The organism is Priestia megaterium, assembly GCF_046599315.1.
Classification (GTDB): domain Bacteria; phylum Bacillota; class Bacilli; order Bacillales; family Bacillaceae_H; genus Priestia; species Priestia megaterium_F.
On the sequence record NZ_JBKIKC010000004.1, the window covers coordinates 173,015 to 288,357 of the forward strand.

General features: G+C 38.0%; 111 protein-coding genes, 2 pseudogenes and 3 riboswitches (2 of these 116 running past the window's edge). Of the genes and pseudogenes, 77 read left to right on the plus strand and 36 right to left on the minus strand.

Features of this window, described 5'->3' with window-relative positions:
- The 6 genes in view from ACLHDF_RS15245 to ACLHDF_RS15270 are tightly spaced (at most 13 nt apart) and all read left to right on the plus strand, a layout consistent with a single transcriptional unit that may run on beyond the window.
- Positions 1 to 2,472 carry the 3' portion of a putative amidoligase domain-containing protein gene (locus ACLHDF_RS15245; RefSeq protein WP_413919577.1) on the plus strand. 150 nt of this gene lie to the left of the window's left edge, so only the last 2,472 of its 2,622 coding nucleotides appear in the window; its start codon lies beyond the left edge, outside the window; it ends in the stop codon at positions 2,470 to 2,472.
- Positions 2,469 to 3,878: a Mur ligase family protein gene (locus tag ACLHDF_RS15250; protein ID WP_413919578.1), complete on the plus strand. Its 1,410-nt coding sequence runs from the start codon at positions 2,469 to 2,471 to the stop codon at positions 3,876 to 3,878. The genes ACLHDF_RS15245 and ACLHDF_RS15250 overlap by 4 nt, the downstream gene beginning before the upstream one ends.
- A 13-nt stretch (positions 3,879 to 3,891) precedes the next feature.
- Entirely contained in the window at positions 3,892 to 5,409 is a 1,518-nt protein-coding gene (gene aepX / locus ACLHDF_RS15255) for a phosphoenolpyruvate mutase (protein WP_413919579.1), read from the plus strand.
- Entirely contained in the window at positions 5,402 to 6,532 is a 1,131-nt protein-coding gene (gene aepY, locus ACLHDF_RS15260; RefSeq protein WP_413919580.1) for a phosphonopyruvate decarboxylase, read from the plus strand. Before aepX ends, aepY begins: the two co-directional genes overlap by 8 nt.
- Positions 6,525 to 8,366: a 2-aminoethylphosphonate aminotransferase gene (locus ACLHDF_RS15265; RefSeq protein WP_413919581.1), complete on the plus strand. Its 1,842-nt coding sequence runs from the start codon at positions 6,525 to 6,527 to the stop codon at positions 8,364 to 8,366. Before aepY ends, ACLHDF_RS15265 begins: the two co-directional genes overlap by 8 nt.
- A gap of 7 nt (positions 8,367 to 8,373) precedes the next feature.
- Positions 8,374 to 8,796, plus strand: a complete 423-nt coding sequence (locus ACLHDF_RS15270; RefSeq protein ID WP_413919582.1) for an NUDIX hydrolase — start codon at positions 8,374 to 8,376, stop codon at positions 8,794 to 8,796.
- 111 nt (positions 8,797 to 8,907) lie between these two features.
- Here ACLHDF_RS15270 and budA read toward each other — a convergent pair whose 3' ends face one another.
- The 5 genes from budA to ACLHDF_RS15295 form a co-directional block, all read right to left on the minus strand.
- Complete coding sequence (budA, locus tag ACLHDF_RS15275) at positions 8,908 to 9,621, minus strand: acetolactate decarboxylase (protein WP_413919583.1); 714 nt, start codon at positions 9,619 to 9,621, stop codon at positions 8,908 to 8,910.
- Positions 9,622 to 9,850: 229 nt separating this feature from the next.
- The gene (locus ACLHDF_RS15280; RefSeq protein ID WP_413919804.1) at positions 9,851 to 9,922 is read right to left on the minus strand and encodes a hypothetical protein; all 72 of its coding nucleotides are present in this window, start codon (positions 9,920 to 9,922) and stop codon (positions 9,851 to 9,853) included.
- A 946-nt stretch (positions 9,923 to 10,868) separates the two neighbouring features.
- Entirely contained in the window at positions 10,869 to 11,066 is a 198-nt protein-coding gene (locus ACLHDF_RS15285; protein ID WP_413919584.1) for a YwbE family protein, read from the minus strand.
- A complete protein-coding gene (locus ACLHDF_RS15290) occupies positions 11,066 to 11,245 on the minus strand; it encodes a hypothetical protein (protein WP_413919585.1) in 180 nt (59 codons plus the stop codon). The genes ACLHDF_RS15285 and ACLHDF_RS15290 overlap by 1 nt, the downstream gene beginning before the upstream one ends.
- Before the next feature lie 84 nt (positions 11,246 to 11,329).
- Positions 11,330 to 11,698, minus strand: a complete 369-nt coding sequence (locus ACLHDF_RS15295) for a winged helix-turn-helix transcriptional regulator (RefSeq protein WP_013055500.1) — start codon at positions 11,696 to 11,698, stop codon at positions 11,330 to 11,332.
- Between the two features lie 329 nt (positions 11,699 to 12,027).
- Here ACLHDF_RS15295 and ACLHDF_RS15300 point away from each other — a divergent pair, with 329 nt between their 5' ends.
- From ACLHDF_RS15300 to ACLHDF_RS15330, 7 genes are all read left to right on the plus strand, one after another.
- A complete protein-coding gene (locus ACLHDF_RS15300) occupies positions 12,028 to 13,227 on the plus strand; it encodes an MFS transporter (protein ID WP_413919586.1) in 1,200 nt (399 codons plus the stop codon).
- Between the two features lie 158 nt (positions 13,228 to 13,385).
- Positions 13,386 to 14,312, plus strand: a complete 927-nt coding sequence (locus ACLHDF_RS15305) for an ACP S-malonyltransferase (protein WP_413919587.1) — start codon at positions 13,386 to 13,388, stop codon at positions 14,310 to 14,312.
- Between the two features lie 37 nt (positions 14,313 to 14,349).
- Complete coding sequence (gene mdcA / locus ACLHDF_RS15310) at positions 14,350 to 16,002, plus strand: malonate decarboxylase subunit alpha (protein ID WP_413919588.1); 1,653 nt, start codon at positions 14,350 to 14,352, stop codon at positions 16,000 to 16,002.
- A gap of 5 nt (positions 16,003 to 16,007) precedes the next feature.
- The gene (locus tag ACLHDF_RS15315) at positions 16,008 to 16,913 is read left to right on the plus strand and encodes a triphosphoribosyl-dephospho-CoA synthase (RefSeq protein WP_413919589.1); all 906 of its coding nucleotides are present in this window, start codon (positions 16,008 to 16,010) and stop codon (positions 16,911 to 16,913) included.
- Positions 16,894 to 17,196, plus strand: a complete 303-nt coding sequence (locus ACLHDF_RS15320; RefSeq protein ID WP_413919590.1) for a malonate decarboxylase subunit delta — start codon at positions 16,894 to 16,896, stop codon at positions 17,194 to 17,196. The genes ACLHDF_RS15315 and ACLHDF_RS15320 overlap by 20 nt, the downstream gene beginning before the upstream one ends.
- Positions 17,183 to 18,883, plus strand: a complete 1,701-nt coding sequence (gene mdcD, locus ACLHDF_RS15325) for a biotin-independent malonate decarboxylase subunit beta (protein WP_413919591.1) — start codon at positions 17,183 to 17,185, stop codon at positions 18,881 to 18,883. Before ACLHDF_RS15320 ends, mdcD begins: the two co-directional genes overlap by 14 nt.
- Positions 18,871 to 19,479 (plus strand): malonate decarboxylase holo-ACP synthase, encoded by a 609-nt coding sequence (locus ACLHDF_RS15330; protein WP_413919592.1) that lies wholly within the window; start codon positions 18,871 to 18,873, stop codon positions 19,477 to 19,479. The genes mdcD and ACLHDF_RS15330 overlap by 13 nt, the downstream gene beginning before the upstream one ends.
- A 40-nt stretch (positions 19,480 to 19,519) precedes the next feature.
- Here ACLHDF_RS15330 and ACLHDF_RS15335 read toward each other — a convergent pair whose 3' ends face one another.
- Positions 19,520 to 20,458 (minus strand): response regulator, encoded by a 939-nt coding sequence (locus ACLHDF_RS15335; protein WP_413919593.1) that lies wholly within the window; start codon positions 20,456 to 20,458, stop codon positions 19,520 to 19,522.
- A 4-nt stretch (positions 20,459 to 20,462) separates the two neighbouring features.
- Positions 20,463 to 21,713 (minus strand): ATP-binding protein, encoded by a 1,251-nt coding sequence (locus tag ACLHDF_RS15340; protein ID WP_413919805.1) that lies wholly within the window; start codon positions 21,711 to 21,713, stop codon positions 20,463 to 20,465.
- 270 nt (positions 21,714 to 21,983) lie between these two features.
- Between ACLHDF_RS15340 and ACLHDF_RS15345 the strand changes: the two genes are divergently transcribed.
- On the plus strand, positions 21,984 to 22,973 hold the full coding sequence (locus ACLHDF_RS15345) for a glutaminase (RefSeq protein ID WP_413919594.1): 990 nt from the start codon (positions 21,984 to 21,986) through the stop codon (positions 22,971 to 22,973).
- A 99-nt stretch (positions 22,974 to 23,072) separates the two neighbouring features.
- On the opposite strand, the gene ACLHDF_RS15350 is transcribed toward ACLHDF_RS15345, so the two are convergent.
- The 3 genes from ACLHDF_RS15350 to ACLHDF_RS15360 form a co-directional block, all read right to left on the minus strand.
- Complete coding sequence (locus ACLHDF_RS15350) at positions 23,073 to 24,572, minus strand: sodium:solute symporter family protein (protein ID WP_413919595.1); 1,500 nt, start codon at positions 24,570 to 24,572, stop codon at positions 23,073 to 23,075.
- Positions 24,572 to 24,775 (minus strand): DUF3311 domain-containing protein, encoded by a 204-nt coding sequence (locus tag ACLHDF_RS15355; RefSeq protein ID WP_413919596.1) that lies wholly within the window; start codon positions 24,773 to 24,775, stop codon positions 24,572 to 24,574. Before ACLHDF_RS15355 ends, ACLHDF_RS15350 begins: the two co-directional genes overlap by 1 nt.
- 372 nt (positions 24,776 to 25,147) lie before the next feature.
- Positions 25,148 to 25,747 carry a cupin domain-containing protein gene (locus tag ACLHDF_RS15360; protein WP_413919597.1) on the minus strand — a complete coding sequence of 200 codons (600 nt, stop codon included), beginning with the start codon at positions 25,745 to 25,747 and terminating at the stop codon, positions 25,148 to 25,150.
- A gap of 387 nt (positions 25,748 to 26,134) precedes the next feature.
- A riboswitch (ZMP/ZTP riboswitch) is annotated at positions 26,135 to 26,213 on the plus strand.
- Between the two features lie 55 nt (positions 26,214 to 26,268).
- Here ACLHDF_RS15360 and ACLHDF_RS15365 point away from each other — a divergent pair.
- The 4 genes from ACLHDF_RS15365 to ACLHDF_RS15380 all read left to right on the plus strand — a co-directional run bounded on the left by ACLHDF_RS15365 (position 26,269) and on the right by ACLHDF_RS15380 (position 32,951).
- On the plus strand, positions 26,269 to 27,864 hold the full coding sequence (locus ACLHDF_RS15365; protein WP_413919598.1) for an APC family permease: 1,596 nt from the start codon (positions 26,269 to 26,271) through the stop codon (positions 27,862 to 27,864).
- 194 nt (positions 27,865 to 28,058) lie between these two features.
- Positions 28,059 to 28,568 carry an acyl-CoA thioesterase gene (locus ACLHDF_RS15370; protein ID WP_153252925.1) on the plus strand — a complete coding sequence of 170 codons (510 nt, stop codon included), beginning with the start codon at positions 28,059 to 28,061 and terminating at the stop codon, positions 28,566 to 28,568.
- Between the two features lie 183 nt (positions 28,569 to 28,751).
- Positions 28,752 to 31,520, plus strand: a complete 2,769-nt coding sequence (gene ppc / locus ACLHDF_RS15375; protein ID WP_413919599.1) for a phosphoenolpyruvate carboxylase — start codon at positions 28,752 to 28,754, stop codon at positions 31,518 to 31,520.
- 423 nt (positions 31,521 to 31,943) lie between these two features.
- Positions 31,944 to 32,951 carry a Rieske 2Fe-2S domain-containing protein gene (locus ACLHDF_RS15380; protein WP_413919600.1) on the plus strand — a complete coding sequence of 336 codons (1,008 nt, stop codon included), beginning with the start codon at positions 31,944 to 31,946 and terminating at the stop codon, positions 32,949 to 32,951.
- 30 nt (positions 32,952 to 32,981) lie between these two features.
- On the opposite strand, the gene ACLHDF_RS15385 is transcribed toward ACLHDF_RS15380, so the two are convergent.
- The 3 genes from ACLHDF_RS15385 to ACLHDF_RS15395 form a co-directional block, all read right to left on the minus strand.
- Entirely contained in the window at positions 32,982 to 33,737 is a 756-nt protein-coding gene (locus tag ACLHDF_RS15385; RefSeq protein ID WP_413919601.1) for an ABC transporter permease, read from the minus strand.
- Positions 33,734 to 34,471 (minus strand): phosphate ABC transporter ATP-binding protein, encoded by a 738-nt coding sequence (locus ACLHDF_RS15390; RefSeq protein WP_413919602.1) that lies wholly within the window; start codon positions 34,469 to 34,471, stop codon positions 33,734 to 33,736. The genes ACLHDF_RS15385 and ACLHDF_RS15390 overlap by 4 nt, the downstream gene beginning before the upstream one ends.
- 96 nt (positions 34,472 to 34,567) lie before the next feature.
- Positions 34,568 to 35,875, minus strand: coding sequence for a homocysteine synthase (locus ACLHDF_RS15395; RefSeq protein ID WP_413919603.1), 1,308 nt, complete (start codon positions 35,873 to 35,875; stop codon positions 34,568 to 34,570).
- A 351-nt stretch (positions 35,876 to 36,226) separates the two neighbouring features.
- Here ACLHDF_RS15395 and ACLHDF_RS15400 point away from each other — a divergent pair, with 351 nt between their 5' ends.
- Genes ACLHDF_RS15400 through ACLHDF_RS15415 form a run of 4 tightly spaced genes read left to right on the plus strand, consistent with a single transcriptional unit; the run spans position 36,227 to position 39,923 of the window.
- A complete protein-coding gene (locus tag ACLHDF_RS15400; RefSeq protein WP_413919604.1) occupies positions 36,227 to 36,913 on the plus strand; it encodes a Yip1 family protein in 687 nt (228 codons plus the stop codon).
- Positions 36,914 to 38,044, plus strand: coding sequence for an efflux RND transporter periplasmic adaptor subunit (locus ACLHDF_RS15405; RefSeq protein WP_413919605.1), 1,131 nt, complete (start codon positions 36,914 to 36,916; stop codon positions 38,042 to 38,044).
- Positions 38,041 to 38,730 (plus strand): ABC transporter ATP-binding protein, encoded by a 690-nt coding sequence (locus tag ACLHDF_RS15410; RefSeq protein ID WP_413919606.1) that lies wholly within the window; start codon positions 38,041 to 38,043, stop codon positions 38,728 to 38,730. Before ACLHDF_RS15405 ends, ACLHDF_RS15410 begins: the two co-directional genes overlap by 4 nt.
- On the plus strand, positions 38,727 to 39,923 hold the full coding sequence (locus ACLHDF_RS15415) for an ABC transporter permease (protein WP_413919607.1): 1,197 nt from the start codon (positions 38,727 to 38,729) through the stop codon (positions 39,921 to 39,923). The genes ACLHDF_RS15410 and ACLHDF_RS15415 overlap by 4 nt, the downstream gene beginning before the upstream one ends.
- A 97-nt stretch (positions 39,924 to 40,020) precedes the next feature.
- Here the strand turns inward: ACLHDF_RS15415 and ACLHDF_RS15420 are convergent, their stop codons facing one another.
- On the minus strand, positions 40,021 to 41,007 hold the full coding sequence (locus tag ACLHDF_RS15420) for a S8 family peptidase (RefSeq protein WP_413919608.1): 987 nt from the start codon (positions 41,005 to 41,007) through the stop codon (positions 40,021 to 40,023).
- Positions 41,008 to 41,359: 352 nt separating this feature from the next.
- On the opposite strand from ACLHDF_RS15420, the gene folP reads away from it, so the two are divergent.
- The 3 genes from folP to ACLHDF_RS15435 all read left to right on the plus strand — a co-directional run bounded on the left by folP (position 41,360) and on the right by ACLHDF_RS15435 (position 43,883).
- Positions 41,360 to 42,208, plus strand: coding sequence for a dihydropteroate synthase (gene folP / locus ACLHDF_RS15425; protein ID WP_413919609.1), 849 nt, complete (start codon positions 41,360 to 41,362; stop codon positions 42,206 to 42,208).
- Positions 42,209 to 42,327: 119 nt separating this feature from the next.
- Positions 42,328 to 43,461: a zinc-dependent alcohol dehydrogenase gene (locus ACLHDF_RS15430; RefSeq protein WP_413919610.1), complete on the plus strand. Its 1,134-nt coding sequence runs from the start codon at positions 42,328 to 42,330 to the stop codon at positions 43,459 to 43,461.
- Between the two features lie 227 nt (positions 43,462 to 43,688).
- Positions 43,689 to 43,883, plus strand: coding sequence for a hypothetical protein (locus ACLHDF_RS15435; RefSeq protein ID WP_075421262.1), 195 nt, complete (start codon positions 43,689 to 43,691; stop codon positions 43,881 to 43,883).
- Positions 43,884 to 43,909: 26 nt separating this feature from the next.
- Here ACLHDF_RS15435 and ACLHDF_RS15440 read toward each other — a convergent pair whose 3' ends face one another.
- Positions 43,910 to 44,779: a DUF4097 domain-containing protein gene (locus tag ACLHDF_RS15440; protein ID WP_413919611.1), complete on the minus strand. Its 870-nt coding sequence runs from the start codon at positions 44,777 to 44,779 to the stop codon at positions 43,910 to 43,912.
- Positions 44,780 to 45,173: 394 nt separating this feature from the next.
- Positions 45,174 to 45,275: riboswitch (purine riboswitch) on the plus strand.
- 138 nt (positions 45,276 to 45,413) lie between these two features.
- Between ACLHDF_RS15440 and ACLHDF_RS15445 the strand changes: the two genes are divergently transcribed.
- From ACLHDF_RS15445 to bioA, 5 genes are all read left to right on the plus strand, one after another.
- The gene (locus ACLHDF_RS15445; protein WP_413919612.1) at positions 45,414 to 46,607 is read left to right on the plus strand and encodes a NupC/NupG family nucleoside CNT transporter; all 1,194 of its coding nucleotides are present in this window, start codon (positions 45,414 to 45,416) and stop codon (positions 46,605 to 46,607) included.
- A gap of 314 nt (positions 46,608 to 46,921) precedes the next feature.
- Positions 46,922 to 48,358 carry an amino acid permease gene (locus tag ACLHDF_RS15450; protein ID WP_413919613.1) on the plus strand — a complete coding sequence of 479 codons (1,437 nt, stop codon included), beginning with the start codon at positions 46,922 to 46,924 and terminating at the stop codon, positions 48,356 to 48,358.
- Between the two features lie 150 nt (positions 48,359 to 48,508).
- The gene (locus ACLHDF_RS15455; RefSeq protein ID WP_413919614.1) at positions 48,509 to 49,087 is read left to right on the plus strand and encodes a biotin transporter BioY; all 579 of its coding nucleotides are present in this window, start codon (positions 48,509 to 48,511) and stop codon (positions 49,085 to 49,087) included.
- Between the two features lie 20 nt (positions 49,088 to 49,107).
- Positions 49,108 to 49,830 (plus strand): dethiobiotin synthase, encoded by a 723-nt coding sequence (gene bioD, locus ACLHDF_RS15460; RefSeq protein WP_413919615.1) that lies wholly within the window; start codon positions 49,108 to 49,110, stop codon positions 49,828 to 49,830.
- A complete protein-coding gene (gene bioA / locus ACLHDF_RS15465) occupies positions 49,811 to 51,184 on the plus strand; it encodes an adenosylmethionine--8-amino-7-oxononanoate transaminase (RefSeq protein ID WP_413919616.1) in 1,374 nt (457 codons plus the stop codon). Before bioD ends, bioA begins: the two co-directional genes overlap by 20 nt.
- 164 nt (positions 51,185 to 51,348) lie before the next feature.
- Here bioA and ACLHDF_RS15470 read toward each other — a convergent pair whose 3' ends face one another.
- Entirely contained in the window at positions 51,349 to 51,531 is a 183-nt protein-coding gene (locus tag ACLHDF_RS15470) for a YolD-like family protein (protein WP_013081858.1), read from the minus strand.
- 377 nt (positions 51,532 to 51,908) lie between these two features.
- Here ACLHDF_RS15470 and ACLHDF_RS15475 point away from each other — a divergent pair, with 377 nt between their 5' ends.
- Complete coding sequence (locus ACLHDF_RS15475; protein ID WP_413919617.1) at positions 51,909 to 52,574, plus strand: TerC family protein; 666 nt, start codon at positions 51,909 to 51,911, stop codon at positions 52,572 to 52,574.
- Positions 52,575 to 52,610: 36 nt separating this feature from the next.
- Here ACLHDF_RS15475 and ACLHDF_RS15480 read toward each other — a convergent pair whose 3' ends face one another.
- Positions 52,611 to 53,879 carry a dicarboxylate/amino acid:cation symporter gene (locus ACLHDF_RS15480; RefSeq protein ID WP_413919618.1) on the minus strand — a complete coding sequence of 423 codons (1,269 nt, stop codon included), beginning with the start codon at positions 53,877 to 53,879 and terminating at the stop codon, positions 52,611 to 52,613.
- A gap of 145 nt (positions 53,880 to 54,024) precedes the next feature.
- Positions 54,025 to 55,083, minus strand: coding sequence for a DctP family TRAP transporter solute-binding subunit (locus tag ACLHDF_RS15485; RefSeq protein WP_413919619.1), 1,059 nt, complete (start codon positions 55,081 to 55,083; stop codon positions 54,025 to 54,027).
- 108 nt (positions 55,084 to 55,191) lie between these two features.
- Here ACLHDF_RS15485 and ACLHDF_RS15490 point away from each other — a divergent pair, with 108 nt between their 5' ends.
- The 4 genes from ACLHDF_RS15490 to gdh all read left to right on the plus strand — a co-directional run bounded on the left by ACLHDF_RS15490 (position 55,192) and on the right by gdh (position 59,343).
- Positions 55,192 to 56,760, plus strand: coding sequence for an ATP-binding protein (locus tag ACLHDF_RS15490; RefSeq protein ID WP_413919620.1), 1,569 nt, complete (start codon positions 55,192 to 55,194; stop codon positions 56,758 to 56,760).
- 12 nt (positions 56,761 to 56,772) lie between these two features.
- Positions 56,773 to 57,459, plus strand: a complete 687-nt coding sequence (locus tag ACLHDF_RS15495; RefSeq protein WP_413919621.1) for a response regulator — start codon at positions 56,773 to 56,775, stop codon at positions 57,457 to 57,459.
- A gap of 220 nt (positions 57,460 to 57,679) precedes the next feature.
- Positions 57,680 to 58,540, plus strand: coding sequence for a RhaT/GlcU family sugar-proton symporter (locus tag ACLHDF_RS15500; RefSeq protein WP_098113702.1), 861 nt, complete (start codon positions 57,680 to 57,682; stop codon positions 58,538 to 58,540).
- A 17-nt stretch (positions 58,541 to 58,557) separates the two neighbouring features.
- Entirely contained in the window at positions 58,558 to 59,343 is a 786-nt protein-coding gene (gdh, locus tag ACLHDF_RS15505) for a glucose 1-dehydrogenase (RefSeq protein ID WP_413919622.1), read from the plus strand.
- 31 nt (positions 59,344 to 59,374) lie between these two features.
- Here gdh and ACLHDF_RS15510 read toward each other — a convergent pair whose 3' ends face one another.
- From ACLHDF_RS15510 to ACLHDF_RS15530, 5 genes are all read right to left on the minus strand, one after another.
- Positions 59,375 to 59,953 carry a ferric reductase-like transmembrane domain-containing protein gene (locus tag ACLHDF_RS15510; RefSeq protein WP_413919623.1) on the minus strand — a complete coding sequence of 193 codons (579 nt, stop codon included), beginning with the start codon at positions 59,951 to 59,953 and terminating at the stop codon, positions 59,375 to 59,377.
- Positions 59,946 to 60,389 (minus strand): FAD:protein FMN transferase, encoded by a 444-nt coding sequence (locus tag ACLHDF_RS15515; protein WP_413919806.1) that lies wholly within the window; start codon positions 60,387 to 60,389, stop codon positions 59,946 to 59,948. The genes ACLHDF_RS15510 and ACLHDF_RS15515 overlap by 8 nt, the downstream gene beginning before the upstream one ends.
- Positions 60,390 to 60,897: 508 nt before the next feature.
- Positions 60,898 to 61,368, minus strand: coding sequence for an MFS transporter (locus ACLHDF_RS15520; protein WP_413919624.1), 471 nt, complete (start codon positions 61,366 to 61,368; stop codon positions 60,898 to 60,900).
- Positions 61,358 to 61,576: a helix-turn-helix transcriptional regulator gene (locus tag ACLHDF_RS15525; protein WP_413919625.1), complete on the minus strand. Its 219-nt coding sequence runs from the start codon at positions 61,574 to 61,576 to the stop codon at positions 61,358 to 61,360. Before ACLHDF_RS15525 ends, ACLHDF_RS15520 begins: the two co-directional genes overlap by 11 nt.
- 147 nt (positions 61,577 to 61,723) lie before the next feature.
- A complete protein-coding gene (locus tag ACLHDF_RS15530) occupies positions 61,724 to 61,906 on the minus strand; it encodes a YolD-like family protein (protein WP_251394623.1) in 183 nt (60 codons plus the stop codon).
- 393 nt (positions 61,907 to 62,299) lie between these two features.
- On the opposite strand from ACLHDF_RS15530, the gene ACLHDF_RS15535 reads away from it, so the two are divergent.
- Positions 62,300 to 64,228, plus strand: coding sequence for an LTA synthase family protein (locus tag ACLHDF_RS15535; RefSeq protein ID WP_413919626.1), 1,929 nt, complete (start codon positions 62,300 to 62,302; stop codon positions 64,226 to 64,228).
- 78 nt (positions 64,229 to 64,306) lie between these two features.
- Here the strand turns inward: ACLHDF_RS15535 and ACLHDF_RS15540 are convergent, their stop codons facing one another.
- Both ACLHDF_RS15540 and ACLHDF_RS15545 read right to left on the minus strand, forming a co-directional pair.
- The gene (locus ACLHDF_RS15540; protein WP_013081873.1) at positions 64,307 to 64,489 is read right to left on the minus strand and encodes a YolD-like family protein; all 183 of its coding nucleotides are present in this window, start codon (positions 64,487 to 64,489) and stop codon (positions 64,307 to 64,309) included.
- Positions 64,490 to 64,736: 247 nt separating this feature from the next.
- Positions 64,737 to 65,207, minus strand: a complete 471-nt coding sequence (locus tag ACLHDF_RS15545; RefSeq protein WP_413919627.1) for an N-acetyltransferase family protein — start codon at positions 65,205 to 65,207, stop codon at positions 64,737 to 64,739.
- A gap of 96 nt (positions 65,208 to 65,303) precedes the next feature.
- Here ACLHDF_RS15545 and ACLHDF_RS15550 point away from each other — a divergent pair, with 96 nt between their 5' ends.
- The 10 genes from ACLHDF_RS15550 (at position 65,304) to ACLHDF_RS15595 (ending at position 75,273) form a co-directional block, all read left to right on the plus strand.
- The gene (locus ACLHDF_RS15550; RefSeq protein WP_413919628.1) at positions 65,304 to 66,716 is read left to right on the plus strand and encodes a PLP-dependent aminotransferase family protein; all 1,413 of its coding nucleotides are present in this window, start codon (positions 65,304 to 65,306) and stop codon (positions 66,714 to 66,716) included.
- A gap of 134 nt (positions 66,717 to 66,850) precedes the next feature.
- Positions 66,851 to 67,786, plus strand: coding sequence for a homocysteine S-methyltransferase (mmuM, locus tag ACLHDF_RS15555; protein ID WP_413919629.1), 936 nt, complete (start codon positions 66,851 to 66,853; stop codon positions 67,784 to 67,786).
- An 89-nt stretch (positions 67,787 to 67,875) separates the two neighbouring features.
- On the plus strand, positions 67,876 to 68,508 hold the full coding sequence (locus ACLHDF_RS15560) for a fumarylacetoacetate hydrolase family protein (RefSeq protein ID WP_413919630.1): 633 nt from the start codon (positions 67,876 to 67,878) through the stop codon (positions 68,506 to 68,508).
- A gap of 143 nt (positions 68,509 to 68,651) precedes the next feature.
- Positions 68,652 to 68,786: a hypothetical protein gene (locus tag ACLHDF_RS15565; protein WP_413919631.1), complete on the plus strand. Its 135-nt coding sequence runs from the start codon at positions 68,652 to 68,654 to the stop codon at positions 68,784 to 68,786.
- Between the two features lie 165 nt (positions 68,787 to 68,951).
- Entirely contained in the window at positions 68,952 to 69,245 is a 294-nt protein-coding gene (locus tag ACLHDF_RS15570; RefSeq protein WP_413919632.1) for a hypothetical protein, read from the plus strand.
- A 397-nt stretch (positions 69,246 to 69,642) separates the two neighbouring features.
- Positions 69,643 to 70,206 carry an ImmA/IrrE family metallo-endopeptidase gene (locus tag ACLHDF_RS15575; RefSeq protein WP_413919633.1) on the plus strand — a complete coding sequence of 188 codons (564 nt, stop codon included), beginning with the start codon at positions 69,643 to 69,645 and terminating at the stop codon, positions 70,204 to 70,206.
- Between the two features lie 327 nt (positions 70,207 to 70,533).
- The gene (locus tag ACLHDF_RS15580) at positions 70,534 to 71,838 is read left to right on the plus strand and encodes a CitMHS family transporter (protein WP_413919634.1); all 1,305 of its coding nucleotides are present in this window, start codon (positions 70,534 to 70,536) and stop codon (positions 71,836 to 71,838) included.
- A gap of 153 nt (positions 71,839 to 71,991) precedes the next feature.
- The gene (locus ACLHDF_RS15585) at positions 71,992 to 73,581 is read left to right on the plus strand and encodes an ATP-binding protein (RefSeq protein WP_413919635.1); all 1,590 of its coding nucleotides are present in this window, start codon (positions 71,992 to 71,994) and stop codon (positions 73,579 to 73,581) included.
- Between the two features lie 27 nt (positions 73,582 to 73,608).
- Complete coding sequence (locus ACLHDF_RS15590; RefSeq protein ID WP_413919636.1) at positions 73,609 to 74,280, plus strand: response regulator; 672 nt, start codon at positions 73,609 to 73,611, stop codon at positions 74,278 to 74,280.
- Positions 74,281 to 74,304: 24 nt separating this feature from the next.
- Positions 74,305 to 75,273, plus strand: a complete 969-nt coding sequence (locus tag ACLHDF_RS15595) for a tripartite tricarboxylate transporter substrate binding protein (protein ID WP_413919637.1) — start codon at positions 74,305 to 74,307, stop codon at positions 75,271 to 75,273.
- Between the two features lie 42 nt (positions 75,274 to 75,315).
- Here ACLHDF_RS15595 and ACLHDF_RS15600 read toward each other — a convergent pair whose 3' ends face one another.
- Entirely contained in the window at positions 75,316 to 76,188 is an 873-nt protein-coding gene (locus tag ACLHDF_RS15600) for a LysR family transcriptional regulator (protein ID WP_413919638.1), read from the minus strand.
- A 140-nt stretch (positions 76,189 to 76,328) separates the two neighbouring features.
- On the opposite strand from ACLHDF_RS15600, the gene ACLHDF_RS15605 reads away from it, so the two are divergent.
- Together ACLHDF_RS15605 and ACLHDF_RS15610 are read left to right on the plus strand one after the other, a co-directional pair.
- Positions 76,329 to 77,447 carry an AbrB family transcriptional regulator gene (locus ACLHDF_RS15605; RefSeq protein WP_413919639.1) on the plus strand — a complete coding sequence of 373 codons (1,119 nt, stop codon included), beginning with the start codon at positions 76,329 to 76,331 and terminating at the stop codon, positions 77,445 to 77,447.
- Between the two features lie 64 nt (positions 77,448 to 77,511).
- The gene (locus ACLHDF_RS15610; protein ID WP_413919640.1) at positions 77,512 to 78,285 is read left to right on the plus strand and encodes a class I SAM-dependent methyltransferase; all 774 of its coding nucleotides are present in this window, start codon (positions 77,512 to 77,514) and stop codon (positions 78,283 to 78,285) included.
- A 38-nt stretch (positions 78,286 to 78,323) separates the two neighbouring features.
- Here the strand turns inward: ACLHDF_RS15610 and ACLHDF_RS15615 are convergent, their stop codons facing one another.
- Genes ACLHDF_RS15615 through ACLHDF_RS15625 form a run of 3 tightly spaced genes read right to left on the minus strand, consistent with a single transcriptional unit; the run spans position 78,324 to position 81,266 of the window.
- Positions 78,324 to 79,169 carry an ABC transporter permease gene (locus ACLHDF_RS15615; protein WP_413919641.1) on the minus strand — a complete coding sequence of 282 codons (846 nt, stop codon included), beginning with the start codon at positions 79,167 to 79,169 and terminating at the stop codon, positions 78,324 to 78,326.
- Positions 79,162 to 80,367 (minus strand): quaternary amine ABC transporter ATP-binding protein, encoded by a 1,206-nt coding sequence (locus ACLHDF_RS15620; protein WP_413919642.1) that lies wholly within the window; start codon positions 80,365 to 80,367, stop codon positions 79,162 to 79,164. Before ACLHDF_RS15620 ends, ACLHDF_RS15615 begins: the two co-directional genes overlap by 8 nt.
- Before the next feature lie 35 nt (positions 80,368 to 80,402).
- Positions 80,403 to 81,266, minus strand: a complete 864-nt coding sequence (locus ACLHDF_RS15625; RefSeq protein ID WP_413919643.1) for a glycine betaine ABC transporter substrate-binding protein — start codon at positions 81,264 to 81,266, stop codon at positions 80,403 to 80,405.
- Positions 81,267 to 81,864: 598 nt separating this feature from the next.
- Here ACLHDF_RS15625 and ACLHDF_RS15630 point away from each other — a divergent pair.
- From ACLHDF_RS15630 to ACLHDF_RS15695, 14 genes and pseudogenes are all read left to right on the plus strand, one after another.
- On the plus strand, positions 81,865 to 82,452 hold the full coding sequence (locus ACLHDF_RS15630) for a TetR family transcriptional regulator (RefSeq protein WP_413919644.1): 588 nt from the start codon (positions 81,865 to 81,867) through the stop codon (positions 82,450 to 82,452).
- A 135-nt stretch (positions 82,453 to 82,587) separates the two neighbouring features.
- On the plus strand, positions 82,588 to 84,075 hold the full coding sequence (locus tag ACLHDF_RS15635) for an aldehyde dehydrogenase family protein (protein WP_413919645.1): 1,488 nt from the start codon (positions 82,588 to 82,590) through the stop codon (positions 84,073 to 84,075).
- Positions 84,076 to 84,100: 25 nt separating this feature from the next.
- Positions 84,101 to 85,477 carry a putrescine aminotransferase gene (locus ACLHDF_RS15640; RefSeq protein ID WP_413919646.1) on the plus strand — a complete coding sequence of 459 codons (1,377 nt, stop codon included), beginning with the start codon at positions 84,101 to 84,103 and terminating at the stop codon, positions 85,475 to 85,477.
- Between the two features lie 126 nt (positions 85,478 to 85,603).
- Positions 85,604 to 86,560, plus strand: coding sequence for an agmatinase (gene speB / locus ACLHDF_RS15645; protein WP_413919647.1), 957 nt, complete (start codon positions 85,604 to 85,606; stop codon positions 86,558 to 86,560).
- Between the two features lie 300 nt (positions 86,561 to 86,860).
- The gene (locus tag ACLHDF_RS15650) at positions 86,861 to 88,240 is read left to right on the plus strand and encodes an APC family permease (RefSeq protein ID WP_413919648.1); all 1,380 of its coding nucleotides are present in this window, start codon (positions 86,861 to 86,863) and stop codon (positions 88,238 to 88,240) included.
- A gap of 113 nt (positions 88,241 to 88,353) precedes the next feature.
- Entirely contained in the window at positions 88,354 to 89,013 is a 660-nt protein-coding gene (locus ACLHDF_RS15655) for an HAD family hydrolase (protein WP_014461428.1), read from the plus strand.
- Positions 89,014 to 89,319: 306 nt separating this feature from the next.
- The gene (locus ACLHDF_RS15660; protein ID WP_413919649.1) at positions 89,320 to 90,705 is read left to right on the plus strand and encodes an LLM class flavin-dependent oxidoreductase; all 1,386 of its coding nucleotides are present in this window, start codon (positions 89,320 to 89,322) and stop codon (positions 90,703 to 90,705) included.
- Positions 90,702 to 91,883: an acyl-CoA dehydrogenase family protein gene (locus tag ACLHDF_RS15665; protein WP_413919650.1), complete on the plus strand. Its 1,182-nt coding sequence runs from the start codon at positions 90,702 to 90,704 to the stop codon at positions 91,881 to 91,883. The genes ACLHDF_RS15660 and ACLHDF_RS15665 overlap by 4 nt, the downstream gene beginning before the upstream one ends.
- A 108-nt stretch (positions 91,884 to 91,991) precedes the next feature.
- Positions 91,992 to 93,125 (plus strand): annotated as a pseudogene (gene ssuD, locus ACLHDF_RS15670) (FMNH2-dependent alkanesulfonate monooxygenase).
- 15 nt (positions 93,126 to 93,140) lie between these two features.
- Entirely contained in the window at positions 93,141 to 94,331 is a 1,191-nt protein-coding gene (locus ACLHDF_RS15675; protein ID WP_413919651.1) for an acyl-CoA dehydrogenase family protein, read from the plus strand.
- A gap of 126 nt (positions 94,332 to 94,457) precedes the next feature.
- Positions 94,458 to 94,637 (plus strand): hypothetical protein, encoded by a 180-nt coding sequence (locus tag ACLHDF_RS15680; protein ID WP_413919652.1) that lies wholly within the window; start codon positions 94,458 to 94,460, stop codon positions 94,635 to 94,637.
- A gap of 173 nt (positions 94,638 to 94,810) precedes the next feature.
- The gene (locus ACLHDF_RS15685; RefSeq protein WP_413919653.1) at positions 94,811 to 95,755 is read left to right on the plus strand and encodes an ABC transporter substrate-binding protein; all 945 of its coding nucleotides are present in this window, start codon (positions 94,811 to 94,813) and stop codon (positions 95,753 to 95,755) included.
- Positions 95,756 to 95,834: 79 nt separating this feature from the next.
- Positions 95,835 to 96,869 (plus strand): FecCD family ABC transporter permease, encoded by a 1,035-nt coding sequence (locus ACLHDF_RS15690; RefSeq protein ID WP_413919654.1) that lies wholly within the window; start codon positions 95,835 to 95,837, stop codon positions 96,867 to 96,869.
- A gap of 5 nt (positions 96,870 to 96,874) precedes the next feature.
- Positions 96,875 to 97,891 carry a FecCD family ABC transporter permease gene (locus ACLHDF_RS15695; protein ID WP_413919655.1) on the plus strand — a complete coding sequence of 339 codons (1,017 nt, stop codon included), beginning with the start codon at positions 96,875 to 96,877 and terminating at the stop codon, positions 97,889 to 97,891.
- 26 nt (positions 97,892 to 97,917) lie between these two features.
- Here the strand turns inward: ACLHDF_RS15695 and ACLHDF_RS15700 are convergent, their stop codons facing one another.
- Positions 97,918 to 98,073, minus strand: coding sequence for a DUF3231 family protein (locus ACLHDF_RS15700; protein WP_413919656.1), 156 nt, complete (start codon positions 98,071 to 98,073; stop codon positions 97,918 to 97,920).
- Positions 98,074 to 98,416: 343 nt separating this feature from the next.
- Here ACLHDF_RS15700 and nei point away from each other — a divergent pair, with 343 nt between their 5' ends.
- The 11 genes and pseudogenes from nei to ACLHDF_RS15755 all read left to right on the plus strand — a co-directional run bounded on the left by nei (position 98,417) and on the right by ACLHDF_RS15755 (position 108,495).
- On the plus strand, positions 98,417 to 99,235 hold the full coding sequence (gene nei / locus ACLHDF_RS15705; protein ID WP_413919657.1) for an endonuclease VIII: 819 nt from the start codon (positions 98,417 to 98,419) through the stop codon (positions 99,233 to 99,235).
- 14 nt (positions 99,236 to 99,249) lie between these two features.
- A complete protein-coding gene (locus ACLHDF_RS15710) occupies positions 99,250 to 99,600 on the plus strand; it encodes an FAS1-like dehydratase domain-containing protein (protein ID WP_413919658.1) in 351 nt (116 codons plus the stop codon).
- Between the two features lie 280 nt (positions 99,601 to 99,880).
- A pseudogene (gene murQ / locus ACLHDF_RS15715) lies at positions 99,881 to 100,318 on the plus strand (N-acetylmuramic acid 6-phosphate etherase); the annotation flags it as partial.
- Entirely contained in the window at positions 100,290 to 101,144 is an 855-nt protein-coding gene (locus tag ACLHDF_RS15720; RefSeq protein WP_413919659.1) for a MurR/RpiR family transcriptional regulator, read from the plus strand. The pseudogene murQ and the gene ACLHDF_RS15720, both read left to right, overlap by 29 nt.
- Before the next feature lie 89 nt (positions 101,145 to 101,233).
- Complete coding sequence (locus ACLHDF_RS15725) at positions 101,234 to 102,595, plus strand: PTS transporter subunit EIIC (RefSeq protein ID WP_413919660.1); 1,362 nt, start codon at positions 101,234 to 101,236, stop codon at positions 102,593 to 102,595.
- Positions 102,592 to 103,602 (plus strand): MupG family TIM beta-alpha barrel fold protein, encoded by a 1,011-nt coding sequence (locus ACLHDF_RS15730; RefSeq protein WP_413919661.1) that lies wholly within the window; start codon positions 102,592 to 102,594, stop codon positions 103,600 to 103,602. The genes ACLHDF_RS15725 and ACLHDF_RS15730 overlap by 4 nt, the downstream gene beginning before the upstream one ends.
- 217 nt (positions 103,603 to 103,819) lie before the next feature.
- A riboswitch (TPP riboswitch) is annotated at positions 103,820 to 103,922 on the plus strand.
- Between the two features lie 114 nt (positions 103,923 to 104,036).
- Positions 104,037 to 105,314 (plus strand): acetylornithine deacetylase, encoded by a 1,278-nt coding sequence (locus ACLHDF_RS15735; protein ID WP_413919662.1) that lies wholly within the window; start codon positions 104,037 to 104,039, stop codon positions 105,312 to 105,314.
- Between the two features lie 5 nt (positions 105,315 to 105,319).
- On the plus strand, positions 105,320 to 105,991 hold the full coding sequence (gene tenA, locus ACLHDF_RS15740) for a thiaminase II (RefSeq protein WP_413919663.1): 672 nt from the start codon (positions 105,320 to 105,322) through the stop codon (positions 105,989 to 105,991).
- A complete protein-coding gene (locus tag ACLHDF_RS15745) occupies positions 105,984 to 106,748 on the plus strand; it encodes an ABC transporter ATP-binding protein (RefSeq protein WP_413919664.1) in 765 nt (254 codons plus the stop codon). The genes tenA and ACLHDF_RS15745 overlap by 8 nt, the downstream gene beginning before the upstream one ends.
- Complete coding sequence (locus tag ACLHDF_RS15750) at positions 106,745 to 107,488, plus strand: ABC transporter permease (RefSeq protein WP_413919665.1); 744 nt, start codon at positions 106,745 to 106,747, stop codon at positions 107,486 to 107,488. Before ACLHDF_RS15745 ends, ACLHDF_RS15750 begins: the two co-directional genes overlap by 4 nt.
- The gene (locus ACLHDF_RS15755; protein WP_413919666.1) at positions 107,485 to 108,495 is read left to right on the plus strand and encodes an ABC transporter substrate-binding protein; all 1,011 of its coding nucleotides are present in this window, start codon (positions 107,485 to 107,487) and stop codon (positions 108,493 to 108,495) included. Before ACLHDF_RS15750 ends, ACLHDF_RS15755 begins: the two co-directional genes overlap by 4 nt.
- A 176-nt stretch (positions 108,496 to 108,671) precedes the next feature.
- On the opposite strand, the gene hxlB is transcribed toward ACLHDF_RS15755, so the two are convergent.
- From hxlB to ACLHDF_RS15770, 3 genes are all read right to left on the minus strand, one after another.
- Positions 108,672 to 109,229: a 6-phospho-3-hexuloisomerase gene (gene hxlB / locus ACLHDF_RS15760; protein WP_413919667.1), complete on the minus strand. Its 558-nt coding sequence runs from the start codon at positions 109,227 to 109,229 to the stop codon at positions 108,672 to 108,674.
- Positions 109,230 to 109,239: 10 nt separating this feature from the next.
- Positions 109,240 to 109,869: a 3-hexulose-6-phosphate synthase gene (gene hxlA, locus ACLHDF_RS15765; RefSeq protein ID WP_413919668.1), complete on the minus strand. Its 630-nt coding sequence runs from the start codon at positions 109,867 to 109,869 to the stop codon at positions 109,240 to 109,242.
- Between the two features lie 268 nt (positions 109,870 to 110,137).
- Positions 110,138 to 110,503 (minus strand): winged helix-turn-helix transcriptional regulator, encoded by a 366-nt coding sequence (locus ACLHDF_RS15770; RefSeq protein ID WP_413919669.1) that lies wholly within the window; start codon positions 110,501 to 110,503, stop codon positions 110,138 to 110,140.
- Positions 110,504 to 110,754: 251 nt separating this feature from the next.
- On the opposite strand from ACLHDF_RS15770, the gene ACLHDF_RS15775 reads away from it, so the two are divergent.
- Both ACLHDF_RS15775 and ACLHDF_RS15780 read left to right on the plus strand, forming a co-directional pair.
- Entirely contained in the window at positions 110,755 to 111,336 is a 582-nt protein-coding gene (locus ACLHDF_RS15775; RefSeq protein WP_413919670.1) for a hypothetical protein, read from the plus strand.
- A 45-nt stretch (positions 111,337 to 111,381) separates the two neighbouring features.
- Positions 111,382 to 111,672: a DUF3243 domain-containing protein gene (locus ACLHDF_RS15780; protein ID WP_413919671.1), complete on the plus strand. Its 291-nt coding sequence runs from the start codon at positions 111,382 to 111,384 to the stop codon at positions 111,670 to 111,672.
- Between the two features lie 43 nt (positions 111,673 to 111,715).
- Here the strand turns inward: ACLHDF_RS15780 and ACLHDF_RS15785 are convergent, their stop codons facing one another.
- The 3 genes from ACLHDF_RS15785 to ACLHDF_RS15795 are packed head-to-tail and all read right to left on the minus strand — an operon-like array spanning position 111,716 to position 114,114.
- Positions 111,716 to 111,901 (minus strand): FeoB-associated Cys-rich membrane protein, encoded by a 186-nt coding sequence (locus tag ACLHDF_RS15785; RefSeq protein ID WP_413919672.1) that lies wholly within the window; start codon positions 111,899 to 111,901, stop codon positions 111,716 to 111,718.
- 15 nt (positions 111,902 to 111,916) lie between these two features.
- On the minus strand, positions 111,917 to 113,887 hold the full coding sequence (gene feoB / locus ACLHDF_RS15790; protein WP_413919673.1) for a ferrous iron transport protein B: 1,971 nt from the start codon (positions 113,885 to 113,887) through the stop codon (positions 111,917 to 111,919).
- Entirely contained in the window at positions 113,884 to 114,114 is a 231-nt protein-coding gene (locus tag ACLHDF_RS15795) for a FeoA family protein (protein WP_413919674.1), read from the minus strand. The genes feoB and ACLHDF_RS15795 overlap by 4 nt, the downstream gene beginning before the upstream one ends.
- 175 nt (positions 114,115 to 114,289) lie before the next feature.
- On the opposite strand from ACLHDF_RS15795, the gene ACLHDF_RS15800 reads away from it, so the two are divergent.
- Together ACLHDF_RS15800 and ACLHDF_RS15805 are read left to right on the plus strand one after the other, a co-directional pair.
- Positions 114,290 to 114,775, plus strand: a complete 486-nt coding sequence (locus ACLHDF_RS15800) for an N-acetyltransferase family protein (RefSeq protein ID WP_413919675.1) — start codon at positions 114,290 to 114,292, stop codon at positions 114,773 to 114,775.
- 200 nt (positions 114,776 to 114,975) lie between these two features.
- Positions 114,976 to 115,343, plus strand: partial view of a YhgE/Pip family protein gene (locus ACLHDF_RS15805; RefSeq protein ID WP_413919676.1) — the beginning only. The gene runs 2,008 nt beyond the window's last position; 368 of the gene's 2,376 nt are visible here — the first part of the coding sequence; the start codon lies at positions 114,976 to 114,978; the stop codon falls past the right edge of the window.

Here is a 115,343-nt window from a genome sequence, read left to right on the forward strand (position 1 = left end):
GGAAGAGATATTGTTATGGTAAGTACAAAAGACCAAGCAATATATGAAGGATATGATTATTTTACAAAAATATATGCAATAGACAAAGAATATTATCTAGAAGTGGAAGGGCTGAGCGTAAAAACAGTACAAGTAGTTACCAGTGAACATGTTGTATTTAACGAAATACCCATTCGAACGCAAGCCTTTGGTTGGAAACTGGAGCAGATAAACACCATGGATGTACCGGAAATGTTGATGAGCGTAGCCATTCGAGCGCTTTACGTAACAGGTGCTAAAAGCGGCTTTGTTAAAATGGGGATATTAGAAAATGGAGAGTGTATTGTCACAGATATTAACCCATCAGAAAGCGAATGGATGGAAAATCCATCAAAGCCTGCTGTTCCTTTTAGCATGGGTGCTGATGTTGAGTTTATGTTAAGTTGTGATGGGGAGCTTCTGCCAGCTTCTACTTTCTTTTCTGTTGAAGGTCCAGTAGGTTGTGATGAAAGGCAAATAGAGCAAGATAGCGGTGAGTATGCCTTAGTAGAAGTTAGGCCTGAAAAAGCTAATTCATCCATAGAATTATTTGAGAATATCAAAACATTAATAGAAAAAGCATCTGCACAGGTACCATATGAAAATGTTCATTTCCGAGCAGGCAGCATGCCGTTTTCAGGGTATCAGTGCGGAGGACATATTCATTTTGGCATCCCGCTTTCTTTATCCTTATTAAGAGCTCTTGATCACTACCTTGCTATTCCAGTAGCGCTGATAGAAGAATCTAAGACCGCTAAACTTAGACGGAAAACAAATCATGGGGGTCTTGGACGCTATCGTGAGAAGCCGTATGGATTTGAGTATTTAACGTTAAGCTCTTGGATTATCGACCCTAGAATTACTCTCTCCACTTTGGCTCTTGCTCAGCTAGTTGCTACCCATCATCATGAATTAAAAAGCGAATTTTTATTTCATCCCCTTACGCAGCGTGCCTACTATCAAGGGAATAAAATCTTTCTTAAACGAATGTGGAAAGATATCAAAGAGAATCTTATGAAAACATCTAGCTATCCACAATATCACAATGAACTATCTTTTCTATTTGAAATGATAGAAAAGGAAATTCCTTGTGATGAATCAAAGGATATTCGCGGGAATTGGAATGTAAAGATCTCTAAAGAAATCTATGACCGTGGATATATTATTCAAATCCCCAAAAAGCTCCGTTTAAAATACGGCCTCAAAGAGGGGCAGTCTACGATCGTTAGTGCAGGAAAGGCAATATCAACTGCAACTGTGCATTCTTATCCTTTTTCATTTCGCTATTCAAATATGGTTCAACTTTCTAAATCTCTTCGTGATAAACTATCTCTCCCAAAAGATTGGTGCCCTAAGCTATCAGCCTCAGAAGGCATCATAACTTTAGGTCCTATCATTGGAATTCTCGCTAATCGTCCTTTTGAAAGGCAAACAACTTACTTCCATCATCTATGTCGTTTAGCAAATGAAAAGCGAATGCTTGTCTATGTGTTTGAACCCGAAGATATTGATTGGGAGAAAAAGCTGGTTAAAGGAACAACCATTAACGGTGAAGGGAGCTTTCCTTTTCCTGCTGTCGTTTATGATCGTTATTTTATAGATGGTAGAAAAAATATTTTAATAGATGAAGTAAGAGCAAAGCTTCAGGCGATTTATAAAATTCCTTTTGTTAATTCTTCAAACTTGTTTCAACTTACGGGAGATAAGTGGGCGACATATCAACTTCTTATGAAAGAATATGAAGAATTTCTCCCAGAGTCACGTCTAGTAACAAATCCTGCTGACATTTCAGAAATGCTTGATAGCTATGGAGAAGTTTATTTAAAACCGCTTGGCGGGGCCTTAAGTAAAGGAGTCATGCGCATCGTTCGCCGACCAACCGGCATCTTTTGGTTTGATCTTAATAAAAAGAAGCTGCATCAATTCAGTAATATGGAAGAATTATTTACTTTGCTCTCTCCTTTAATGAAAAACAATCCGTATCTGGTTCAAGAAGGAATTCGCAGAAAGCAGCATAAAGATAAAAATTTAGAAATACGGGTTTATATGCAAAAAAATGAAAAGCAAATTTGGCTCCGAACGGGTATGGTTGCTCGTCTCACCGGGGAAGATGTGCTAACGGAAGATTCGGAAACGAATATGCGCCTCAGTAAAATATTAAACAGCTTATATCCTGATCCAACAGACAGAAGGCTCATTATAAACCAACTAGCTAAAATATCTAAAAATATTGTTGCGACAGTAGAAGAGAAAGTAGGTTCTTTTGGGGAGCTAGCAGTAGATTTATGTATAGATCAGTACGGTTCCATAAAGTTACTCGAAATAAATGCAAAACCAGATAGTCTATTCTCACAAATTAGAGCCTATAAGCTGCGGACTTTGGCTGGGATTCGTCTGCTTAATTATGCGTCTTCATTGGCGGGTTACGAAGAAGAAAAGGAGGATTTAACATGAAGAACTTCACATTAAATGAAATCCTTAAACAAACGGGTGGAGACCTTTGTTATGGATCAGGAAATCCTGTTATTAAACATGCTATAAACTACGCCAAAAAGGATATAGAGGATCATACACTAATCTTTCATTTAGATAGAGAACCAATTAGAGGGAAGTATTGGAAAGAAAATCATTCAATTGTCGTTATAACAGACCAGCCTGAACTGTGCACGAACTTAGAGGGAAATATTATTCTTGTTAAAACAGCTCAATTAGAAGATGCTTATTGGAAATTTGTCGAATACTATCGAGGTCTGTTTGATCTTCCTGTTATTGGTGTTACAGGAACTTGTGGAAAAACGACCACTAAAGAGATGATTCGACAAATATTAATTGAAGATTATAAAGTGAAAGCTACGTGGATGAGTATGAATTCTATGTCTGTAAATCTACATTATTTAACAGGTATTGATGATACGACAGAAGTAGCTGTTTTTGAGATGCCGGTCGCTTATCCAGGCTATCTAAGAGTTGCGTGCCGCTACTTTCAGCCACAAATACGAATCTTATTAAATATAGGTGTGCACCATCTCGCTGATTGTGAAACACCTGAAGAATATATGAAAGCAAAAGCCGAGATTGTAGAAGGCTTAGATCCGAATAGCGGCATTTTGATTTTAAACGCAGATGACCAAAATATTAAGAGAGTGCTTGATGTGAGTCATTTTCAAGGTGTTGTATATATAGGGAAAAATGATGACTCACAATTTCAAGCAAAAGATATAAAATATGCTAATGGAGGAATGGCCTTTACTTTAAAACACCAAAACAAAGAGTACGATGCCTTTATCCCTGGATATGGTGAACACAATGTGTATAATGCACTGGCTGCCATTGCTGCTGTATTTTATGTTGGTGTTGATCTTTCCGTTGCAATACAAAGACTTAGCTTATTTGAACAAGTAGAAGAACATTTGGAATTTAAAAGCGGAATGAACGAATGTACGGTAATTAATGACACATGGAACTCTTCACCTTTATCGATGGCTACAGCTCTTAAAGTTCTTAGTGATATGTCAAAAGAGAAACAATCGATCGCTTTATTAGGTTACATGCCTCAGCTAGGAGAAGGGCCTCATGCTATTAACCAATACGAAGAAATGGGGAAAAAAGCAGCGGAATCAAAAATTGACATTTTAGTTGTAGTAGGAGATGAAGCAAAAGCTATCGGAACAGGAGCATTAAAATGTGGAATGGATCCCAATAAAGTCTATTTTTGTAATACCGGTGATGAAGTACACGATGTTTTAGCTCCGTATTTAAATAAAAATACAATACTTCTATTAAAAGTAACGCATCGTGTGATGAAAAAACCTACTTTTAAACAATTAAGAAATAAACTCATTCCAGATAACGAAGAGTAAAAGGAGGATAGAAATGAAGAAGACTAAACAGCTAAGAGAGTTAATAGAAAGTAAACAGCTAGAGTTTATTATGGAGGCTCACAGTGCGCTATCTGCAAAGATTGTAGAAGAAGCGGGATTTAAGGGGATATGGGCCAGTGGCCTGTCATTATCTGCAGCCCTGGGTGTAAGAGATAATAATGAAGCTTCATGGACACAAGTATTAGACATTTTAGAGTTTATGAGTGACGCAACGTCCGTTCCAATACTTCTTGATGGCGATACAGGCTATGGGAATTTTAATAATGCAAGAAGACTGGTTAAGAAATTGGAGCAACGAGACATTCCAGGAGTATGTATTGAAGATAAATTGTTCCCAAAAACAAACTCATTTATTAAAGGTGAAGCGCAGCCACTTGCAGATATTAATGAATTTTGTGGCAAAATTAAAGCAATGAAAGATAGTCAACAGGATAAAGATTTTGTAGTGGTGTCGCGTGTAGAAGCTTTTATTGCAGGGTGGGGGCTGAAAGAAGCTTTAAAGCGGGCAGAAGCTTATCGCCAAGCAGGAACCGATGCCGTTTTGATTCATAGTAAAAGGTCAGATATGAAAGAAATTGAAGCTTTTATGAAAGAGTGGGGAAACAGGCTTCCAGTTATTATTGTTCCTACTAAATATTATTCGGTTCCAACTGATAAATTTAGAGATTTAGGAATTAGCTTGAGCATTTGGGCCAATCATAACTTAAGATCTTCTATTACAGCTATGCAGAAAACGTCTGCTCAGATTTATTACGATAAAAGTTTGATTAACGTAGAAAAAAATGTCTCTCCGCTTGAGGAAGTTTTCCGTCTTCAAAAAGCTGAAGAGCTCGATATTGCAGAGAAACTTTATTTAAGTTCTTCTAATCATAGCATGAACGCTATGATTCTGGTAAAAGAATCAGCAAATGAAGCTTTAATAACTGAGCAAATAAATCAGTTAAAAAAAGTCGGCGTGACAAATATTATAAAAGTAGATAGTAACAAAGCTATGGAAGATAAGGAATTTCCTAATAAAGGAGAATTACATGATCTTTATACTGCAAGGGATAAGCTAGGAACGGCTACTTTAATAAGTGATAGTAACATCGTGTATAAAACACATGTTTTTGAGGAGTTAATTCATGAAAGTGGCGATATCACTATTGTAGTAGGAGCAGATTACGAGTTAAAAGGGAATCAGACATCTTATGTAACCGCTGAATTTCCCTATTCCAAACAGCTTTATTCCAAAACAGTAGAGTTGATTCAAATGTCTTGCAGTTCAAACTCTAAAAACATTCATGGTGAATTTATTGGCCTTTGGAAAGTTTCAGGAAAAGGCACTGAGATTGTAAAAAAAGCGTTGGAAGAACTGGCGCAGAGAAAAGATTTTGCTCAGCTCACGTTCTCTGATTTCTTTAATTATATTAATCTAATTCATCCAATTGCTGTTAAATATACGATGGGGTCATGGATAGATACCGAAACGTATACAAAGATTCAAAGAGATGGTGGACAACATGATTAGTACATCAGTGTTTGGAACTCAATTAAAAAAACTAGGTTTTCAATTTTATAGCGGGGTTCCTTGTTCCTATCTTAAACATCTTATTAACTATGCTATCAACGAATGTGAATACGTTGCAGCGGCAAACGAAGGAGAAGCGGTAGCGATTGCTGCTGGCGCATCAATCGGTGGTAGCAAAGCGGTTGTTTTAATGCAGAACTCCGGATTAGCAAATGCTGTTTCCCCTTTAACCTCTCTTATTCATCCGTTTAAAATTCCGGTCCTTGGATTTGTCAGTTTTCGCGGAGAACCTGGATTTCCAGATGAACCGCAGCATGAATTAATGGGAGAAATTACTCCTACCCTGCTAAATACGATGAAAATAAAGTGGGAATATTTATCCTTTGATTTTGCGGAAGTTAAAAAACAATTACAGCGGGCTAATCAAGCTGTTGAAAATAATGAAAGCTATTTCTTTATTGTCAAAAAAGGAACGTTTGAGCCAGTTAAGCTTTTAGAAAAATCAATGAAAAAAGTTACTCCTAAAATGAAACGCGAACAGGCAACAACCAACGAGTTACCTTCAAGGTATGAGGCATTACAAGTAGTTAATTCCTTAAAAGACAATGATACTATTCAATTGGCCGCTACAGGAAAAACTGGACGAGAGCTTTACGAAATAGAAGATGCTAGAAATAACTTTTATATGGTTGGATCTATGGGGTGCGTTAGTTCCATTGGTTTGGGCTTAGCTTTGAGCAGAAATGAAAAGAATATCATTACGATTGATGGAGACGGAGCTTTGCTTATGCGTATGGGAAATCTAGCAACCAACGGATACTATTGTCCGGCAAATTTATTACACATTCTTCTAGACAATCAAACCCATGATTCTACAGGGGGCCAACATACGGTCTCTCATAACATTAATTTTGTAGATATTGCTTCTTCCTGTGGGTATCAAAAATCCATTCATGTTCATAACTTAAATGAGTTAGAGACGTATATAAAACAGTGGAAAAATGATAAAAAATTAACGTTTTTATATCTTAAAATAGCGAAAGGCTCTAAAAAGAACCTGGGGCGTCCTGAAATGAAGCCTTATGAAGTGAAAGAAAGATTGCAGGTGTTTTTAGATGATTAAGACAGCTGTTATTCTAGCTGCAGGGATGGGGAGCAGGATTCGCGAAAGAGCTGGAAATCGTCCTAAAGGATTTTTAGTGATTGACGAAAAATCAATTATCGAGCATTCCATTTCGAAATTAGTAGAAGCGGGAATTAAGACGATCTTTATCGGAACAGGTTATATGAAAGAAGAATATGAAAAGTTAATGGTTAAATACCCTCAAATAAAATGTGTTTATAACTCTAGATACGAAACAACGGGAAGTCTTTTTACGCTGTATCAATTTAAAAATTATATTAAAGATGATTTTTTACTATTGGAATCAGATGTGATTTTTGAAAAAAGTGCTTTGCAAACATTAGTAAACCATTCGAGGTCAGATGTAATACTAGCAAGTAAATTGAACGGTGCTGGCGATGAAGTGTATATTGAAGTGGATGAAAATAATAACCTTAAGAATATGTCTAAACAAAAAGAAGAGTTAAATAGTATCTATGCAGAATTAGTTGGTTTAACCAAACTCTCTTATGCTACATTTCAGAGACTTTGTGATGAAGCGCATACCTTGTTTCAGTTAAATCAAGTGATTGATTATGAATATGGTCTCGTTAAAATTTCCGAAAAAACAAATGTGTATATTCATAAACTGGACAATTTGGCGTGGGGTGAAGTGGATGATGAAGATCATTGGGCAAGAGCAACTACTATTGTTTATCCAATTATTAAAGCTCGAGAAGGTATTCAACATGCCGTTAAGAGAAATATACTTCTAAATCCTGGACCGGCAACTACAACAGATACTGTTAAATATGCTCAAATAGTAGAGGACATTTGTCCGAGAGAAAAAGCATTTGGAGAGACGATGGAATTTATCTCTACTGAATTAACAAAATTTGTTGGGAATCCAGATAAATATACTACGGTATTATTCGGCGGATCTGGAACGGCGGCAGTGGAATCGATTTTAAGTTCAGTAATTAATAACGGTACTGTTGTTATTATCAATAATGGTCCATACGGTGAAAGAATGTGTAAAATCGCTGAAATTTATGGGCTGAATTATGTAGAATATAAAAGCTCCGCCCAGCAGGCTATTGATATGAACGACTTAGAAATCTTTATAAAAAAGCTTTCAACGAACGTTTCTTATCTGGCACTTGTTCACTGTGAAACTTCAACAGGGCTTCTTAATGATATTGAACAAATCGGGGAATTTTGTGCAGTGAAAAATATCGAGATGATTGTGGATGCAATGAGTTCATATGCAGCTGTTCCAATTGACATGCAAAAAATGAATATAAGCTATCTGGCGGCAAGTGCAAATAAAAACCTTCAAGCAATGGCAGGTGTGTCGTTTGTTATAGCCAATATAGAACGGTTAGAAAAAACGGAGCAAATGAAGCCACGTAATCTTTATCTTCATTTATATGATCAGTATCGCCATTTCCAAATAAATAAACAAATGCGTTTTACTCCTCCTGTTCAGACTATGTATGCCTTAAAGCAGGCAATTATAGAAACTCAGTGGGAAGGAATTGAGAGACGATATGAGCGCTATTCAAAATCATGGACTACTTTAACTGATGGAATTACTCGGCTTGGGTTAACCTATTTGGTTCCTGAAGCACATCATTCTAAAATTATTACCTCTATCCTTGAGCCTTCTGATGAAAAGTATAATTTTGATATCATGCATGATTTTTTTTATAGACAAGGATTTACTATTTATCCTGGTAAAATTGATAAATTAGAAACTTTTCGAGTAGCAAATATTGGTGATATCACATATAGAGATATAGAAAAATTTCTTCACCTTCTTGAACAATATCTCAAAGCTTTAAAAGGAGAGTGAGAACAATTTGAATCAAAAATTAGCTGTAGCAGTTATGGTTGTAAATCAAGATCATCACGTGCTTCTAGTGAAGAACCCTAGAAGGGGATGGGAATTTCCAGGCGGTTTTATAGAAGTAGGTGAATCGATAAAAGACGCGGGTATACGAGAAGTTAAAGAGGAATCTGGAATTGTTATCGAAGTGACAAACTTTTTAGGAGTAGAACAAGAGGTTAAAAGATCTACTACTGTTATTTTATTAAAGGGAAAAGCGGTTAGCGGGAAAATTTCCGTCTCCAATGAAACGCAGGGTGTGGGATATTTTACGTTAGAGGAAGCAAAAAACATAATTAAATTAGATAACTTTAAAGATAGAATAGATAGATGTCTAAAAGAGACTGAAATACCATTTTTCTATGTTTTAAAAGATACAGGCTCCTTTTACGTATAGGCGGGAGATTTCTGTGTTGTGCTAGAAATGCAGGCTGAACTCGATTAAATAAAAAACTCTCACCGTTAGGCATAACGATGAGAGTTTTTTTATCAGTAAGAGTATCGCTGTTTATTCAGCTGTCGAAATTTCTTCTTCTACATCATGGTCTTCTAAATTAGCATCTAAAAATTCACTTGTTTCCGATAAATTGAGATTTAATTTTGTTTTTTTACAAATTTGGATTGTAACATCTTGAACGGAGACGTCTAAAACATGACCACCTTCTTTTTTATATTCATCAATAAAGTGCAGGTGATAGCCGGGAACACCGATGCCTGACGAATATTCTGGCGTGTAAAAACCTGCTAGTGTTCCATTTACATCAGAAGATGTAAATGTAGGCTGATCAGCAGCCGCATCTACCATAGAAGGATAGGGTTTCTCTTGCTTTGCAACAGTACGGGTTTTTACTTCTTTAAACTTTCCGTCAATGCGAACTGCATAGAATAAATTCGGGCTAGGAATAAGTTCGTTCATTAAATTCTCTAATTGATCGCGATTCATTTCCTTTTCTATGCGGTAAGAGATATCTTGATAAAAGGTTGTCATAATGGCGAAAGGGGTTTTAGCATCTTCACGAATAGGTGCGGCTTTCCCATCAGCAATATGATAAAACTCTCCGTCAAAGGCAATCATTTCACCGTCTAATTGATTAAACGTACCGATGCCGAAATCACCTTTTTTAGCTAAGTCTTTGTAGGTGACAATACCGTCAAACACGCCGTCTAATAAAGCAATCATAGTCGAAGTTTGGTGAATCGTTAATTTTTCTTCATTACTCATCGTGCGTTCTCTCCTTTATGTTTCTCAAATAGGTTTTAAGACCTAATGGTTAAATACCCGATTGGTATGACAACTAACCGAAGGAGAGAAGAAGGTTTTAATTTTCTAAATAAAAAACTTCCCTATTAATTAGGGAAGCAGGGGTGTGCCTATTGCGAATAATACATCTCTGTTTTATTTTTAGGTTTATCATACTTGAGACATAGTAAGTGAAAGTCTTACGTGGCTCTTATTTGGTATGGTTAAAAAGCTTTTGGTAACTAACAATTTTTTGATCTAGCTTTTGACTTAATTTTAAAATCTCGCCGTGAGAATAACTGCTTGTTTTTTTTAGCTAATTGATAAATATCTGATTGTGAGGATCGAATTTCTTTTTCTAACTGAGATTGTTTTATTGAAATCCTCTCCAAGTCAGAATACTTCTATCTTTTATCTAGCAGTATGAAATTCTTTCATTTTTGTAAAATATTTTTCGTTGTGAAAAATATAAAATATATGAAGAATTGCTGACAAGCTTTGTCGAACACTTTTTTTACCTGTTTTCAACAAATATGATATACTAAGGCTAGGAAAAATGACAATCCGGAGCGCACGTTCAGTTATTCTTAACAAGCGAATGAATTCTTAGCTTTGACAAGTTTAACTTGTAAGGTGAAGAAATTCATCACAAAATCTTATTAGATCTGAACCTTGTCAGCCCCTGGATGAGGATTTGTTGAAGACGATTCACTAGAAAAAACCTTCGAGACCGCCAACTCGGAGGTTTTTTTGTGTATGAGAAGTAAAAAAAAGACATAGACTAAGAAAGAAAAAGGTCTTGCACCCATAATTGGCTGTAGTTGATTACACCTTGTCCATTTCTGCAAGGAAGCTGCCTTTTTACTATAGGGAAGTGCCGCCAAACACGATTCCCTAAAGACAATCAGCACACGAGCCTTATGGATGAAGAACCTTTTAGACGATACTTATTGGTGATTACTTATTTTACTACTGGAAAAATAGCAAAATAAGAGCGACTATGGCTCCTAAAAGCTCCACGTAAGCCGTTAGGAGCTGAACATTCTCAGCATCTAGGAAAAATGACTTGAGGATTCGTCTCAGACTATCCACCACCTTTTTCTTCCTTGCATGAATTCCCAAGGGAAAGAAAGGGGACGATAGTGCTTCTTTATTTTAACAAAAGTAGGAAATGATAAGTAGATTTATTTGAGGTATAAATTAAAAAAGCATGTAGAATACATGCTTTTTTAATTTGGGTAAATTTCTTTTATGCGTCCGACTTGTCCATCGCTTAAACGAACTTTGATGCCGTGCGGGTGAAAGCTTGAATTGGTCAGAATGTCTTTGACCGTTCCATGCGTCAGTTTCCCAGAGCGCTGATCTGCTTTTAAAATAATGTCGACTTTAATTCCAGGAGCTACGTCTTTTCTATTTTGTCCGTTCATTATACACCTGTTCTCTTTCGCTGATTATTCGTTTTTTTTGTTTGCTGACTCGTCAGCTTTTTGGTTGCTTGATTGGTGCTGCTGTTCTTAGTTTTACTTAAAGATTGATTTTTCTTATTAGCTAGCTGCTGTTTGATGGCATCTTGAAGACTAATTTTCTTTTTAAGTTGTTCTGTCATAAGGGTTCCTCCTGAATACGTACGTCGTCTGAAAAAGCAAAGAAAGTAGGGGAATAAAAAAGCTGACTATATAGTCAGCTTTTTTTAATTAGAAACAGTGACTTCTTCTACAGGCTGCATGAGTACAGCTTCTTTATCGGGATACGTTTTTTCAATATGATGTTCTCCCCAAGAGCATAATGAATCGAGAATGCTTTTTAAAGACCATCCGTAGTCCGTTAAAGAATATTCTACTCGAGGCGGCATTTCGTTGTACATTTTTCTAACAATAATGCCGTCTGCTTCAAGTTCACGAAGCTGCTGCGTTAATACTTTTTGTGTAACGCGAGGCATAATTCTTTTTAATTCTCCAGGGCGCTTTGTCCCTTTAATTAAGTGGCAAAGAATAACGACTTTCCACTTACCTCCAATGACTTCTAATGCCGCTTCCACTGGAATATTATATTTTTTCACGTTAACAACTCTCCTTGTTCTAGAGATAACGGTCAAATGCATGTTTTCGCATTTTTTCTGATGTTTATCATACCACTATAGAGCAAAATTTTCTAGGTGTAAGCATTTTTTTAGAATGCCCAATAGTTCATGACTTTAGTATTTACGCTTATTGTAACCTCCAGGTACCTATATCACTTGAAAGTGCGTACTTTTTCTTTGGTTTTACATCGCTCATAATAACAATTGTTGATGGCGAGTTAGCGAATATATGAAGGGTACCTTAGCTAATCAGCTGTAAGAGAAGCTATTATAAAGAAGTTATTATAACGAACAGGAGGCGTTAAGAAGTGAACACACTTTCACAAACACAACAAAGTAAAAAAAGCGGTGCTTTACCGCTATTAGCGCTAGCTATTAGCGCCTTTGGAATCGGGACAACAGAGTTTGTTCCAGTAGGTCTATTATCATCGCTTGCAGATGATTTAAATATTTCCATCACATTAGCAGGCTTATTGATTTCAGGATACGCAATGGGAGTTGCATTTGGAGCTCCCGTCTTAACAGCTTTAACAAGTAAAATGAGTAGAAAATCATTGCTAATGCTATTAATGGTTATTTTTATCGTAGGAAACTCAGTAGCGGCTTTATCAACAAGCTTTGGGCTGCTGCTTGTAGCACGAATTATTACTGCATTTTCCCACGGGATTTTCTTTTCCATCGGCGCGACTATCGCTGCTGATTTAGTGCCGGAAGATAAGCGGGCAAGTGCCATTGCTTTAATGTTTACAGGTTTGACAGTAGCGACTGTTACAGGTGTTCCGCTTGGTACATTTATTGGACAAGCTTTCGGTTGGAGAGCAACATTTTGGGGAGTAGCGTTACTTGGGGTTATTGCCATTATTGCAAGTGCTCTTTTAGTGCCTAAAAACTTAAAAGAAGCACCGCCAGCAAAGTTTAGCGATCAATTGAAAATCTTAAAAAACGGGCCGCTTTTATTATCGTTTGCTATTACCGCTCTAGGATATGGCGGAACGTTTGTAGCTTATACGTATTTAGCTCCTATTCTTGAAAAGTTAACAGGATACGCACCAAGCGCAGTTAGCATCTTGCTACTGGTATACGGTGTAGCGGTAGCCATCGGAAACACGATCGGAGGAAAAGCTGCTAATAAAAACCCATTAAAAGCATTATTTTGGATGTTTTTAATTCAAGCAGTTATCTTAATGATTTTATCGTTTACTGCATCGTTTAAAGTAGCAGGAACAGTCACAATTTTTGCCATGGGCTTATTGGCATTTATGAACGTACCTGGACTGCAAGTGCTGGTCGTAAACTTAGCTGAAAAGTATGTCCCTTCAGCAGTAAACGTAGCATCGGCGCTTAATATTGCTGCATTTAACGTTGGAATTGCTATTGGTTCTTTTGTAGGCGGCCTGATTGTTGATTCGATTGGTCTTATTCATACTCCTTGGATTGGAGGGGTTATGGTTTTAGGAGCGGTCTTATTAACGGCATGGAGTCGCTCGATAGAAGCGAAAGCAAAATAAAAAAAGAGATCATCGCTTTTTGCGATGATCTCTTTTTTTATAGATTTCAAGTTATAGGATATATAAGAAATATGTATTAGAGTTATTGATCATCTGTTCTTTATAATAAAATTATCCATTATCTCCTTGGGTGATACAAAGTCGAAAGGAGAAACACAATGAGTGTTGCATTTTTATTCCCAGGACAAGGCGCACAATATGCCGGTATGCTTCATGATATAAAAAATAAATGGGGGTTAGTGACAACGTTTGAAGAAGCAAGTGAGGTTTTAAATGAAGACGTATTATCGTTAGATTCGTCAGAAAAATTAAAATATAATAAAAATGTTCAGATATGTCTTTTTATTGCAGGGGTGGCTGCGGCTAGAGCGTTTAGAAAGGAAGGATACTTACCAGACGTGGTAGGAGGGCATTCAATAGGAGCGTTTGGAGCAGCAGTTACATCTGAAGTGTTATCTTTTAAAGAAGCTCTTCTTTTTATAGAAAAAAGAGGGGGACTAATGGAAAATGCTTATCCTGGTGGTTATGGTATGGGGGTGGTATTGGGACTGCGGGAACACCAGCTTTTCTCTCTTGTACATGAAATATCCACTGATGCAACTCCTGTTTATGTAGCGAATCTAAATGCTCCCGATCAGATAACGATTTCTGGTACGGTAAAAGCAATTAAGAAAGTTCTTGAAGCAGCCTCTAAAAAAGGAGCTAGAAAAACTAAAATGCTTCATGTAACGGTGCCTTCTCACTGTCCTCTCATGGAAGGAGTTTCGAGCGAGTTACGAAAAATAATAACTGAAGTGAAAGGAAAGGATCCGGTGGTTCCTTTTATAGGTAATTGTAAAGCTCGGAAATTATGGAAAGCTGCTGATGTTAAGGAAGATCTGGCAGCGAGTGTTGCTTTGCCTGTTCGTTGGCATGATGCGACGGAAGTTATGTATGAAATGGGTACAAGATTATATATTGAAATGGCTCCAGGAAGAGTACTAACGGATTTGGCTGCTAAGAGCTTCCCGGAAGCAAGGGCTATTTCTGCAGCCGAATCTACGATCAAATCTATGTTGATTTTAATGGAAAAAGAAAAAATATAAGCGCCTTAATTTAGGAATGGAAGAAAGGAGCTAGAACATGAGTGGCATAAAAAAAACTTCAAAATCATGGACAACTCGCCGAGATCAAAAAGCAGCTCGCCTTGCGCGAATAGACCATCTTCTTAAAGGAAAGTTATTAAGTAATGAACACATTATTGAAGCGTTAGAATTGCTTATATCACCCGGAGATAAAGTAGTGCTTGAAGGAGACAATCAAAAGCAAGCATCTTTTTTATCAAAGGCACTGAACGAGGTAAGCGCTGATAAAATAAACGGCCTTCATATGATTATGTCTAGTATTTCACGCCCGGAACATCTCGACATATTCGAAAAAGGAATTGCTGAAAAAATTGATTTTTCGTATGCCGGCGCTCAAAGCCTTCGCGTGTCTCAAATGATTGAAGATGGCGTGTTGAAAATGGGGGAAATTCATACATATCTAGAGCTTTACGGACGTCTTTTCATTGATTTAATTCCCAATATTGCATTAGTCGCTGCCGACAAAGCAGACTCGCAAGGCAACTTATACACGGGAGCAAATACGGAAGAAACGCCGACCATTATTGAAGCAGCAGCATTTAAGGATGGAATTGTCATTGTGCAGGTAAATGAACTTGTCGAAGAACTTCCACGAGTTGATATTCCGGCTTCTTGGATTGATTGTATCGTCGTGGCGGATCAACCTTATCAATTGGAAGCTTTATTTACGCGAGATCCTCGTCATATTACAGAGCTCCAAATTTTAATGGCTATGATGACGATTCGAGGTATCTATGAACGACACAGTGTACAATCATTAAATCACGGTATTGGATTTAATACAGCTGCAATTGAACTTTTGCTGCCTACTTATGGAGAAAAGTTAGGGCTGAAAGGTAAAATATGCAAGCACTGGGCTCTGAACCCTCACCCTACGTTGATTCCAGCTATTGAAAGCGGATGGATTGAGAGCGTACACTGCTTTGGCGGAGAAGTAGGAATGGAACAATACACAGCAGCGCGTCCAGATGTATTTTTCACGGGACGCGACGGCAGCCTGCGTTCAAACCGTGCGATGTGTCAAGTGGCCGGTCAATATGCGGTAGATGCTTTTGTAGGATCAACGTTACAAATAGATGGAGAAGGAAATTCTTCTACCGTCACATCTGGACGTTTGTCAGGGTTTGGCGGAGCGCCTAACATGGGGCATGATCCTAGAGGCCGCCGGCATTCTACGCCTGCTTGGTTGGATATGATAAACGAGCAGCATGAATTAGCAAGAGGAAGAAAGCTAGTTGTTCAAATGGTTGAAACCTTTCAATCAGGAAATGAGCCTGTTTTTGTGGAGTCTTTAGATGCGATAAAGGTAGCGAAACAAGCAAGCTTAGCTACTGCTCCTGTCATGATTTACGGAGACGATGTGACCCATGTCGTGACGGAAGAAGGAATTGCTTATTTATACAAAGCACAAAGCTTGGATGAAAGAAAAGCAGCGCTTGAAGCAATAGCAGGGGTAACGCCTATAGGGCTGCGACACAACCAAAATAAAGTGGAAAAGATGCGCAGAGATGGCTTAGTAGCTTTTCCTGAAGACTTACAGATTCGTCGTACAGAAGCAAAGCGTTCATTATTGGCAGCGAGAAGTGTAGAAGATTTAGTAGAATGGTCGGATGGTCTATATAATCCTCCTGCTAAATTTAGGAGCTGGTAAGGAATATGCGTATTCAGAGTATTCAAGAAAAGCCAAAACCAGCAGTGTTTTATTCACGTCTAATAGCGAAAATGGCAGTTACTGCTCTGGTTGATGAAGCGGTACTTACACCTAAACCTGGGCTTGTAGATGCTGCAACAAATGGGTCTCATCAAGATATGAATATTGATACACTGTTAACCTCTGCTTATGCTTTACAACCGACCTTTTCACAGATTGCTTTATATAGTCAAGAGAAGCAGCCAAGTCAGATGCTAAGGGAAGAAATTGCTCGAATTGGACGCGAAGGCGAACAAATTATGTACGGAGTTACGAATGGTGTTAATACACACAAAGGAGCTATTTGGGCATTAGGCCTACTTGCTTCCGCAACAGCAGTTTGCGGCATTCAAGCATCACCTGCATCCATCGCAGCAGCTGCAGGACAAATTGCTCGTTATGCAGATCGTTTTTGTCCTTTGCATACATCTAATGGACTTCGTGTGAAAAAACAGTATGGCGTAAAAGGAGCGGCTGGAGAGGCGGAGCAAGGATTTCCCCACGTGATTCATATAGGTTTGCCTGCTTTACATAAGGCTCGCAAGCTAGGAATACATGAAACATCAGCACGGATTGATACTTTAGTAACGTTAATGGCCAAGATTGATGATACGTGTATTTTGCATCGTGCTGGTTCGGCTGTGTTGGAGGAGGTTAAAATGGCGGCATCCAGTGTATTAGGAGCTGGAGGAGTATCTACATCACTAGGAAAACAGCGCTTGGAAGCGTTAGATAATATTCTTCTATCAGCTAACGCTTCTCCAGGCGGAAGTGCAGATTTGCTGGCTGCTGTATTATTTTTGGATCGAATATCTTTTTTTGAAGAATCGTATCTGCAGGGAGGAGTGGCTAATGGAAACGTTAGTGTTTAAATACAAAGCTGATCAAAAGTTAACTCAGCGCGCACATGTAGGCGTTGTAGGTTCAGGAGATTTAGAAATCTTAATGAGTCCTTCTGATGAAGAACATGCTCACGTCTCAGTACGAACAGGAAGTGAAGGGTTTAGTGAAACCTGGAAAGCCGTATTAGACCGGTTCTTTAGTGTTCATACGATCCAAGCGAAAATTGTAATTAATGATTTCGGTGCTACGCCTGGTGTAGTCGCATTACGTTTGGCACAGGCTTTGGAGGTGAGTGGAAATGGGAGTGAATAATCAAAGCTTTATTGAGTTAAATGGAAGAGAACGAGCACAGGCAATCTTAGATAAAGACACATTCCGTGAACTGCTCGGCCCTTTTGACGGGATCGAATCGCCTCATTTACCGAAGCAAAATATTGTTCCCCAAAGCGATGATGGTGTCATTATAGCAGGTGGGCTGATAGCAGGGGAGCCAGCCGTTGTCATTTCAATAGAAGGAGGGTTTCAAGGGGGAGGTATTGGTGAAGTATCGGGAGCTAAAATTGCAGGTGCTTTGGAATTAGCTCTTAATAATCACAAGAAAGGCATTCCAGTTAGGCCTGTTTTTCTATTTGATACAGGAGGGGTAAGGCTGCAAGAAGCAAATTATGGGCTTTTATCGATATCTGAAATTGGTGCAGCTGTTATTGCTTTGCGCGAATATACACCTATTGTCGGAGTTATTTCAGGAAACGTAGGCTGCTTTGGAGGCATGTCCATCACTGCTTCACTCTTTAGTTATCTCATTATGACAAAAGAAGCAAGGTTTGGCCTTAACGGCCCGGAAGTGATTGAACAAGAAGCAGGGATTGAAGAGTTTGATGCACGAGACAGAAGCTTAATCTGGAGAACGATTGGCGGTATTCAACGCTATAAAACGGGTTTTGCAGACGCCATGGCACCGGATGATGTCACTGCTATTCAACGAGCAGTTCAAGAGACGTTTCAGAAGAAAGAAAAGGTAACTAGTAAAACAGAACAAGTAGAGTTTTATAGACATTTGCTTAGTAAGGTTGATCCTTCAGAAAAAATGGCTCCTCATCAATTTCAAGAACTGTATCAAGCGACCAGAAATGAACGTATCCCTTCAGCAGTCTCTTACCCGTTGAATGAAGTTCAAGGCAATATGCCAAATAGCCGCGGTCGCGTATGGATCAATGCTTTAATACATGATGAAGAAGCGGATTTTGAGATTCCTTCCGTTCTTTATAAAGACGCATTGCTAGGAAGAGAAAAGGTCCGATATATATCGGTTGTACCTAATCCTTATAATCGTTTTTTACGTGCACGAAAAGGGGAAGTAGGATTAGACGAAGGATGGGCAATTGCCAAGCATGTTCGTGAAGTAATAAAAGAAGATCGAAATCAATCCCCGCGTCCTATAATTGCCATTGTGGATGTACCGAGTCAAGCGTATGGCTATCATGAAGAACTTCTAGGTATTCACTATGCTTGCGGTGCGGCAGTGGATGCTTATGCAGCAGCGCGCTTGGCAGGTCATCCAGTTATTACATTGATTGTCGGAAAAGCGATTTCAGGAGCATTTTTAGCTCATGGATACCAGTCAAATCGGATAGTGGCTTTGAAAGACGAAGGAGTAAATGTCCATGCCATGTCTAAACAGTCTGCAGCACGTATTACCAAAAGAAGCATACAAGAACTTGAAGAAGCTTCAAAGAAAGTTCCGTCCATGGCCTATGACATTGAATCATATGCCTCACTTGGGGCTTTATATGAGCTGATTAGCGGTATTCAATCCGATAAGCCCACAGAGCGCGACGTTCAAACGATTCAAGATATTTTGAGTGGCGCAATAGAAGATGTGCGCAGTGAAGGGGCGTATGATTTAAGCACTCGGCTGCGTAGTGAGGAAGCAAGAAAAGCAGGGCGAAAAGCTTCTTTATTAGTAAGAGATGAGTTGGAAAAACAATGGAATATATAACTCATGATTTGCTTCAATTAAAAGAGGAAGCAAAGCTAATTAGTTATACAGCTATTCCTGAGTGGGTAGAGTGTTCATTAGCGAGAGCCCCGTTTGTAGTTGTAAGGCGTTCTGTTCATCGAGATAGACTGATACCTGTTGGGATAAGGGGAGAACGAAGGAATCAGCGTTTTGGTGCTTTTTTATCTGAGCACGCCATTAAACAAGCAACTAGGCCGGAAGATCTGACTTCACTCTTTCAAAACGGCTATTCTAGAAAAATTCCAGCTATAAGCGCTTTAGAAGAGGTGGCTGTTATTTTAAAAGATTTTGTGTGGGGACCAACCGGCAGTGTAGGGTTCGAGCTTGCCAGCGGTGCAGAAGTTGTAACGACAACCAGTGATTTGGACGTACTCATTCGCCTTTCTTCTTATTTATCGATAGAACAAGCGAAAATGATACTTAGTAAGTTAAAGAGGTGCCCAGTTTCTGTAGATGTACAGGTGGAAACGGAAAAAGGAGCATTTTCTCTAGCTGAATATGCAAAGGGAGAAGAGACGTTGCTTTTGCGTACGGTATATGGACCTACCTTAATAAAATCGAATCAATTAGTATAAGAAACGGAAAAGGAGATATGAACCTTTTCCGTCTCTTCTGTCAATACCAGCTTTTTTCCTGACTTAACAAACGCTTTGCTTCAAAAAAGAATATTTGAATAAACTTTTTTGTGTTAATACGAATGGGTAAAATTTTAGAATCTCCCTGCAGTTCCTTCATTTTTTTACGAACGGCTGTAAAGTCGAAAAACTTAGAAGCATAATTTTCAAACTTTGGATTTGAAAAATCTGTTAATCCAATAGAAGCAAAGTGATTTAGTGAGTGAGTAACAGCTCTTCTTATCCTCTGTTCACAAGCCTTGGTTTCACGATTAATTTCAATGGAAGAAGCGTGAGCTCCTAGTTTTTTCTCAGCAACATTCACAAAAATATTTTTTAAAGAAGGGAAGTGTTTTTCCACACTTTCTCTTTGGTCATACGTATATAAAAACTGTAAAATATCAAGTAAATCTTTTGCACCATTTTCTCCTACAATACCTAACTCGGCTAATAAGAATTTACCTACATCGTATAGATGGGCTTGTTTCGTTACCGGCTGACTAGAAGGGGGGGCGTGATGGGCTGTCGCTAAACTATTCAAGGAGGCTTTAATATCGTCGATTGATTTCTCGAGGGAGATTCGTTCAATTACTTTTCGAATAACCGTTAAGATTTCAATTCGATTAATTGGTTTTGTAATATAGTATTCGATTCCTAATGAATAGGCTTCTCCTATCAATTCTTTAGACTCTACCTGTGAAATCATAATCATTTTTCCTTTAAATGAATCTTTTAAATGACGAATTGTTTCGATTCCATCTCGTCCTGGCATAAGCAAATCAATAAATAAAATATCAATTTGCTTTAAATTTAACATTGAGGCATCTAGAAAGCTTCCGTCGACGACTTCTTCTGCAACTTCTCCTAAATCCTCATCTTCAATCAGCTGACTGAGCGTTGAGCGAATGGCTGAATCATCATCTGTAATACAAAACCGCATAAACTCATCCTTTCTGAATTAGATTACAAAGAGGAATTTGAATGATAAAAATCATCCCGTTATCTCCTCGTTTAGCTTCAATCGTACCTTCAAGTTCTTGAACAATGTCCCTTACATAAGAAAGGCCAATTCCGGTAGAGGGGTTTCCAAATTGATCGTATTTTGAAGTGAAGCCAGGTTCAAAAATAGCTTTTTCGTACTTCAAAGGTACTCCAGGACCATTATCTTGTACATGAAATTCTACATGTTCAGCCCGCCTATGTAGGGATAAAACAATCATTCCCTCATCTTTAATCGCCTCCACGGCGTTTGCTACCAAGTTATTAATAATCGATAAAATGGTGTAAACATGGTAGCTCAAATGTTCCCCAGTTACAGAGGAAAAAAAGGTAATTTGTTTGTAAAGAGAATCGGCATATTTTTTGTTGATGCGTACGATCAGCTCAATGAGTTCTTCTGCTTTCATATAATTTTGGAAACTTTCATTTGAAATTGTTTTAGATAAGCCCGCAAAAATCCGCTGGTTGTCTTTTTTTACTTCGTGAATATCTCCGGCAATGCGAAGCGCTTTCTTACTGAGCGTTTGATTTAGCTCAGAATGATCTTTTTCCTGCTGATGTAATACTCGATATAAATCGTACGAAGCTTTTGTAATTATTTCTGTATTATGAAGGGTCTTTTTTAAATGCACGGTTTCTTCATAAAGGCTTGTAATGAGCATTAGCATGTGCTCATTTTGTTTACGGATTTGACGTTCTCGTGACTGTGATTCATAAATGGTCATCATGTTAAAAAAGCTAAGAACAATGAAGCTGTGAGCAAAAGCAATAATAGCTATGTCGGATAATGAATCGATATGAATTGTTGTGCGTAAAACTATATACTGCGCAGTTAGTTCAACTATATCAGCAGCTATTTCAATGATAAGTCCAATCAACCCAATCACAATCGCACTGTAATTCATGCGGCTTACTTTAAAAATAAAAAATAAAAGTGCATACGTAAAGTAAAAGAAAAACGTAGGGTAATGCATATGTGCAGAAGCTACAAATTGAAAATGATCGAGCATGATATAGTCTAGCGTGATGCGAAATAAAACGACGCTTAAGGCGGTTAATAAGCCGCCAGCTAAAACGGTTTTCCGTTTTAAAAGCAACAAAAAAAAGAAAAACGTAGGGGCTCCAAATGTAATTCGAAATGTTTCATTTAACGGATAAAATTTTAACTCTCCCGCTAAAGGAACAGTAATGAGCATCATCAATAAAATGTACGGATCTTTTTGAATGAAAGATTTAAAATTCAGATAATTTCACCTCCTGAAGTGATTCGTGAATTAGTATACATTGTGACGGCGTCCAGCACAATGGAGAAGAGTGCCAAAGGTAAAAATATAATTTCAAAAAGTTTTGTAGGTTTTTGTATGCTCTCGTAGGTTACATTGTACATTAAAAACGAAAATGAAATCGCGCGTTGTGAAAGCGCTTCAACATAAAGAGGTAGTCAATTAAGTGGTGAGGTGATTTTAATGAAACGAGAAATAGAACAGGACATGACTTACTTAAAGCTGGCTGCAAAAGATCGGTTACATGAGTGGGTGCAACAAATAAAAGAATTTTCTTCAGAAGGAAAAACAGCGGATTACATTCCAGCTCTAAAAGACATGGACTCGTCTCAATTAGGTATTTGTTTGATTGGTGCTGACGGAACAGTCATCCAGTCTGGGGATTACGAATCGGTATTTACTCTTCAAAGTATTTCTAAAGTCATTAGCTTTATAGCAGCTTGCTTATGCTGTGGCATTCCTTATGTACTAGAGAGAGTGGATGTAGAGCCAACTGGAGATGCATTTAACTCTATTATAAGACTGGAAATGCATAAACCAGGAAAACCGTTCAATCCTATGATTAACGCCGGTGCTTTAACGGTTTCATCTTTATTATCTGGGGATACGGCAAAAGAAAAATTAAGCTATTTGTTTGATGTGATAACGCTGCTTACCGGGAAAACACCAATTATTAATGAGACGGTCTTTGAATCAGAATGGCAAACGTCTCATCGAAATCGTGCGCTTGCCTACTACTTAAAAGAAACAAACTACTTACAAGGAGAAGTAGAAGAAGTTCTAGAGGTTTATTTAAAGCAGTGCTCAATCGAAGTAACGACAGAGGATATTGCACTGATTGGGTTAATTCTGTCATTAGACGGATATCATCCAGTATTTCGCAAACAAGTAATTCCCAAAGAAGTAGCTAAATTAACAAAAGCGCTCATGCTTACGTGCGGCATGTATAATGCATCCGGAAAATTTGCGGCATTTGTTGGTATGCCAGCTAAAAGCGGTGTATCGGGAGGAATCATGTCATTGGTGCCTCCTAATACGAAAAAGCAGTCTCCGTTTCCAGACGGATGCGGTATCGGAATTTACAGTCCGGCTATTGATGAGTACGGGAATAGCGTAAAAGGTGTTACGCTGCTAAAAAAAATCGCAAAAGAATGGGATTTAAGTATTTTTTAGTCTAATGTAATTCTTAATTCTTTTCCATAATATAAGCACCAAGCGACTTTGCGCGACTACACTCTGCATAAAAAAGTTCAGCCAATTGGCTGAACTTTTTTATGCGTTTTTCTTTAATTCAGTTTGCGGAGCGCTTTTGGGAAATAATGTTTCTTTTACGCCGTTTGTTGCTGCTTTGGTTTTTGCAGCAAAGATTGGGTTTAAAATAACAACTACGATTAAGTTAGATAATAGTCCCCAGAACCCTTCATAAAGGCCAAATGAATTTCCTGTTGCATGCACCGTAAATGTTATAATCAATCCTACTACTAATCCAGCAATCGTACTTTCTTTCGATTGATTTCTCCAAAACAGGCTGATAACGATAGCCGGGAAAATTTGTACCATACCAGATACCCCTAATAACTGTAGAGAAACAAGTGCTTGAGGGAATAATAAACCAAATAAAAGTGCCAGTCCAATAACAACGAAAACCATAGAACGAGTGACCATTGTTAGTGTTTTACCCTGTACATTTGGATTAATTAAATCTCTAAATATATTATTTGCAAACAAGTTAGACGCTCCGATAGCCATGATAGAACATGGAATTAATGAAGCAAGAGCGATCGTTGCATAAGCTAATCCTTGACCGATACCGCCATATGAATACTGAATTAAGGTTAATAATGCTAATCTAGGATCCGTTGTACCTTGAGGTAATACTTGATAAGCAATAAATCCTAAGAAGATGACTAGAATTAAAACAATATTGTAAAGCGGTAGAAAAATAGCATTTTTACGAAGCGAATCTGCACTTTTAGCAGTGAAAACACCTGTAGCAGCATGGGCCCACATAAATAAAGCTAAAGCAGATACGAGTGATGCTGTAATAAACCATGGAATACCTTTAGGTCCTTGTGTTGGGATTGTTAATAGCTGCGGTGCATCCTTTGCAACATTGTCGATCATGTTACCCCAGCTTCCAAAATGCATAATTGGCAGAGAAACAACCATAAATAACATAATCGCCCATACTAAAATATCTTTAATAATTGCCGTATATGTGGGGCCTTTGATTCCACTGAAAAAGGTATAAAGAGCCACAAGAAAGAATGAAAGAATAACGACAGCTTTTACGTTGATGTAGCCTGTTCCTGCAACACGAAGAGTATCTTGAATACCGCTAAGCTGAAGATCAATATATGGAATAAGCATCAATACACCTACAATGGCGATTAGAGAGGAGAGAAATTTACTACTAAAACGTTCCCTAGCATAATCAGCAAGCGTAGTAAGTTTGTGCTTTTTAGCCACAGTCCAAAGCTTTGGAAGAAAAAAGTATGAAATTAAAAACGCTAAAACAGAGTAAGGAATAGCAAAAAATGCAATGCTTCCTCCTTGATAGGCTGTACTTGTAAGACCTAGGAATGTATAAGCAGTATATAAATCGGCTCCTACTAAAAGCCAGACGAGTAGGCTTCCAAAACGTCTTCCACCTACAGCCCACTCTTCAACTGAGCTTCTAGATGATTTGTCACGTCCCGCTATAAAGCCAATCGCGATAACGACAAGAACAATTGCTGATGTGATTAAAAGTGCGGTTAAATTTCCTTGCATTATTCAATGTCCCCCCAAGATTTTTGTAAACGATAAATAATAAAAGTACATACAGGCGTTAAGAAGACCCATAAAAATAACCATAAATGCAAAAGCGGTAACCCAAAAATAATTGGATGAATGTGATTTACAAAAGGTAAAAAAGCGAATTGAGCAATAAATGGAATGATGAATAAAATAAATATTATGAATTTTCTATTCAATTTTACTCCTCCTACTAAAAATTTATCTAACAATGTTCACTATGATAGCAAGTCTGACATAGTAAAGCAATAAGTTTTTTGAAAATTTAGTTATAATTTATGGAAATTTTTTTAGAAAAACAAAAAAGAGCTTATAACGAGAGTGTATTTGAAACAAATATAGGAGAAAAAGGGAGATAATCTAAACGGATTGCCTTTGAAGCAAAAAGAGAGCGGAAAAGAAAAAAATAGTTTTGTAAAGAAGTTTGTGTTTTTTCGATGAGATAAAGTATATTGCTATTGCATTAGGGGAAGAGGGTTTATATATTCAAATAGAGATTCATGGAAGGCATAAAACAGAGAAAATAAAAAAACTAGACAATAAGTGCTTGTCTAGTTCCACCATTCTGTTAATGGTCCTTTGTCGCCATAAACAGGATCTGTTGTAGGAATAGGTACTTGCGCAATTTCATCAAATACGTGGGGACGATCAGTTTGTTTTCCTGTTCGTAAATTGTAATCCATGCCTTCTGGATAAGCTCCAACCACTTTAAAATCAGCAGTTGACTGCAGACGCATATGGCCTGTGCCCGCAGGAAGTACGAACACATCGCCAGCGTGCACCACGATATTTTCTCCCATATGTCCACCTAGCTTTAAACGGGCAGATCCGCTAATTACACCTAGTGCTTCATGAGAATTGCTGTGGTAATGGTGAAAATCATATATGCCGCCTACCCAGCTGTTTTTCCAGTTGTGAGAATTAAAAATGCTCTCTACTTTCTCTTTCTTACTGATAAATACGTGTTCATACAACAAAACCGGAAGACGAGGGTGATTTGGAATGGTTCCGTCGTCATCAAAATAAAGAACTTTTACATTTGCATAATTCATAAGCATCCCTCTAACAATCTTTTTTCTTAATTTTCCCTGTTTTTTGCTTGCGTAAACAGAGAAGTTTGCTCGAAGTACTTCATTAGTTGCGAAGTGCATGATATGTAGGTTTTAATGTTTTTCAAAAAAAGTTTCCCACTTCAAGTGTCGCTAAGTGGTGGGCAGTTCAGTTTAGTATCTTTTCTTCATATTGTATATAAGTAAAGAGCCTAGTGCAAGAATTCTATAGCTATATAGCTGTTAATTCATGTTTTGTAAATAAGTAATATATATATTAGTATAACTTATGGGAGGGAATCTGTTCGTGAAGTAAAAGAACCAAATAATAAGAAAAGTTAGGATTTCGGCTCATTTTTGTAATGTATAAAAGGTTTTTAGGGATTAAATTCTTAATTTTACGAATAATTTATTATTTTTAGAAAATTAATGTAAGTATTTTTGTGTATTGAGTAATGGTGATCAATGTTATATACTGATAAAAAATATATTCCTATATGTGACTGGCGCAACATGGATGACCATGGGGGAGCATATAGCGTATAAGCCGCGCGCCTGGGCAAACACTTGAGAAAATTTCACAAGTGTTTTTTTATTTTCCTAGGGAAGAGGGGTAGATTTGGATGAGCAATATGCAAAGGAAGATGGGAACATTTGCTTTAACCATGACAGGAATAGGTTCGATTATTGGTTCCGGATGGCTGTTTGGAGCATGGAAAGCAGCTCAAATTGCGGGACCCGCGGCTATTTTTTCATGGGTTATTGGAATGGTGGTTATCTTGACCATTGCCCTATCATATGCTGAACTGGGCGCGATGTTTCCACAAGCAGGGGGGATGGTTAAATACCCTCAGTATTCACACGGATCATTTATTGGGTTTTTGGCTGCTTGGGCTAACTGGATTTCAATAGCTTCAACGATAACAGTGGAAGCTATTGCATCTGTACAATATATGAGTACGTGGCCGTGGAAATGGGCTCGCTGGACTCATGAATTAGTAGACAATGGCATTTTAACGTCCAAGGGGTTGGCAGTTGCGTCTTTGTTATTGTTCGTTTATTTTTTTGTGAACTATTGGACGGTAAATCTCTTTGCCAAAGCCAATTCATTTATTACGATTGTTAAATTAATTATTCCTGGTTTAACGGCAGGGGCTTTATTTTTTGCTGGTTTTCATAGCGGGAACTTTTCAAGTGAGCAGGGGGTAGCACCTTACGGGTGGGCAAGTGTTTTAACTGCAGTGGCAACATCAGGTATTGTGTTTGCTTTTAATGGGTTTCAAAGTCCAGTAAATATGGCAGGAGAAGCAAAATCACCTAATAAATCGATTCCAATAGCTGTAATTGGTTCAATTTTTATTGCTGGAATTGTATACATTATACTGCAAATAGTTTTTATCGGAGCAGTAAGTCCGTCGTCAATTGCTGATGGATGGAATCATTTGAATTTTAATTCTCCTTTTGCTGATTTAGCAATTGCGCTTGGAATTAACTGGCTGACAATTGTGTTATATGCAGACGCATTTGTTTCTCCTTCTGGCACAGGTGCTACATATACAGCCACTACTTCTAGAATGTTATACGGGATGCAACAAAATGGATACTTGCCAAAGATTTTTGGTACTCTTCATCCACTTTATAATGTTCCGCGCCCAGCTATGTGGCTAAATTTAGCAGCTTGCTTTTTGTTTCTCTTTTTATTTAGAGGATGGGGTGTCTTAGCAGAAGTGATTTCAGTTGCAACTCTTATCTCTTATATTATGGGCCCTGTAGCACTGATAACATTAAGAAAAACGGCTTCACATTTTTACCGTCCATTCTATTTAAAAGGGGCATCAATTATTTCACCATGCGGCTTCGTATTTGCTTCCTTAACGCTTTACTGGGCAAGGTGGCCTCTTACAGGTGAAGTGATCTTTATTATGGCAATTGGCCTCCCTGTTTATTTTTATTATCAAGCTAAAAATAAATGGGTTGGCTTTAAAAAAGAGTTTTTAACTGGGGCTTGGATGCTTATCTATTTAGCTTGTATGATTTTTATTTCCTACATAGGAAGCGAAAAATTTGGAGGGAAAAATATTTTGCCTTTCGGATGGGATATGCTAGTGATTGCTTGCGTATCATTAGCTTTTTACTACTGGGGAATTAAAAGTGGCAAATCTAATCGATATATGAAGGAAGCTGAACAAATCAATCAAGAAAGTTTTCAATCTAAATAAAAAACACGAGCGCTGCTCGTGTTTTTTATTTAGAAAAGAAGGAAGTTGTCCTTTGCGAATTTTTCTTCTCTTTTTTGTTTTCTGTAAATAATTCAACAAGTTTTTCGTAAAGCTAAATTTATCAAAATATGCTAGTATAGGTTCATTCATTCTTTTATTCTTATTATGATAGGCATCAATGGAGGTTCTTACTAATGAAAGCAAATTATTGTAAAGATACAAAGGCCGTTCGAACGAGCCGCATTTTCCCTAATGATATTAATAATCACAATACGTTATTTGGTGGAAAGTTAATGAGTGATATTGATATGATTGCGTCCATTTCAGCTTATCGTCACAGTCGTACAGAGTGTGTGACGGCCTCAGCAGACTCCATTCACTTTCTGCATCCGATTACGCCGCAGGATTCTGTATGTTTGGAGTCATATGTATCATGGACAGGTCGTTCATCCATGGAAGTGTTTGTAAAAGTAATTAAAGAAAACCTAAAAACTGGGGAGCGTCAAATTGCAGCCACATCCTTTTTAACTTTTGTGGCAATGGATGATGATGGAAAGCCCCGCGCAGTACCGGAGCTTATTCCAGAGACAGAAGAAGAAAAATACCTTTTTCAAACGGGGGCAGATCGCGCTGCCACGCGTAAACAAGTGCGTAAAAAAAGCAATGAACTAGCCGCAGTATTGGATTTAGGACAGCCTTGGTAATATAAAAAGACTGCAGTGCAAAGCACTGCAGTCTTTTTATATTTGATGAAATCTTCTCTTCTGAACGAGGGGAAGAAATAAAATCATATGAAATTTATTTTCATTCATGGTAAGATGGATTTAATATAATTTTCTAAAAAGTTTAAAAAGTATTAATATTTATAAAGAAAGGTGTTGTGTCTAATGGTAACAGTAGAAGCAGCTGAAAGACAAAACAGCAGCACTGCCCTGCGCCGTGATGTAAAGTTTCTCGGACAATTGTTAGGGAAAGTTCTGGTTCACCAAGGTGGAGAAGAACTGCTCAACAAAGTAGAAAAAATACGCGAAGTGGCAAAATCACTTAGAGAAAATAAAGATGAAGCTATCTATAAAGAAATAAAAAATGAAATCGTTACTCTTGAACAGCCAATGCGCGAGCAGGTTATTCGGGCATTTGCTGTCTATTTTCATTTAGTTAATATCGCAGAGCAAAATCATCGAATTCGTCGCAGACGCGAATATCAGCAGCAAGAAGATTCGATTATGCAGCCGGGTTCATTGGAAAGTGCCGTTGTTTCACTTAAAAATAACGGTGTGGCGCCAGATGTAATTGCTAATTTGCTCCAAACTTTATCCTTGGAGCTTATCATTACAGCTCATCCAACAGAAGCCACTAGACGAAGTGTCCTTGATATTCATAAACGAATGGCTGAGCTTCTGAAAAGCTTGGACAATACAACGTTAACAAAACGTGAACGCATAGAAATTGAAGAAAGACTGTTCAGCGAAGTGTTGATTTTATGGCAAACAAATGAACTGCGAGATCGCAAGCCAACCGTAATGGATGAAGTATCCAATGGATTATATTATTTTGATGAAACGTTATTTGAAGTGCTTCCTCAAATTCATCAAGAATTGGAAAATTCACTGCAGGAGAATTATCCGGAAGAAAATTGGAAGGTACCTAATATTCTTCGATTCGGTTCATGGATTGGGGGAGACCGAGACGGAAACCCAAACGTAACCCCTAAAGTAACATGGCAAACGCTTGTTAAACAAAGGAAGTTAGCTATTCGTAAATATAAGGAATCTCTTACTCAATTGAGACAAAGGCTAAGTCAGTCTACAAAAAGAGTCGCAGTTTCAGATAACCTTATTGCTTCTATTAATCAAGAAATATCGTTATTACCTGAGAATAAGAGATGGAGAATCAAACATGAAGTATATCGCTGTAAGCTTACGATTATGCTTCATAAATTAAATTTAGTTGGAGAATCTGAAGCAGGTTATCAAAGATCTGAAGAGCTTTTACAGGATTTATTTCTTATCAAAGATAGTTTGCAAAAGCACCAGCCTCAAGATTATCAGTTGAAAAGTTTGTGTAAATTAATTCGTCAAGTTGAGCTGTTTGGGTTTCATTTAGCGACGCTTGATATCCGTAATCACAGTGGAGAACACGAAGCGGCGATTAAAGAAATTTTCCATGCTGTTTCTTTAGCTGAAGATTATTCAGCGTTAACAGAAGAGAAAAAAGTTGCGCTATTAGGGAAAGTTCTTCAGGACCCAAGACCTGTGGTATCGTTTGTAGAGAATTACTCTAAAGAAACGCAACAAGTCATTGAAGTATTTAATATGATTCATCGAGCACATAAAGAATTTGGAGAAAGATCCATTGAAGTCTACTTAATCAGTATGACGCAGTCTGCAAGTGATTTGTTAGAAGTCATGGTGCTGGCCAAAGAAGCGGGGATTTATCGCCTTCATGCAGATGGCCGTATTGAAAGTAAGTTAAATATAGCTCCGCTGCTTGAAACGATTGATGATCTCACAGCAGGTCCTGAAATTATGGAACAACTATTTCAATTAGATTTTTATCGAGAGCACTTAAGGAAACAGCAAGATTTGCAGGAAATTATGCTTGGCTACTCAGATGGGAGTAAAGACGGAGGAACGCTTACTGCTAATTGGAAGCTTTACAAAGCGCAGCAGGAAATTCACGATATGGCGAAGAAGTATCAGGTTCGTCTGAAGTTCTTCCATGGCCGAGGCGGCTCACTAGGCCGAGGCGGTGGACCGTTAAACCGAAGCATTTTATCTCAGCCTGTTGAGACGTTAGGAGACGGGGTTAAAATTACAGAGCAAGGAGAAGTTCTTTCTTCTAGATATTCTTTATATGACATTGCTTACCGAAGCCTTGAACAAGCGGTATCGGCTCTTCTTACAGCGGCAGCAAATATTTCTCAAGAAGCTGAACAATGTGATATTCGTACACATGAATGGGAAGAAACAATGGACGAGATTTCAACTGCTTCATTATCTAAGTATCAAGAGCTTGTTTTCAAAGATCCAGATTTTTTAACGTACTTTAAACAAGCTACACCTCTTCCTGAACTGGGGGCTCTAAATATTGGATCACGTCCAATGAGTCGAAAAGGAAGTGATCGCTTTGAAGATTTGCGAGCAATTCCGTGGGTATTTGCATGGACGCAAAGCAGACAGCTACTTCCAGCTTGGTACGCCGCAGGTACTGGATTACAGCATTTGGTAGAGAAAGCTGGAGATATAAAGCTTCTTCAGCAAATGTATAAAGAATGGCCATTCTTCCGCTCGACAGTCGATAATCTGCAAATGGCCTTAACAAAAGCAGATTTAATGGCAGCAAAAGAATATACGGAAATGGTACAAGATCCGGTTATTTCAGAGCGGATTTTTACCGCCATCAAAAAAGAGTATAATCTCACAAAAGAAATGATTCTTCAAATCACGGGTCAAAAAGAATTAATGGATCATCTTCCTACGATTAAAGAATCTATTAAATTACGAAATCCATATGTGGACCCTCTAACATTCTTACAAGTTAAGGTTATTTCCAAGCTGCGTGAAGATGAAGCTGGAACGTTAAATGAAGAACTTTTAAAAGAAGCGTTATTAACAATTAATGGAATTGCAGCAGGTTTACGTAACACAGGTTGATGGATATCAAAAGACACCTCAAAAAAAAAGAGGTGTCTTTTGTTTATTCTTTTCAAATATGACTAAAAAATTATGTTAGAGATACTTACAAAGCAAGAGATTTTTTAGTGGGATATTGATAAAGTAAAAACAAGAGAAATCAGTGGACAGAAAAGCTTTTAGCAGCTGACCGCTTTTTATTCAACATATATGAATACTCTGATAATTGTTCATGTATTGTAATTAAAAAAATAGCGATGACCTCCTATTGTAACTGTAGATGAAGTGTTAAGGTCGCTCTATCTGCAATCATGTAGAAACTTCGCGCGCTTATAGTCTGTTTTACGGAACGAAAAAGCTGCGGAATTAGAAGAACTCCTTCTATTTCTGCGGTTTTTTTTATAAACAAGAAATAAATTTACTTATTGTACGGAGGCGATGCAGATGATTAAAGATTTAGTATTGGCTAAGGAATGGCTGCCTGCAGCTTATTCACATGATTTAACAGATCAGCCCTTGCAAGTAACGATTTTAGAAGAGAGAGTTGCGCTTTTTCGCACAACTACTGCTATTAAAGCATTTAAAGATTTATGTATCCATCGCGGTGCAGCGTTATCTCTTGGAAAAGTAGTAGATGATTGCATCGTGTGCCCTTATCACGGATGGAAATACGATGATGCTGGGGCTTGCGTAAAAATTCCTCAACAGCCGCCGGGAAGAGCTATTCCTTCAAAAGCAAAAGCACAGGTGTATGACTGCGTTGAAAAATACGGAATTATATGGGTAAAGATGAACAGTGAGGCAAGTGATACTCCTCTTCCTCTGTATGACGAATATCTTAACTCTGGATTCAAAACGGTTTGTGCCAATCCTCATACTCTACAGGCAGCAGCTCCTCGTGTCGTAGAAAACTTTCTTGATGTAAGTCATTTGGCTTTTGTTCATGAAGGAAGTCTTGGACACTCTGATTACGCCGAAATTCCTGATTATAAGGTGCACTGGAAAGACAATCGATACGTTTCTGATGAAATCGCTGTGTACGCGGATGCAGATGGTACGGGTAACTTTGCAACTATTTATTATACTTTTGAAATTCTTCGTCCTACTGTTGCAAGGTTGAAAAAAGTAAACTACGAAACGGGTGAAATCTTTTCGATGCTGTTTGCGGTTTTACCTGAGGAAGAAAGAAAGTCTACCGTATTTGCATTGGTTTCTAGAAACTATTCGTTTGATGTACCTGATCAATATTTCCGTGATTTTCAGCAGCTTATTATTGAACAAGATACGAGCATTGTGGAAAGTCAAAAACCGGAAGAGCTCCCGCTTGACTTACAAGCAGAGCTTCATTTGAATCCGGACCGATTGAGTATTGCATATAGAAGATGGCTCGGTGATTTAGGAGTGACCTTTGGAAGTGACATAGGAACAAGGTTAAAAAAAGCTGCTCAATAAAAAGAAGAAAGGAGTCTCCTTTCTTCTTTTTTATGTATGTTCACGGATAAGCTGCTGATAGCTATTAAAAAGGGTAGGATATGTTAAGCGGCTTAGGATGACACAAGAAAGAGTAGCAGACGCTAGTATAGTAAAAACGATAAGCAGTTGGAATTTGACAGCTTGTATTGGATCTGCTCCTCCAATAATCTGACCTGTCATCATGCCGGGAAGCTGAACGAGTCCAATGGTTTTTTGACTTTCTACAGTAGGAATCATGCTAGCTTTGATTGCAACATTTAAAATGTTATGAATAGCTTGTTTGGGAGTGCCGCCGAGCGCCAAAATCAATTGAATTTCTTCTCGTCTTCTATTCACTTCAGCATCTAACCGATTTAAAAATAAATTGGCAAGGATCATTGAATTTCCAATAATCATACCGCTGACCGGAATGATATATCGGGGAGTAGCAGGGATAATATGTAGGCCAAGCATAATGCTTTGGGTCAAGATTTCTACAATAAAAAGAGTAATAAATACGCGTAAAAAGGCCTTGAATCCCTGCTTTTTTTTCTTTATAACGTTTTGGGAAGCGACTGTCAGCATAAGGAATAAAATGAGAATCATAAATGCGGGGTGATCCGCATCAAAAATAAAAGATAAAACATAACCTATCACTAGCAGCTGAACGGCTGCTCGAATACTGGCAATGATAATATCTTTTTCAAGGCCTATACGAAAAGATTTTGATAAAAAAAGAGCAATAAAAACAAACACGATTGTAAAAATCAGTGAAAGTGAACTCATAGAAAGGCTCCTTCAATAAATTGTTTTGTTTCGGCTTTTACAGGGGTATCAAAAAAAGCCTTTGTCTTCGCTTTTTCTATAATCACTCCGTCCATTAAAAGCCAGACTTCCTCTCCTAAACGTTTGGCTTGATCTAGGTTATGGGTCACCCAAATAATCGTTTTATTCTGTTCTTTATGTAAATGAGAAATAAGCTGTTCAATTTCATGAGCAGAAGTGGCATCCAAAGCGGAAGTGATTTCATCTAAAAGTAAAAGGTCAGATCCGTTCGACAGCGTGCGTGCTAATGATAACCTTTGTTTTTGACCGCCGGATAAATCTCTTGCATCCTGCTCTAACAAGTCGGGGGAAAGGCCCGTTAATGAACAGAGTTCTTCAGGCATAATATCCTGTTTGCCGTGCAGTTTTTGAACAAGCAACATATTATCTCGCACTGTTCCGTCAATAACAGGAGCTGATTGAAAAGCGATCCCCACTTTTTTTCGTAAATCAGAAATATTCCATTGGCTAATGTCTTTTCCATATACTTCAATACTTCCTTCATCAGGTGCAGAAAGTAAATTGCACATGGAAAGAAGGGTGCTTTTTCCGGATCCTGATGGTCCTACCATCATGACGAGCGATCCTTGCATCACTGTACCGGATACGCCTTTTAAGACACTATGTTTTTTGTCTTTAAATGTTTTATGAACGTTTGTAAATGCGATGGCAGGTATTGAATTGAACGTGTTCATAGTAACTCCTTTTTCATTCGTTTTGTTTATTGTAGCATAAGCCAAAGTATAAAAAGTTATTGGATGATATAAAAAAGCTGTGAAAAATCACAGCTTTTAAACAGTGGTATTTACTTGTTGGCTGGTTTTTAAGGCATAATCTAAATCTTCAAGAAGATCGTCGATTGCTTCTGTTCCAACGGATAGACGAATGAGTTCCGGCGTCACACCGGAAGCTTTTTGTTCGTCTTCTGATAGCTGCTGATGAGTGGTGCTTGCCGGGTGGATAATGAGTGATTTAGAGTCGCCAATATTGGCTAAATGAGAAAATAACTGAACCGAATCAATTAACTTGTCCGCAGCGTTTTTTCCTCCCTTTACACCGAAGGTTAAAATTGCTCCTTGTCCTTTAGGCAGGTATTTTTGTGCCAAAGAATAGGAAGGGTGAGAAGGAAGCCCCGCATAATTTACCCATTCTACTAATTCATGTTGCTCTAAAAATTTCGCTACCTTTAATGCATTTTCGCTGTGACGCTCTAATCGTAGATGGAGTGTTTCTACGCCTTGAAGGAGTAAAAAGGAATTAAAAGGTGATAAAGCAGCTCCAATATCTCGTAAAAGCTGGACGCGCGCTTTTGTAATATAAGCAGCTTCACCGGCGGCTTCTGTGTATATGAGGCCATGGTAACTTGGATCTGGAGTTGTTAAGTCTGGAAATTTCCCGCTCGCTTCCCAATCAAATTTTCCGCTGTCTACGATAACACCGCCAATTGTTGTCCCATGTCCTCCAAGAAACTTAGTAGCAGAATGAACGACAATATCTGCTCCGAAATCGATAGGACGAAGAAGGTAAGGGCTTGGAACAGTATTGTCAATAATAAGAGGAATTCCATGTTCATGGGCAATGTCTGCAACTGCCTCGATGTCTAGTACATTTCCCTGCGGGTTTCCAACGGACTCAGCATAAATTGCCCTTGTTTTGGAAGTGAGTGCACCTCTAAAATTTTCTGGATTATCGGCGTTTACAAATTTGATGCTAATGCCCAGTTTAGGAAGCGTAGACGAGAAGAGGTTATACGTTCCGCCATATAAACTGCTTGCTGATACAATTTCATCACCTGCTGAAGCGATATTTAAAATGGAAAAGGTAGTAGCTGACTGACCGGAAGCTACTCCAAGAGCGCCTACTCCGCCTTCTAACTCAGCAATTCGCTGTTCAAAAACATCCGTAGTAGGGTTCACAATTCGAGTGTAGATATAGCCTTGTTCACTTAAATTAAATAAAGAAGCAGCGTGTTCGGTATCTTTAAATCCAAACGAGCTTGTTTGATAAATAGGTACGGCACGCGAAAAAGTAGCTGGGTCAAGCTGTTGACCAGAATGGACGGCTTGTGTTTCAGGACGAAATGGTTTCTTGGCAGACATTGAAACTCCTCCTTAAGTATAAAGCATATAAAAAACATAGGAATAATAAACTTTAATCATAATATACAAATTCTATTGAATGATGTCAAATAATAATTATAATATTCAGAAATTATAAGTAAGATTAATACGATAATTCAGCATCAATATATCTCTTTAATTGTTAAAAATACCATAAAAAAATATAAAATGTAAGAAAAATGTCAATTAATTTGTATAATTATGTTAGAATATTAGGTGTTTGAGAGTTTCTTAGAGAGAGTCGATTTTACTAGAAAACTTTCGAAAATGGTAAACGACCGGTCTTAAGAAGCTAATAACAGAACAGAATAAAATAAAAGGAGTTTGATTATGAGTACAGAAGTTAACGTATCTTCCGAAGTCCAAGAGAAAGGAAAGCCTTCTATCTTTGGGTTTATTACAAGTCCGGTTGTACAATTTGAGAAAATGAAAAGCAATCCGGTCATCTGGGGACCTCTTTTCCTTATCCTCATCTTAACAGCTGTAACAACGATTCTATCTGTCTATACTCCTGAGACACAAGAGGCACTGCAACAGCAAAAAGAAGCTGGCATTGAAGTGAATTCAACATTTAGTATGATTGGCGGAACCATTGGAGGAGTTATTGCAGTAGTTGCTACACTGGCATTCACAAGTTTGATTCTGTTTTTAATTGCAAAGTTAGGGGCTGGAAAAACAACTTACCGCCAAATGTTTAGTTTGAATTTGTTCGTTACGTTCATCACAGTAATCGGTCAGCTAATTAATACGGGAGTAGCTGCACTAGCACATACTTCAGCGAATGTGACTTCGTTAAATGGACTAGTTGGTGCTAAAGGTGCTATGGGAGGAGTATTTACTTCCATTGAAATCTTTTCTATCTGGGGACTTATTCTGACAGCAGTAGGACTACAAAAAGTGGCAAATTTATCAAAAGCTGCTTCTATTATTACAGTGATTATTTTATTTATCTTAGGAGCGGCTATTTCAGGAGTTGGAGGAGCTGGTTCAGAAGCGCTTAAAGGAGCAGGGTTGTAAATGAAAAAAGGAATAATTATTACAGCCGTAACAGTAATTATTGTTGCGGTTATTGGAATTAACGTGTATCGTGCACAAAGTGTAAGTGGTAAAGCAGTTGATGTTCAAGTGACAAATGTAAAAGAAAAAAAGTTAAGAAATACAGTTATGGTTCCGGGTACGTTAAAGCTTGCTGATGAGCAATATGTCTATTTTGACGCTGAAAAAGGCGAGGTTGAACGATTTCATGTCACAGAAGGATCTCATGTACAGCAGGGAACTTCTCTTTTAACATACGAAAGCGATGCACTTGATTTAGAGCAAGAACAAAATAAGCTAGAAAAAAAATCGAGTCAGCTGCAAATCGACTCAGTAAGCAAACAAATCTCAAATTTAAATAAAAAACAAAAAGAATTAGAAAAAGAAATGAGTAAGCAAGAAGCGAAAGATCAAATTGACACAGAGCGTACGCAGCTCAACCTCGATTTAGAAACGGCTAAAATTGATTTAGAACGAAACAAACTAGAAGCTAAATCGATTGCTAAAAAGGAACGTAATTTAGATGTAACGAGTGATATTAGCGGAACTGTTTTAGAAGTGGATAAAGAAGCTGTTAATAATACAAGTGAAGTTCAAAAACCGCTTATACATATTGGTAATACCGATGAATACTTAGCTACTGGCGTACTATCTGAGTATGATGCATTAAAAATTAAAATCGGTCAAGCTGTTAAAATTACATCAGATGTGCTGCCTGATAAAGAATGGTCAGGGAGCGTCAAACAAATTGACTATCTACCTCAGCAGCAGGCATCAGCAGAAGCCGGCAATGATGCGGCTAATCAATATCCAGTTGAAGTAAAAGTAGATGACCAAGATATCACGATGATTAAGCCAGGATTTAAGCTTTTGCTTGAGATTGAAACGAGCAGTAAGAAAGCTTCATCTTTGCCGATAAAAGCAGTTGTAAATGAAGACGGAGAAAAATATGTATATGTAGTGAAAGATAAAAAGGCGGTTCGTAAGGAAGTAAATGTAGGAGAAACAACAAACAAATTTATTGAAATCAAAAGTGGCGTTTCTTCTAAAGACAAAGTTATCACAAACCCTACAAAAAACTTAACTGACGGTGCGGAAGTGACGGTTCAATGATTGAGCTTGTAAATATTCATAAAAGTTATCATCTTAGCAAAGAGGAAGTACCGATTTTAAAAGATATTAATTTGAAGATTTATGATGGTGAATTCGTTGCGATTATGGGTCCTTCAGGCTCCGGTAAATCGACGCTAATGAATATTATCGGATGTTTAGACCGTGCGTCTTCAGGTTCCTATTTATTAAATGAACAAGAAATCTCCACTTACAGCGATGAGCAGCTGGCAAAAGTAAGAAACATTCATATCGGTTTTGTTTTTCAGCAATTTCAGCTATTGCCACGTTTAACAGCGGTAGAAAACGTAGAACTTCCAATGGTATACGCCGGTGTAACGCGTAAGGAAAGACGGGCGAGAGCAGAAGCTGCGCTTGAAAAAGTAGGATTGAGTGAGCGGATGAAACATTTGCCGAGCGAGCTATCAGGAGGGCAAAAGCAGCGCGTTGCTATTGCTCGTTCTATTGTTAACAATCCGACGCTTATTTTAGCAGATGAACCAACAGGAGCCCTAGATACAAAAACAAGTGCCGATATTATGGAGCAATTTTCTAAGCTGAATGCAGACGGCACAACGGTTGTAGTCATTACCCATGAACCTGAAGTGGCAGAATACACATCGCGTACAGTTATCGTTCGTGACGGTAAAGTGTTAAGTCATAGCGATAAGGAGAACGATAGCTTATGAGTTTAATAGAAAATATTCGTATGGCTCTCTCCTCGGTTCTTGCTCATAAAATGCGCTCTATTTTGACGATGCTTGGTATTATCATTGGCGTAGCGGCGGTTATTATCGTTGTCGCTATTGGTCAAGGCGGAGAACAAATGATTAAGTCAGAAATAACGGGAGCAAGCAATACAGTTGATGTTTACTATGAGCCTCCCGAAGACGAAATGCAAGCTGATGACCTTTCAATGATGGGTGAGCCCATCTTTACAGAGGATGATATTAAAGCTCTTTCGACTATTCCCGGAGTGAAGAATGTGGTGGCTTCTAGCTCAATGGGAATGGGAATAAGATATAGAGACAAGGAATCTGATACGACTGTTAATGCAATTAATGAAGGGTATATTGAGGTTAATCAGCTGGAAGTTTCCGAAGGAAGAATGTTAGACAGCTCTGACTTTTTGTCAGGTAATCGAGTAGGTGTTATCACAAGCGATATGAAAAAAGAGCTGTTTGATAAAAAAGAAGCTCTTGGACAAGTAGTATGGGTTCAAGGACAGCCTATCAAAATTATTGGGGTGACAAAAAAGCCAACGGGCTTTTTAGCATTTGAAATACCAACCATTTATATTCCGAATAATACGTATAAATCAAGCTTCGGTAAGCTCGACTACACAAACCTTAGCGTTCAAGCAAAAAGCTCTGATCAATTAAATAAAGTAGGCAATGACGCAACGGATTTGTTAAATAATTTGCATGACACGGAAGATGCTTATAAAGTGCAGAACTTAGAAGAAATAGCAGATAGCATTGGAAGTGTAACGCGTATTATGACCACAATTATTGGATCGATTGCAGGCATTTCCCTGCTTGTTGGAGGAATTGGCGTTATGAATATCATGCTGGTTTCTGTAACGGAACGTACAAGAGAAATTGGTATTCGTAAAGCACTGGGAGCATCTAAAAGACAAATTTTAACTCAGTTTTTGATTGAATCCATTACGCTTACGTTAATTGGTGGCTTGCTTGGAATTGGTCTAGGCGCAGGCGGGGCAGCTCTTGTTTCATTATTTGCTGGATGGCCATCATTAATTTCGTGGCAAGTAGTACTTGGAGGAGTGTTGTTCTCGATGACGATTGGTATTGTATTCGGTATGCTTCCTGCAAATAAAGCGGCGAAGCTAGATCCAATTGAAGCATTAAGATATGAATAAAGACATTCATTTGCATGTTTTTATTTCAAACTGACGAAAAGCTTTTCAATCAATTTTGAAAAAGCGGATCATACAACGATCCGCTTTTTCTTATTTATCACTTACTAATATTAATGCGGGCTACGTTGATAATATCGTGTATTTTTTCCACTAAATTAAGCATGAGAAATCCATTTCCTTCAGAGCTTTTTCGATATCCAAGAGGAAGCGTCCTTCTTACAAGTTGAGCATAGATTTCAGCTTCGATTAAAGAGCGTCCAAATTCTTTCTCACATAAATTAATCAATAGTGCTAAAGCTCCTGCAACGTGGGGAGTTGCCATAGAAGTTCCAGAAAGCGTAGCGTACTTACCTTCTAAATAAGTAGAGATAATATCAATGCCAGGTGCTACCAAGTCTACTTCTTCGTTAACATTGGTAAAAGGAGCTAAACTTAGGCTGCTGTCAACAGCTCCGACTTGAATGACTTCATTGTAACTTCCTGGATATGAATATTCAAAGGTTTCTTCGCGGTCATCGCCTTCGTTTCCAGCTGCAACAACGACAGAAACATCTTTATTCACAGCATTTTGAATAGCTTCGTGCAGTTCTGGAACGTCTTGTGGTCCTCCAAGTGACATGGAAATAACTCGTGCTCTTTCATTGTTAGGACCGCGCCATTCGACGGCATAGTTAATAGCGTCAATAATCCATTCGTAATTTCCGGATCCTTCACCGGTAAGTACTTTTAAGCTTAGAATTTTTGCCTTGGGTGCCACTCCTACTACCCCTTCATTATTGAGCCCAGCAGCAATGGTACCAGACACGTGAGTACCGTGCCCATTATTATCTTCAAATACGGAAGAATCTCCATTATGATCCGAAGTGAAATTTCTTCCTCCAATGATACAATCTTTTAAGTCAGGATGATTTGTGTCAACACCAGTATCAATAACTGCAATTACAATACCTTCTCCTTGATTGCTTTCTTCCCAAATAGCAGGCGCTTGAATTAAGCTTACTCCTTTAGGCGTTTCGTTTGTTGAGTCAATAATCGACTCAATGGTATAAGGAATTAATTTGACTTGTAAAGGTTGTTGAGTCATAGTCATCCTCCTTAGAATAAATTTCGTAAAAATGGAAGTTACTTAATTGTAATTCCTAACTATTGCTATAAATTAAACGTTTTTAATACGAATCCTTTCTTTTTGAATACAAAGACTCACAAAAGATGTGAAAAGAGGAAAAAAGACCCTAAAAACAAGCGTAATAGAGATTTTTAATGTTATCTGTGTATTCACTTTTAATGTTTATCTCACACTATACGAGAAAGAATCTCCAAGAAAAATCACATAGGACTGGTTACTTTTGATATAATTACGAACGGTATAACATTCTCAAAATACATGATATTTACAAATATACATCAATTTGCAAATTACGAAAGGGCTGAGGATAGTGTCAACTTTAATGTCTCAATCCGTCATCAAATGTGGAAAGTATGAACTGAACTATGCGGACCGTACGCTCATTATGGGGATTTTAAATGTAAACCCAGATTCATTTTCAGACGGTGGAAAATACTACGATGTAGATAAAGCGGTTGCTCATGCTGAGGAAATGGTAAAGCAAGGGGCAGACATCATTGATATCGGGGGAGAATCAACCCGTCCTGGTTATACAAGAATTAGCGATCAAGAAGAGATTAAACGGATTGTGCCCGTTATTTCTGAAGTGGCTAAGCGAGTAGAGGTGCCAATTTCTGTAGATACATACAAATCGGAAGTGGCCAAGCAGGCGTTAGAAGCAGGAGCACATATTATTAATGATATATGGGGGGCAAAAGCCGATCCTAAAATGGCTCAAGTTGCAGCGGACTATAATGTTCCCATTATTTTAATGCATAACCGCCATGAACCTAATTATACAAATTTGATTACAGATATGATAAGTGATTTAGAAGAAAGCATCTCCATTGCAAAAGCTGCAGGAGTTCGGGACGATCAAATTATTTTAGATCCAGGCGTTGGCTTTGGAAAAACGGCTGCGCATAATGTAGAAGCGATCCAGCATCTAGATCAGCTGACGAATATGGGCTATCCTGTGCTGCTTGCTACTTCTCGTAAAGGATTTATCGGACAAATAGTCGATGCTCCTCCTACGGAAAGAATGGAAGGAACCGCAGCTACTGTATATGCGGGGATTGCACAAGGTGTTCAAATGGTTCGAGTTCATGACGTCTTAGAAATCAAGCGCTTTGTAAAGATGGCGGATGTACTGGTAGGAAAGCATAGGTTTCAGTTTTAATAATCATTAAAGCAGCCGCGCAAGCGCTGCTTTTTTATTTTTCCTTGATTTATCCGGATAGAATACATGCCTTTAGATAAATTTAAGTAATATGAAGGTTGTAAAAATGGAGGGTGAACATGAAGGCAGTAACGTATCAAGGACCTAATCAGGTAAAAGTAGCAGAAGTGGAAGATGCTAAGTTAGAGAAGAAAGATGACATTGTCATTAAAATAACATCAACGGCTATTTGTGGTTCTGACCTGCATTTATATCAAGGAAGCATGCCATTGCCTCACGGTTATATTATTGGTCATGAACCGATGGGAATTGTGGAAGAAGTAGGACCGGATGTTACAAAAGTAAAAAAAGGAGATCGCGTTATTATTCCGTTTAACGTAGCATGCGGACAGTGCGCGTATTGCAAAGATGATTTAACGAGTCAGTGTGACAATTCTAATCCACACTATGATTCTGGGGGCTATTTTGGTTATACTGAAAAATTTGGAAATCATCCAGGAGGTCAAGCTGAATATTTGAAAGTGCCTTTTGGGAATTTTACACCGTTTGTGATTCCAGAGTCGTGTGAATTAGAAGATGAATCGCTTCTTTTTTTATCAGATGTACTTCCAACTGCTTATTGGAGTGTGGAGTATGCGGATGTTAAAAAAGGAGATACCGTTATCGTCCTCGGCTGCGGACCAGTGGGGTTAATGGCTCAAAAGTTTGCTTGGATGAAAGGTGCGAAAAGGGTTATTGCAGTAGATCATGTTTCATACCGAATGCAGCATGCAAAGAAAATGAATGCCGTAGAAACCTTTGATTTTACACAATACCCAGATATGGGGGAGCATTTAAAAGAAATCACAAAAGGCGGAGCTGATGTGGTGATTGACTGTGTAGGTATGGATGGTAAAAAGTCTCCTCTTGAATACATTGAACAAAAATTAAAACTTCAAGGTGGAACGCTCGGACCTATTCAAATTGCTACAAAAGCCGTTCGTAAATGCGGAACCGTCCAAATTACTGGAGTATACGGAAGCAACTATAACAACTTTCCGTTAGGAGCATTTTTTGCTCGAAATGTAACTCTCAAAATGGGGCAAGCTCCTGTCATTCCGGTTATGCCGAAATTATATGATCAAATTGTAAAAGAAGAATTCGATCCAAAAGAAATTATTACTCATAAAGTCGCTTTAGAAGACGCAGCTAATGCCTACAAGATCTTTAATGATCATCAAGATAACTGCATTAAAGTTATCTTAAAACCTTAACCTGTCATTTCTATTAGGTAAAGATTCCTGAGCAGTGAAGCTCGGGAATCTTTTATGTGTTTAAAGTGGAGGGGGGAAATAATTAACAATTGGATGGTTGATTTTACATAATTTAGCTCTATGATAGAAAGAGAAGATATAACGCTTTCATGTTCTGGTTAAAGTGAAAGAGATAGCATCTTGATATTCAACTCTATTGAATCACCGAAATATGGAGGAGAGAATGAATGAAATTAGCATTGCTTCTTGTCATTATTATCGGCGTTGTTGCTCTTGCAGGTACGATCAGTGCTGCAAAGAAGGTAGATGAAGATTACGGGAAATCTAAAAAGAAAAGTATAGTGAATTTATCTATTATTTATGGAGTTGTATTCATAGGGTCAATTGTAGGTGTAGCATGGTATATTGCAGTAAGACCATAAATAAAACGAACACGGAAGTGTTCGTTTTATTTTGATTCTAAGGTTAATTCTCCGCTTGAAACAGCTACATCAATAGAATATTTTCCATTTCCGTACTTTCCTTTTAATACATCCTCTGTTACGGTTGCATTGTTTAACTTAAAGTTATTGCTAATATCACCGCTGCTTACTTTTCCATTCACTTTGAAACCAGCGCTTTTGGGAAGAACCAACACCGCATCCCCAGATCCTACATCTATAGAAACAGACTCTTCTAACTTTTTAAAATCCATATAAAGATCACCAGACCCAATGCGCGCCTGAAGTTTTCCTTTATAGTTTGTTCCTTTAATTTCCCCAGATCCTACAGCAAATTTAGCTGTTTGGGTCTCAATATTATTCAGCTGTAAATCTCCAGAATTAACATCCGTACGAAGAGAGGTGCTGGTCAAGTTTGATATGCTTGCATTTCCAGATCCTACTTTAATCGAAACATCTTTCAGTTGAAGCGTGTGTTGAGGCTGTGGAGCAACTTGAAGATCTCCAGATCCTACCGAAAGTGCAAGGTTATGATGATAATCGTTAGGAATGTAAATTGTCACTTTTGTGTTTGAAAAAATAGAAAGCCATTGAAATGGACTTTTTTTATATGTGACAGCTAGGGTATCTCCATTTTGCTTTACATCCACTTTTCCTTTACCTTCTACTTTTGTTTTAATATCTTGACGTTCCTGCGGAACGACCGTTGTACTAATGCTTGGAGAATCAATTTGAATATGCTGAATATCACTTGATAACGCCGCTTCAGACTTGGACGTCTTGAATGAACGTAAAGACCAAGAAGAAGGTGCAAACGCAGTAGAAAAGAGTACTGCCGTACTACCTATTACTAAAATAAAAGTCAATATTTTTTTCACGTGATAACCCGCTTTCTACATAAATTAATTTTGTTTCTTCTACCATAAAGTGTAAATTGGGAAGATGTTAAATTCAACGAACAACAGGATTATTTTTTTCTACGTCTCAAGTCGTAAAAAATGTAAAAAGAAACGTTCATTTTGAGGAATTAAATGAAAAGGAATAAGGTACTCAAGCATATTCATCAAAAAATCAATTTTATTACTTCAAAAATAGGAAAATAATTGAGTTGAAAGGATGACTAAATTTACTTTTTTTGTTTTATTATGTTATACATAGTTCAAAAGAAGTGATAAATAAATAGAATTTTCATACCAATTTTATTATTCCGAAAAACTTTTAAAGTGTTGATTATTAAAAAAATAAAGGGTAGAATTTGTTCATATCAATTGAATACAGCTAAGATTACGATCTTGTATATTATCAGTAATATGGTCTGATAGTCTCTACCTAGTAACCGTAAAAAACTAGACTACAAGAAAGTTTGGATATAAGCAGTAAAAAGAAGGGCGTATTCTCATAGATACAGTCTTCTTTCAAAGCTCTTATTTTTCATACTTTCTGTTATTGTCAGAATTTATGAAAAGTAAGAGCTTTTTTTGTTTTTTAAATACACACCTGGGAGTGGCTTGCATGTACTTTTTATTAAATTTATTAGGCGTTTTTGTAGTAATGGGTGTTGTCTTTTTATGTTCTCCTAAAAAGAAAGAAATAAAGTGGCGTCCGATTGCTTCACTGCTAGTCGTTGAAGTCCTCATTACTTGGTTTATGTTAGGAACCTCAATCGGAACATGGGTCATTAATAAAATTGCTTCGTTCTTTACATGGCTGATTTCCTGTGCCAACGATGGAATTGCCTTTGCGTTTCCATCTGTAATGGGAAATGAAACGGTTGACTTTTTCTTCAGCGCATTACTACCTATCATCTTTGTCGTAACGTTTTTTGATATTTTATCTTACTTTGGTATTTTAACGTGGATTATTGATAAAGTAGGCTGGGTCATTTCAAAAGTTTCTCGCTTACCTAAATTAGAAAGCTTTTTCGCTATTCAAATGATGTTCTTAGGAAACACGGAAGCATTAGCTGTTATTCGTAACCAACTTTCCGTGTTAAAAGACAACCGTTTGCTTACGTTTGGAATTATGAGTATGAGCAGTATTAGCGGATCTATTATCGGTGCTTATTTAACAATGGTTCCCGCTACGTACGTGTTTACTGCAATTCCACTGAACTGTTTAAATGCGCTTATTTTTGTGAGCTTATTGAATCCAGTTCATGTTACAAAAGAAGAAGATATGATTTATGTACCGCCAAAGTCGGAGAAAAAAGACTTTTTCTCTACAATTTCAAACAGTATGCTAGTCGGAATGAACATGGTTATTGTTATTTTAGCGATGGTTATTGGGTATGTAGCTCTTACATCTGCGCTTAACGGTATTTTAGGTGTTATTGTAGACGGCTTGACTGTACAAAAGATTTTCTCTTATATCTTTAGTCCATTTGCTTTCTTACTAGGGCTAACAGGACATGATGCAATGTACGTAGCTCAGCTGATGGGTATCAAGTTAGCAACAAATGAATTTGTGGCGATGATGGATTTGAAGAAAAATCTAGATACACTTCCACCGCATACGATTGCAGTTGCTACAACATTCTTAACATCTTTTGCTAACTTCAGTACAGTGGGTATGATTTATGGAACGTATAATTCTACGTTGTCAGAAGGTAAATCAACGATTATTGGAAAAAACGTGTGGAAACTGCTTGTGAGCGGTATCGCTGTTTCTTTATTAAGTGCTATGATCGTTGGATTGTTTGTTTGGTAAAAAGTGAAAAAGCTGTGCTTTCGAAGACGAAGGCACAGCTTTTTTCTTGTTTTATCATCTATATTATTTGCAGAAAAACGGTCATGAATATCGACAGTAAAGGGAAATCATACTATTCAAGAAAAATTCATTTTACTTTTGCAGAAAAACATTTTAAATCTAGTGAGCATTATGTTAAGATTACAAAAGGCTGTTTTATTTAAATTTAGAATACCGCATAAATATGTAAGTAAATATGCATAGAAAACAAAGGTTTATTAATTTTTTCTAGGTAATATCTCGTGATAAATAGGTTGAAAGGAAATGTCGTTAACATGATAGAAGGACAACAGCAAACAAATCAATTGAAAAAGACGATGAAAAGCAGACATTTGTTTATGATTTCGCTCGGTGGTGTTATCGGTACAGGTTTCTTTTTAGGGACAGGATACACGATTAGCCAAGCCGGAGCGATTGGAGCTATCCTTTCGTTTATCGTAGGTGGCTTTATTATGTACTTAACAATGCTTTGCTTAGGGGAACTTGCAGTAGCAATGCCAGTTTCCGGTTCGTTTCAGACATATACAACAAAGTTTATTGGTCCGGGCGTTGGTTTCGCTTTTGGATGGTTATATTGGTTGGGCTGGGCTGTAACGGTTGCATTAGAATTTTTGTCAGCCGGTCAGCTTATGCAAAGATGGTTTCCTGATTCTCCTGTATGGATCTGGTGTGCTATATTTGCGCTTTTATTATTTTCATTAAATGCACTGTCAGCGAAAGCGTTTGGTGAAGCGGAGTTTTGGTTTGCCAGCATTAAAGTGTTAGCTATTATTTTATTTATCGTACTTGGTGGAGCTGCTATGTTTGGTTTTCTTCCATTAAGCAATGGAGACAACGCGCCGTTTTTCTCTAACTATACGTCTCACGGCGTGTTCCCTCACGGAATTAGTGCCGTGTTGATTACGATGATTACCGTTAACTTCTCATTCCAAGGTACAGAACTTATTGGTGTAGCTGCTGGGGAAAGTGAAAAACCAGACAAGACTGTACCAAGAGCAATTAAACAAACTGTATGGAGAACGCTTGTATTTTTTGTATTAGCTGTAGCTGTCTTAGCGGGTATGATTCCGCTTGAAAAAGCAGGCGTAGTTGAAAGTCCATTTGTTGTTGTATTCGATCAAATTGGTATCCCATACGCAGCGGATATTATGAACTTTGTTATCTTAACGGCACTGCTATCTGTAGCTAACTCAGGTCTTTATGCAGCAACGCGTATGCTGTATTCATTATCAAAAGATAACATGGCAAGTTCAGCTTTCATGAAAGTAAACAAACGCGGTGTGCCGATGAATGCGCTGCTTTTAACATTAGGTATTGCGCTTTTATCCTTACTTTCAGGATTTTTTGCTCAAGAAACAGTATTTGTATGGCTCATTTCTGCAGCGGGATTAGGTGCACAAATCGGTTGGATTACGATCGCTGCATCACTGCTTGCATTTAGAAAAAGATATATAAATCAGGGAGGGCAAATCGAGGATTTAAAATTTAAAGTCCCTCTTTACCCGGTACTACCTTTAATTGCATTAGTATTAAATACAATTGTATTGGGAAGCATGGCATTTGATGCAGAACAGCGAATGGCACTGTATGTCGGTATTCCACTAGCGCTGCTGTTTTATGCTTATTATCATGCACGTGTAAAAAAGAAAGTTGATTTATCTATCAGCCGTCAAGAAGTACAGCTTAAAGATGATAAAAAAGTAATTTTATAAAAGCAAAAAAGACGCAAAAGCCAGGGGGCTGACCCCAGCTTTTTGCGTCTTTTTTTATAATCAATTTGTTAACTTTGTTTAAAAATAAGTTGACAAATAAAAAGAGATTATTGCAAACTTAAAGCAATGAAAAGAGAAAGGAGGGTGAATATGAGAGCGAGAACAATGGCATATATTTCGTTATTTGCAGCTTTAACAGCTATCGGTGCATTTATAAAAATTCCTATTCCCTACATACCGTTTACTCTTCAAATTGTTCCTGTATATTTAGCCGGAGCGCTGCTAGGACCGCGTTTAGGCTTGTATAGTCAGCTATGCTACATAGGTATTGGATTGATTGGTGTTCCGGTTTTTGCAGAAGGAGGAGGCTTAGGGTATATCTTCAAACCAACATTTGGCTATTTAATGGGCTATGCTGCAGGTGCATTTATGAACGGCTATCTTATTCAAAAATATAACCTAAAGAAACCTTTCGCTGTCTTTTTGGCTAACTTATCTACGTTAGTTATTGTGTACACATTCGGATGTGTCTGGCTTTACGGAGCAATGAAATGGATAATTGAAAAGCCTCTTTCGCTGAGTGATACACTTCTTTTCGGAGCAGTTTTGCCAATGCCTGGAGACCTTTTATTATGTGTTCTATGTTCAATGCTGATTCACCGAATACAGCCCCAATTTAGTCGTTTTTCATCAAAGCGAGTTAATAAAGCAGGAGTGATCAAGACATAGAAAAAAGGAGAGAAGAGAAAATGGGCAAAGCTTATTTTATTACGGGAACCGGAACTGATATTGGCAAAACACTGGTGACAAGCATTTTGTACAAATTACTTTGTCGTATGGGAATAAAAACGACAATTTGCAAACCATTTCAAACCGGCTACCAAGACGAAATTGGAGGTTATCCAGATATTCACTGGTTTGAAACAAGAATCGGAGTAGCAAATACAGGTATTTATCAGTTAAAGCCCGAGACGTCTCCTCATTTAGCTATTGCATTAAGTAAAAAGCAGGTAGAACCTTCCAAAGTATTAAAACGTATTGACGAATTAAAAAAGCGGTTTGATGTTGTGCTCGTGGAAGGAGCGGGTGGCCTTGCTGTACCTTTAATTGAAGAGAAAACAACGTTTTATATGACAAAAGATTTGATTATAGATGCACAAATGCCGGTTATTGCTGTTGGAACAACAGGACTAGGAGCTATTCACGATGCGCTTTCTACCTTTTCATATGCAAGTGAGCATCATCTTAAAATCAAAGGACTCATTTTTAATCGTTTTAATCACAGCAGTATTATTCATAAAGACAATGTTCGAACGATTGAAAAGCTTCTTCAAGTACGATCTTTAATAACCGTTCCTGTATTCAAACATATCGACGAAGAATTAGATGCATATATTGAGAAAATAATGAGGCAAAACAATGTCATTCAACATATTCAGGAGGTGTTTGACTGTGCCGTATCAAAAAGCTGAGCTGGAAAAATGGGATAAAGAATATGTATGGCATCCGTTTACACAAATGAAGGCTTATCGTCAATCAAATCCCCTTATCATTGAAAGAGGAGAGGGCAGCTATTTGTATGATGTAGAGGGAAACAAATATTTAGATGGATACGCTTCGCTATGGGTGAACGTACATGGCCATAATGATCCGGAATTAAATACAGCTTTACATATACAAGTAGAAAAATTAGCACATTCTACGCTGCTTGGATCTGCCAATGTTCCATCCATTTTGTTAGCCAAAAAGCTAGCGGAAATTACCCCTGGAAGCTTATCGAAAGTCTTCTATTCTGATACGGGATCCGCTGCTGTCGAAATTGCGTTAAAAATTGCCTATCAATACTGGCAAAATCTTGACTCCGTAAAGTACAGAAACAAAAGTAAATTTATATCACTTGATGAGGCATATCACGGAGATACAATCGGGGCAGTCAGTGTGGGAGGCATGGATTTATTTCATCGAATCTTTAAGCCCTTGTTGTTTGAACGAATTCCCACACCTTCTCCCTATACCTACCGCATGGAAGGATTCGAAACGGAAGAGAAAGCTTCAGCTCACTGTATTCAACGGCTAGAGAAGCTATTACAGAACCAAGGAGAAGAAGTAGCCGGCTTGATTATTGAACCGCTTGTGCAAGGAGCAGCGGGTATTATTACACATCCTCCTGGTTTTTTAAAACAAGTGGAGCGTCTGTGCAAAGCTTACGGCGTATTGCTTATTTGTGACGAAGTAGCCGTGGGATTTGGACGAACAGGAACGCTGTTTGCATGTGAACAAGAAGGTGTGATACCGGATATCATGTGTGTAGGAAAAGGGATAACAGGAGGATATATGCCGCTTGCTGCTACGTTAACGAGCGGGAAGATATTTAATGCTTTTTTAGCTCATCCGGATGAAAATAAAACGTTTTTTCATGGTCATACGTATACGGGAAATCAATTGGCCTGCGCAGTAGCGCTTAAAAATATTGAACTGATAGAAGAGAGAGAGTTAATCCATAGTATAAAAGAAAAGGAAAAAGTTTTTAAACACTATCTATTAAAGCTTTACGAGCTACCTAATGTAGGAGACGTTAGACAAAGAGGCTTAATGGCAGGAATCGAAATTGTGAAAGACCGTCAAACAAAATCTGTTTTTGAAGATAAAAAAGTGATCGGAGACGTTATTTTAGCCGCTCGCCAAAAAGGTTTAATTATTAGGGAGCTAGGGCCTGTGATTACAATGATGCCTATTCTTTCAATGACGAATGAAGAGTTAAAAAGAATGGTTGAAATTGTATACGAATCCATTAAAGAAGTAATCGCATGCTATAAAGTGAGCTAAATAAAAAGAGGCTGGGATAAAAGTATTTTATTTAGTTGAAGGAAGATCCGAACGATGAATCGTTCGGATCTTTTCATTGTTATGGTGAACATGGATTTAATCTATTTAGTTGCTTCTAGCTGTTGATTGGATTGATTTCGTTATGTCTCAATCTCTTTTTTCTATTAATAAATATTTTTAATACTCGATAGACGAAGTGATCGTACGTGCTGATTTTCATCTTTTAATAAAAGAGTTTGTTCAAGCAGGTTTAAGTTTTGAATATAACCTTTTACCGTTTGGACAAAACCGTTGTTTTGATAGTTAATAGTTAGTAATTTATTCGTTTTTAGCGCTTTTAAAATCATACCTATTTTCTCCCTTCTTATATCGTAGCGGACGAAAAACTACAAAATAACGAAGAAGCATCGGAGGCGTGTATTATTTATAAACATTACTCTGTATTTTATAAATGCTCTCCTGCTACTAATAGTAGAGGATGATAATGAAAAATAGATGAAAGGTAGAAGAATAAAGTTTGATTTATTACAATCAACTAACTTTTCCTTTACAAATACCTATTTCAAATTTCTTTTTAGTGATAAAATACTGTTAGTGAAATAACTACTTCTCTTCATTAAAAGGTAAGAATGGATTATATCGATAGAGTTTTAGTTCTCTATTTCTAGTAATGAAACAAGAGATAGAGAAATAAACTAAAAAAAATCAATCAAGGAGTTTTTTTATGGATCAGAGTTTTATTTTAAATCTGTTAGAAATTTTACTGATTAATATTGTACTGAGCGGTGATAACGCAGTTGTGATTGCTTTAGCTTGCCGGAATCTTCCGGACGAGCATCGAAACAAAGCGGTTGTTTTCGGTACATTAGGAGCGGTTGTATTACGTGTAGGGCTAACGTTTGTCGCTGTATATTTATTAACAATCCCATTTTTAAATTTCATCGGAGGTCTGCTTCTTCTATGGATTGCCATTAGTCTTTTAAAAGGTGAAGATGACGGAGATATTAAAGCGAATTCAACTCTAGCAGGTGCTATTAAAACAATTATTATAGCCGATCTGGTTATGAGTTTAGATAACGTAGTAGCGGTTGCAGGTGCGGCTAACGGTAATATTCTACTTATTATCCTTGGTCTTGTTATCAGCATTCCGTTAATCATTTGGGGAAGTCAGCTTTTAATGAAAATAATGGAAAAATTCCCGATTATCATCATTGCCGGAGCAGCGCTTCTTGGCTATACTGCTGGTGAAATGATCTTTAAAGATAAAGCGGTGGGACACGTATTAGAAGGATTTAATCCACATTTGCATACGATTGTTCCTATTGTGTTAGCTATTTTAGTTGTTGTTGTTGGGAAACTTAGCGGACGTTCTAGAAAAGAAACGCATTAATCCTAAAAAAGACCCCTGTAAGGGGGTCTTTTTTTATTACTTAGCTAGTGGAGGTGCCGAATTAACGTCTTGTATTGTTTCTACAGGGGGATGAAACTCATTTTCCATTTTTGATACGACTACAGTTGCCACACCATTTCCAATTAAGTTTGTAATGGCACGAGCTTCAGACATGAAGCGATCTACTCCGATTAATAGCGCAATTCCTTCAACTGGAATCATCGGGAACGCAGCAAGCGTAGCGGCTAATGTAATAAATCCAGAGCCCGTTACTCCCGCAGCTCCTTTAGACGTTAGCATTAAAATACCAAGTAGCGTAATCTCTTGCATTAACGACAGGTCGACTCCATAAGCTTGAGCGATAAAGATAGCAGCCATAGATAAGTAGATTGCTGTTCCATCTAGGTTAAATGAGTAACCAGTTGGAATGACGAGTCCTACTACAGATTTTGAACATCCGTACTTCTCCATTTTGTCCATCATTTTTGGCAGTGCAGATTCCGAAGAAGATGTACCCAATACAAGTAGAATTTCTTCTTTAATAAAAGCGATAAATTTAAAAATATTAAACCCATAAATCTTAGCAATGGTTCCAAGTACAAATACAATAAATAAGAACATAGTAATGTAAACAGATCCCATTAAGAAACCAAGTTTTTGAAGAGAGCCTATTCCGAAGTTCCCGATTGTATAAGCCATTGCTCCAAACGCTGCAATAGGTGAAAGTTTCATAATCATATTAACAATTCCAAAGAAAATATCTGTACAGCGTTCAAAGAATGTAATAACAGGAGCCGCTTTTTCGCCAAGTGTAGCTGTAGCCATTCCAAATAACACGGCAAAGAATAAGATTGGTAATAATTCACCATTTGCCATTGCACCAAATACGCTGTCTGGAATAATTCCCATAATAAACTCCATAAAGCCATGCTCCGCTTCAGCTGCTTGCTTGGTATATTGAGCAACATCAGCTCCGTTTGCTCCATTAATATTAAAGCCGGCACCAGGTTTGATAAAGTTTACAACGATAATTCCAATTGCTAAGGCAAAAGTAGTGACAATCTCAAAATATAAAAGAGCTTTACCTCCAATGCGCCCTACTTTCTTTAAATCGCCCATACTTCCAATACCAATAACAACTGTTAAGAAAATAATTGGGGCAATAACCATTTTAATTAATTTAATGAAGATATCAGCTAATACTTTTAATTTAGCTCCAAATTCAGGAAACATAAAGCCGATCGCAATACCAAGAAGGATACCTATGACAACTTGAACGGTTAGATTTTTAAAGCTTAATTTCATACGTACTGCTCCTTTCGAGAACGTTTTGTTAACGCTTACATTATTCTTGTTCTTATATTAACTGATAATTTTAATTATTTATATTTCTGGTGATAATGTTCTTTTTGGTCATTTTGGTCAAAAAAAAGTGATGAATATATAGTCATCACTTTCGGGTTTCAATTTTTTTTATTTGCTCAATGATATCAAGGGTTTGTTGTGTTGCATTGGCTTCGAACGATTGATAAAGAGAGTTAAATTTTTTTTTCCATTCCGCTTTCTGTGTATCATTTAAATAGTAAACGCGCATGCCAGATTTATCTTTTATTTGCTGCAACTGTTCATCATTCATCATTTTTGATTGAGTCCAAATCCAGTTAGTTGTTTCTACCATCGCATCACTCAATAGTTGTTTTACATCTTGAGGGAGACTGTCCCAATACTTTTCATCCATTAAAACAGCATAGCCTAAGTATCCATGGTTGCTGATGGTCATATATTTTTGCAGCTCATATAAACGTTTTGAATAGATATTCGAAATGGTATTTTCCTGTCCATCAAATTCCTGCCGTTCAAGGGATTGATATACTTTATTAAACGAGACAGCCTGCGGCTTGGCACCAAGAAGTTCAAATTGTTTTTTGATTACTTCACTTGGCATTATACGAAACGTTTGATCTTGAAAATCTGTTGGATGGAGCAAAGGCTTCGTATTGCTAGTCATTTGTTTGAAGCCGTTGCTCCACAAAGCAAGTCCTTTTATGTCTTTTTCTCGCAGTGTACTCAACAAATCCCGTCCGATTTTACCGGTAAACACTTGTTTTGCTTCGCTGTAATTATCAAAAATGAAGGGAAGATCAAATAGTTGCCAAGTAGAGGAGAGGTCGGTTAGCTTTGAAATAGAAGGTGCAATCATTTGTACATCATTTCGGCGAAGGGCGTCAAGTTCTTCATCGTCTGAATACAATACACCGTTTGAATATACTTCAATTTTAACTTTACCATCAGATTTTTGATTAACGATTTCAGCGAATTTTTGAGCTGCTAAGCCTTTGGGGGTGTTTTCAGCTACAACGTGGCTAAAATTAATTACGATTTGCTTATTTAGTCCTTTTTGCTCATCGTCATGATACACATTATCCTGATTTATAACCGTATACTGCAAAAAAACATAGATTAATAAGAAAGCGCTAACAATTATACTTGCTCCTACAAACATCTTCAAAATATCTAACCTCGCGATTCAATAATTTTTCTCTGCAAATATTTTAACATGCCCTTTCTCAACGTGGTAAAATTAAAATAAACTTCAATCAGCAGTAGGTGTTCCGCTATGGTGCGTTTATCGATGCAAACGAAAATGACGGGGTTAATTTTTTTTATCGTCGTCTTTTCGTTGTTTTTAGCAAGTATTGTAGTGATTAATAATTTTGTGCAGTCAAAAGAAAATGATTTAGAACAAAGAGCTTTAATCACTTCAAGAACAGTTGCTGAAATGCCTGAAATTCGAGAAAAAATTGAAAAAGATAGCAAGAACATTAATCAAATTGTAGAGCCGATTCGCATTATTCACGGTGCTTACTATGTAGTGGTTATGAATATGAACCATGAACGTTTGTCTCATCCTTTGCAAAGCATGATTGGGCAAGTTTCTAAAGGTGATGACGAAGGCCAGGCGTTTGCAGAACATACGTATACCAATAAGGCAAAAGGAGAAAGCGGGATGGTCATTCGCTCTTTTGTTCCCGTTGTGAACGATCAGCATGAACAAGTGGGAGTTGTTGTCTCAGGCTATCTTCTTCCGAAATTTACAGAGGTTATTTTAAGTTTAAAAAAAGAAATTTTCCTTATCTCAGGTCTTGCTCTTTTTTTTGGGGGATGGGGAGCTTGGGCGCTTGCATCTCGTATCAAAAAAGAGATGTTCGAGCTTGAACCTCATGAAATTGCTCGTTTGTTCGTAGAACGAACGGAGACCTTTAATGCCATGCATGAAGGAGTTATTGCAATTGATAAAGAGGAGAACATTACTATTTTTAATCATAAAGCGAAAATTATGATGGGTGTACCTGATGAGGTAATTGGAAAAAAAATCTATGATGTGATTCCAGATACAAGACTTCCAGAAATTCTGCAGCTTAATCAGCCTGTTTATAATCGGGAGCTTCAAGTTCGAAATTTGAATATTTTAAGCAATCGAGTGCCGATTAAAGTTAATAATTATACAGTTGGTGCGGTTGCTATTTTTCAAGACAGAACGGAAGTTAAAAAATTAGCTGAAGAGTTAACCGGGGTTAAATCTTTTGTAAGCGCTCTTAGAGTCCAAAACCATGAGTATATGAATAAACTTCATACGATTGCAGGGCTTATCCAACTTGGAAATAAAGACAAGGCTCTTCAGTACGTTTTTCAAGTGTCTGAACAGCAGGAAGAGCTCACGCAATTCCTTCATAAGCATATTAAAGATGAAAGTATATCAGGATTACTGTTGAGTAAAGTCAGCCGTGCCAAAGAACTTGGAATTGAGTTAGCTATCGATCGCCACAGCGAGCTTCACTCATTTCCTCCTTACTTAGATCATCATGATTTTGTTATTATTATTGGTAACTTAATTGAGAACGCTTTTGATTCTTATCAGCATATAGAGCGTCGTGAACGGAAGATCTATATAAGCATGGAACAACATGACGGCATTCTTTCTATATTAGTTGAAGACAACGGGTGCGGCATGAATGAGGATCAAGTAGACAGAATCTTTGATGAAGGGTTTTCAACCAAGGCAAAGGAAAATAGAGGAATTGGTTTGCATTTAGTAAAACAAATTGTTGAAAAAGGAGACGGTCAGATCGAAGTAGAGTCAGAATTAGATGTTGGAACGACTTTTATCATTACATTCTTTTTATAGGGGGAGTGGAAGATGAATAAAAAAGAATGGACGGTGCTTCTTATAGAAGACGATCCTATGGTACAAGAAGTGAACCGCCAATTTATTGAACAAGTTGAAGGGTTCGCCGTTATCGCTGCAGCTTCGAATGGTGTAGAAGGTATACACCTGATCAAACAGCATAAGCCTGATTTAACGATTATTGATATGTATATGCCTAGTCAAGATGGCTTAACCACCTTACAGCAAATTCGAGCAAATGGATATAAAACAGACGTGATTGCAGTTACGGCTGCAAGTGATATTGAAACCGTACGGAAAGTTCTTCAGTACGGGGCAATGGATTATATTATGAAACCGTTCAAGTTTGAACGTATGAAGCAAGCGCTTGAGCAATATCGTTCGTTTCAAGTTAAAATAAGTCAAAAAGATCATATTACTCAGTCTGAATTAGATTCTATGTTGTTTCAGCCATTAGAAGAAAAAGCCAATTTGCTTCCAAAAGGGCTAAATGCGGTTACGTTAAGGAGAATACAACAATATCTTTCACAGCAAAGTCACCCAATTTCTGCTGAAGAAGTGGCGGACGGCGTAGGGATTGCGCGGGTTACAGCAAGAAGGTATTTAGAGTTTTTAGAACAGGAAAACGAGCTGAAATTATCCGTTGAATACGGCAGAGTGGGCAGACCTATTAATCGTTATATGTTAAAAATAAATTAAATCATACAGAACAGCTTTTATTTGGAAAAGCTGTTTTTTTGCGTTAGAAAGTATATCTTTTTCTCTCCTAGAACAAATTAAGGTATACAGTTTTCTCATCCCAAAGAACATTTCGGGCGGTCATTAATAAATGAAATATCCTTGAAAAAAGGATTAATGGCGGAAATATTGGGGAATAAGCACACTGACATTTAATTTTAGCACAGGAAGGTTTTGAAACATGGATATATTTTTAGCCGTCTTACCAGCCATATTTTGGGGAAGCATTGTGCTGTTTAATGTGAAACTAGGCGGAGGACCTTATAGCCAAACGCTTGGAACCACATTGGGAGCTTTAATTTTCTCCATTGGTATTTATATTTTTGTACACCCTACTCTTACACCGTTAATCTTTGGCGTTGGGGTTGTTTCGGGATTATTTTGGGCAGTTGGACAAAGTAATCAGCTGAAAAGTATTGATTTAATTGGAGTTTCTAAAACGATGCCTATTTCAACGGGGCTTCAATTAGTTTCCACTTCATTATTTGGAGTAATTGTGTTTCACGAGTGGTCCACAAAAACTTCAATTATTCTTGGTGTGCTCGCTCTTATCTTTATTATTGTAGGGATTGTTTTAACATCGCTTCAAAGTAAAGAAGAGAAAGAGGCTGAAGAAGGAAAAGGAAACTTCAAAAAAGGAATTGTTATTTTATTAATTTCAACCGTTGGTTATTTAGTTTATGTTGTAGTAGCTCGTCTATTTAATGTAGACGGATGGTCTGCTTTATTACCTCAAGCAATTGGTATGGTCATTGGAGGGGTATTGCTGACGTTTAAGCATAAGCCATTTAATAAATACGCAATTCGCAACATTATCCCAGGTCTTATTTGGGCCGCTGGTAATATGTTTTTATTCATCTCACAACCCAAGGTAGGTGTAGCGACAAGCTTTTCGCTTTCCCAAATGGGAATCGTGATCTCAACGTTAGGTGGGATCATCATTTTAGGTGAGAAGAAAACGAAGCGTCAGTTAGTTGGAATAATTATTGGGATTATACTGATCATCATAGCAGGAGTCATGTTAGGGCTCGCCAAAAGCTAACTAGGAGGGTATTAACAATGTATAAAGATCTAGAAGGAAAAGTAGTTGTCATAACAGGTTCATCTACCGGTTTAGGAAAAGCAATGGCGATTCGTTTTGCAACAGAAAAAGCCAAAGTAGTTGTGAATTATCGTTCTAGAGAGGAAGAAGCTAACAGCGTCTTAGAAGAAATTAAAAAAGTTGGCGGAGAAGCAATTGCTGTCAAAGGTGATGTAACAGTTGAGTCGGACGTTATCAATTTAGTTCAATCTGCTATTAAAGAATTTGGAACGCTAGACGTTATGATTAATAACGCAGGGTTAGAAAATCCGGTTTCATCTCATGAAATGCCTTTAAGCGATTGGAATAAAGTAATTGATACGAACTTAACAGGAGCTTTTCTAGGCAGTCGTGAAGCGATTAAATATTTTGTTGAAAATGAGATTAAGGGAACAGTTATTAACATGTCGAGTGTTCACGAGAAAATTCCTTGGCCGCTATTTGTTCATTACGCAGCAAGTAAAGGCGGAATGAAGCTCATGACTGAAACACTTGCATTAGAATATGCTCCAAAAGGTATTCGTGTAAATAACATTGGGCCAGGAGCGATTAATACACCGATTAATGCTGAAAAGTTTGCTGATCCTGAGCAGCGTGCAGATGTAGAAAGCATGATTCCGATGGGATACATCGGAGAGCCGGAAGAAATTGCAGCGGTTGCTGCATGGCTAGCTTCTTCAGAGGCAAGTTATGTAACAGGGATTACGCTCTTTGCCGACGGTGGTATGACACAGTATCCATCGTTCCAAGCAGGACGAGGATAAACAAAAACGCACTCTATCAAAGAGTGCGTTTTTAGTTTTCTTGAGCTTTTTCTTGGTTCTTAGGAGCTGACTGGTGTTGAATTCGTAAAAAAAGCAAAATTAAAACGGCGCAGCCAGTGATGCTATACATCCCAAGAATAAGAGGCTGATGTGTATCTGTTCCAGAAATAATGCCGTGATAAAGTGCTAGCAAATAGCCTGGAAAAGCAAGGAAATGAAAGGCTTTCCATGTTTTTTTGCCAAGCTGTTTTATAAAACCAGATGTAATAATTAGTGCAAATAAAATGTAGAGTGAAATAGTACCAAGACCTGTGCTAATTGGTTTGTAATCAGAAGTGAACGGAATTAAAATTTCAGAAAGCGAAAAATGAATAGATTGATCAAATGATAAAACAAGTCCGTGAATCATTCCAAATAATAACCCGAACCACCCTGATGATTGATGAACCAGTAAGAGCTGTTTTTTGCGTTTTGGTTTTAAAAAAGAAAAGCTGTGAGAAATGCCAGCGGCAACCGATATAAACATTAGTAAATAAGAAGTTAAGCCGGCTACCCGAACAGTATTCCAAACGGGAAAGTGAGAGCTAAATTGCGCGAGGAGATTAGCCATAATTATATACCTGACCTTTCACATTTTTTTCAATTAATACCTTGCCTTCTTTTGAAACCGCAATTATCTCTAAAGAAGGATGATGCATTTTAGCCAACTTTAATCCAGCATCCCAGCCGAGAATAAGCATACATTTTGCATAAACTTCAGAGACGGTCAAGTCTTCTGAAACAACCGTTACTTGCAGAAGCTCTGCTGAACTAGGCTTGCTGATTCTGCTATCAATAATATGATGGTGAGTGTGACCATTCACTTTCCACAGCCGCTTGCCTACACTGCTTGTGGCAATGCCGCTGTTGCTCTTTACTTTAATGCTCATGAGATTTTTTGATAAATCAAATGGATTAGAGAGAGCGATAGACCAGTGCTTGCTAGCAGGCCCCCACGTTACAATATCGTCACCTCCGTCGATTGCTCCAAGTGAAGTTCCTTTTATCTTTCATATTTTGCAACTGAACACTGAAGAAAAACTGAAGTGGAAGGTAACATACATCGTTCAATTGTTATAGTTCAATATAGACAGAAAAAATGAAAAAATAGTGAAATAAAATTAGCACAGATTATTTTTGGGAGGGATTCAGTAAATTATTAGATGAAAAAAGAGGATGAGACATAACTAAATTACTCCCATCTAAAGACGAACAAATGGGATAAATGCTCTAGTATGAATCGCTTGTGACACCGCTATTGATTTCCGTGCAAGGCTTCGCTTTCCGCGGGCGGCCGATGAGCCTCCTCGTCGCTTACGCACCTGCGGGGTCTCATCTATTCCGCTTTTCCCGCAGGAGTCTTCGCCTTGCCCTCCAATCAGCCGCTAGAAGCAACTAAACAGATGAAACCTACGTTCACCATCCCAACAAAAAAAGAACCACCAATCAAACATTTTGATCGATAGTTCGTCATTCACGTTGGCTAACATACTTTTGTCCCGCTCTCCTTTTTAATCACCGATAAATCTTACTAATCGACACGTAATAAACCGTTAACTGTATAAGAGAAAGAAGCAAAATCACGGCAATGGGATAAAAGTTAAAAGAGTTTGGTAAAAGCGGATAAAAAGCCATTAAAGTTGCGCCTATAGGAAAGGAAAATAAAAGAAAAACAAAGGCTTTTTTACAAGCTTCTGCTGTTATCATTTTTTCTCGCTCATCTTCTTCTGCAAATTCAAAAGGAAATAGCAAAAGCGAAACGTTCTTCGTCTTTTTACGCACGCGGTAATAAAAAAATGAAATGATTAAAAGGACAATTAAAGAAGCAAAAGAACTTATAGACATAGTAGCTTCCCAAGGGGGTTCAGGCTGCTTCATAATTTCGCTAAATTGAACATTTAAGTTTAAAAAATCATATAAAAACCAACCTGCGCACAAAAGAGACACTACATTCAATAAGTAAGATTTAATAACATTACTCAACATTTTTCTCCTCCTTTTGAAGTATAAATACATCTTCCATTTTTAATTGGAAGACATCACAAATTGTTAAACCAAGTAGTAGGGAAGGAACGTAATTCCCTTTTTCAATAGCTGCAATGGTTTGGCGAGTGGCTCCAACTTTTTCAGCTAAATCTCTTTGCGTATATCCATGTTTAGCTCTAAGCTCTTTTACGCGATTAATAAGAGTCAATATGATCACCCGCTGACTTTTCAATGAATTTGTTAAGTTAATTTAACATTATGTAAAGTTAATTTAACATTTATTGGATTATTTTTCAATAATAAATGGATAAAAAATACAAAAAGATCCTAGAAGAATTCTTCAGGATCTTTTTTGTTAATAAATTTCTTTAATGCCAGACAAACGAATGGAAAAAGTGTTTTGTTTTTCATCTCGTAGGGAGAGGGTTTGGTCGGTTAGGTTTAAATTTTGGATTTTTCCTTTGAAGGTTTGAAGCAGGCCATTTTCGTAATAATTTACGGTTACATGTTTGTTTTTCTTTAGTGCTTTTAAAATCATCTATTCATCTCCTTTCATTTGTGCATATGTTATGAAAAGAAAGCTGTGGCTTAAGCATACGAATTTGAAGAATGCTCAAGACAGAATTACTATTATACAGCAAGATGAGAATAGTTTGTAGATGAATTGTGAAAAAATGCACAAGTTTGCAGTAAGGGTGTTGCAATAGAATACAGTATATGAGGGGAGAAGGGATTTTATGACGCAAAAGGTGATTTTAGTTTATTTATTTGTGTGTATTAGGTAAACTAGTAGATGAATTTAAAGAATCTATCTATAGTTGTGAAGGCTAGGATTTCATTTAATTTTCATTTTCTATGAGTATAATGATAAAGGTTTTCTATATGTTCTTTGTGAATTTACTCATAAACTAATCGAGAAAGGAAAATCAAAATGAAGCGAATCGTTTCTAAGCCGCTGCACTATTTCATATTAGCCGCTGTTTTAATGTGGATAAAGTCGTACGTAGCTTATAAAACTGAATTTAACTTAGGCGTAAGCGGCGTAATGCAGCAAATGTTGCTGTTTATAAACCCTGTGAGTTCAGTGCTGATTTTTTTAGGAATCGGCTTATTTTTTAAAGGAAAGAAAGCAGGAGCTTGGATTCTTGCAGGCAGTTTCATTATGACGCTGCTGTTGTATAGTAATATTCTTTATTATCGTTTTTTCAACGATTTTGTAACGCTTCCCACACTATTGCAGACAAGTAATGCAGGAAGTATGGGCGGAAGCATTATGGATTTATTAAAAGTACATGATATTTTTTATTTTGTTGATTTTATTATTTATTTTTTCTTCTTTTTTAGTAAGAAAATTGACTGGCATAATGAAAAAGTATCGGTTAAGAATGCAGTAACTATTCTTTCTTTAGGGTTCATGGTCTTTTCTGTCAATTTAACATTAGCAGAAATTGATCGCCCGCAGCTTCTATCTCGAACTTTCGACCGCAATTATTTAGTAAAGTATTTAGGAGCTTATAATTATACGATGTACGACGGTGTTCAAACTGCTCAAAACTCTAAACAGCGAGCATTTGCAAGCAGCAATGATTTAACGAACGTCGTTAATTTTAAAAACAGTCACTATGCGGCACCTAATTCCGTTTATTTTGGAAAAGCTAAAGGGAAAAATATTATTAAAATTCATTTAGAGTCATTTCAATCTTTTTTAATTGATTATAAATTAAATGGCCAGGAAGTGACACCGTTCTTAAATTCATTGGCTCATGGAAATGACTTTACGTATTTCGATAACTTCTTTCATCAAACAGGACAAGGAAAAACATCAGATGCTGAACTGATGATGGACAATTCTTTATACGGTCTTCCTCAAGGTTCTGCGTTCGTGCTGAAAGGAAGCAACACGTATCAGGCAGCACCAGCTATTTTAGATCAAAAAGCTGGCTATACGAGCGCTGTGCTGCATGGAGACTATAAGACGTTTTGGAACCGTAACGAAATTTACAAGCAGTTCGGTGTGGATAAGTTCTTTGATGCAAGCTATTACAATATGACTGGTGAAAATAAAATTAATTATGGCTTAAAAGACAAACCGTTCTTTAAAGAATCTGTTCCAATGTTGCAGTCTTTACCACAGCCATTCTATGCACATTTAATTACGTTAACCAATCATTTTCCATTTTTACTTGGAAACAATGAGGCAAGCATACAGCCGGCTAACACAGGCGATGCGACAGTTGACCGCTATTTCCAAACGGCTCGTTATTTAGACGAATCATTGCAATCTTTCTTCCAAGAACTGAAAGCTTCTGGGCTTTATGATAATTCTGTGATTATGATTTACGGAGATCACTATGGTATTTCTGAAAATCATAATGCTGCAATGGAAAAAGTAATAGGAAAAGAAATTACGCCTTATGAAAATGCTCAGCTGCAGCGTGTACCTCTATTCATTCACGTTCCTGGAGTAAAGGGCGGAGTTAATCATACGTACGGTGGAGAAATTGATGTAGTGCCAACTCTCCTTCATTTAGTAGGGATTGACAGCAAAGAATTCATCCAATTTGGCACAGATTTATTTTCTAAAGATCATGACGATGTAGTAGCGTTCCGCAATGGCAACTATGTATCTCCGAAGTATACGCTACTGGATGGAACGTATTACGATTCTAAGACGGGAAAAGTGATTCAAGAAAATAATCAAATGCAAGCTTATAAACAGAAGGTAGCCAAAGAACTGGAATTATCTGATCAAGTGCTTTATGGAGACTTACTTCGTTTCCACAAGCTGAAAGATTTTCAACCAGTCGACCCTTCTAAATATATGTACGGGAAAGAAGAAACAGAAACGTCAACTAAATAAAGCTAAAATGAAAAAGAACATGATGACCTCTGCAAAGCAGAAGGAGCATCATGTTCTTTTTTTACTGTAAACTATTCATCAATAAATTTCTTTAATTCCCGATAAGCGAATAGAGAAAGTATTTTGTTGTTCATCTTTTAACGAAAGCGTTTGGTCTGTTAAATCTAAGCGCTGTACTTTTCCTTTAAACGTTTGAAGCAAACCATTTTTATAATAGTTAATTGTAACGGCACCGTTTTTTCTTAATGCTTTTAAAATCATTTTCAAAACTCCTTCCTTATTCAAAATGTGTATGATTAACGAGCTGTAACATTCATTTTCATTTGCATATTTTTATTATACACAAAAATAGAAAGCGTTTTCACCTAAAGTTTGAACACTTTGTGAAAACTTTAACAGAGAATGTGACAAATACATACAGAAACTGATTTATTTGTCGTATTTATGATAAAACACATTTATGAAAGGAGTGTTAAGAACGTGTTAAAACTTTATGGATGGAAGAATATTATAAATTATCGTTTGAAATGTCGTAGTGAATCCACTCATCGTTCGTTACATTTCCGCCCATTTTTCTGTAAAGAGTTTGGGCTCTTATATTATCATAAGCTGTTTCCCAAGACATAGCTGCATACTGATGTTCTTTTGTATACTGGTGACTAGTCGAAAATAACTTTTCCCCAATTTTTTGTCCTCTTGCTTTTTCAGTAACATACAAGTCATTTAAAATCGCTACAGGCTTTACGCGAGTGGTGCTAAATGTAAAATAAAGCGTGGAAAAGCCTACTACCTCGTCATTTTGAGTAGCAATAAATTGAATGCCAGTATCCGGATGTTGAAACAAGTGATTAATTAAATTTCTCAGCTGATTTTTGGTAGGCTGAGGACGCTTGTAAAAATCAACAATGTATTCGTTCATTAATGAAATGAGCGCCCCTATGTCAGCAGCATTTGCTTGACGAATTGTAATAGTAGTCATTAAATCTTCTCCTTTTTAATCAGATGATCTACACTTATAGTAAAAGAAATGTATCCCCTGCAAAAGAGTCAAATTTTAAAAATAGGATAGGGACAGATGGAAGGAGCTAGCATGACATTCACACCTTTATTAAACCGCACGGATGATACGCCTTTATATCATCAGTTGTATGAATATATAAAAAAAGAAATTGTATCAGGCAACATAAAAGTAAATAACAAACTACCTTCTATACGGTCCTTTGCTGAATATTTAAATGTAAGTCGAAACACTGTAGATACGGCCTATCAGCAACTTTTGGCTGAAGGGTATGTGGAAAGCAGGCCCAAAAGTGGATTGTACGTAACGAATACACAGTTTGATTTACTGCAAACATATAAAAAGCCGGCTGTATTTTTACACCCTCAGTTAGAAACAAAGTCGTGCACCTATGATTTTCGATATGGAAAAATTGATAGCCGTTTGTTTCCTTTGAATGAGTGGAAAAAACGATATAATGAAAGTCTTCAAACTTATAGAGAAGCGCTGTTCACATATCAAGAAAGTCAAGGAGAAGAATCACTGCGAGAAGAAATTGCAATGTATCTTTATCAGTCAAGAGGAGTTGTTTGTTCAAAACATCAAATTATTATTGGAGCAGGTACTCAGCAATCGCTAAGTTTGCTAGCGCAAATGTTAAAGCCCAGCATCAGGGACATTGCCTTTGAGAATCCTTGCTATGACGGGGCTAGCTTTGTATTCAAACAGCACGGATTTTCGTTAAAACCCGTGTCGCTTAATAATACAGGTATAAACATTCAAGAGCTTTACGAGAGCCAAGCGCAGGCTGTTTATGTCACGCCATCTCATCAGTTTCCATACGGAATGATCATGCCTGTTTCAAAAAGAATACAGCTTCTTGAATGGGCGAATGACTGCAGTGGATTTATTATTGAAGACGATTATGACGGAGAATTTCGTTATAAAGGCAGTCCCATACCTTCATTGCAAAGCTTAGACTCTAAAGGGCGCGTCATTTATACAGGGACATTTTCAAAATCTTTTATGCCTTCTTTAAGAATCAGCTACCTTGTGTTGCCTGAAGTTCTTCTAAAGACATATTATGAACGCTTCTCTTTATATGAACAAACTGTTCCAGCTCTTCATCAACGGACGCTCGGACTGATGATGAAAAATGGAGAGTGGAGTAAACATTTGAGAAGAGTGAGAACTGCTTATCAACTGAAACACAGTACTCTTTTAGCAGCTTTACAGAAGGAGTTTAACAAAAATGTCACGCTGTCGGGCGAATCTGCAGGCTTGCATATCCTTGTCCGCATGAACAATGATATGAACGAACAAGAATTAATTAATACAGCTCGAAAGCAAGATGTCTCCGTCTATGGCACCTCTCGTTATTGGCTTACGGAATTACCCCAGCAAAAGCCTTATATTTTATTAGGTTTCGGGAGCTTGAGGGGAGAAGAAATAGAAGAAGGAATAAAACGATTGAAAAAAGCTTGGTTATAAGTATGCGCTCATTTTTTTGATTTCTTGACAAAAGTTTCCTAGTCCTTTAGACTTTTTTGCATATATTTTAAATTATCTGAAAGGAGGATAGGGTAATCGAAGCTGACTGCTAGTGGACAACCCTAGATTAAATAATGAATCCTATCCAAAAAATTTTACATACATTCCCTGTGATTGTACTAGACGGTGCAATGGCAACTGAACTTGAGAGATATGGCTGTGATTTAAACGACAGCTTATGGTCTGCAAAAGTGTTGATGGAGCAGCCTGAATTAATTAAAAGAGTGCATCAAGACTACTTTGCGGCAGGAGCTGATTGTGCAATTACAGCAAGTTATCAAAGCACATTTGAAGGTTTTGCCAAACGTGGTTTGAGTGAAGCAGAGGCTCGCGAGTTAATTCAAGCATCTGTAAAAATTGCAGCTGAAGCAAGAGATGAATTTTGGCAGCAAGAAGAGAATCGTCTTAATCGCCCAAAACCAATTGTTGCTGCTTCGGTAGGTCCTTACGGGGCATTTTTAGCAAACGGATCTGAATATACTGGACAATATGATGTAACAGAAGAAGAATTAATAGAATTTCATCGCCCTCGTATGAAAGCGTTAATTGAAGCAGGAGCGGACGTATTAGCTTGTGAAACCATTCCTAATTTGATGGAGGCAAAAGCCATTGCGAGGCTACTAGAAGAATTTGAAGGAGCATACGCATGGATTACGTTCAGTGCAAAAGATGAGCTGCACATTAGTAGCGGAACATTAATGTCGGAGTGTGCACGCTATCTGGATTCCTATGAGCAAGTAGCGGCTCTTGGAGTTAACTGTACGCCGCCTCAATATATTTCTTCACTTATTAAGGAAATTAAATCTCAAACGGATAAGCCAGTCATTGTGTATCCAAATTCAGGGGAGCATTATGACGCTGAATCTAAAACATGGAATGGCATATCTGTGGGCGAAACATACGGCTGCAGCGCTCACAAATGGTATGAAGCAGGAGCTCAGTTAATCGGAGGGTGCTGTCGCACAACTCCAGATGATATTAAAGGCATTACAAAATGGGCTAGAAAATAACGGAATGAAAAAAGGAGGTTCATTGTAATCTTCTTTTTTTCTTGTAAAATAAAAGCTGAAAAGCTTTTATTTTAACGAAAGAAGGGATGATGAAAGTGAAAGATATTAAAAATATTTATTGTGTAGGCCGAAACTACGCACTGCATGCAAAAGAATTACATAATGATATTCCAACATCACCTTTTTTATTTTCAAAACCTACTCATGCTCTCGTGGAGGCAGCTGGACAAGCAATTGTTCTTCCTAGTGACCAAGGAGAGGTGCACTTTGAAACCGAAGTGATTCTTCATATTGGACAATCTTACGAAGAAGGTATAACAGTGGATGAGCTTGTTGACGAGATGACGATTGGGTTAGACTTGACGCTTCGAGACGTGCAGGCTGAATTAAAACAAAAAAAGCATCCGTGGCTGCTTGCAAAAGGATTCAAACATTCAGCAGTCGTGGGAAACTTTATTCCGTTTGAAGGAGTAGAAGCATCTAAGAATAAAGACTTTTCGTTAGTTAAAAACAATGAACGCGTACAGCTGGGAAATATTAAAGATTTGATTTTTGATTTACAAACGATTATTGATTTTACAGGAAAACACTTTGGTCTTGATAAAGGAGATCTTATTTTTACAGGTACACCTGAAGGAGTAGGGCCGCTTTCACATCAGGATCATCTTTCACTTAGATGGGGTCAGCAAGAGCTTGGTTCCTGTATCATTTCTTTTCGTTAACAAAAAGAGGCTGGGACAAAAGTAGTTTAGTTGAAGGAAGATCCGAACGATGAATCGAGATTCTTGATGGAGAATCAAATTCGTTCGGGCTTTTTCATTGGCATATTGAAAGTAGGTTTCATGTTTTTAGTTGCTTCTAGCTGTTGATTGGAGGGCAAGGCGAAGACTCCTGCGGGAAAAGCGGAATAGGTGAGACCCCGCAGGAGCGAAAGCGACGAGGAGGCTCATCGGCCGCCCGCGGAAAGCGAAGTCTTACATGGAAATCAACAGCGGTGTAACAAACAGTCCAGATGATTTATCTCGTTTGTTCGTCTTTAGCTTGGACTGGTTTCGTTATGTCTCAATCTCTTTTTTTGCGAAGTTTTAATTTGTAGCCTTCAGAATGAATTTAATCTCCAATGGGAAAGCTGTTTCTATCTCCTGTAGGAAACGAGGTCGTAAGTATGGTGCTATTAATCCTTACAACGGTAATTTCTATTCTGAGCGTATTGGTTATGCCAAAGCACATCAGCTGGATAGAAATGTACGCAACGTCTTTGTTTGTCATGTTTTTAGGATCGGTAGCAGATATATATCTTGATGTTAAATATGATTTTTATGGTTTCTTTACAAAAGGAGTAGACTTTGAATATCTTTTAATTTTTATTTTTATTTATCCTGCGACGAATAGTATGTTTTTGAATTTTTATCCGCAGAGCAAGAGTTTGTTTAGAAAAGTTTTATATATTACAGTGTGAGTAATTCTTACGACTTTGTTTGAATACATTTCTGCCCAAACAGAAGTATTTTATTATAATGAATGGAAGACGCTATACTCGTTTTTTTGCTATCTTTTTCTTTATATATTGATGGCTTTAAATTTAAAATTGATACGCAGGCTTCAGGTTATTGATAAACAAAAATAGAAATAAAAAAAAAATAATGATAAATCATAAAAAAATGATATTTTATTAATGGCTATATATGTAATATAGTAAAAATAGAAAATAAACGAAGCGGCATATAAGCATGGTTAAAAAACGTCAAAAAGGGAATCTTGACATTAACTTTATGCTTTTAATCATGTATTGTGAATGAATATACTTATTAATAAATAATATGTTGGAGAAGGAATTTAGCAAAGGAGGCAAGAAGATGTTTAAGCGTAGTGAAAAGGTCCAAATTCATGGCGTAACGTTTCATGGGGTTATAAGCGCAAAACAAAAAGTCGCCCTGCAGGAAATTGCTAATGTAACAGACGAAAAAGACTGGGATGGACTAAAAGGCGTGTATTGTTTAGGCAGTGTCAAAGTGCAAGGGAAAGATGTGCTAGGTGTGTATTATGGCCAATTTAATGATAAACTTCCAAAAGAGAAGCGCAAACTTCAGTTTGAAATTGACTATGTTAAATATACAGTAACGGAATGTCCTATTATTTTTATTGATACAACAAAAAATAAAAAGCCTCATCAATTTGCTTTTATCATTCTGCATGAATTAGGACATCATGTGGATCGTATGAGCAATGGAACGCTTTTAAAAGAAGGAAATAGAGCACATGAAATGTTTGCTAATACGTATGCTTTAGAAAAATATTCAAAAATAGAAAAGTACCAAACAAAAAAGTTAAAAAACATTCCATTTTTAGAGGAATCTCTTACTCAATGGAATAAAACTCCTCACCCTGGAGCGTATTCTCTTAGAGTTCAAATTGAATAATTCACGAGAATAGTTCCTCTTTCTATGGTTTTTATTTTCCTATCTTTTTCCTCTTCTTTTCTTTTATCTTTTCAATGAACAAAAAGGATTTAATTACCCATAAAGTTTTAAAAGTTTTTATAGTACGAATTATTTACACTATACCCTCCTGTAAATTATGATTATTTTAAGAAAAAACAGAAAATTTTAAAGTATCAAAGTACAACTTAATAGTGATCAAGCGATGTTGTAATCGTATAGACGAACTGGCATACATATGCAAGTCATACAGACAAACGAATCGCTTCCACTGTTATGAAAGCGGATTCAAAAATAGGAGGGGTAATAATGTTAGCTATTCTTGGGTTTTTGATGGTCTGTACATTCATGTTTTTGATTATGACAAAACGATTAACGCCGCTTATTGCTTTAATGGTTATTCCAGTATTGTTTGCAATCATAGGGGGATTCACAAGTGATATTGGGGAAATGGCTTTAAATGGTGTAAAAGAATTAGCACCTACAGGCGTTATGTTAATGTTTGCTATTTTATATTTTGGGATTATGATTGATGCTGGTTTGTTTGATCCAGTGGTAGGGAGAATTTTAAAAATCGTAAAAGGTGATCCACTAAAGATCACTATTGGTACAGCTATTTTAGTTCTTATCATCTCATTAGACGGAGACGGAACAACAACATATATGATTACGCTTTCAGCAATGCTTCCGCTTTATAAAAAGCTAAACATGAAACCGATGATTTTAGCCTGTATAGCTATTATGGGTAGTGGAGTTATGAACTTAACACCTTGGGGAGGACCTACTGCTCGTGTGATGAGCGCATTGAAGTTAGATGCTTCACAGGTGTTCACACCAATGATTCCAGCCATGATTGGTGGAGCTGTTTGGTTATTATTTACAGCTTACTACTTTGGAAAAAAAGAGCGCCAGCGTTTAGGTGTTATCGATATTCAAGATGTCACGAATGCTCAAGTCGCTTTTGCAGAAGCAGCAGCTGCTGAAGGAATCGAGTACAAGCGTCCAAAGCTTTTATGGGTAAACTTTGCTTTAACAGCTCTATTATTAGTAGGATTGATTACAGGTGTTATGCCGCTACAAATTTTATTTATGATTGGGTTTGCAATCGCTATCATGATTAATTATCCAAATTTAGAAGTTCAAAAAGAGCGCATTACAGCTCACGCAGGTAATGTACTTGCGGTAGTATCTCTTGTATTCGCAGCAGGCGTATTCACAGGTATTTTATCAGGTACAAAAATGGTAGATGCAATGGGTAATAGTTTAGTAGGATTAATTCCAGATGCGTTGGGACCTTATATGTCTGTGATCACAGCTATCACAAGTATGCCCTTTACATTCTTTATGTCAAATGATGCTTACTACTATGGAATTTTACCAATTATTGCTCAAGCAGCTTCAGCATACGGTATTGATGCTGCAGAAATTGGTCGTGCTTCATTGATTGGTCAACCTGTTCACTTACTAAGTCCTTTAGTTGCTTCTACGTATCTATTGGTCGGTATGGCAAAAGTCGAGCTCGGTGAATTCCAGCGCTTTACTTTAAAGTGGACGATTGGAACAGCAATGATGATGCTTTTAGTAGCTATTATTACAGGAGTAATTACGCTGTAAAGATGATGAACTTAAAAACTTATCAATTCCGCTTTTGGGATTGATAAGTTTTTTTGTCTAAAAAGCTTTTGGAATAAGAAGCGGATATACAAAAAAATTTGATAAAATAAAAGAGGAATAGAACTATAAGGTAAAGGCTAAAGGTGCGATGAAATGAAAAAATGGTTTCAAGTATCGTTGCAAACAAAAATCGTAGGTTTATCTGCAGCATTAATCATAACTGTTATTGTTCTTTTAGCGAGTATTTTCTCTTACATGCAGTTTGTAGAATCTAAAAGGCAAGCTGAGCAGCTGGCTCTTCAAGCCGCCAAATCAATATCGTTTATGCCGGAAGTTAAAGCTGCTTTTCAAAAAAAACAGCCGAGTCGCTATATTCAGCCGCTTGCCGAGCAGGTCAGAGAACAAATCGGAGCAGCAAGTATTGTTGTTCAAAACCGCGACCAGATTATCTATTCTCATTCTAATCAAAAATGGATAGGAAAGAAAAACAAAGAATCGATTAACGATAGAGCATTACTGTTCGGCGGATATTATACGCTTGACGGGGAGGGAACAACAGGTCCTGCTATTATGGGAAAAGCGCCTATTGTCATCAATCACGGAAAGTATACAGAAGTGGTGGGAGTGGTGACGGTTGAGTTTTTGAAATCTCATGTTCATGCTCAGCTCATTACGCGCATTCAGCAAATTATCCTATTTTCGCTAGCTGTTTTATTGTTTGGTATGCTTGGGGGCATTTTTTTAGCTAAAAGTATTAAAAAGGATACTCTCGGTCTTGAGCCGCATGAAATAGCTTCTTTGTACCGTGAGCGAAATGCGATTTTACTTTCGATAAAAGAAGGAATTATTGCTATTGACGATCAAGGCTTTATTACGATGATGAATACGTCAGCTAAAAATATGTTAGGTTTAAAGACGGAATATTTACATCATCATATCATTGAAGTATTTCCTTATACGAATATGATTGAAGTCCTAGATACGGGAATAGCCCGAAGTGACCAAGAGATTTTTTTAAATGAAAAAACGTTTATTTTAAATTTAACACCTATCGTTGAATATCAAAGAATTGTAGGGGTGGTCGCTAGTTTCCGTGATAAGACAGAATTAAAAAGTTTAATCAATACGATTTCAGAAGTACGAAAGTATTCGGAGGATTTACGCGCTCAAACGCATGAGTTTACGAATAAACTGTACGTTTTGTCAGGTTTGCTGCAGTTAGGGCAATACAAAGATGCATTTGAGTTCATTCAAAAAGAATCAGCCGTACACCAAACTCAAAATCGTATTCTCTTTGATCAGATATTAGATTCTAAAGTACAAGCAATATTGCTTGGGAAGATTGGAAAAGCATCGGAGAAGAAAATTCACTTTTCGGTTGATTCGGAGAGTACGCTCGATACGCTCCCAGAACACATTGAAATTTCTCATCTCATTATCATTATTGGGAACTTAATCGATAATGCATTCGAAGCAGTAAGTCAGCAGTCTAAAAAAGAAGTGTCGTTTTTTATTACCGATATTGGTCATGATTTAATTATTGAAGTGATGGATAACGGACCAGGTATATCAGAAGAAGTACTAAATCAAATTTTCACAAAAGGTTTTTCAACTAAAGGTACAGATAGAGGGTATGGACTGGCAAATATAAAGAAAATGATAGACGAACTTGGAGGATCTATTGAAGTGTATAATCAGCCAGAAGGAGGAGCTATTTTTTCAGTTTACCTTCCAAAAAACTGAATCATGAGAAGTAAGGGGAGAGTCGAAATGTTACGAGTCGCAATTGCAGAAGACGATTTTCGAATTGCTCAAGTTCAAGAGCGTTTTTTATTAGAAGTAGATGGTGTAGAAGTTGTAGGCAAAGCGTTGAATGCAAAAGAGACGCTTCAAATGCTAAAGGAGACAAAAGTTGATTTACTTCTTTTGGACATCTATATGCCAGATGAAATGGGAACGGATTTACTGCCGAAAATTAGAGCGCAGTTTCCACAAGTTGACGTTATCGTGGTAACGGCTGCAACAGAAAAGAACATTGTAGAAATCTGTTTGCGCAACGGCGTCGTCAATTATTTGATTAAGCCGGTTATGATGGAATCCTTCATTAATGCTATTAAACAGTATCAAGAGAAAAAGGAACTATTTAGTACGCATGAAGAAGTTGATCAATCCTTTATTGACGCGTACTTTGGACATGCTAGAACAAAGCCAAAAGTGGATAAATCTCTTCCTTCAGGTATTGATGGTATCACTTTACAAAAATCAAAAGATATTTTAAAAGATATCAAAGGAATTACTATTGAAGAGATGGGGCAAAAAATGGGGGTATCTAGAACGACAGCTAGACGATATTTAGAGTATCTAGTATCAATTGATGAATGTCACGTTGAATATGATTATGGGATTATTGGAAGGCCGGAGCGCAAGTACTATTTAGCGTAGCATCAGCCTTGAAGGATGGTATATATGATTAAAAAGCTCATGATAGTTTTTATAAGTGTATTGCTTGTTAGCTGTTCTTCGCCTTCTAAAAAAGATAGCATTGATATCGAAAAAATTGAAATTGTTGCAGCCGGTGCAAAAGGCGGAGGAGCGGACGTAACAGTAAGGGCAATTCAACAAGTGCTAATCGAAAAGAACATTGTGAAGGTACCCGTTTCTGTTAGTAATAAAATAGGCGGGCAAGGTGAGGAAGGATGGAAATATATTAAACAGAGAAAAGAGGGAAATATTGTTTCCGGAAATTCCAGTTTGTTGATTACAAATAATTTGCTAGGGCAAAGTCAATTAACCTATAAAGACTTTACTCCGCTCGCTATTTTAACATCTGAATGGGAGGTCATCGTGGTCCCTGTTAACTCTCCTATACATAATTTAAAACAGCTCCTACGCACATTAAACCAAAGTGAATCTAGTATGAAAGTGGGAATATCACCTCGCTTAGGAAACGATGATCATTTATCATTTATGCAGCTAAATAAAAAAGCAGGCGTAGATTCTTCCAAACTTGAGTTTTTCGTTTATAATAGCAGTCATAAAGTGATCGATGCGCTCGTTCATCATCAGCTAGATGTAGCACCTATGTCATTATCAGAAGTAAAAAAGCAGTATGAACAAGGGCAAGTAAGAATATTGGCCGTGTCTTCTCCTAACAGGCTAGAAGAACTAAAAGAAATCCCGACGTGGAAAGAAACGGGAATTGACGTAACTTTTAGTCATTGGAGAGGTCTAATGGGGCCCCCTAATATGACAAAAGAGCAGGTAGCATATTGGAATAAGGCAGTGTATGAAATGGTTCATACAAAAGAATGGGAACAGCTGCTTAAAGATAACGATTTAACGTCTTTTTATAAAAATAGCAGCGGTGCTAAGGTGTTTCTTGAACAGCAAAGCAAGCTGTATTCAGACTTAATGGGCGGAACAAAAGATGAATAAATAGAATAGGAAAAGCTCTCTTTTTTAAGAGAGCTTTTTCTATCAGTGTACATCTTTTAAATCCAGGTTTTGAATGAACTCAATAAAAGCTTTTACGATGTTAATTTTTAAGGAGTCCTCATGATAAAACATCCATGTGCTACGTGTTAAAGGCTGCTGATCTTTTGTTTTTAACGTGTATCTGTAAATCTCCGCAGCGTCATCAAGCAGCATACTCGGCAAAATCGCATAACCCAGTCCGTTCACAACCATCTTTTTGCATGTTTCTGCTTTATCCACTTCAATACTGACAAGGGGAGGCTGAGAGTAATTTTCAGCCCACCAGTTATCAACAGATGTTTTCAAAAAACGATCTTGATGATAATCAATTCGAGGTATATTGGGAAGGTTATTTATGTCGACAGGCTGTGCAGACGCAATGCAAATCGTTTCTTTGAAAAGCAGCTCTTTCTGATCTTGCCAGTTATAATCACCTTTTACAAACGCAATATGAACATCGTGCTTATAAAGCAGATGGGCCATATCGCTGCTCCATCCAGTCGTGACTTTGAATTCAACGTCAGGAAACCGCTCTTTAAATAAGCGTAATAGCCCAGGAAGCTTGTAGTCAGTGAAAAAGTTAGACACTCCTAGACGTAAAGTTCCGGTTAATTGATTATCCATGTTTAATACATTTTCTTTTATTTTTTGAACTGTAAGCAGCATTTCTTCTGCGCACTTCACTAAATATTCTCCCTGCGGTGTAAACTGAACCCCGCGGCGCCCTCTGTTCACAATCTGAACATGAAATTCTTTCTCCATCTGCTGCAGTCTATGCGTAAGTGCAGGCTGAGATATAAATAGTTCCTTGGCCGCTTTTGTGATGTTTTTTTCTCGATACAACACTTGTAGAATAAGCCAATCTCGATCGTCCATACTACCCCTCCAGGAATAAAAAAAATGAATGGTTTATAATAAAATTTTGATATTTTAATTATCTCTAAAATTATACTATAGTTAAGAAGAAGAATGTTCGGTGTAAGAAAGAAAAGCCTTGTAGAAGGAAGGAAGTAGGTATGAACGCAAGAATTGTTTTTTTACAATCTGTATTTTTTATTTTATTAACAAGCGTGGGAGGATTTCTTTTATCGTTAACAGGCTTATCCATTGGCTGGATGCTTGGCACTCTCATTTTAGCCGCTATTCTAGCTTTTCGAAAGCCGCAGTTTTTATCTCAAACAAGCAAAAAGGGTATTCCAAAATATTGGCTGTACGCTGGACAGTGTATTTTAGGGATTGAATTAGGTCAAAAGATTAACTTGTCTGTGTTGAGTACGTTTCAATCTCACTGGTCCACCATTACGATTATGCTTTTGCTGTCCGTTGTTTTTTCACTTTTATCCGGTTATTTGCTATGGAAGTTCAGTTCTACAGACTTATTAACAAGCTTTTTCGGTACGACTCCTGGTGGAATGAGCGCAATGCCAGGCATGGCTGAAGAAGTAGGAGCTAATACGGCAGTTGTAAGTATCATTCAAACAATGCGCGTGTTTTTAGTTGTGCTTGCTGTTCCTCTATTTGTAGTCTATTGGGGAAGTAATACAGGGCGTCATGCAGTGTCAGTTACCCCAAGTGTCTTTCAATGGGAAGCACTGTTATGGACAGGCGTCTTAATCGTTACAGCAGTAGTCGGCTATTATATAGGAAAAAAACTAAAATTTCCTGCTCCTTGGTTAGTAGGAGGAATGCTTACTGTTGCGATTGTTCAAACAGGTGCTTCATCGTACGTGGGATATAATCTTCAAGCATACTGGCCTCATTCCGTAATGATTTTATCGCAAATTTTTATTGCTTCAAGCATTGGTTCTCGCTTTCATAAAGAAATGTTTATAGGCGTAAAAAAAATTATGGTTGTGGCCCTTATTAATACAACCGGTTTAATCGCTGCTATGTTTGTATGTGCACTATTAGTCTCCAAAATAACTGGAATCGAGCTTATCACGTCTATTTTAGCGTTTGCTCCTGGAGGCATTGCAGAAATGGCGACGACATCAATTGTATTACAAGCCGATTCGACGTTAGTAGTAGCGGTTCAAGTACTTCGAATTTTGACCATTTGGCTTCTGCTTCCGCCGCTGTTTCGAATGTTTCATCAGTGGGGAGAAAGAAAAAGAATACATTCTCACGTTTCATAATAAATATGTGAATGCACTATGCAAAGTAAGAGAGAGTTCTAAAGAGGGAAATGGGGGAGAGTAAATGGGGAATAAAGAAATGGTTGTCAGTCAGTTCGGGGGAAATGCTGGAAAGTACGTCAAAAGCAAAGGTCATGCGAAAGGTAAAGACTTAGCTGTTTTAGCAGAAATTGCTGAAGAAAATAGGGGAGGAAAGCTGCTTGATGTAGCGACAGGAGGGGGACACGTGGCAAATAAGTTAGCACCTGTCTTTCAAGAAGTAACGGCTTTTGACTTAACTCCTCAAATGTTACAGAGTGCTGAAGTCTTCATTAAAGGAAATGGTCATGAAAATGTATCTTTTGTTCAAGGAGATGCTGAAGATATGCCATTTCAAGATGACGAGTTTGATACTGTAACGTGCAGAATTGCACCGCACCATTTTCCAAATATTAAACTGTTCATCAAAGAGGTATATCGAGTGTTAAAGCCAGGCGGACAGTTCTTGCTCATTGATAATGTAGCACCAGAAGTAAATGCTTATGACGAGTTCTATAATAGAGTTGAAAAGACACGAGATCCAAGCCATTATCGTGCTTATAAAAAAACGGAGTGGCTCTCCATGCTTGAAATGCAAGGATTCCGTACAGAAGTGCTGACAACTTTTCCAAAGCGCTTTTTATTTGATGACTGGTGCGGGATGATGAATGTGCCGGAAGAGACAAAGCATGACCTCACTCAATACATGCTGAATATACCAAGCGGGTTTAAGCAGTTTTTCGAAATTAAAACGAATCAACAAAGGATTGAATCTTTTCAAGGGGAAGCAATCTTTGTAGCGTGTTATAAAAATAAATAAAAAGAAGCCAACTCCGGTGAGTTGGCTTCTTTTTTTGCTTATACTCGTTGGTTGGAACGATTTCCAAAATATTGAGTAATGCGGTCTAGAATAATCGCTAAAATAACAATTGAAATTCCTGCTTCAAAGCCTGTGCCGACTTCAAGGCGAGAAACTGCACGATATACTTCGGCACCAAGTCCCGGAGCACCTACAAGAGAGGCAATAACGACCATTGAAAGGGATAGCATGATGCTTTGGTTAATTCCTGCCATGATTGTTTTTGTAGCTAGTGGAAGCTGCACTTTAAATAATTTTTGTTTTGTTGTTGAACCGTAGGCATTTGCTGCTTCTACTAAGTCAGCAGGTACTTCACGAATACCTAGGTTCGTTAAGCGAATCGTTGGAGGCATTGCAAAGATAACAGATGAGATAACACCTGGTACCACACCGATTCCAAAGAAGAAAAGAGCTGGAATTAAATAAACAAATGCCGGCATTGTTTGCATAAAGTCTAAGATTGGTGTAATAATCCGAGTAATCTTTTCGCTTTGAGATGCCCAAATGCCTAGCGGAATCCCTACTATAATCGAAATCAGTACGCTTGTTAAAACGAGGGCTAGTGTGTCCATGGTTTCTTGCCAGTAGCCAAGGTTAAGAATAAATAATAGGCCAATGATCGATAAAATAGTAAACGACCATTTTTTACTTGAAAGCCAAGCAATGATTCCGACAATTAAGATTAAAATTAATGCTGGGGGAAAGGTTAGCACCAGTACAATAAAACTTACAATACCATCCACAATAGCTGAGATGACATCAAAAAATCCTTTAATATTATCGTTTAAAAACGTAACAAAATGGTCAATCCAATTGCCAACGGGAATTTTGGGAATACTATTCATTTACGTTCACCTCATTACTATCAGTACCAGCGAGTGCTTCAATCACTCGTTCTTTTTTTATAATGCCGCGCAGACGATGGTTTTCATCTACAACTGGCAGTGGAAAGCGACTGATAACCATTTTGTCGTACAAGTTTTCAAGTAGCGTATCTGTTGTAACAGTCGGAATATCCGCATCTAATACGTCTGCCGTCAGTTTATCTTGTTTAATAGCGCGGCTAATATCATCTGCAGTTACAACTCCTAGAAGAGTTTTTTTCTTGTCTACTACATAGATGCTTGAATAACCAGCTTCTTGCATAATTTTAAGCGCTACGCGCGGGCCACGGTCTACAGTAATGGATTCGGCACGATTCATCACGCTTTCAGCTGTGTATACTTTAGCTACATTGACGTCTTCAACAAAGCGCTCGACATAATCATTGGCAGGGTTTGTCATAATCTCTTCGGGTGTTCCTACTTGAACAACACTGCCGTCTTTCATTAATACGATGCGATCTCCGATTCGAAGGGCTTCATCAAGATCATGAGTAATAAAAATGATTGTTCGTTCCATTTTTTCTTGAAGCTCTAGTAAGAAATCTTGCATGTCTTTACGAATAAGCGGATCTAATGCACTGAATGCTTCATCCATTAATAAAATGTCAGGATCATTGGCAAGCGCTCGAGCGAGTCCGACACGCTGCTGCATACCGCCGCTCAGTTCACCAGGATATTGATTTTCGTATCCTTTCAACCCCACTAATTCAAGCGCTTCTTTTGCTTTTTTTTCGCGTTCTGCTTTTGGCGTACCTTGAACTTCTAATCCGTATTCTGTGTTATCAAGAACTGTACGGTGAGGGAACAAAGCAAAGTTCTGGAAGACCATACTCATTTTTTTTCGGCGCATGTCGCGAAGTTCCTCTTTGTTCATTTTTACTACATCGTCACCGTCTAAAATAAGAGATCCAGATGTTGGTTCAACAAGGCGGTTAAACATACGAACTAAAGTGGATTTACCACTTCCAGACAGGCCCATAATGACGAAGATTTCACCGGATTTGATTTCGAAGTTTGCTTGATTAACCCCAATCGTCATTCCTGTTTCTTCTAGAATTTCTTTTTTTGTTTTTCCTTTTTGAAGTAAATCAATAGCTTTTGACGGATTCTTACCAAACACTTTGGTTATATTTTGTACTTTTAATTTTACGTGTTCCATATGTCCACCTCAATTGTTGTTTTCTTTTACGTTCATCAATCTTTTGTCCAACTGTCGATTAGCTTTTTATGCTTTTTTACCCAGTTCTGCGCTGCTTCTTCAGGGTTTGAAGATTTTTCGACTTGTGAAAGAAGAGGGCTGATTAATTTATCATTCATCTGTGCATTATTCATCCATTTTATGACTTGAGGATTTGTCTTTTTAAATTCCTTGCTTGTCATTGTGTAAATGTTGTCAGGATCCCCAAACGAATTTTTAGGATCTTTTAAGTATTTGATATCAAAATCTGCAAAAGCCCAGTGAGGATTCCACATGGTAACAACAATTGGTTTTTTGGCATCATAGGCTTTGCGCAGTTCACTCAGCATAGCTGCTTCAGACGATTTTACCAGCGTATAACTTTTTAGGTTATAATCTTTTAACGCTTGTTCAGCTAATCCGTTAATACTAGAGCCTGGGTCAATTCCAATGACTTTGTTATCGACATCAGAAGCAACTTTAGCAAGATCCTCTGTTGTGTTCACGTCTTTCATATAGGCGGGAACTGCAAATCCTAAGCGAGCGTTTTTAAGCCAAGGGTCTTCAATGTTCACTTGATCTTTATACTTTTTGTAAAAAGGCGCATCTGTTGTAGGAAGCCATGGTGCAAATGAAATATCAATATCGTCATTAGCTGTTCCTACCCAAACACCAGCTTTCTCTAAGAAAACAGTTCTAACCTTGTAGCCTTGATCTTCCAAAATGTGTTTCCAGACGTACGTGTAGGCGATGTTTTCAGTATAGTTATTCATCCCAATGGTAATAGTTTTTTTATCTTGAAATGCGCCATTACCATTGCCGCAAGCTGAAGTAATAACTAGAAGAAAACAAGTCATGCTGATTAACAATAGTTTCTTCATGCAATGTAACTCCTTTATAAAGTTTTAAATCAAACTGATTAATATGTAAAACGAATACTAAACACAACGAAATGTATACCCGCTTTTTCGAATGATAAACCTAGAAAATTTAAAATGTGAAATAAACGTAGTGGATGTTTTTTAGGTGATGTCAAGTTATTTTGAACTAAAAATGTACATCGTAGTTAAGAGAAATTATGGGAAATAAATGGATGAAATAAGTGACTGTTGAATCAGTTTTACATGTTACCACTCTTTTTTTTACTACGTCAACTTCAAGGCAAGAGTAATTAGGGGATAAAGCTGTATAAACAAACACGAAAAAGTACCTTTCTAATAAAGTTATTTTTTGGGAAAAATAGTTGCTTAAAGAGCGTTGTATCAGCCTTTGCCTCGAATTATAAAAGGAAGGAAAATAACAGTGAGACATACAAGAAGTGTGAGAGAAAATGGATAAAATAAAAAATATTTTGGGAATCAACATAGTGTTGATTTTTTTGATTAAATTTAAAGATTTAGATAATTTTATCTTGCATAATTTCAGATTCTTGTAGTAAAATGAATGAAAGTCATTCATTTTATAGGTGGAGGGAAAGATTTGGTTACAAGCACAAGTGAAAAATACAATAAAATTTTACAGGCGGCGATTGAAGTCATATCTGAAAAAGGGCTTGATAAAACATCAATTTCGGACATTGTGAAGCGTGCAGGCGTAGCTCAAGGAACTTTTTATCTTTACTTTAAATCTAAAAATGCCCTTGTTCCGGCTATCGCAGAAAACTTACTTTCTTTATCGCTTGAAAAAATTAAAGAAAGAGCTAAAACAGCAACGGATTTTCTAAGTACATTAGAGGTCATGATTGACGAAACGTATAAAACAACAGATGAGTATAGGGATGTTCTTGTTTTATGCTATTCGGGGCTCGCTTTTGATTATTCATTAGAAACATGGGAAGCTATTTATTTACCTTATTACAACTGGTTTGAAGAGGTATTAAATGAGGCTGTTAGAAAAGAAGAAGTCATCAAGCAGCTTAACATTAAATGGACAGCTAAAACGATGATCAATTTGATTGAAAATGCTGCTGAACTTTTTTATATCGGGCGAGAGCAGGATGTCACACTTCACCAATCAAAGGAAGAACTTTTTCAATTCTTAAAGCGTTCTCTTGTGCCGTCCATGTAATATTAGCACTGCTGATATTACACCTATCAAAATGACTGACATTCATTCAAAATGCAAGTTAAATTATCAGAATTATAAGTTTTCAAAGGTTTAAAATGACTGACAATCAGTCGTTATTTGACAAGGAGGTATCTTATGGATCATACAGCCGTTAAAACTTTAACTTTGAATATGTACATAAACGGAGAGTGGAGAACAGCAGAGAAGCAGCGTTCTACTGTTAATCCAGCTACAGGTGAAGTGATTGGATATGCTGCAGAAGGCAGCATAGAAGATATGGAAGCAGCAATTGGAGCAGCACGAGAAGCTTTTGACAGCGGAATTTGGTCTGAAACTTCTGCTGCTGAAAGAGCAGCCATCTTATTCAAAATTGCGGATAAGCTTGAGGAAGTGAAAGAAGAACTAGCAGCGCTAGAAACAATGGATAATGGAAAGCCGTATCGCGAAGCTGAGGCTGATGTGGAAGATGCAGCTGCTTGCTTTAGATATTACGCTGGGTTGATTACAAAGCCAGACGGTCAAACATACAGTGTTCCTGCACCTATGCAAGCAATGGTTATAAAGGAACCAATCGGTGTATGCGGATTGATTGTACCTTGGAATTATCCACTATTGATGAGCGTGTGGAAAATTGCACCTGCATTAGCTGCAGGAAATACAATTGTATTTAAACCTTCTGAAGTCACACCAGTTACTCCTACAAAACTTTTTGAGATCTTAGAAAGTGTGGGATTGCCAAAAGGAGTAGCAAACCTTGTTATGGGGGCTGGAGATACTGTGGGAAATACGCTTATTCAAGATAAGCGTGTTGATAAAATTTCCTTTACAGGTGGAACTGTAACTGGAAAACACATTATGCGTCAAGCAGCAGAAAATGTAACGAAAGTCTCTTTAGAACTTGGAGGAAAGTCACCGAACATTATATTTGCTGACGCTGACTTTGAAACAGCTGTAGATTATGCGTTATTTGGAATTTTTGCAGGGAGCGGCCAAATTTGCGCTGCAGGCTCTCGTATTTTAGTAGAAGAAAGCATTGCTGAGCGATTTATCGAACGTTTTGCGGAACGCTCCCAAAAAATTAAAGTAGGAAATGGAATGGATCAAGAGATTGAAATGGGTCCTCTTGTAAGTGAAGAACATATGAAAAAAGTATTAAAGTACATCGAAATTGGAAAGCAAGAAGGCGCCCAACTTGTATGCGGAGGCAATCGAATCACCAGCAGTGGATTAGAAAAAGGATTCTTTGTAGAACCCACGGTTTTTAGTAACGTTACGTCAAATATGAAAATTGTACAGGATGAAATTTTTGGGCCTGTTGTCATTATTCAAACGTTTAAAGATGAAAAAGAAGCTATTCAGCTTGCAAATGATACGGAATATGGTTTGGCAGGCAGTGTGTTTACAAACGACGGTGCAAAAGCTCTTCGGGTGATTAAAAAGCTGCGTGCGGGCATCACTTGGGTGAACACGTATCATTTTACGTTTAATGAAGCGCCTTGGGGCGGATATAAGCAGAGTGGAATTGGCCGAGGACTGGGCACGTTTGGCTTGGAAGAGTTTCAAGAAGTAAAACAAATTAATATTAATTTACAAGTAGAGCCAATCGGCTGGTTTAAAAATTAAAAAGTAGAGAAGGAGCGATATTAAAATGAATACAGTGACGAAAAATCAAGAGGTAAACAAAGCATATGGTGAAGTAAGCGAATATATCAACAAGGTGTTGGGACTTATTGAAAAAAGCGAAGTGTCAGCTGAAGAAGCACAGTGGATTACAAAAGAAACAGTAGACGGATTTCGCGAGCATGTCAACCCAGGTTTTTTAGAATATCGTAAAACAGTAACGGTGGACACTCAGTTTGCAGCTGTTGAATGGTCAGATGAAGGCTCTTGTTTCACTGATGTAAACGGCAAGAAATACATTGATTGTTTGGGCGGATTTGGAATTTATAATGTGGGGCACCGTCATCCTAAAGTAGTAAAAGCTGTTCAAGATCAGCTTCAGCGTCAAGCGCTGCATAGCCAAGATTTGTTAGATCCACTTCGTGCGATGCTTGCGAAAATTTTAGCAGATATCACGCCGGGTGATTTGAAGTATTCCTTCTTCACAAACAGCGGAACGGAAAGTGTAGAAGCCGCTTTAAAATTAGCAAAAATGTATAGTGATCGCACAACGTTTATTTCTACAACACGTGCTTTTCACGGGAAAAGTCTGGGTTCTTTGTCAGGTACAGCAAAAGGGATGTTCCGCAAACCATTTCTGCCGTTAATTCCAGGCTTTCGCCACGTGCCGTTTGGTGATATTGACATGATGCGCAAAACATTTGAAACGTGCGCGCTCGTAGGAGAAGATGTAGCAGCTGTTTTATTAGAACCAATTCAAGGAGAAGGTGGCATTATTCTTCCTCCTGAAAATTATTTAAAAGAAGTGCGTGCACTATGTGATGAGTACGATGCTATTTTAATTTTTGACGAAGTTCAAACAGGCATGGGACGTACCGGTAAAATGTTTGCATCAGAATTATACGGTGTTGTACCAGATATTTTATGTCTTGCTAAAGCATTTGGAGGAGGAGTTATGCCTGCTGGAGCGGTTGTAGCAAAAGAAAAAGTGTTTTCAAGCTTCTTTGATAATCCGTTTATGCATACAACAACGTTTGGAGGCAACCCGCTTGCCTGCGCAGCGGCTATTGCAACTATTAATGTGTTGATTGAAGAGCAGCTGCCAAACCGTGCGAAAGAGCTAGGGGAATATTTCCTTGCTGGCTTAAAGAAAGCAGCTGAAAAACATGGAGATAAAGTGCTTGAAATCAGAGGGCAAGGTTTAATGATTGGAATTGAGTTTCACCAAGATGAAATTGGCTACGCGCTTTCTAAAGGTATGTTTGATGAGGGAATTCTAGTAGCTGGTACGCTTGTAAACTCTAAAACGATTCGTATTGAGCCGCCGTTGACTATTTCAGCAGAAGAAGTAGATCAAGTCATTTCTACATTTGAAAAAGTACTAAATGAGCTGAACAACCAATAAATGTAACAAGGAGTAATGAATATGAATCGGCAAACGTTTCTTATTCCGGTGCTGCTTTCAATGATTTTAGTAGTGAAAATGCCTAGCGACTAACTAACTGAAATCATTGAAACGGAGGAGTAAATCATGAAATATCCATTGTCCCCAGATGTCAAACCAGAATTTTGTACGACGGGCTCATTTATGAGGCTTCCAGCGGAAAGAGAAAATGCAAAAGTAGGGCTAGTAGGGATGCCGTTTGATACAGCAGCATCTTTCAGAGTCGGTGCGCGCTTTGCACCTCAAGCAATTCGACAAGCTTCCATGACGCTGTTTCCTTATCACCCAGTACACGATGTATATTCATTTGATGACACAAATGCCATCGACATCGGTGATGTGCCCGTTATTCCGCATAATATTCACAGAAGCTATGAATTAATGGAAGAAGCGGTAGGAGGTCTTATGGATAGAGGAATCATTCCGATTGGCATCGGAGGAGATCATTCGATTACCTTAGCAAGCCTTCGTGCTGCTGCTAAAAGATATGGTCCGGTGGCTATGATTCATTTCGATTCCCATACAGATACGTGGGATACGTATTATGATGAAAAATATTGGCATGGATCTCCTTTTATACGCGCATATGAAGAAGGGCTAGTAGATCCGAAGAAGGTCTTTCAAATTGGTATCCGCGGAACATTAAATCATCCCGGAGATGTTCAAGAAAGTAAAGACCTCGGCTACAAAGTAGTGACGGCAGGAGAGCTTGAACATAAGGGATTTTCGGTGATTTTGGAGCAAATGAAGATAGCGATTGGAGATACGCCGTGCTTTTTAACGTTTGATATTGATTTTGTTGATCCTTCTTGTGCACCAGGAACGGGAACGCTTGAAGTAGGCGGATTCAGCAGCAGAGAAACGCTGCAAATGATCCGTTCACTGACGGAATTTAACTATGTTGGATTTGACTTGGTAGAAGTGTTGCCTTCTTATGATCCAACTCAGATAACCTCTTTGCTTGCAGCTACAATCATTCATGATTTTGCTAGTTTAGTTGCAGTGAAAATGAAAAGAAAATCATTGGATACGATGATGGAATAACAGTTCGTAAGCAGAAATCCCTCTCATTTAGAGGGTATTTCTGCGTTGATAAAGCAGGATATTAGGAACATATAGCCATTTAAAATAAAGCGCTTTCATAATATGGTGAAAGAAAAAGATAGTTTGTTAGCAACCCTTACCAACTTAAAGAAAAAAATCATATATTTGCTATAGTAGGTGTAACAATTTTTTATATAAAAATGAATGAAAGTCATTCATTTTTATATAAAGAAAACAAAACGCAGGCATTTATGGATTAAATTGTCAGAATGTTCTTAATAAATTGAAGGGGGAAGATAAATGAAACATGAAACAGTAACATTAAAAAGGTCGTTGAAATTATGGCAGATTGTATTAATGGGGATTGGGTATATGACTCCAATGGTAGTGTTTGATACGTTTGGGATTGCGTCTGATATGACGGATGGACACGTTCCCACGTCTTATATCATAGCTCTTATCGGAATGCTCCTTACAGCAGTAAGCTACAAAAAGATGATTCAAGTGTTTCCAAATGCAGGATCGGCTTATACATATACGCAAAAGACGATCAATCCACATTTAGGATTCTTAGTCGGCTGGTCTGCGCTAATGGATTATCTCTTTTTACCGATGGTTAATGCGCTTATTTTTCAAATTTATTTATCATCTATTTTTCCTTCGGTCCCATCTTGGATTTGGGTTGTCAGCTTCGTCATTATCGTTACGCTACTAAATTTACGAAGCGTTAATTTTACTGCCAATTTTAATACGTTTCTTGTTGTATTTCAAATGACGATTTTAGTATTGTTTGTTGCTGTTTCGATCAAAGCATTGCTAGGTGGAATGGGGGAAGGAACCCTTTTTTCTATGGAGCCTTTCTTTAATCAGAACATGACGTCATCAGGGCTAATAGCGGGAGCTACACTTATGTGTTTTTCATATTTAGGATTTGATGCAGTGGCTATGTTATCAGAGGAAACACCTAACCCTAAAAAGACGATTCCGCGAGCTATTTTTTTAGTTGCGTTAATTGGAGGAGTCATGTTTACCGTCACATCTTATTTTATTCAAGCGGTTTTTCCGACGTTAGAAGGATTCAAGCATCCAGACGCTGCAGCTCCTGAAATTGCTATGTATGTGAGCGGTACGCTGTTTCAAATTGTCTTCTTAGCTGGGGGCATTGCAGGAACTTTATCATCAGGCATGTCATCGCATGCAAGCGTATCGCGTTTATTATACGTAATGGGACGCGATCAAATTTTACCTCAGTCCTTTTTTGGTTATGTTCATCCTAAGCTGCGCACACCTTCACGAAATATTGTATTAGTCGGAGTTATATCAGCAACTGCCATTTTCTTTAGTCTGGCAACGGCTACGTCATTTATCAACTTTGGAGCACTAATTGCGTTTTCTTTTGTTAATCTTTCGGTTATTGCGCACTATGCTGTTCATCAAAAGCAACACCGATCGGTTAAGGGGTTTTGGTCATATATTGTTATGCCACTATTAGGAGCATCGGCGATTGGAGTTTTATGGCTTAACTTGGAGCGCAATTCATTTTTACTTGGGATTGGCTGGGCAATTGCTGGTTTGCTTTATTTAGTGTATGCAACCAAAGGTTTTAGCAGGCAGCTGTCTTCCATTGAGTTTAAGGAAACAGAAGAAATATCACCTTTGATGAAAGCTGGAGAAAAATAAGGATAGAAACTACCTATTTAAGCCTATCTTATTAAGGAAGCCACATTTATGGATTACGTATTTTGAACGTGTTACTATGTAAGGACGATAAGATAGAAAAAGGTAGGTAAATTATGATTAAAGCAGTTGTGTTTGATTTTGATGGATTAATTATTGATACAGAATCGGTGTGGTACGAAGTGTATCGCGAAATGCTAGAAGACAGGGGAGTAGATCTACCGATCGCAACGTTTGCTTCTTATGTAGGAACTGATGCTACGGCACTTTACGATTATTTGCTGCAGCAGTTTAACAATGAGTTCACAAAAGAGGAACTGGCTCAAGAATCGCTGAGACGTCATCAAGAAAAAATGAAATCGCTAGTAGCCCGAGAAGGAGTAGCCGAATACCTAGCAGAAGCAAAAGAACTTGGATTAAAAATTGGTTTAGCAAGCAGCTCATATCGCGACTGGGTAACGGCATTTTTAAAAGAGCTAGATTTGCTGCACTATTTTGAAGTTATCCAAACGCGGGATGATGTAGAAAAAGTGAAGCCGGATCCAGCTCTTTACCGGAATGCAATTGAAAAGCTAGGAGTAGAACCTTCTGAAGCTTTAGCATTTGAAGATTCTTCTAATGGGGCAAAAGCTGCCATGGCAGCAGGTTTGCGCTGTGTGATTGTACCAAATCCTTTAACTAAACACCTGTCATTCGAAAGGTATCACTTACACATCGAGTCGATGAAAGAAAAAAGTTTAAAAGAAGTGATTCAGTATCTTTGTATTGAAGATTAAAGCTAAAAGCGTCACATTTTTCAAAAGAAAATGTGACGCTTTTTTTATTGAGTCATTGCTCCTTGAGTCAAATCAAGAGGATTATCTACGGGATTATAGACGCCATCTCAGCGGTTTTAGTTATTAGAATAATAAGTCAATAACCTTTAAAGAAATCCTAATTCAGCATTAGTAATAGCTTCATTTATGTTTCGTTATAAGGGAAGAAGTTTCATTGACACTCTGGAAGAATATGTTTTAAGATTACTTCCAAACAGCTTTAATTCTTAGTTAATTTATGTATTTAATTAGTTTTTGGAGGTTTCTATGGAGAAACATATTTATTTAAATGCGTTCGATATGAATTGTGTTGTACATCAGACACCTGGTTTGTGGACGTATCCAAGCGATCAGGCTTCTGAATATAAAACGTTGGATTACTGGGTAGAGTTAGCTAAGCTATTGGAAAAAGGAAAGTTTGACGGTTTGTTTTTAGCCGATGTATTAGGTATTTATGACGTTTATAGGCAAAGTAACGAAGGAGCTCTTAAACAAGCTGCTCAGCTTCCGGTGAATGAACCAACTGCGCTTATTTCCGCTATGGCATATGCCACAAAGCATTTAGGGTTTGGGGTAACAGTATCTACTACTTATGAGAAACCTTATGCGTTTGCGCGAAAATTTTCGACATTGGATCATTTAACAAATGGGCGTATTGCATGGAATATTGTGACTTCGTACCTTGAAAGTGGATCAATCAATCTAGGATTAGTAGAACATTTTACGCATGAAACTCGCTATGATATTGCCGATGAATTTTTAGAAGTTTGCTATAAGTTATGGGAAGGAAGTTGGGAGGAAGGAGCTGTTGTAAAAGATAAAGAAAAAAGGATTTTTACACTTCCAGATCGGGTTCATCCAATTAACCATAAAGGAAAGTGGTTTAGTGTTCCAGGCGTACATTTGTCAGAACCTTCACCGCAACGAACTCCCGTTTTATTCCAAGCAGGAGCTTCTGCACCAGGAAGGGAATTTGCCGCCAAACACGCTGAGTGTATCTTTACAAGTTTTCCTACTAAAAAAGTAGCCGCAGATTATGTGAAAAAAATGCGCGCTCAAATTGCTGCGGCAGGCAGAGACCCAGAGAACGTATTAATTTTTAATTTATTTACACCAATTGTTGGACGAACAGAAAAAGAGGCTGAGGAGAAGCTTGCCCAGTTTGAAGGCTATGTCAATTTTGAAGGAGCAGCGACGCTTTTTAGCGGTTGGACAGGAATTGATGTTTCTGTCTATGAACCAGAACAGCCTATTGAATTTATTGCAACGAACTCGGTTCGTTCTGCTTTAGAGAAATTTACAATAAGTGATCCCGATAGAAAGTGGACGGTAGAAGAGGTAGTGAAATTTGTCAGTATCGGAGGGATGGGACCGGTTACTGTAGGTAGTCCAGAACAAGTGGCTGATTTTATGGAAGAGTGGATAAACGATACGGGTATGGATGGATTTAATATGGCTTATGTGACCACACCGGGAACATTTGCTGAATTTATTGATTTAGTTATTCCTGTTTTGCAGGAAAGAGGTTTATTCAAAACGGATTACAGTGAAGGAACATATAGAGAAAAGCTATTTAAAAAATCACATTTCTTGCCTGATAAACACTATGGCGCTCAGTATCGAAAGGCGAGCCAAAAGGAGAGTTTAACATGACTGCGACAACTGTAAAGGAAGAAATTTATCTTGATCAAGCAAAAAAGCTGTCCGCTTATTTTGCAAAGGATGCAGCACAAAGAGATAAAGAAGGCGGAACACCTAAACAGCAAAAAGATGCTATTCGCCAAAGCGGGCTGTTAAATTTATTAATTCCTCAAAAATATGGCGGAGACGGCGGAAAATGGTCAACAGCTTTGGCTATTGTTCGAGAGTTGGCGAAAGGCGATGCAGCATTAGGTCACTTATATGGCTATCACTCCTTGTTTGTCTCAGATATTCGAATCAAAGGTACAGAAGAACAGCAGGCTTATTTTTATCCTTTATCTGTTCAACAGCAAGCTTTTTGGGGCAATGCCTCTAATCCTTTAGTAGAAAGCCTAAAAGGTGATAAGCAATCACAAGGTTATCTGTTAAACGGAACGAAAGCATTCGGTTCTGGTTCACCTGATTCGCAGTACTTATGGCTATCATTTAATGACAGAGAAACGGGACAGTATTTAAACGGCGTCGTACCTACTACAAGAACAGGTATTACTGTCAAAGATGATTGGAATGCGATGGGACAAAGACAAACTGGAAGTGGAAATGTAGATTTTGAAAATGTACGAATAGAAGAACATGAAGTCATTCAAGATTTTGTTGAAAACCCTACTCCTTTTTCAACCATTGGAGCCTCGCTGTCGCAAATTATTTTAACGAATGTCTTCGTAGGAAGCGCTTTCGGAGCGGTTGAAGAAGCACAAAGCTACACGGCTTCTAAAACAAGACCTTGGTTAACCTCAGGAGTAGAAAAAGCTTCTGACGATCCAGGTATACTGCGAAAATATGGTGAACTCTGGATTCAAGCGAAAGCAGCTAGTGCACTTGCAGATCAAGCAGCTCTCCTGTTGGACGAAGCGTGGGAAAAAGGCAAAGAATTAACGGAAGAAGAACGTGGAAACTTAGCTGTTCACGTAGCGGCTGCCAATGTTTTTGCTGGTAATGCCGCACTGGATATCACGAGTAAGATATTTGAAGTTATGGGAGCACGTTCGGTTCATGCTGAATATGGATACGACCGATTCTGGCGTAATGTAAGAACTCATACCCTTCATAATCCAGCTGAATACAAGCTTCGAACGGTTGGAAACTGGGTGTTAAATCAGCAGTATCCTATACCTAATCCGTATGCTTAATCTAACAATAGTAAAAAATGAAGCTATCAGACAACTGAGGCTCCTTATTGCAGTTTATTTGTAATAACGGAGTTTTTCTTATGTAGCTTTAAAAAGGGGAGAATACAAGTGGAGTTATTTTGGTTTATTCCAACGTATGGAGATGGACGTTATTTAGGAAGCCAGAAAGGAGCTAGGGCTGCAAGCTATTCTTATTGCAAACAAATTGCACAAGCTGCGGATGAGCTAGGATATAGTGGGGTCTTGCTTCCGACGGGAAAGTCATGCGAAGATGCGTGGATTGCTGCATCTACTTTAGTGCCAGTGACTGAAAACCTGAAGTTTTTAGTAGCGGTACGTCCAGGTTTAATGTCCCCTACACAAGCCGCAAGGATGGCAGCAACATTTGACCGCTTTTCTAAAGGAAGGCTCCTCATTAATGTCGTAGCAGGAGGAGATCCTGTTGAGTTAGAAGGAGAGGGAGTGTTTTTAAATCATCAAGATCGCTATGAGCTGACAGATGAATTTTTAACAATATGGAGACGGGTATTAAATGAATCCGATGTTCACTTCGACGGAGACTACTTGAGTGTTAAAGGTGGAGACGTACTTTATCCGCCGGTTCAAAAACCGTATCCTCCCCTTTATTTTGGAGGTTCTTCTCCTGTGGCTATGGACGTTGCCTCAAGGCATATAGACGTCTATTTGACTTGAGGAGAGCCTCCTGCACAAGTCAAAGGAAAAATTGAACGAATGAAAGCAAAAGCAAAGCAGACAGGAAGAGAAATTCGGTTTGGCATCAGGCTTCATGTCATTGTTCGTGAAACAGAAGAAGAAGCCTGGAAAGCTGCAGATGAACTGATTCAACATGTAGATGAAGAAGCCGTTGAATCAGCCCAAAAAGTATTTTCTCGAATGGACTCAGAAGGTCAAAAACGTATGAGCGCATTGCATCAAGGCAATCGTTCAAACTTAGAGGTAAGCTCTAATCTATGGGCTGGCGTAGGTTTAGTTCGAGGAGGAGCAGGGACTGCTTTAGTAGGAGATGCTGATACGGTGGCACAACGAATTAAAGAATATGCAGATTTAGGTATCGAAACATTTATTTTATCTGGATATCCTCATTTAGAAGAAGCATACCGAACAGCAGAACTTTTGTTTCCAAGGCTTCCAGTTAAGCGGAAGCAAGATGAGAATGAGCGTACGTTTATCAGTCCCTTTGGTGAAGTGAAAGTGAATGATAGAGAACCTGCTAAAGGGTGAGAAAGGAAGGGGATTATGAGCAACACACAAACGATTGCAGCCTCTCAAGAGAATCTGCTTAAATTGGCTAATGAGTTGGCTAATGAGTTTTCCAAAACAGCTGTAAAAAGAGATAGAGAAGGTGGAACGCCTCTGTATGAGCGTAATCTGCTAAAAAAAAGCGGTCTCTTAGCCCTCCCGGTTCCTAAAGAATACGGAGGTTATGGAGCCGGCTGGCCAATTGTTTTTAAAGTCGTGAATATTATTGCAAAAGCAGATAGTTCACTTGCACACTTGTTAGGCTATCATTATTTGACGGTTTGTTCGACGTTTCTGTTTGGAAGTACTGAGCAGTACAAAACTTTTTACAAAGAAACAGCAGTTCAGCAGCTTTTTTGGGGAAATGCTTTTAATCCTAGAGATTCAGGGCTAAAAGCAGTTCGAGCAAACGGACGGTTAATGCTCAATGGAAGCAAAAGTTTTTGTTCGGGAGCCACGGATTCAGATCGTTTGTTAGTATCGGCTCAAGAAGAAGGAAACGGCGAGGTATTGCTATGTGTACTTCCTACTCATAGAGCAGGAATCGTTACTGAAGATAATTGGGACGGATTTGGGCAGCGCCAAACGGATAGCGGAAGTGTAAGGTTTGAAGGTGTTATCGTTTATGAAGAAGAAATATTGCATCAAGCAGCTGAAGAGAAAAAGGTTTTTCCTACGGTGCGAACGCATTTGGCTCAGCTTATGCTTACTCATTTATTGTATGGTATTGCTCAAGGCGCTTTGGAGGAATCAAAAGCTTATATGAAGATTCATACAAAACCGTGGCTAAGTTCAGGTGTTGAAGCAGCAGAGCAAGATCCTTACATTATTCAGCAATACGGTGAAATGAGTTTAAACCTTCATGCTTGTTCAGCACTTATAGAAAAAGCTGTTACAGAATTTGATCATGTATGGAAAAAAGAAGATGCGCTAACGAAACAGCAGCGGGGCGAGTGTGGAGTGGCCATTGCGATGGCTAAAACATTTACTGTCAAAACGGCCTTACATATTACTTCCACTATATTTGACGGGATGGGAGCGAGGGCCACGTCTGATCAGTATAAATTTGATCGCTACTGGCGCAATGCACGAACAATTAGCTTACACGATCCTGTTGCTTACAAGCTGCGTGACATAGGTAAATGGTATCTTAGCAGTGAACTGCCGCCGATTACCCCATATTCATAGAAGTCTACTAAAAAAGAGGCTGGGACAAAAGTATTTTAATTGAAGGAAGATCCGAACGATGAATCGTTCGGATTTTTTCATGGTTAGGGTGAACGTAGGTTTCATATATTGAGTTGCTTCTAGCTGTTGATTGGAGGGCAAGACGAAGACTCCTGCGGGAAAAGCGGAATAGGTGAGACCCCGCAGGAGCGTAAGCGGCGAGGAGGCTCATCGGCCGCCCGCGGAAAGCGAAGTCTTGCACGGAAATCAACAGCGGTGGAACAAGTGATCCCTACTAGCTTGTGTATCCCATTTGTTCGTCTTTAGATTGGATTGATGTAGTTATGTCTCAATCTCTTTTTTTGTAGAATAGATATAATTTTTTTAATTAAAAAATAAGGAATCAACTTGTTTAAATAGATAAAACTGATATAATGATAACGATTATCAGTTTCAAGAGTCAATTATCTACATAAAGATACAAGCAGGAGGAATGACATTTGAATAAGAAAAAAATAGGACTGCTGGCTTTTATTACAATGCTGGCAATCGGAATGCTTATCGGCTGCAGTAGCACGAATAAGGAAAATTCAGCTGATGAAAAAAATGAAAAAACAAGAGTGGTCAAACATGACCTTGGAGAGACAAAGGTAAAAGAAAATCCAAAGCGAGTAGTCGTATTAGAGTTAGGTTTTATTGATGCATTGTTAGATGCTGGTATTAAACCTGTAGGAGTAGCTGATGATGATAAAGCAGAACAGCTTATTGATAAAGACGTACTAAAAGGAATTAAAGGATATAAATCAGTTGGCACGCGAGCACAGCCGAGCTTAGAATCGATTAAACTATTGAAGCCAGATTTGATTATCGCTGATTCGGAACGCCATAAAAATGTATATAAAGAATTATCGAAAATTGCGCCAACCATTGAATTGAAAAATTTAAATGCTAATTATGATGATTTGCTAAATACAGAGTTAAAAGTAGGAGAAGCAGTTGGCAAGAAAGCAAAAGTTGAAAAAGTGGTAGAAGAGCATAGGCAAAAAATGAAGAATTTAAAAGCAAAAGCACCAAAAAATCCGGGCAATGTACTTGTTATCGCTGATGCAAATGGTAATATTAATGCTAGAACTTCAAATTTCTTTACAACGGGTGTTCTTGAGCAATTAGGCTTCAAAAATGCATTAACAGATCCTACAAAAGAGTACAGTGTAAAAATGACAATGGAACAGCTCGTAAAAGCAGATCCAGACAAACTCATTGTTATGCGAAATGAAAAAGGTCATACGCCTTTAGCAAAACAACCATTATGGAAAGAGCTAAAAGCGGTTAAAAATAATCAAGTGTATGAAGTTGATGTATTTAAATGGTCTCTTCGCCGAAGTGTACAAGGTGCAAATGGTATTGCAGATGAAGCAGAAAAGTTATTATTTGAAGGAAAATAATAACAAAGGAAAGAACAATCCAGCGGGGTTGTTTTTTTCTTTTTATTGAACTTTCAAAGGAAAGGAGGCGCAGTCTACTATGAAAGCTGTCCACGGTTTATCAAAAGGAAATAAATCTCCACTTCGTATAATAGCTATTTTTCTTGCTGTTATCATTCTTTTATTGGTTTCTATGTTTTTATCTATTTCCATCGGTTCTATACATATTTCTTTTGGAACGATTAAGCAAGCTTTACTAGATTTTGACGGATCAAAAGAACAATCTATTATTCAAACTGTCCGTCTGCCGCGCTTACTGGTAACGGCATTTGTTGGTGCTAATTTGGCAGTCGCTGGAGCGTTGATGCAAGCATTAACTAGAAATCCATTAGCTTCTCCTGGTATTTTTGGTATTAATGCTGGGGCATCAGCGGCAATGGTCTGTTTAACGGTTTTAGTGCCCGGTATAGGCATGATTGGTGGTGTATTTGGTGCGTTTATAGGAGGCGCATTTGCTGCTGTTATTGTTTATGTCATGAGTTCGTTGATTAAAGGAGGAGACAGTGATGTAAAGCTTGCTTTAACGGGTGTTGCTATACAAGGTATGCTTATGTCTCTCACGCAAACTCTGCTGATTTTTAATGAAAGCAAAACAGAAGGCGTTATGTTCTGGCTCACCGGTTCAGTTATTGGCCGAGATTGGGGTCATGTTCATGTATTGCTTCCTTTTAGTATCGTGAGTCTGCTTATTGCGTTTGGTCTGGGAAGAGCGTCTTCTTTGTTGTCTTTAGGAGATGATGTAGCTAGAGGACTCGGACAGCGAGTCTTTGCCATTAGAGCGTTCACGGCGGTTGTTGTGATTGTATTAGCGGGTGTTTCAGTAGCAATCGCGGGTCCAATTGGCTTTGTAGGGCTGGTTGTCCCCCATATGGTGCGTTATTTAATAGGTGTAGATTATCGAGTCGTTTTGCCAATGAGCGCGCTTCTTGGTGCATCTTTATTGCTATTAGCAGACGTATTGTCGCGATTTATTACATACCCGTATGAGACCCCTGTGGGTGCAGTAACAGCATTGCTTGGAACGCCTTACTTTATTTACTTAGCGAGACGCAAAAAAACAGAAAGGAAGGCATGAGTTATATGCAGACTGTCAATAAAACAAAAAAGCAACCATCTCGATTCAAGTCTGTCGGCCTGTTTATCATTCTTTCTGTCTTAATTATAGCGCTGAGTGTGATAAGCCTAAGCTTAGGAGACATTAACATACCTCCTCTAGACATTATGACGTCTTTTATTGGTATTGGCGACCCTGACTTGATGTCCATTTTGGTGGAATTTCGTCTGCCTCGTATTTTGCTGGCTATTTTAACGGGAGTTGGTCTAGCTGTATCGGGAGTCGTCGTACAGTCTATTATGAGAAATCCGCTGGCTAGCCCAGATACACTAGGTCTTTCAAGCGGATCAGGATTAGCTGCTGTTGCAGTTACTATTTTATTGCCTTTAGCAAGCCCGTCCGTTTTATCAGTCGCTGCGTTTGCAGGAGGCTCCCTTGTCTTTGTAATTGTCTATTTGCTTGCTTATAAAAAAGGAGTAGAGCCTATTCGATTTGCATTAATAGGCGTAGCGGTCAGCGCTTTTTGTTCATCCGGTATCCACTTGTTAATTTCAAAAGCAAACCCAAACGTAAATGCAGCACTCATTTGGCTGAGCGGCAGCTTATGGGGAAGGACATGGGATCAATTGCTTGGTTTACTTCCCTGGGTGATTATATTACTGCCGTTGATTTGGCTGCTAGCTGCCCGTTTAGATTTAATTCACTTAGGTGATGAAGTTGCTCGAGGGCTAGGGGCTAGAGTAGAGTTAATTCGTCTAGTATTATTAGCAAGCGCGGTGGCAATGACGGCTGCTGTTGTATCGGTTGTTGGTACCATTGGCTTTGTAGGACTTATTGTTCCTCATGTGGCCAAACGGTTAGTGGGACCGAGACATAAAAAACTAATTCCTATAGCCGCCTTGCTTGGCGCTTTGTTTGTACTAGCAGCAGATTTAATTGGGCGAGGAGTTGCTCCTCCGATTGAAATTCCGGCTGGATTAATCATTGGCATTATCGGTGCCCCGTATTTTCTTTATTTATTGTGGAGAGAATCTAAAAAATAAGCTCGCGCTTTAGCGCGAGCTTATTTTTAATCCAAATGAACTTTTGGGAACGGAATATGCGGAGGCTCTTCCAGCCATCCTTGTTCAATACTTATTCTTGATACTTCTTTGGCGTATTCCAAAATTTCAGTCGTGAATGCTGTATATTTTAAAGCGAGATCTAAATGCGGGCTTGTAGACATCGCAAGCCCTTATCCACGTACATTTTCAGTAACCATTGCCGCTATGTGAAACATCATTAGTTTTTCTGAGAATGGAAAAAATGATTGATTGTTCGTGATAAACTCCTCATATATCGGTAATTAACATGTTTCTAAAAGGTTATCAACTAGTATAAGTCAAAGAAAGTAAGATAAACACTATAGAAAGTAAAAAGGTATCAACATTTTACTATAAAAGTAAACGATATGGATAAGTTAAAGGTGCTTTTACTAAAAGAAGGGCGCGACCGCTTCTTTCTTGCAAAGGAGAAATAAAACCGAAATAATAGATGAAGAAAGCTAGGTAAGAAAGGGGTTTCAGTATATGCCAGAAGGTCCAGAAATTAGACGAGCAGCCGATGAAGTGGAAAAAGCGATTATCGGCCTTCCCGTTAGAGAGATATGGTTTGCTTTTCCATCTTTGCAGCACTACGAAGAAGTATTAACAGGTGCTCGTATTCAAAGAGTAGATACAAAAGGAAAGGCTATGCTTATTCGTTTTGACAACGGCTATACAATTTATTCACATAATCAGCTTTACGGAAAATGGTATGTTCGTTCATCTTATAATTATCCATCTACAAACAGACAGCTGCGCCTTGCTATTCATAATGAAAAGAAATCAGCGCTGCTCTACAGCGCTTCTGATATTGAAGTATTGCGTAATGAAGAAGTTCCAGCTCATCCTTTTATATCAAGAGTAGGCCCGGATATCTTGAGTGAAGAAGTAACGGCAGCTGAGCTTTTAGATCGCTTTTACTCTAAGTCATTTTATCGTAGAAAATGGGCGTCGCTGCTGCTAGATCAAAGCTTTATAGCTGGGATTGGAAATTATTTGCGCAGTGAAATCCTATTTGTAGCGGGAATTAATCCTACAGCTCGTCCAGTGGACTGCACGGAAGAACAGCTTAAAAAAGCAGTTCAAGCAACCATATTTCTTGTAAAACAGTCCTATGAAACAGGTGGCATTACAAATGATGTAAAGCTGGTTGAAACGTTAAAAAAGAAAGGCCAAAAGCGCTCTGCATACCGCCACTGGGTTTTTAACCGTGAAGGAGAAGCTTGCCGGATTGACGGCACGCATATTTTAAAAGTGCAAGCTGCTTCTAGAAGGCTTTACTACTGCCCTACCTGTCAAAAATAGCAGGAGATACATTTATGTGGCAAAGAACGTTTCAAGAGGAAGAAATCATGCAGGTTGCGGAGATCACTGGTGACCGGGGCAAACATCATATGGAACGTGATGATAAAGGACGGCTAATGGTTCATGGACTTATGACTGCGAGTATTGGGACAAAGATAGGAGGAGACTTAAAATACATTGCAAGAGAAATGGTAAGTGAATTTCTTCGTCCAGTTTTTGCAGGAGACACGGTTACATGTGAATGCATATTAACTGAAGTAGAAAGAGCAGATAGCTTTCAAAAAGTAAAAATCAAATCGGTTTATCGAAATCAACAAGGTAAGGAAGTACTGATAGGAACAAGTAATGGAATTATTAGAGATTAAAATGAAAGCGTAAATAAAATATGAGGTAGGAATGTTGTTAGAAAAGTCACAGATTCGTGACTTTTTTTATGGCGTTTTTTAAAAATATAATTTTAAAAATAAAGAAAAATATTGGAATTATATTTTAAAGGGATTGTAATAACCATAACTTTACTACAAGATTAAAAAGGAGCTAAAAAGATGAATGAACAGCTTATATTGTTAACCACAGAGTCTCAAAACGAGTAGACAATGAAGATAGATGCAGCTAGTAAAAAAGAAATTTTAAACGTAATGAATAAATGGTAGTTCCCTTATTGGAAAAGAAGCGGATCATAGCATCGATGTAGTAGTAGGTCCAGAAGTTCTAACAGTTTCAACAAGGTTAAAAGTAGCAAGCGCTCATAAAATGATTCTCAACATGATTTCCACCGCGGCTATAATTAAAGTAGGAAAAGTCTATGAAAACTTAATGATAGATGTTCATGTGAGCAATGAAAAGCTTAAAGAAATAGGTATTATTTGTGAAATTACAGGTGTTTCTTATGACCAGACAAGTCAAACGCTCGAAGAAGCAAATAATGAGATAAAAACAGCAGTGGTTATGATTAAAACAAACGAAAATTATGACGCCGCGAAGATATTACTGAATAATGCGGACGGTTATGTAAGAAGAGCGATTGAATATTACGTATATAAGGAGAGAAACGATGTCAACAGGCGGATTAACAATGATTAAAAATACGGTGTCTAAGCTTCCTGATTCGGAGAGGAAAATTGCTGAATATATTTTAAACAACCCGCATACTGTGGTAAACAGTACGGCTGGGGAATTAGGTAGATTAGCGAATGCGAGCAGTGCTGCTGTTATTCGTTTATGTAAATCTATCGGGGTTAGCGGCTTTCAAGAATTAAAGGTAAGAATAGCCGGGGATTTAGCTAGAGATACAGAACAAGGGTATCGGGATATCGAAACAAACGAAACAATTCAATCTATTGTCAAAAAAACTGCAAGCAACAGCATTCAAAGTCTAAGTGATACGGCCGAGCTTGTGAATTATAAAGAAGTAGAGCGGGCTGTTTTGGCGCTGATTGAGGCCAAAAATATTCATTTTTTTGGAATCGGTGCCTCACATATTATTGCTATAGATGCGCAGCAAAAATTTCTTCGAATTAATAAAAATGCTACGGCTTTCGCAGATAGCCATTTAGCAGCTACACTCATCGCAAATGCAAGTAAAGACGATGTAGTCGTGGGTATTTCTTTTTCAGGAGAGACTCCTGAAGTAAGCAACGTCTTATCTTTAGCTAAAAGTCGCGGAGTAAAGACGATTAGCTTAACCAAGTACGGACAGTCTGCAGTTTCGTCTTTAGCTGATATTTGTTTGCATACGTCTTATTCTCAAGAAGCGCCGTTTCGAAGCGCAGCTACATCGTCTCGTTTAGCCCAGCTTTACGTGATTGATGTTTTATTTTTAAGTATTGCAGCGCAGCAGTATGATCAGACGATTGAGTATATTGATAAAACAAGGGATGCCATTCAGTTTTTGAAAAATAAGAAATAAAAAAAGAAAATGTTTACAAAAAGGGAATTTTGTGGTCTGTTTCCTCAGTGTTGTATCCATCTAAGAGGAAAATACAAAGGGGGATTAACATGTCTTTAGATAATCATCAATTAGCAAAGGCTGTTTTGGAGATGCTTGGGGGAGCATCCAATATTGAAGCGTATACGCATTGTATGACTCGGCTACGTGTGACTGTAAAAGATGGTTTAATTGTTCAAAAGGCAGATATACGAAAACTTGAAGGCGTGCTCGGATTAGTTGAAGAAGAAACGCTGCAAATCATTATTGGTCCTGGCAAAGTGAACAAAGTTACAGAGGAATTTGAAAAGCTAATTGATGAATCCAGCAGTATTAACTTAGAAAATCGTGCAGCGCAACGGAAATCGGAGCTGAAAGAAAAAAATGCAACTTCGTTTAAGCTCTTGCTTCGCCGAGTTGCGAGTATTTTTATTCCGTTAATACCTGCCCTTGTAGCATCGGGACTTATTACCGGAGTGACAAAAGCTGTCGTTCAAGCGAAGTGGCTTCCGGCAGATTCACAGGCTGCTATTCTTTTAACCGTCATAGGAAGCGGCTTATTTGCTTATCTTGGTATTTTAGTAGGTATTAATGCAGCAAAAGAATTTGGTGGTTCACCAGCTCTAGGAGGCTTAGCAGGTATTTTAGTCATTAATCCTGCCGTAGCTGATATTAAACTTTTTGGTGAAGCACTTTTACCGGGGCGTGGCGGCTTAATAGGAGTGTTGTTTGCAGCAATTTTTATGGCCGTGTTAGAAAAACGAGTACGTAAATTTGTCCCTCAGTCACTGGATATTATTATTACACCGACCGTTACGGTGTTAATTACAGGAATTATTACGTATGTAGTATTCATGCCAATCGGAGGCTTGGTTTCAGATGGAATCACAAAAGGTCTTTTAGGAGTTTTAGAGGCTGGAGGAGTTATAGCAGGATTTGTTTTAGGAGCAACGTTCTTGCCGCTCGTCATTACAGGACTGCATCAAGGTCTTACTCCTGTTCATTTAGAGCTTATCAATTCCATTGGAGATGATTCGCTTCTTCCTATACTAGCAATGGGTGGAGCCGGTCAGGTGGGTGCAGCTTTTGCTATTTATATCAAAACAAAGAAAAAACGTTTAAAGCGAGCAATTGGAGGCGCTCTTCCTTCAGGACTGCTCGGAATTGGAGAGCCGCTCATTTTTGGAGTCACACTTCCTTTGGGGCGTCCATTCTTAACTGCTTGTCTTGGAGCTGGAATTGGAGGAGCGTTTCAGGCTCACTTCCATATTGCGACTGTAGCGGTGGGAGTATCAGGTTTGCCGCTTACATTTTTAGTTCATGCGCATCAAATTCTTCTTTATTTACTCGGGTTAGTTATTGCTTACGCAGCAGGCTTTATTTGTACCTATTTCTTTGGATTTAACGATGAAATGGCGAGGGAGTTTGAATGATTGGTATTTCGTTTTATTTAAATGATATAAATGCCCAAAAAAGATTAATAGAAGCGAGTGAGTGCGGCGTTACACGTGCATTCACTTCGCTTCACATTCCAGAGGAAAAAGGAGATTTGGCTGAACGGGCAAAAGAATTGCTTCATGTGGCTAGAGATTGTGGAATAAGCGTGTATGCAGACGTATCCAAGCACACGCCGCTCCATTTAGGTATAGAAAGCCTTATGACTCTATCTTCACTTGGCGTATCGGGTATTAGACTAGACGATGGTTTTAGCGTAGAAGAAACTCTTTCACTTGCGAATGAATTTTATATTGCTGTTAATGCAAGTATATTATCAAAGCAAGAAATTGAAGCGCTGTTATCTGCAGGCCTTCATCATCATCAGCTGCTTGCATGGCATAATTTTTATCCGCGTCCTGATACAGGACTTGAAGAAACGTTTTTCCAAAAGCAGACAGATTTATTTAATGAACTTCTTATTCCAGTCTGCGCCTATATTTCCGGAGAAGACGAAAAGAGAGGCCCTATTTATCAAGGTCTTCCTACTAGAGAAAAAGACCGTAATAGATCTCCTTTTACATCTGCAGTAGATTTATACGGATGCGGAGTAACGGAGATTTATATTGGAGATCCATCCGTCAATTTAAATCTATTAAAACGTTTAGTTAAATATCAAGAAAACCACATTATTCCGCTTCGTATTCGTTCACCCCATATAGAGGGAACGTACAGCGTGCGTCCGGATCTATCGAGAGACGTTCTGCGGCTGGCTGATACACGATCTGTAAAGCCAGTCCCGCCGTATCATACAGTAGAACGCAGAATCGGAGCAATTACAGTGGATAATGATGGCTACGGACGTTACAGAGGAGAGGTTCAAATAGCTAAAACGAATCTGCCTGCAAATGCTAATGTTAACGTGATTGGCTATGTTATAGAAGAAGATCATGAGCTGCTTTCATTAGTGAGACCGAGTCAAAAACTTGAGCTTATCACTGTCTAAATGGAAAAAAGCGTATTTTTAAAGAAACTGATAGCTAACTAATAATCTTACAAAAGTAAAGAGCGCACACTGCTAAAAAAAAGTGTGTGCTTTTTAGTGGAATAAAAGGGGATATTTTCTATTGCTATATTATAAACCTTTCTATTGAATAAAACGCTTTACTATGATAAAACTATTACAGGTAAACATATGATAATAGATTAATTTCATAGAGATACAACACCACTAGGGGTGCTTTCGAAGCTGAGAGAGACGAGATGTCTTAACCCTTATAACCTGAACTAGGTAATACTAGCGTAGGAAAGAGGTATTGTAATGAATGTTTTGTATAGGATTTCCTTACGAACTCGTTATAATAATTTTGTGTATATAAACAAAAACACTTCTTTCCGGCGAAAGAAGTGTTTTTTTATGCGTAAAGGAAGGTGTCATACATGGAAGAAACAATTGATTTGCTTGTCAAACAGGTAGAGGAGCGTAAAGGAGAGCTAATCCAGTTATTAACAACTCTTGTTTCATATAAAACGCCAGCTCCCCCTGCACGAAATTCTCATGAAGCGCAGCTGTACGTAGCGGATTTTCTTAAAAACTGCGGTTTCTCCATTGATATGTGGGACTTATATTCCAACGACCCCATCGTAGTGGGTACGTTAAAAGGAAAAAAACCAGCTGACTATCAAAGCTTGATTATTAACGGGCATATGGATGTTGCTGAGGTACAAGAAAATGAAAAGTGGGAGACCAATCCGTTTGAAGCTGTCGTGAAAGATAATACAATAATCGGACGCGGAGTTGCTGACATGAAAGGCGGATTGGCAGGAGCTTTATTTGCAGTGCAGCTTTTAACTGAAGCAGGAATTGAGCTTCCCGGAGACTTAATTTTTGAATCTGTTGTAGGAGAAGAAGTGGGAGAAGCAGGTACACTGCAATGCTGTCAGAAAGGATATACAGCTGACTTTGCGCTCGTAGCAGATACGAGTGATTTACATATTCAAGGTCAAGGCGGAGTTATCACGGGATGGATTACTATAAAAAGCAGCAAAACCTATCATGACGGTACACGCCGAAGCATGATTCATGCTGGAGGAGGACTGTTAGCTGCGAGCGCTATTGAAAAAATGGCAAAAGTGATCGGGGGGCTGCAAGAATTAGAGCGTCACTGGGCTGTTACAAAAAGCTATCCAGGATTTTTACCAGGGACAAATACGATTAATCCAGCGGTAATCGAAGGCGGAAGGCATGCAGCTTTTATTGCAGATGAATGCAGGCTGTGGATCACCGTTCACTATTATCCTAATGAATCGTACGACCAAGTATCAAGAGAAGTTGAAGAATACATTTTAGCTATTGCAAAAGCTGATCCGTGGCTAAAAGATAACCTGCCAACCTTTGAATGGGGAGGCACATCGATGATTGAAGACAGAGGAGAAATCTTTCCGTCATTAGAAATTGATGAAAATCATGCTGGAGTGCAGCTGCTTGCAAATACTCATGAACAAATTGAAGGGAAAAAGCCTCCAATTGATGTGTCAACTAGCGTAACGGACGGCGGTTGGCTAGCCGATGCGGGTATTCCGGCAGCTATTTACGGTCCGGGGAATTTAGCGAATGCACATGCTGTGAATGAACAATTAGATGTGAATCAGCTTGTTCAATATACAAAAGTGATGGTGCAGTTTATTTATACGTGGCTGCATACGCATAAGGAGTGATCATCATGAAATTTAGTGAACGATTATACGGAAAGCTTCAGCCTATTTGGCGTCAAAACCATAATCATCCTTTCGTCCAAGGAATGGGAGATGGAACGCTTGAAAAGGAGAAATTTCGCTTTTATATGATTCAAGATTACCTTTACCTAATTGATTATGCCAAATTATTTGCGATTGGAGCTATGAAAGCTACAGATGTCCAAACAATGGGAAAATTTGCTGCACTTTTAGATTCTACATTAAACGAAGAAATGGGCTTACACCGTGATTATGCCAAGAAATTTGAAATCAGCGAAAAAGAATTAGAAAAAGCGCAGCCATCTCCTATAACACTTGCATACACACACTATATGCTGCACGTTGGTCAAAGCGGAACACTAGCTGAATTAGTGGCGGCTCTTTTACCATGTATGTGGAGCTATTGGGAAATAGGAAAAGAGCTCAGTGAAAAGCCTGGAGCTAACAATGAATTTTACCGTGAGTGGATTGAGATGTACAGCTCAGAAGAATTTGGGGAACTAGCGACATGGTGCATTAACTTATTCGACTTACTTACTGAAGACAAATCAGAAGCGGAATTAGAAAAGCTCGAAGAAATTTTCTTAAATACGACGCGTTTTGAGTATATGTTCTGGGATATGGCTTATAACGAAGCGATGTGGCCGATCCATGAATAAGTCTGTGTTATCTTTCCAAAACGTCAGTTTCACGTACAAAAACGGTGATGAACCGATTTTAAAATCGTTAAACTTAGACGTCAAAGAAGGCGAGTTTGTCAGTATCGTTGGAGCGAGCGGCTCTGGGAAAAGTACATTGTTTCGCCTCATTACAGGTCTCGAACAGCAGAGTGAAGGCGATATAGTTATTAACGGACATTCTTATGAAAAACGTCTTGGAAAAGTAGGCTACATGCCGCAGCAAGATTTGCTGCTTCCGTGGCGCACAATTCTAGACAATGCAGCGCTGCCTCTCGAGCTGCACAATGTGTCAAAAGCAAGTGCTCATAGGCAAGTATCTCAGCTGCTTGAAGAGTTTGGATTAAAAGGATACGAAAACCGTTTTCCAAGTGATTTATCAGGAGGGATGAAGCAGCGTGTGTCCTTTCTACGGACGGTATTAAGCGGTTCTAACGTGCTGCTTTTAGATGAGCCTTTTAGTGCGCTTGATGCCATTACGCGTTTGTCAATGCAGGAATGGCTGCTTGAACAATGGCAAAAGCGTAAGCACACCATCTTATTTATCACTCACGACGTAAACGAAGCGCTTTTTTTATCAGATCGTATTTTTATCTTTTCAGAAAAGCCGGTAAGTCACCTTGAAGAAATTCAAGTGCCGCTTAGTAGGCCTCGAATGCAAAAAGATTTGAATCAACAGCGTGTACTTGATGTGAAAGATTATTTAATTGAACAGCTTAGATCGAAGGTGAATACATGAAAAAGTACGGGGCTTCAGTGATTTTAGTAGTCATTTTGCTGGCTGCTTGGGAAATTGGAGCACGCATTGTAAACTATCCGTTTATTTTACCAACGCCCACTGGTATTTTAACGAAGCTTTGGGATTTGCGAATGGATTTATTGTTTAAGCATTTACCAGCCACGTTATCTATTATCGTAATTGGGCTGGTCATATCTGTTATACTAGGGGTTCTGCTGGCTGTATGGATGAATTGGAGTCCGCTTATTGAGCGTGCTTTCTATCCGCTTATTATTGCCTCGCAAATGATCCCGACAATTGCCATAGCTCCTGTATTTGTCCTGTGGTTTGGCTACTCCATTTGGAGCAAAGTGATTGTGACCGTATTAATTACGTTTTTTCCCATTACCGTTAGCACGTTTGATGGGCTTCGTTCCACCAATAAAGAGTTAAAAGAACTCATGTTAACGATGGGAGCAACAAAAAAAGATATTTTCTTTAAGTTGAATATTCCTTCTGCACTGCCTCATTTTTATTCGGGGCTCAAAGTAGCAGTTACGCTTAGTGTAATAGGCGCTGCCATTGGGGAATGGCTAGGTGCGCAAGCAGGTTTAGGATATTTCAGTCGTCGCATGATGACACAGTTTGATGCAACGGGTGTATTTGCACCAATTGTGATTTTATCCGCGCTTGGTATTTTATTCTTTATTATTGTAGTAGGTTTCGAAAAACGTTCATTAAAGTGGAGGAAAACAGAATGAAAAAATGGTTTGCGATTGGCTTAAGTTTGCTGCTTGTTTTGATGCTCGCTGCCTGCGGTCAGAACAAGGAAAATAAAGCTGGTGAAAGTAAAAAATTAAAAGATGTTACAATTATGCTTGACTGGTACCCAAATGCAGTGCACAGCTTCATATACGCTGCACAAGAAAAAGGATATTTTAAAAAAGAAGGGCTGAATGTAAAAGTGCAGTTTCCTGCTAATCCAACAGACTCGCTTAATTTAGCAGCTGCGGGAAAAGTCACGCTCGGCCTCTACTATCAGCCTGACGTGGCAATGGCACGAGCAAATGAAGATGTGCCCGTAAAGTCGGTAGGAGCGATTGTAAGATCTCCGCTAAACCGAGTTGTGGCGTTGAAAGATAGCGGTATTAAGCGTCCTAAAGATTTAGAAGGAAAAGTGGTAGGCTATAGTGGAACACCATTAAGTGAATCTGTTCTGAAGAAAATGGTAAAAAGCGATGGAGGAGATCCTAATAAAGTAAAACTAGTAGACGTAGGGTTTGAATTAAATTCATCGCTGATTAGCAAAAAAGTAGATGCCGTAATAGGTGCGTATATTAACCATGAGGTACCATTGCTTCATAAAAAGGGATACAAAACGGTTGATATTGATCCTTCAGATTACGGCGTACCATCTTATTATGAGCTGGTGGCAGTTACAGGGGATCAAACATGGGCAAAAGATTCTGATACGATTAAAGCGTTTTGGCGTGCCGCGACAAAAGGGTATGAATATACCGAGAAGCATCCACAGGAATCACTTCAAATTTTGTTAAATAATCAAGATAAATCAAACTTCCCGCTTGAAAAAGACGTGGAAACGAAAAGTTTGAATATTTTACTTCCAAAAATGAAGTCTGAGCAAGGTTTCGGCAGTCAAACGAAGGAATCATGGCAGTCAAATGTTGACTGGTTAAAAGAGTCAGGGTTAATTAAGAAAGAGCCAAATGTAGATGACATGTTTGAGAATATTGGAGAATCTAAGTAAATAGTTTAAAAGTTGCAGAGCAGCCGTTTCATGGAGATGCAATAAAAGTTGAATAGAGATGTTGAAGAAACAAAGTTAACGATAAAGTACATTTAGTTTCTATATGAGATAAGTGGATATTTCGTTATATAGAAGGTTTCAATACAAAAAAGGTCTTGCCTAAGCAAGACCTTTTTTTATTCTAAATTTGCGTGCTTTCCGTACATTGTATGAGTATCAAGTTCTTTCTTCTCCATGAAGCGGAGAATAAGCGCATCGTAAAAGAGAAGAAGCGTTTGTTCAAACAGTGATGCCATAGGCTGCACTGTTTTATAACTGCTTTGTTCTTGATCCTTCGGAGCACCGGGCAGCTTCACAATAAAGTCAGCCAGCTTGCCAAGCGTTGAATCGGAGGAAATCGTGACTACTCCAACTTTTCCTCCAAGTTCTTTTGCTTTTTGAGCTATAGGAATTAAGCTTTTCGTTTCGCCAGAACCTGATCCGATGATTAATAAATCATCTTGTGTAAATGTGGAAGTTACGGTTTCTCCAATTACATAAGCATCAATGCCCATATGCATCATACGCATAGCAAGCGACTTGCCCATAAGGCCTGAACGGCCTGCTCCTGTGACAAACACTTTTTTAGATGAGATGATGCTATTTACAAGCTGTTCAGCTTCATCGTCAGCGATTAGAGCTGTTGTTTGTAAAAGTTCATTCATAACCTTTTTTAAATGTTCGCTCGTATGCATAGAAAGCTCCTTAATTTGTAATAAGCTCTTTCATTTGAGAAGCAACTGATTTTTTATCGTCTTGGCTCGTAATGCCGCCGCCAACGATGACAAGGTCAGGCTGTGCCTTTACCACTTGAGGTAAAGATTCTAATTTAATGCCGCCAGCAACGGCGGTTTTTGCATTTTTTACAACGTTTTTGATTGTTATTAAATCTTCAAAAGAGTTTTGGCCAATCGCTTGAAGGTCGTATCCTGTGTGTACACAAATATAATCAACGCCAAATTCGTCTAACTCTTTCGCACGTGCTTTAATATCTTTTACCCCAATCATATCGACTAGAATTTTTTTGCCTTGTTTTTTTGCTTCTTCAACTGCACCTTTAATCGACATATCTTCAGCCACACCTAAGATGGTAATGATGTCTGCTCCGGCTTGAGAAGCTTGCTGTACTTCATAACCAGCTGCATCCATGATTTTTAGGTCAGCTAATACTTTTAAATTAGGAAATGCTTCTTTAATTTCTTTAACGGCGCGAAGCCCTTCATTGATTACAACAGGCGTACCGATTTCCACGATATCAATATGTTCTTCAACTTCTTTTACTACCTCTTTTGCTTGAGGGATGTTCACAAGATCCAATGCTAATTGTAATTCCATTCTACTCCACTCCTTACAGAAATCTATAAATACCTTTTCTGCTTTTTTGCATAAAAAGCAGCTGGTGTAGTTATTGTACCCGCAGTTTGAGGCTCTTAAAAGTACGCACTTTTCCCACAAATAGTGTGGGAAATGATAGTATACAGAAGTATACTAATGAACATATCAGTATTGTAACCGCTTAATTTTCATTAAAAATGCGGATGATATTTAGTAACATCATCCGCATAAAAAAATAAAAACTATGGAATGTAAGGAGTAGTTTCCATTATTTAATCAACGTTTCCGCCTTTTGTTCTTGATTAATCAGCACTGTATCACGATAATTTTTACCCCAATTGTACATTGCTGTCAAAATAGGCATTAAACTTTCTCCTTCTTTCGTAAGTGAGTATTCGACTTTAGGTGGTACGACAGGATAAACTTTACGGTTAACAATCAGATCTTCTTCCAGTTCCCGCAGCTGATTAACCAGCATACGCGGCGTAATATCAGGAATAAGCGATTTTAGTTCTCCAAACCGTTTTGTTCCTTCACGTCCCAAGTGCCAGAGTATCAGCATTTTCCATTTCCCGCCGATAATAGCAAGCGTTAATTCTTTCTCACAGTTAAATTCCTTATTAAGCTGGCTCAATTGCTTCACCCCTATGACCAATAGTATAAAATTTCTTTGAAAGTACTTCTTATTATACCGGTGCTCACAATCCTTTTACAAAAATCCGGCTTGTATCTTGCCATTAAAAAGCTCAGTTTTTTTACTATCTAGTTGTTCTTGAGTAGTGGGAGCTAAAAGGTGGCCTTTAGTCATGTTTTTTATATTCACTTGTTTAAATATAAAAAAAGATGGGAAATCACTGAGTAACAATGCTAAAGGAGGCAGTAAAAATGGAAAGAAGTCGATCTGAATTACAAAACCCTGCTGTAAGCACCAGCGCAGGCATTAACAACGACATAGGAATCAATAACAATCCACAGACAGCTAATAGCCCTACTGCTGTTAGCAATGAAAAAAGCTGCAGCAGCAAGCTGGTAAAAGGTGTTGTTGTTGGGGCAGTTGTGGGTGGGTGCATAACACTACTTGATAACAAAACCCGCTCATCTGTTAAAAGAAGAGCCGTTACATTAAAGGACTCTTCTGCAAACATGATTAATCAAGTAAAAGAGAACCCTCAAGAAACAAAAGAAAAAATGATACAACAAATGAAAAATGCATCCAATCTTTTGAAAGACGCGATTAATGATGCCAAACATTTGTACGAGCGTGTAAATGAAGATTTCTTTAAGCAGGCAGAAGATGTAAAAAGCGTTACGCATGATGCAAAATCGACGGTAGAAGATGCTAAAAGTGATTTACAGCAAATTGGTGAAAAGGTGAAAGATGCAACTTCTGAAATAAGTAAGGACAAGATGACGCCGGACGAAAAACCAGAAGCTGAGCGTGAAAGAACATACCAATCTATTCACTAAAAAGGAGATGTTAACTGTGAGTCAAATGAAGGAACTACAAAAGACATGAATAAAATTGAAGAAACGGTAGATAATTTAGGGTCGGAGAAAAAAGAAGCAATTTTGCAGAATTTTGATACGTTTACTGATTATTTAAGTCAAAAAGTCCATGTCGGTAAAAAGCTCGGGTTAAATGAGGAACAATTAACAGCTGCTACAAAAAAAGTGGCTAGCTATTTAGCCAAAAATGAGGAGCCTCGAAACCGAGAAGAAAAAGTCCTTCATGAATTATGGAAAGTCAGCAGTGAAGAGGAAAGGGAAGTCCTTTCTCATCTCATTTTAAAACTAGTTGCGTAATATTAAAAAAGCATCCCATCTATCAGGATGCTTTTTTAATATATTAAGATGATTGCTTTTGAGCTTCTTGAATCGTTTTATCCCAGTCAATACCGCAATCATCTGTTGTACAAGAAGATTGCTGTCCGCAGCTTGCGCATTTTCCCTGAGTGCTCTTGCGGAAGAACTTTGTCATATGATAAATAGCATATCCAAATATTAAAACCCCAATTAAAATGTTAATAATCAATGTTAGTCACTCCTTTTAAGAAAAACCAAGAACTTTTCCGACAGTGTGTACAAGCAAAGCTACGAGATAAGCGACAACTAAAGGGTAAGCAACAGCAAATGTTGTCCATTTCAATGAGCTGGTTTCCCGTCGAATAACAGCGACGGTTGCTAGACACGGAACGTAAAGAAGAACAAACACCATAAACGTATAGGCTGTTAGCGGTGTAAAGAATGTCTTCATTGTGTCTCCCAGCTTTCCTTCCTGTACTTTATAAATGATGCTCATAGTTGAAACAACTACTTCTTTTGCTAGGAACCCTGTGATAAGTGATGCTACAGCTTGCCACGTCGCAAAACCTAAAGGGATAAATAAAGGAGCAATGGCACCTCCAATAATAGCCATAAAGCTATTTTCCATATCTACTCCAAAACCGCCAGGGCCAGCGTAAGATGATAGCCAGATAAATACAGAGCCAGCTAAAATAACTGTACCTGCTTTACGGACGAAATTTCGTCCTTTTTCCCACGTGCTTCTCCAAAGAGTCTTGGCTTGGGGTACACGGTAAGGAGGAAGTTCGACAATAAAAGTTGATTGTTCATCTTTAAGAAGCGTTACTGATAAAATTTTCGTTACAACAAGTGCTAAAATAATGCCAAGCAAGTACATAGAAAATACCACAGCTGCTCCGTTGTGCACAAAAAACGCGCCTACAAACAAAGCATATACAGGGAGACGTGCTGAGCAGCTCATAAATGGGTTCACTAAAATGGTCATAAGGCGCTCTTTTCGCTGTTCAATTGTACGTGTGGCCATAATCCCAGGTACGTTACATCCAAAGCTAATAATCATCGGAATAAATGCTTTACCGTTCAAGCCGAAAAATTCCATGATACGATCCATTACTACAGCGATTCGAGCCATATATCCTGAATCTTCAAGCAGTGAAATGAAAAAGAACAGGACAAAAATTTGTGGTACAAATACTAATACGCCGCCTACACCTGCAATGATGCCGTCCACAATTAAATCATGAATAAATGGAGCAGCACCAGCTGCATTTAGAAGAGAATCAGCACCTTCACTAAGCGTTCCGCCAAAAAAACCGTCGAGTTTATCAGAAAGCGGAACGCCAATCCAAGTAAACGTAATATTAAAAATAAAATACATTAAGCCAAGAAAAATAGGGAGGCCGAGCCACTTATGTGTCACAATTCGATCAAGTTGATCTGTGAAGGTTAAAGGCGTTTCGCTGCCTTTTATGATACAATCGTTGGAAATGCGTTCAATAAATGCTGTACGCACGTCGAAAAAATGCTCACTGAGCGACTTGTTTAATTTTTGTGCAGTCGCTTTTCGAAGCTCAAGCAGCTCTGTGTAAATTGTTTTCTCTTTTAATGTTGATTCTATTACGCTGTTTTCAGCTAGGAATTGAATGGCAATCCACCTATTAACATCCGCTTTTGTTTGAATGATATTAATTACTTGTTCAGCAGTTTCTCCATAATTCAATTGAAACAACGGAGCTTTTAAATCTTGCTTTAAAGTGGAGAGAAGCTCATTAATTCCTTTTCCATTGCGAGCAATAATCGCAGAAACCGGAATATGTAATGATTGGCTTAGCCTTTCCAAATTAAAAGTCAGTCCGCGTTTTTCCGCTACATCAATCATATTTAAGCCGATTACTAATGGCTTTCCGTATTCCAATGCTTGAATAGTGAGATGCATGCTTCTTTCAAACTGAGAAGCGTCTACGATATTCAGCATACTGTTAAATTCTCCGGTTAACAAAAAGTTAGTGACCACTGCTTCATCGGAAGAAAGAGGAGTAAAGTCATACACACCCGGCAAATCAACTAGCTGGCTGTTTTGTTTCTTAATAGACCCAACTTTCTTTTCGACGGTTACACCACTCCAGTTTCCTACGTATTCATAGGAATCTGTTAATATATTAAATAAAGAAGTTTTTCCTGTGTTTGGGTTTCCTAAAAGTGCAATTGTACTCATGCTGTCTCAACCTCAATTTTAGCCGCATCACGTTTTCGGATGCTAATCATTTGACCTTGACATTCAATGATACAAGGTCCTCCTAAGATGGTTTTTTGTTTCATGCATAGCTCGCATCCTTTTTTTATTCCAAAAGAAAGAAGGCGGCGTTCTAATGATCTATCTAAAAATTCAATGTTTTTAACTTTTACTTTGTCGCCAATACTCACGGTAGTTAAATTCATCATTCAGCACTCCTGTTAATGATAATCATTTTCAATTTGTATCTATCTCGATTATACATAAGGTTCTAAAATCAATCAATGCTTCTAGAGCGTTACGAATAAAAATATATATTTATAACTATATTTTTGGGATGAAATTATGTACGATTTTAGCATCAAATTGTCAGGGGGGATGTGAGTGGATGTAATCATTCGAAAAATGAGAAAAGAAGATATTACGTCTATTCAATATGTCGCAAAGATGAGCTGGTATGATACATATGAAGGAATTATTCCTCGAAGCGTTCAGAATCGATTTCTTTTAAAAGCATACTCCAATAAAAGGCTGCTGAAGCACTTGCACAATTCGTTCGTTTATGTAGCTACTATCGACGAGAAAATCGTAGGGTACGCTCACTTTTTTTTACTGCGAAATAGAGAGGAAATAGAACTAGGATCTATCTATATACTGCCTGCTTATCAAGGAAAAGGGATCGGTTCACAGTTGTTAGGAAAAGGAATAAAACGTTCAAAGGAATTAAAAGCCGTTTACATTAATGTAGAAAGGGAAAACAGGAGAGGTCGTGCATTTTATCATTCAAAAGGTTTTCAGCTCGTAGATGAATTTGATGATGAATTTGAAGGTCATTTATTAAAAACGATGCGGATGAAGCTAATGATTTAAGCCTGGTATTTAGTGTGAACGTTATCTCAAAAAAGCTGATTTTAAACTTTCTGCTAAAATCAGCTTTTAATTCCAGAATAACGATTGACCTTATTCTTGTGAATATGGTAACATTAATCAGAACTTAATGACCATAATTGTTTTTTGGTCAAATGGTCAAAAAGCCAGGCGGAAGTAAGGATTATTGGAGGCTAAAAAACATGAATATGATTAAAGGAGAATGGAAAAAAATCTTTTCCAAACCAATGACTATCGTTGTGATTTGTGGATTGTTATTTGTTCCATTACTTTACAATGTCATCTTTTTATCTGCTTACTGGGATCCATATGGAAAAACAGATCAAATTCCAGTTGCAGTAGTAAATGAAGATAAAGGTGCTACGTTAGATGGAAAGAAATTGAATGTCGGTCGTGATTTTGTTGATGATCTAAAGAAAAACGATAAGTTTGATTGGAAATTTACGAACAAAGAAAAAGCGTTAGAAGGCTTAAAGAACGAGGACTACTATTTAGTTTTAGAAATTCCAAAGAATTTCTCCAAAAATGCAACAACACTAATGGATAAAGA

Excerpts from the sequence above, each read along its gene's own strand:
- ACLHDF_RS15250 (WP_413919578.1), top strand. The coding sequence starts at position 2,469 with ATGAAGAACTTCACATTAAATGAAATCCTTAAACAAACGGGTGGAGAC.
- aepX (WP_413919579.1), top strand. The coding sequence starts at position 3,892 with ATGAAGAAGACTAAACAGCTAAGAGAGTTAATAGAAAGTAAACAGCTA.
- aepY (WP_413919580.1), top strand. The coding sequence starts at position 5,402 with ATGATTAGTACATCAGTGTTTGGAACTCAATTAAAAAAACTAGGTTTT.
- ACLHDF_RS15265 (WP_413919581.1), top strand. The coding sequence starts at position 6,525 with ATGATTAAGACAGCTGTTATTCTAGCTGCAGGGATGGGGAGCAGGATT.
- budA (WP_413919583.1), bottom strand. The coding sequence starts at position 9,621 with ATGAGTAATGAAGAAAAATTAACGATTCACCAAACTTCGACTATGATT.
- ACLHDF_RS15285 (WP_413919584.1), bottom strand. The coding sequence starts at position 11,066 with ATGAACGGACAAAATAGAAAAGACGTAGCTCCTGGAATTAAAGTCGAC.
- ACLHDF_RS15290 (WP_413919585.1), bottom strand. The coding sequence starts at position 11,245 with ATGACAGAACAACTTAAAAAGAAAATTAGTCTTCAAGATGCCATCAAA.
- ACLHDF_RS15305 (WP_413919587.1), top strand. The coding sequence starts at position 13,386 with ATGAGTGTTGCATTTTTATTCCCAGGACAAGGCGCACAATATGCCGGT.
- mdcA (WP_413919588.1), top strand. The coding sequence starts at position 14,350 with ATGAGTGGCATAAAAAAAACTTCAAAATCATGGACAACTCGCCGAGAT.
- ACLHDF_RS15315 (WP_413919589.1), top strand. The coding sequence starts at position 16,008 with ATGCGTATTCAGAGTATTCAAGAAAAGCCAAAACCAGCAGTGTTTTAT.
- ACLHDF_RS15320 (WP_413919590.1), top strand. The coding sequence starts at position 16,894 with ATGGAAACGTTAGTGTTTAAATACAAAGCTGATCAAAAGTTAACTCAG.
- mdcD (WP_413919591.1), top strand. The coding sequence starts at position 17,183 with ATGGGAGTGAATAATCAAAGCTTTATTGAGTTAAATGGAAGAGAACGA.
- ACLHDF_RS15330 (WP_413919592.1), top strand. The coding sequence starts at position 18,871 with ATGGAATATATAACTCATGATTTGCTTCAATTAAAAGAGGAAGCAAAG.
- ACLHDF_RS15335 (WP_413919593.1), bottom strand. The coding sequence starts at position 20,458 with ATGCGGTTTTGTATTACAGATGATGATTCAGCCATTCGCTCAACGCTC.
- ACLHDF_RS15340 (WP_413919805.1), bottom strand. The coding sequence starts at position 21,713 with ATGCTCATTACTGTTCCTTTAGCGGGAGAGTTAAAATTTTATCCGTTA.
- ACLHDF_RS15345 (WP_413919594.1), top strand. The coding sequence starts at position 21,984 with ATGAAACGAGAAATAGAACAGGACATGACTTACTTAAAGCTGGCTGCA.
- ACLHDF_RS15350 (WP_413919595.1), bottom strand. The coding sequence starts at position 24,572 with ATGCAAGGAAATTTAACCGCACTTTTAATCACATCAGCAATTGTTCTT.
- ACLHDF_RS15360 (WP_413919597.1), bottom strand. The coding sequence starts at position 25,747 with ATGCACTTCGCAACTAATGAAGTACTTCGAGCAAACTTCTCTGTTTAC.
- ACLHDF_RS15365 (WP_413919598.1), top strand. The coding sequence starts at position 26,269 with ATGAGCAATATGCAAAGGAAGATGGGAACATTTGCTTTAACCATGACA.
- ACLHDF_RS15370 (WP_153252925.1), top strand. The coding sequence starts at position 28,059 with ATGAAAGCAAATTATTGTAAAGATACAAAGGCCGTTCGAACGAGCCGC.
- ppc (WP_413919599.1), top strand. The coding sequence starts at position 28,752 with ATGGTAACAGTAGAAGCAGCTGAAAGACAAAACAGCAGCACTGCCCTG.
- ACLHDF_RS15380 (WP_413919600.1), top strand. The coding sequence starts at position 31,944 with ATGATTAAAGATTTAGTATTGGCTAAGGAATGGCTGCCTGCAGCTTAT.
- ACLHDF_RS15385 (WP_413919601.1), bottom strand. The coding sequence starts at position 33,737 with ATGAGTTCACTTTCACTGATTTTTACAATCGTGTTTGTTTTTATTGCT.
- ACLHDF_RS15390 (WP_413919602.1), bottom strand. The coding sequence starts at position 34,471 with ATGAACACGTTCAATTCAATACCTGCCATCGCATTTACAAACGTTCAT.
- ACLHDF_RS15395 (WP_413919603.1), bottom strand. The coding sequence starts at position 35,875 with ATGTCTGCCAAGAAACCATTTCGTCCTGAAACACAAGCCGTCCATTCT.
- ACLHDF_RS15400 (WP_413919604.1), top strand. The coding sequence starts at position 36,227 with ATGAGTACAGAAGTTAACGTATCTTCCGAAGTCCAAGAGAAAGGAAAG.
- ACLHDF_RS15405 (WP_413919605.1), top strand. The coding sequence starts at position 36,914 with ATGAAAAAAGGAATAATTATTACAGCCGTAACAGTAATTATTGTTGCG.
- ACLHDF_RS15410 (WP_413919606.1), top strand. The coding sequence starts at position 38,041 with ATGATTGAGCTTGTAAATATTCATAAAAGTTATCATCTTAGCAAAGAG.
- ACLHDF_RS15415 (WP_413919607.1), top strand. The coding sequence starts at position 38,727 with ATGAGTTTAATAGAAAATATTCGTATGGCTCTCTCCTCGGTTCTTGCT.
- ACLHDF_RS15420 (WP_413919608.1), bottom strand. The coding sequence starts at position 41,007 with ATGACTCAACAACCTTTACAAGTCAAATTAATTCCTTATACCATTGAG.
- ACLHDF_RS15430 (WP_413919610.1), top strand. The coding sequence starts at position 42,328 with ATGAAGGCAGTAACGTATCAAGGACCTAATCAGGTAAAAGTAGCAGAA.
- ACLHDF_RS15435 (WP_075421262.1), top strand. The coding sequence starts at position 43,689 with ATGAAATTAGCATTGCTTCTTGTCATTATTATCGGCGTTGTTGCTCTT.
- ACLHDF_RS15445 (WP_413919612.1), top strand. The coding sequence starts at position 45,414 with ATGTACTTTTTATTAAATTTATTAGGCGTTTTTGTAGTAATGGGTGTT.
- ACLHDF_RS15450 (WP_413919613.1), top strand. The coding sequence starts at position 46,922 with ATGATAGAAGGACAACAGCAAACAAATCAATTGAAAAAGACGATGAAA.
- ACLHDF_RS15455 (WP_413919614.1), top strand. The coding sequence starts at position 48,509 with ATGAGAGCGAGAACAATGGCATATATTTCGTTATTTGCAGCTTTAACA.
- bioD (WP_413919615.1), top strand. The coding sequence starts at position 49,108 with ATGGGCAAAGCTTATTTTATTACGGGAACCGGAACTGATATTGGCAAA.
- ACLHDF_RS15470 (WP_013081858.1), bottom strand. The coding sequence starts at position 51,531 with ATGATTTTAAAAGCGCTAAAAACGAATAAATTACTAACTATTAACTAT.
- ACLHDF_RS15475 (WP_413919617.1), top strand. The coding sequence starts at position 51,909 with ATGGATCAGAGTTTTATTTTAAATCTGTTAGAAATTTTACTGATTAAT.
- ACLHDF_RS15480 (WP_413919618.1), bottom strand. The coding sequence starts at position 53,879 with ATGAAATTAAGCTTTAAAAATCTAACCGTTCAAGTTGTCATAGGTATC.
- ACLHDF_RS15490 (WP_413919620.1), top strand. The coding sequence starts at position 55,192 with ATGGTGCGTTTATCGATGCAAACGAAAATGACGGGGTTAATTTTTTTT.
- ACLHDF_RS15495 (WP_413919621.1), top strand. The coding sequence starts at position 56,773 with ATGAATAAAAAAGAATGGACGGTGCTTCTTATAGAAGACGATCCTATG.
- ACLHDF_RS15500 (WP_098113702.1), top strand. The coding sequence starts at position 57,680 with ATGGATATATTTTTAGCCGTCTTACCAGCCATATTTTGGGGAAGCATT.
- gdh (WP_413919622.1), top strand. The coding sequence starts at position 58,558 with ATGTATAAAGATCTAGAAGGAAAAGTAGTTGTCATAACAGGTTCATCT.
- ACLHDF_RS15510 (WP_413919623.1), bottom strand. The coding sequence starts at position 59,953 with ATGGCTAATCTCCTCGCGCAATTTAGCTCTCACTTTCCCGTTTGGAAT.
- ACLHDF_RS15520 (WP_413919624.1), bottom strand. The coding sequence starts at position 61,368 with ATGTTGAGTAATGTTATTAAATCTTACTTATTGAATGTAGTGTCTCTT.
- ACLHDF_RS15530 (WP_251394623.1), bottom strand. The coding sequence starts at position 61,906 with ATGATTTTAAAAGCACTAAAGAAAAACAAACATGTAACCGTAAATTAT.
- ACLHDF_RS15535 (WP_413919626.1), top strand. The coding sequence starts at position 62,300 with ATGAAGCGAATCGTTTCTAAGCCGCTGCACTATTTCATATTAGCCGCT.
- ACLHDF_RS15540 (WP_013081873.1), bottom strand. The coding sequence starts at position 64,489 with ATGATTTTAAAAGCATTAAGAAAAAACGGTGCCGTTACAATTAACTAT.
- ACLHDF_RS15545 (WP_413919627.1), bottom strand. The coding sequence starts at position 65,207 with ATGACTACTATTACAATTCGTCAAGCAAATGCTGCTGACATAGGGGCG.
- ACLHDF_RS15550 (WP_413919628.1), top strand. The coding sequence starts at position 65,304 with ATGGAAGGAGCTAGCATGACATTCACACCTTTATTAAACCGCACGGAT.
- mmuM (WP_413919629.1), top strand. The coding sequence starts at position 66,851 with ATGAATCCTATCCAAAAAATTTTACATACATTCCCTGTGATTGTACTA.
- ACLHDF_RS15560 (WP_413919630.1), top strand. The coding sequence starts at position 67,876 with ATGAAAGTGAAAGATATTAAAAATATTTATTGTGTAGGCCGAAACTAC.
- ACLHDF_RS15570 (WP_413919632.1), top strand. The coding sequence starts at position 68,952 with ATGGTGCTATTAATCCTTACAACGGTAATTTCTATTCTGAGCGTATTG.
- ACLHDF_RS15575 (WP_413919633.1), top strand. The coding sequence starts at position 69,643 with ATGTTTAAGCGTAGTGAAAAGGTCCAAATTCATGGCGTAACGTTTCAT.
- ACLHDF_RS15580 (WP_413919634.1), top strand. The coding sequence starts at position 70,534 with ATGTTAGCTATTCTTGGGTTTTTGATGGTCTGTACATTCATGTTTTTG.
- ACLHDF_RS15585 (WP_413919635.1), top strand. The coding sequence starts at position 71,992 with ATGAAAAAATGGTTTCAAGTATCGTTGCAAACAAAAATCGTAGGTTTA.
- ACLHDF_RS15590 (WP_413919636.1), top strand. The coding sequence starts at position 73,609 with ATGTTACGAGTCGCAATTGCAGAAGACGATTTTCGAATTGCTCAAGTT.
- ACLHDF_RS15595 (WP_413919637.1), top strand. The coding sequence starts at position 74,305 with ATGATTAAAAAGCTCATGATAGTTTTTATAAGTGTATTGCTTGTTAGC.
- ACLHDF_RS15600 (WP_413919638.1), bottom strand. The coding sequence starts at position 76,188 with ATGGACGATCGAGATTGGCTTATTCTACAAGTGTTGTATCGAGAAAAA.
- ACLHDF_RS15605 (WP_413919639.1), top strand. The coding sequence starts at position 76,329 with ATGAACGCAAGAATTGTTTTTTTACAATCTGTATTTTTTATTTTATTA.
- ACLHDF_RS15610 (WP_413919640.1), top strand. The coding sequence starts at position 77,512 with ATGGGGAATAAAGAAATGGTTGTCAGTCAGTTCGGGGGAAATGCTGGA.
- ACLHDF_RS15615 (WP_413919641.1), bottom strand. The coding sequence starts at position 79,169 with ATGAATAGTATTCCCAAAATTCCCGTTGGCAATTGGATTGACCATTTT.
- ACLHDF_RS15620 (WP_413919642.1), bottom strand. The coding sequence starts at position 80,367 with ATGGAACACGTAAAATTAAAAGTACAAAATATAACCAAAGTGTTTGGT.
- ACLHDF_RS15625 (WP_413919643.1), bottom strand. The coding sequence starts at position 81,266 with ATGAAGAAACTATTGTTAATCAGCATGACTTGTTTTCTTCTAGTTATT.
- ACLHDF_RS15635 (WP_413919645.1), top strand. The coding sequence starts at position 82,588 with ATGGATCATACAGCCGTTAAAACTTTAACTTTGAATATGTACATAAAC.
- ACLHDF_RS15640 (WP_413919646.1), top strand. The coding sequence starts at position 84,101 with ATGAATACAGTGACGAAAAATCAAGAGGTAAACAAAGCATATGGTGAA.
- speB (WP_413919647.1), top strand. The coding sequence starts at position 85,604 with ATGAAATATCCATTGTCCCCAGATGTCAAACCAGAATTTTGTACGACG.
- ACLHDF_RS15650 (WP_413919648.1), top strand. The coding sequence starts at position 86,861 with ATGAAACATGAAACAGTAACATTAAAAAGGTCGTTGAAATTATGGCAG.
- ACLHDF_RS15655 (WP_014461428.1), top strand. The coding sequence starts at position 88,354 with ATGATTAAAGCAGTTGTGTTTGATTTTGATGGATTAATTATTGATACA.
- ACLHDF_RS15660 (WP_413919649.1), top strand. The coding sequence starts at position 89,320 with ATGGAGAAACATATTTATTTAAATGCGTTCGATATGAATTGTGTTGTA.
- ACLHDF_RS15665 (WP_413919650.1), top strand. The coding sequence starts at position 90,702 with ATGACTGCGACAACTGTAAAGGAAGAAATTTATCTTGATCAAGCAAAA.
- ACLHDF_RS15675 (WP_413919651.1), top strand. The coding sequence starts at position 93,141 with ATGAGCAACACACAAACGATTGCAGCCTCTCAAGAGAATCTGCTTAAA.
- ACLHDF_RS15690 (WP_413919654.1), top strand. The coding sequence starts at position 95,835 with ATGAAAGCTGTCCACGGTTTATCAAAAGGAAATAAATCTCCACTTCGT.
- ACLHDF_RS15695 (WP_413919655.1), top strand. The coding sequence starts at position 96,875 with ATGCAGACTGTCAATAAAACAAAAAAGCAACCATCTCGATTCAAGTCT.
- ACLHDF_RS15700 (WP_413919656.1), bottom strand. The coding sequence starts at position 98,073 with ATGTCTACAAGCCCGCATTTAGATCTCGCTTTAAAATATACAGCATTC.
- nei (WP_413919657.1), top strand. The coding sequence starts at position 98,417 with ATGCCAGAAGGTCCAGAAATTAGACGAGCAGCCGATGAAGTGGAAAAA.
- ACLHDF_RS15710 (WP_413919658.1), top strand. The coding sequence starts at position 99,250 with ATGTGGCAAAGAACGTTTCAAGAGGAAGAAATCATGCAGGTTGCGGAG.
- ACLHDF_RS15720 (WP_413919659.1), top strand. The coding sequence starts at position 100,290 with ATGTCAACAGGCGGATTAACAATGATTAAAAATACGGTGTCTAAGCTT.
- ACLHDF_RS15725 (WP_413919660.1), top strand. The coding sequence starts at position 101,234 with ATGTCTTTAGATAATCATCAATTAGCAAAGGCTGTTTTGGAGATGCTT.
- ACLHDF_RS15730 (WP_413919661.1), top strand. The coding sequence starts at position 102,592 with ATGATTGGTATTTCGTTTTATTTAAATGATATAAATGCCCAAAAAAGA.
- ACLHDF_RS15735 (WP_413919662.1), top strand. The coding sequence starts at position 104,037 with ATGGAAGAAACAATTGATTTGCTTGTCAAACAGGTAGAGGAGCGTAAA.
- tenA (WP_413919663.1), top strand. The coding sequence starts at position 105,320 with ATGAAATTTAGTGAACGATTATACGGAAAGCTTCAGCCTATTTGGCGT.
- ACLHDF_RS15745 (WP_413919664.1), top strand. The coding sequence starts at position 105,984 with ATGAATAAGTCTGTGTTATCTTTCCAAAACGTCAGTTTCACGTACAAA.
- ACLHDF_RS15750 (WP_413919665.1), top strand. The coding sequence starts at position 106,745 with ATGAAAAAGTACGGGGCTTCAGTGATTTTAGTAGTCATTTTGCTGGCT.
- ACLHDF_RS15755 (WP_413919666.1), top strand. The coding sequence starts at position 107,485 with ATGAAAAAATGGTTTGCGATTGGCTTAAGTTTGCTGCTTGTTTTGATG.
- hxlB (WP_413919667.1), bottom strand. The coding sequence starts at position 109,229 with ATGCATACGAGCGAACATTTAAAAAAGGTTATGAATGAACTTTTACAA.
- hxlA (WP_413919668.1), bottom strand. The coding sequence starts at position 109,869 with ATGGAATTACAATTAGCATTGGATCTTGTGAACATCCCTCAAGCAAAA.
- ACLHDF_RS15775 (WP_413919670.1), top strand. The coding sequence starts at position 110,755 with ATGGAAAGAAGTCGATCTGAATTACAAAACCCTGCTGTAAGCACCAGC.
- ACLHDF_RS15780 (WP_413919671.1), top strand. The coding sequence starts at position 111,382 with ATGAATAAAATTGAAGAAACGGTAGATAATTTAGGGTCGGAGAAAAAA.
- feoB (WP_413919673.1), bottom strand. The coding sequence starts at position 113,887 with ATGAGTACAATTGCACTTTTAGGAAACCCAAACACAGGAAAAACTTCT.
- ACLHDF_RS15795 (WP_413919674.1), bottom strand. The coding sequence starts at position 114,114 with ATGATGAATTTAACTACCGTGAGTATTGGCGACAAAGTAAAAGTTAAA.